Source organism: Myxococcus qinghaiensis (assembly GCF_024198215.1).
Classification (GTDB): domain Bacteria; phylum Myxococcota; class Myxococcia; order Myxococcales; family Myxococcaceae; genus Myxococcus; species Myxococcus qinghaiensis.
The window spans coordinates 287338-401653 of record NZ_JAKCFA010000006.1 but is presented as its reverse complement, the minus strand read 5'-3'; the positions used below and the strand labels follow the sequence as shown (position 1 = coordinate 401653).

The window sequence follows — 114316 nt, the reverse complement described above, 5'->3', positions numbered from 1 at the left end:
CATCATCAAGTCACAGAAGACGACGTCGTAGTGCTCGCCGGCTTCGATTCGCTCCAGGGCGTCCTGCGCGCGCGTGGCGAGCGTGACGTCGTGGTGGGGGCGCAGCGTGCGGCCCAGGGCGGTGCAGACCAGGGGCTCGTCATCCACCACGAGCAGCCGGCCGCGCTTCTCCGCGGCGGGGGTGTCGAGCGGCGGGGGCTGGGCGACTTCGCGCGGGCGCTCGGCGGCGGGCAGCAGCACCTGGAAGGTGGAGCCCCGGTTGGGGGAGCTGCGGACGCGAATCTCCCCGCCGAGCGCCGTCACCAGGTTGTGGCAGATGGACAGGCCCAGGCCCGTGCCCACGCCGGGGGCCTTGGTGGTGAAGAACGGGTCGAACAGGCGGGGCAGGTGCTCCGCGGCGATGCCCACGCCCGTGTCGGAGACCTCCACCATGACGCGGCCGCCGTCGCCCATGCGCGCGCAGACGCGAATCTCGTGGCGGTCCGGCGAGCCCTCGGGGATGGCCTGCGCGGCGTTGACCAGGAGGTTGAGGAACACCTGGCCCAGCCGCGACTCGTTGGCGCGCACGGGCGTGACGTCCTCGAAGAACTTCACCAGCCGGGCGCGGTGGCGGATTTCGGTGGTGGCCAGGTTCAGCGTGGAGTCGAGCACCTGGCGCACGTCGACGACGGCGTCCTCGAGCGAGTCCACCCGGCTGAAGGTCTTCAGGTCGCGGACGATGGTGCGCACGCGCTCGGCGCCCTGCTGGGCCTCGGCGAGCGCGGACTGCGCATCCGCCAGGGCCTCCGCCAGCGCCGGGTCCACGCCGGGCGCGCCGGGGACGGGCAGGTTGGACAGCTCCTCGCGGGCGAAGGCGAGGTTGGCGGTGAGGTAGGCCAGGGGGTTGTTGATTTCGTGCGCCACGCCCGCGGCGAGCGTGCCCACGGAGGCCATGCGCTCGGCGAGCATCAGCCGCGCCTGCATCTGGTGGCGCTCCGTCAGGTCATGCGCGACGGAGACGATGGAGTCCTCGCCGTCGAAGTGGAGCGGGAAGGTGGTGGACTCCACGTGGAGGATGCCGCCGTCGCGCCGCACCATGCGCCGTTCCTGAAGCGCGTTGCGGCCGGTGCGCAGGGCCTCGTGCATGCGCGCGTCCGCCGAGGCCAGGTCCTCGGGGGGAATCATGTCGGAGATGTGCTTGCCGATGAGCTCGCGCACGTCCGAGTAGCCCAGGGCGCGGGCGACCTTCAGGTTGGCGTAGCGCACGCGCGCGTCGCGGTCGAAGACGGCCACCAGGTCCGGCAGGCTCTGGATGAGGGTGCGGAAGCTCACCTCGGAGCGGCGGACCTCCTCCTCCGCCTGCTTCAGCGGGGTGATGTCCGGGAAGAAGGAGATGACGTGCGGCTCGCCCGCGTAGGGCACCAGCCCCATGAACAGGAGCGTGTGACGCACCTCTCCCGTGCGGGTGTGGTACTGCGCGTCCACGCCCCGCACCGAGCCGTGCTGGCGCAGCCGCTCCATGACGTGCGAGCGGTCGAACGGCCGCTCCCACAGCCGCAGCTCGACGGTGGTCTTCCCCAGCATCTCCTCGCGCGAGTAGCCGAACGCCCGGAAGTAGGCGTCATTGGCCGCGACGACGCGGCCCTCTCCCAGGGTGGTGATGGACGTGGGCACGGGGCTGACGGCCAGCATGGTGTCCCGCAGCTCGTCGCCGAACGGCACGCCCGTGCGGGACTCGCGGCGCAGGTAGCGGCGCTCGGCCATGTCCAGCCGCAGCCGCAGCTCCTCCTGCTCCATGGGCCAGGCGAGAACCTCGTCCGCGCCGTCCTCCAGCGCGGGCTCCAGCAGGTGCAGCCCGCCGCGTCGTCCCACCAGCAACACCACCGCCGAGGGGCCACCCGGCAGGCTGCGCAGGGCCCGCACCAGGGGAATGCGCGAGCCCGGCTCGCGCGCATCCAGGACGACAAGAGGACAGGGCTCGGCGCGCCAGGCCGCCGGAACGTCCACGTCGCGCGCGACATGGACCACCGTGTTCCCCCTGGCTTCCAGCAGGGTTTCCAGTGGCGACAGGTCCGCCCCTCCCTGAGCGACTATCAGGACCCGCATGGGACTCCTCGCATCGAAACGACCATCGTTGCACGAGCCCTCGTGTTGTAAAAGTGTGCTGAGGCGCTAGTTTCCCGGGGCAAGCAAAGCCGTGAGAGCCGCGGGCTGTTAGAGTGGTACCGGGCCGGTGCGGACCGGCGGATTCGGAGGGGGGAACGCCATGGAGCGTCGGGGCTCGAAGGACGCGGAGGTGGGGCTTCGCAAGGCGCCCTACGTGCCAGTGCAGGTGCCTCGGCGCAATTTCGAGGGGCTGTTCGTCCATGCGCTGAAACCCTCCGGTGCGTTCGCCCAGTCGCTGCGGGACATCGGCTACGACACCGAGGCGTCGCAGGAGTACTACCCCCTCAACGTGTGGCGCGCGGCGCTGGGTGTGGCGCGGCGCTTCGCGTGCGCGGGACAACCCGCTGAGGAGGCCAACCGGGCGCTGGGGCACCACTACGTGGAGGGCTTCGCGCAGACGCTGGTGGGGCGCATCTTCGCCACCGCGGCGCCACTGTTGGGTACCGAGCGTTGTCTGACGCGGCTGCCCACGTACCTCAAGGCGGGGCGCGAGGACATGAAGATGGTCCTGGAGCCGGTGCAGGAGCGCGAGTGGCGCGTGCGGGTGGTGGACGGAGACCCGCTGCCGGACTTCGTGGCGGGCGTGGTGGAGGGCGTGCTGCGGCGCACCCGGGTGGAGCCTCGGGTGGAGGTGCTGGAGCGGCAGCCGTCCGGCTACGCGCTGCGCGTGCGCTGGGACGAGGCGTGAGCCGGCGTTTTAGTTGAGGTAGCGCTTGGGCAGCGGCGCGGCCGGAGGCCGGGTGATGCGGGAGGCCTCCGGGCGGATTTGCAGCCAGCGGCCGATGACGTCCAGGAGCCCGTCGAAGGTGTCGCGCAGGGCCCAGGCCCGGTCGTCGGAGTCGGGCAGGTCCACGCAGCGGGTGAGGCCGTCACGCAGCGCGCGCTGGGCGCCGGGGAACGGGTGGCAGGTGTCGATGAGGCGCTCGGCGGTGCGGGCGTAGAGGCGGTAGCAGCCGTCCACGTCGCCGCGGTTGTACGCGGGGGCGCCCGCGTTGATGGCGTGGCCGAGCGTGGTGGCGATGGACTCCAGCGTCTCCGTCGTCGCGCCCTCCAGCAGGCTCAGCGGATGCTGCGGCACCTGACGCACGCGGCCCGCCCTGCGGCGCGGTGCCTCCAGCGCGGACAGCGGCGAGGCGGCCGAGCCCCGCAGCAGCGGCGCGATGTAGCGCGTGGGGATGACGAGTCCCAGCGAGCGGCCGTTGGCGAGCGCCGCCGTGGCCACGCCCACCACCGCGCCGCTCATATCCAGCACGGGGCCACCGGAGGACTCCTCGGGCAGCGTGCGCGTCAATTCCAGCAGGGTGAGCCAGTCGCCGAGCACTTGCACGGCCCGCACCTGCTGGGAGCGGACCTCCGGTGCGGGGCCGACGCCGGGTCGCAGGACATAGACGGTGTCCCCCTCGGCGGGCAGGGGTGCGGGCGTGAGCCCCAGGGGTGGGGCCAGGTCCGTCCCCGGTAATCGGAGGATGGCCAAATCACGGCGGTCATCCATGGCGGCCACGTGAGCCACCTCCGCGCGGGTTCCATCCGCCATCACCGCGTGGATGAGCCGCGCGCCGGCGACGGCATGCAGGCTGGTGACGAGGTGTCCTTGTCCGGTGGCCACGAAGGCGGAGGCTGTGTGGCCGTCGATTTCCAGGAGCACGAGCGAGGGCCAGGCATGGACCAGCGCGTCACGGGGGGGAGACCTGTCGATTCCCTCGGCCATGGGGAACTCCTGCATCGCGGGGCATCTGGGCACCTGGGCCGGGCGCCGCCCCCGCGCGCTCATTGTACCCCAGTTGTAGCAAGCCGCTCGCCCTTCACCCAACCAGGGGGGGCATTCCAAGGCCCGTTGGTTCACTTGTCTGTGGCGTTGAAGTGTCAGGTCGTTAAACCTCCGACCCGAAATGCACAAGACCCACCTCGTAGGCGCGCGCACGCACAACCTGAAGGACCTCTCCGTGGACCTGGCGGAAGGGGAGCTGGTCTGCATCACCGGTGTGTCTGGAGCGGGCAAGTCCAGCCTGGCGCTCGACACGCTGTACGCCGAGGGGCAGCGGCGCTTCGTGGAGAGCTTCAGCCCGTATGCGCGGCAGTTCCTGGAGCGGCTGGAGCGGCCGCCCATGGACGCGCTGGAGCCGGTGGCCGCGGGCGTGGCGGTGGACCGGCGCGCGCCGGTGAAGAGCTCTCGCTCCACGGTGGCGACGCTGGCGGACGTGGAGCCGTACCTGTCCGCGCTCTTCACGCGCGAGGCGATGCCGGTGTGTCCCACGTGTGGCGTGGAGGCGGTGCGCACGGATGCGCGCGTCGCGGCGGCGGCGCTCCTGCGTGAATCGCCGGACGCCCAGGCCCTCATCGCCTTTCCGCTGCGCATCGCCGACACGGCCGCGTTCCTGGACGTGCGCGCGCGCCTGCTGAAGGACGGACACCACCGGCTGGTGGTGCAGGGTGAGGTGCGGGAGCTGGAGTCGCTCAAGCCGTCGGAGGCGACGGACGCGGCGGGCGTGGCGCGGGTGCTGGTGGACCGGGTGAAGCTGTCGGCGTCGCAGCTGTCGCGCGTGACGCAGGCGATGGAGGACGCGTGGGCGCGCTCGGAGGGCGAGGCGGTGGTGCTGGTGGCCGGCGCCGAGCCGAAGCGGGTGCGCCGGGGGCTGGTGTGTCCGAAGTGCGCGCGGGAGTTCGAGGCCGCGCGGCCGGGCCTGTTCAGCTACCAGTCGCCGGTGGGCGCGTGCGCGGCGTGTCGGGGCTTCGGTCGCACCATCGGCATCGACTGGGACAAGGTGATTCCCAACCCGGCGCTGAGTCTGTCGGAGGGGGCCATCCGCCCCTGGTCCGGCGCGTCGACGGAGTGGGAGCGGGGCATGCTCCAGCGCTGGTGCCGCGCGAAGGGCATCCCCATGGACGCGCCCTGGGGAAAGCTGACGCCGGCGCAGCAGGAGTCCGTGCTGCAGGGCGCGGGGGACTACGACGAGGGTCGGGCGTACCCGGGCGTGCGCGCGTGGTTCCGGTGGATGGAGGGCCGCACGTACAAGATGCACGTGCGCGTGTTGCTCGCGCGCTACCGCGCATATTCGCTGTGCGCGAGCTGTGGCGGCGCGCGGCTCAACGAGCAGGCGCGGGCGTACCGTGTGGGTGGGTTGGACCTGCCGGGCTGGCACGGGCTGGAGCTGACGGAGGCGGTGTCCAGACTGGAGGCGCTGCGCACGACGACGGGGCAGGGGGAGCTGGCGCGGCGCGAGCTGTCCGGACGCCTGAGCTATCTGCGGCGCGTGGGGTTGGGCTACCTGACGTTGGACCGGCAGGCGCGCACGCTGTCTGGAGGCGAGGCGCAGCGCGTGTCGCTGACAGCGGCGCTGGGCACGTCACTCACCGGCTCGCTGTTCGTCCTGGACGAGCCCACCGTGGGCCTGCACCCCGGGGATGTGCCGCCCTTGACGGAGGCCATCGCGGAGCTGGCGGAGCGGGGCAACATCGCGCTCGTGATTGAGCATGACCCGCTGGTCATCCGCTCCGCGCACCGCGTGCTGGAGCTGGGCCCTGGCGCGGGCCGCGAGGGTGGGCGGCTGTGCTTCGATGGCACGCCGGAGGCGCTGGCGAAGCGCAAGGACTTGCCCACCGGACGACTGCTCGCGGGGACCGGCGAGTCGTCGAGGACGCCGCGCGCGAAGACGGGCTCCATCGAGGTGCGGGGCGCGCGGGAGCACAACCTGAAGGCGCTGTCGGTGAGCGTGCCCTTGGGCGTGCTGTGCGCGGTGACGGGGCCGAGCGGCTCCGGCAAGAGCACGCTGGTGGACGAGGTGCTCTACCGGCACCTGGCGCGGCGGCTGGGCGTGAAGGACGTGGAGGCTCCGGGCGCGGTGGACGCGCTGGAGGGCGCCGAGGCGGTGAAGTCCATCACCTTCGTGGACCAGTCTCCGCTGGGGCGCACGTCGCGCGGCAACGCGGCCACGTACACCAAGGCGTGGGACAGGCTGCGCGAGCGCTTCGCCGCGGAGCCCGACGCGCAGGTGCGAGGACTGACGCCGGCCCACTTCTCCTTCAACGTGGACAAGGGTCGCTGCGAGGCGTGCTCGGGCGAGGGCTACGAGACGGTGGAGATGCAGTTCCTCGCGGACGTGGCCCTGCTGTGCGCGGTGTGCCGGGGCCGGCGCTTCAAGGAAGAGGTGCTCGCCGTCCGTCACCAGGGCTTCAGCGTGGCGCAGGTGCTGGAGATGACGGTGGCGGAGGTGCTCCAGCACTTCGGGAGCGACGCGGCCCTCCAGCGCGCGCTGGGGCCGGTGGCGCGGCTGGGCCTGGGCTATCTGCCGTTGGGACAGCCCCTGTCCACGCTGTCGGGCGGCGAGGCGCAGCGGCTGAAGCTGGCGCGCGCGCTGGCCTCCGAGTCGAAGGGCTCGCTGTTCCTCATCGACGAGCCGAGCGCGGGCCTCCACGCGGAGGACGTGCGTCACGTCATCGACGCGCTGCACGCGCTGGTGGACCGTGGCGCCAGCGTCATCGTCGTGGACCATGACGTGTCGGTGATGAAGGCGTCGGACTGGGTCATCGACCTGGGTCCGGTGGGTGGCAAGGACGGCGGCCGTCTGGTGGCCGAGGGCACGCCTACGGACGTGGCGCGGGGCCAGGGCGCGACGGCGGAGGCGCTGCGAGGCGAGCGCAAGCCGCTGGGCCGCGCGGTGAAGCTGCGCAAGCCGGGCAAGGAGGCCGCGCCGGCCATCGAGGTGGAGCACGCGCGCGAGCACAACCTCCAGGACGTGTCGTGCAAGATTCCGCTCGGGAAGATGACCGTCGTCACCGGGCCCAGTGGCTCGGGCAAGAGCTCGCTGGCCTTCGACGTGGTGTTCGCGGAGGGACAGCGGCGCTTCCTGGAGACGCTCAGCCCCTATGCGCGGCAGTTCCTTCCCACCATGCCCCGGCCGGACGTGGAGCGCGTCAGCTCCATTCCTCCCACGGTGGCGCTGGAGCAGCGCACCTCGCGCGCGGGTGGCACCAGCACGGTGGCCACCGTCACCGAGGTGGCCCACTACCTGCGCCTGCTGTTCGCCAAGCTGGGCGAGCCGCACTGCCCCAAGGACGACACGCCCATCACCTCCATCTCCCCGGAGCTGCTCTTCGCGCAGCTCACCGCGATGAAGGGGGACGGGACGGTGCTGGCGCCCGCGGTGCGCTCTCGCAAGGGCACGTACCTGGATGTCTTCACCGCCGCCGCGCGCGGGGGCATCACCAGCGCCATCGTCGACGGGCAGCTCGCGTCCACGGATGACCCGCCGCGCCTGGCGAAGACGCGCGAGCACGACATCGACCTCGTCATGTACGAGGGCAAGCTCTCGAAGCTGCCGCGTGACGTGTTCGACAAGGCGCTGGGCTGGGGCCAGGGCGCGCTGAAGCTGCGCGCGTCGAAGGGCGAGACGCTGCTGTCCACCGAGCGCACCTGCCCGAAGTGCGGCACCGCCGTGCCGGAGTTGGACCCGCGCTGGTTCTCCTTCAACACGAAGCAGGGCCGCTGCGAGTCGTGCGAGGGCACGGGCGTGCAGGGTGGGCCGGCGGCGCAGGCCGAGGGAGAGACGGCGCCGTGCCGCGCGTGCGGTGGCAGCCGGTTGGACCCGGTGCCTCGCGGCGTGCGGCTGGAAGGCGCGCGCTACCACGAGGTGGTGAAGCAGTCCGTGGCCTCCGCGCTGGAGCGCGTGAAGGGCTGGAAGTTCAAGGGCGACCGCGCGCTGCTCGGCGAGCCGTCCCGCCAGGAGCTCTTGCGACGCATGGAGTTCCTGGAGCGCGTGGGCCTGGGCTACCTGTCCCTGGACCGCAACGCGGCCACGCTGTCGGGCGGTGAGATGCAGCGGTTGCGGCTGTCGGCGCAGCTCGGCGCGGGCCTCACTGGCGCGATGTACGTGCTGGACGAGCCCACCATCGGCCTGCATCCGCGCGACACCCACCGCCTGCTCGACAACCTGCGCGCGCTGGTGAACACGGGTTCCACGGTGCTGGTGGTGGAGCACGACTCGGACACCATCCGCGCGGCGGACCACCTGCTCGACCTGGGGCCCACGGGAGGCAGGGGAGGCGGACGCATCCTCGCGGAGGGACCTCCGGACGTGGTGCTGCAGAGCGACTCCCCCACGGCGCGGGCGCTGCGTGAGGCGCAGGTGCGGCCTCCGTCCGGACGTGGCGAGCCGAAGCACTGGCTGGAGCTGAAGGGCGCGCGCGCCAACAACCTGAAGCGCGTGGACCTGCGGCTGCCCCTGGGCCGGCTCAACGTCGTCAGCGGCGTGTCGGGCTCCGGCAAGAGCACGTTGATTCGCCAGGTGCTCTACCCGGCGCTGCGCGAGGCGCTGGAGCTGGTGTCCTCGAAGCCAGGACCCTTCGAGTCGCTGAAGGGCGTGGACCCGGTGAAGCGGGTGATGTCGGTGGACCAGTCGCCCATCGGCCGCACGCCGCGCTCGGTGCCGGCGACGTTCCTGGGCATCTGGGACGAGCTGCGCCGGGCCTTCGCCGCGACGCCCGAGGCCAAGATTCGGGGCTTCTCCGCCGCGCGCTTCTCCTTCAACACCGCCGCGGGTGGACGGTGCACCGCGTGCGAGGGGCAGGGCTCCATCTCCCACGAGATGTCCTTCCTCCCGGACGTGGTGACGCCGTGCGAGGCCTGCGGCGGCGCGCGCTTCGACGCGGCCACGCTGGAGATTCGCTACCACGGCCTGTCCGTCGGTGACGTGCTGAGGCTGTCCGCCGACGAGGCGAAGGATGTCTTCCGCTCCATTCCCAAGGTCGCCGCGCCGCTGCAATGCCTGTCGGACCTGGGCGTGGGCTATCTCCAACTGGGGCAGGGCTCCAACACCTTGTCGGGCGGCGAGGCGCAGCGACTGAAGCTGGCCTCCGAGCTGACGGCCTCCGCGCGGCACGAGCCCACGTTGTACGTGCTCGACGAGCCGACGACGGGCCTGCACCTGGGCGACGTGGAGAAGCTCATCACCTTCCTGGGCCGGCTGGTGGACCGGGGCGACACGCTGGTGGTCATCGAGCACCACCCGTCCGTCATCGGCGCGGCGGACCACGTCGTGGAGCTGGGGCCGGAGGGTGGCGACGAGGGTGGACTCATCGTCGCGGAGGGCACGCCTCGCGAGGTGGCGAAGCAGAAGACGGCCACCGGGCGAGTGCTCAAGTCACTCTTCTCGGGCGAGGAGCGCCCCGCGTCGCGTCGCGGTGCGGCGGGGAGTCGGTGAGGGTGGGATGTCGAAGTCAGGACAGAAGGCCGTGAAAAGGGGGCGGGGCTTCGGCATCCTTGCGGCCACATGAGAACCCTCCGTGTACTGACTGTCGCCACGGCGCTTTTCGTCACCCCGGCACTCGCCGGGGACACGGCGACGAAGCCCTCCACTCCCGCGAAGTCCCAGCCCCCGAGCGAGAAGAAGCCCATGTCCCTGCATGACCTGTCCGCGAACCGTCTCGATGGCAAGGCCGAGAAGCTCTCCGACTTCCAGGGCAAGGTCCTGGTGGTCGTGAACACCGCGTCGGAGTGTGGATACACGCCGCAGTACGCGGGCCTGGAGAAGCTGTACCAGGACTACAAGGACAAGGGCGTCGTCGTGCTGGGCTTCCCGTCCAACGACTTCGGCGGGCAGGAGCCGGGCAGCTCGGAGGACATCAAGAAGTTCTGCGAGCTGCGCTTCAAGGTCACCTTCCCCATGTTCGAGAAGGTGGAGACGAAGGGCGCCGGCCAGTCCCCCGTCTACGCCTTCCTCGCGAAGAACCACGACGCGCCCAAGTGGAACTTCCACAAGTACGTCGTCGGTAAGGACGGCCAGGTGAAGGCGGGCTTCCCCAGCAAGGTGACGCCGGAGAGCGACGAGCTGCGCAAGGCCGTCGACGCCGCGCTCGCCCAGCCGTAGCCCTCGCCTGACCTCTCGCCGGCCCGGAGCGAGCATCCACCCGGGCCGGTGTCGTGTCGTCCGCAGGGGGTTGGCATGCGGGCCTCCAGGAGGCCACCGTCGTGGTGGACGTGGCCCTTGAGGAGGGAGCCGCATGGCCATCGCGTCGATACCTGGATGGAGCTCGCGGGAGGAGGCGTGGCCCGCGCTTCCCTTCGCGGAGTGGAAGGACACCTATGCCACGTTGCACCGGTACACCCAGGTGCTCGGCAAGGTGCGGCTGGCGCTGACGCCACCGGAGAACCACTGGTGGAACGTGTCGTTCCGCGTGACGGCGAGGGGCCTGACGACGACGCTCATCCCCTATGGCAACGGCGGCTTCGAGGTGGACTTCGACTTCCTCGCCAGTGAGCTGCGCTTCCTGACGAGTCGGGGAGACGTGCGCGTCATGGAGCTGACGGCTCGCCCGGTGGCGGAGTTCTACCGGGACGTCATGGCCACGCTGCGCTCGCTGGGCATCGAGGTGCGCATCTGGGAGCAGCCGGTGGAGATACCGGACGACACCACGCCATTCAGCGAGGACCGGCACCACGACACCTACGTGGCCGAGCACGCACGGCGCTGGTGGCGGGCCCTGCTCCAGGCGGACCTCGTCCTGAAGGAGTTCCGCGCGCGCTTCACCGGCAAGTGCAGTCCAGTGCAGTTCTTCTGGGGGAGCTTCGACCTGGCGGTGACGCGCTTCGCGGGTCGGCCCGCGCCGATGAAGGAAGGCGCGGACGCGGTGACCGCGGAAGCGTACTGCGAGGAGGTCTGCAGCGCGGGCTTCTGGCCCGGCACCGAGGCGCTGGGAGGCGCGGCCTTCTATTGCTACGCCGCGCCGGAGCCGACGGGCTTTTCCGCCGCGCGCGTGGAGCCGGCGGAGGGCGGGTACGACCCGAGGCTCAAGGAGTTCCTGCTGCCGTACGAGTCGGTGCGCCGCTCGAGGGACCCGAGGGCGTACCTGCTCGAGTTCCTCCAGACGTCCTATGACGCGTGCGCGGACCTGGGGAAGTGGGACCGGGATCGGCTGGAACGGCCGCTCATCATCCCCGAGAGCCTGAAGGCGGCCCGCGGCGTCGGTGGGGGCACGGCGGCCGAGCAGCCCACGGCCGATACGCACGTGTGAGTGGCCGAGGTGGCGCGGACCTCCGCGTGTTCATGAGGGCCTCGTTCGGAGCGCCATGCAGAAGGTCTGGGCAGGTCTCTCGGGGCGAGGCGCTCAGTAGGGCGGCAGCAAGCGGCGGAAGCCGTGCGCCAGCACGATGGCCAGGACTCCCAGGTTGCGCGGAAGCAACCCGGGCCAGAAGAGGGCGAGCGGGCCTGTCCTCTCGACAGGTGGCTCGCCGGTCGGGAACTGTCGCGCCAGGTGCTCGGCGAGCGTGCGCATCCACTGCGTGGAGCGGGGCCACTCGGCGACTCCGTCCAACCAGGTGGGAGGAATGCCGCCCGCGCCGACGGTGGCTCCGAGCATGCCTCCGACGATGGCGCCCACCGTGTCCGTGTCTCCGCCGAGCAGGATGACCTCCTCCACCGCGCGAGGGAGGTCGTCCGGATGGAGCAGCCACGCATAGAGCGCCACGGGCACCGTGTGCATGACGTAGCCCGTGACTCCTCGCTCCAGCCCAAGTGACTGGGTGAGCTCCACGAGGGACGCACCTCGTGCCAGGTGCGCGCTCAGCGTGTCGAGCACCGCATGAAACTCGGCGGTGGTGGTGGTGTCGCGCAGCATCCGCAGCGCGGCCGCCGAGTCCTTCACGCCTTCGGGCCCGTGCAGCGCGCCGTACGCGGCGGCCCGAGCGACGAGTCGTGCACCATCCTCGGCCCGAGGGTCTCGATGTGTCAGTCGCGTGGAGGCCCGCACGAAGGCGTCGAGCCGCTCTGGATGCGTGGCGAGACAGGCCCCCAGCAGCGGCGCGCGCATCGCAGGGCCATTGCCCGCGGAGACGACGCCGCTGCGCTCGGGTGAGAAGCCGAGCCAGAGCTTCGCGATGGCACGCACCGTTGCCCAGCCGATGCCCGCTGGCAGCGCCAGGAACCACCCGCGCAATCTCCACCCCAGGTCGCGAGCGAAGAGGGACGCGTCCTCGGGTTGCGCGAGGAGCGCCTGGCCCGTCATGCACGCGTGCTCTGTGTCATCACTCGCGAAGCCTCGGCCCAGCACGAGCCGGTGTCGCAGCGGCGCGCCGCCGAACATGCGGTGTGCGCGTTGAGGGCTGAGTCCCTCCCGGGGCAGCCCCAGCGCATCTCCCACGAGGGTTCCCAGCAAGGCACCGGTGATGAGGTCCTGACGCGAGCGCGGGTCCATGGCTGGAACGAATGCAATCACGAAGCCCGCCCTGCACAGAGGGGATTCCCAATTTCGGCGCGAGGCCCGCCTGACAGATTGGCAAGGCTCGTCAACCGGAGGCGTCAGGATGTCGAGGCCGCGTGCAGGAGTCGAGGCCGCTGCGCGACGCTCAGCCCAGGCGTCGACGCCGCGCTGGCGAGGTCTGCCAGGGCCTCAGGCCGCGCTGAAGTGGCTGCCGCTTCGCAACGCTCAGCCCAGGCGTCGTCGCCATGCGCGCGTGAGCAGGAATGCGACGGCGATGGCGCCCACCACGCCCAGCAACGTCAGCCCGAGCAGCCACAGGAAGACGCGGTCCACGAGCATGGCCGCGCGCTGGAAGGCGTGGTCCACCAGTCCGTACCCCATGCGCTCGCCCTGCTGGAGCGTCTCCACGCGCTCGGTGTGGAGCGCCGAGAGGATGGCCTGCCGCTCTCCTCTCACGTCGACCATGAGCGCCTGCCGCTCCGATTCGATGAAGCGCTGGAGCGCCTCCCTGCCCGCGTCGAGCGCGCTCAGCACGGCGGCTCGCTCCCGGGCCACCAGCGCGGGCGTCCCCGCCGCCAGCCCTCCGAATTGGTCCAGCGTGTCCACCACGCGCTCCAGGTCCTTCATGGCTTCCTGCGCGGGGAGCATCTGGAGGGCCTCCTGCGCCATCGACTCCACCTGCCATCGGGCCTGGCGGGGCAGGGACGCGGCATAGAGGTCCATGCGCGCCGTGAGGTCCCTCACGTCCTCCACCAGCGCCCCCGCTGTCGCCCTCGCGCTGAGTCCTGACTGCGACGTCACGTCCGCGAGCAGCCCCACGGTGGACACCCGCGCGACGAGCGAGCCCACGAGCGGGTTCTTCGCGGCCCACTCATGGACGAGCTGGTGCGCGGCGGACGTGTCCTCCCTTCCGGACACGTCCTTCCACAGCGCCTCCACCTCGGCCTCCTGCTCGCGCAACATGCGCTCGGCCTTGGCCGTCACTTCCGGCGTCGCACCGGCGCTCACGGCCCACGCCGGCAGCGCGAGCTCGAGCTGCGCGAGCAGGGCCCACGCATCCACCAGCGCCGCCACGGGGTCGGGCTGGAGCAGCGCGGCCTGCATGGCCGGCACGGAATTGATTTTGAACGTGGTCATCGCCTCGCGCACGGACTCGGAGCCTGAGCGCGCCGCGATTTCATCCGAGGAGATCTCCAGCAGCCCGGAGAAGCGCCGCGCCATGTCCCGCACCCGGATGCGCAGCGCCGCCACCGACAAGTCGGAGCGGCCCACGCGTCGCACCAGCTCCGAGCGCGGCGCGGAGACGGAGCAGCCGTCAAGGCACGCGAGCAGCAAGAGGCAGCCGGCGATGCGGCGGAGGCGGGACATGGAGCCCGCGCAAGCTGCTCACTCCCGCTCGCCGCGACGACTCTGCTCCGGGGACAAGCCCGTGTCCGGCGCCTGACGCTCCCATACGTCGGTGGCGCCGGACACGAACCCCGCACGTCACTTCTTGCCCGGCTTCGGCGGGAAGCGCTCCAGCATCTTCGTCACGGCCTTGGTGATTTTCGACTGCTGCTTCTCCGCCTTGGCGCTGTCGTCGATCTCCGACTGCGCCTGCCCGCGCCAGACGAGCTTCTTGGACCGGGCGTCGACGATATCGAGCAGGAGGGTGCCCTGCTCGTACTCCCGCACATACGTCTCCGGCGCGGCCATGACGACGGGCCCACCGCCGTAGAACGGGTCCCACATCGGGTCGTAGGGATAGCCGTAGTACGAGTTGACGGTGTCCGCTTCAATCTTGTTGTCGATGGCCCCATGCCAGCCGATGAGGAAGTCGGGGTTATCCCCCATCCCCACCTTCTGGTAGCCGTGGGACTGCAGGTAGTCGTCGGCCGCGCGCTGCACCTCGCCACCGACGATGGGATTGTAGACGCGCTTGTCACTCCCCTCTGGCTGTGGGAGCCACGCATAGGTCTTGTAGGCGTCGAGCTGCTGGACGGCGCCGGGGTCGTAGTTGCTGCTCACGTCGATGCTCGCGCAGGCCGTGAGGGCCAGGCCCATCAACAGGGGCGCGAGTCGGGGCAGTAGACGCATGGAAGCCTCCTCGGTGGCGGCGCTCCACGCGCCGTCGGCTCCCTGACGGTAGGCACGGGGCCCATGTCGCCCCCAGGGCGACTGCCTGTCCGTCCCAGACCCCAGTCTCATCCCCGGGGTGGGGCGTCAGTCGTCGCCCCGCGAGTCCCCTGGTGGGCCGTTCTTCCAGAAGCTCTTGGACTTGAGGCCCCCTCGCGCGAGGGCGAGCGCCAGCTTCGCCCGCTTCTCCGGAGCAAGCTCCTTGGCCAGCGCCTGGTACATCTCCCTGTCCAACGCCGCGATGCGCTCCCGCGCCTCGAACGCACGCTGCGCGGCGGCGTCCACCTGCGCCAGCGCCGCGCTGTCGCCCCGCGCCGCCTGATGCAGCGTGCGAGCCGCGTCGCGCACCTGCTCCCGCAAGGGGCGCCGCTTCTCGTCGAAGCCGCGCAGCGTCTCCTCCATCTTCAGCGCCTGCGCGTTGTCCAGCTCCAGCGCCTCCGACAACGTCAGCACCTGCCGCAGCCGCAGCCGCTTCTCCAGGCGCTCCATCCGCTCGGCATCGCGAGGCCTGGGCTCCGCACCCTCCTTGTTGCCAGGCCGGGCCAGCGCCAGGAAGGGCACGAGCACCACCGTCAACGCCACCCACGACGTGCGAGTCATTGTCTTCACAGCATCTCTCCCAGCGGATCTTCCTCATCCCAGCCCGCGACGTCGTCGAGGGCCTCTTCGTCTTCCAGCTCGCCGCCGGACTCCAGCGGCTCCAGCCCCGCCCACGCCTCGAAGTCCGCCAGCGTGCGCGCTTCCACGGCGAGCTCCTCCACCACCGGCGCGTCCTTGGGCTCCGGCGGCGTGCTCGGCGCCAACGGCCGCGGAAGGCCTGGCACCAGGACCATCACCGCCACCGCCGCGGCGGCGGCCACCAGCGAGCCCACGGTGCGCCGGCGCAGGGCCTGGCTCGTGCGCTCTCGCTTCCACGTGTCCAGCGCGCGCTCGGGCACGGCCTCCTGGGCGAGCTTCTCCGCCGTCGTCGGCGCGGGCAATGTCATCAGCGACAGGATTTCCACCGACGCGGCGAAGGCCTCGCGGCACCCCGCGCACGACTCCAGATGTCGGAGCAGGGGAGCCGTCTCCGACGCGTCCAGCGCCCCCGCGGCGTGCGAATCCAGCCGCGCTTCCTGGTCAGGGCATGCAGCCATCAGCTCATCTCCTCGGGCTCGCCCACCCGCGCCTTCAGGCGCTTCACCGCATGGTGGAACTGCACCTTCGCATTGTTCTCGGTGATGCCGAGCGTCTCCGCGATGTCCTTGAACGCCAACCCGGCGTCCACGCGCAGCGTCAGCACCTCGCGCTGGCGCCGGGGCAGCGTCAGCACCTCCTCGCGCACCCGCCGCGCCCGCTCCGCCCGCTCCAGGCCTTCCTGCGCGGACTCGCCAGGGGCCTCCGCCACCTCGTCATTCGCCGCTTCCACCAGCACCGGCCGCCACCGCTGGCCGTGCCGCGCGTGGTTCTTCGCCAGGTTGAGGGCGATTCGCACCAGCCACGCACGGAAGGGCGCCGGGCCCGCCGGCGTGAAGCGCGCGAACACCCGGCGCGAGGCCTCCAGCGCGCGCAGGAAGGCCGCTTGCGTCAGGTCCGCCGCGTCCTCGGGCCGCGTCGTGTAGCGGCGCACCAGCGAGAAGACGAGCGCGCGGTGCCGCCTCACCAGCACCTCGAAGGCCGCCTCCTCGCCGTCCAGGAAGGCATGGCAGAGCACCTCGTCCGGCGCCCGCTCCAGGGCCAGCCGACGAGACGGCATCGCCACCACCCGGCCGCCTGTCTCCCTGATGCTCACGACGCCTTCAACACCCGAGCCGGCCGCAGGTTATTTTTCACCGGGTTGTCCGTGTCGCATGAATTCAAGAATCTCAGGAAATGACAGCAAATTGGGCGACAGTTGGTGGGGACATCAATTTGCCCTGTTCGCCGAGCCGCTGTCACAATGGCCGCGGCTGGTGCAACCCACGGACTTCTCATGGTTCTGGAAGGCTCGGGCTCTCGCATCAAGGGGGGCGTGCTCATATCGCGGCTGAACATGCTGCGCCGACACGGCGGGCAGATTCGCGTCGACGAAGTCCTCGGGCGGCTGCCTCCGTCTGACCAGGCGCTGCTGCGCAAGTCGATATTGCCGGTGGCCTGGTATCCGCTGGAGCTGAACCTGCGGCTGGACACGGCCATCGCGGAGGTGCTGTCGCCGGAGGACGAGGGCCGGGCCTTCATCGACATGGGACGTGCGTCCGCGGACGAGTCGCTGAACGGCCCCCAGCAGACCTTCGTGAGGGCGGGGGAGCCACACTTCCTCTTGAGTCAGGCGGCGCGCATCTACCGGTTCTATTACGCGGTGGGCTCGCGCACGTACGAATGGACGGGCCCCCGGTCCGCGGTGCTGCGCACCTTCAGCGCGGAGAACGTCACGGAGGCGGACTGCCTCACCATCATCGGCTGGCACGAGCGCGCCATCGAGCTGTCGGGGGGCCTGGCGCCGCGAATCACGCACCCGATGTGCCGCGCCCGGGGCGCCTCCCACTGCGAGTACCACTGCTCCTGGTTTTGACGCCCGGGCCCTCAGGCGGCCGTGTCGTAGGGGATGGGGAGCGGGGTGGACTCGAGGTAGCGCAGGACGTCGTCCAGGTGGCGGTACACGCGCACCTCGTGGCGGATGATGTCCTCGATGCGGCCGTCGGGGCCGATGATGAAGGTGACGCGGCGGTCCACCCGGAGCACGGGCCAGAGCACGTCATAGGCCCGGCTGATGACCCGGTCCGGGTCTCCGAGCAGGGTGAAGTGGATGTCTTCCTTCTGCGCGAAGGCGCACTGGGTGCGCTGCGTGTCCACCGACACGCCCACCAGCTCCGCGCCCAGGGCCTGGAGGCGGTGGTGGTTGTCCCTGAACGCCCGGTTCTCGATGGTGCAGCCGAGCGTGAAGGCCTTGGGGAAGAAGAAGAGGACGACCCGGCGGCCCCGGAGCGCGGACAGGCTCAGGGGCGCGCCATGGCAGTCCGTGGCGGCGAAGTCCGGCGCGAGGTCTCCGATGGCGAGCATTCCGACAGCTCCCTTGCTGGTGGCCGCGACGGTCCACCGGTACCACGTTTTCCGAGCGAGTCCGGGAACCGTTTCCCCGCATGCCGCCACCCGTTGGCCCCTCGACGTCGGGACTGTGTCCTTCCCGAGTCCCCGAGGGGGGCGCGTCCTCCATCGCATGGTTGGAGTCCATGGGGTGTTAAGTAGTGTTGAGCGTCCCCCGCCTCACTCCGGCAGGACGATGGGCGAGTCGTCGTATGTCCGTCCGGCCTGGTCGCCGAACCAGAACCCGCGGTACTTGAAACCGTCGCGCTGGCCGCTCGAGTCGAGGAACACGTCGACCCGTGTGCCCTCGGTGTCATGGGCTTCGACCTCGGCGTAGTCGTTCTCCAGCCCCAGGCCGGCCTTCACCTTCTGGGCCTTGGCGCCGCTGACCTTCACCTCGAGCTTGCCGTTCACCTCGGTGACGGAGGGGCCCGTCGGGTCGAACACCAGGCGCAGCTGGCCGTTGAAGCCCTTGGGCACGGTGAAGTGGATGGTCTTCGCGGTGCGCGCCTCCCACCAGCTGGCGGTCAGGTCATCGAACACCACCGCGAAGAGCCCCACCGCGCCGACCACCAGCAACACGACTCCCACGCCAATGGCCACGGGCGTCGTGAACTTGAAGAGCTTCTTGAGGAGCAGGGTGAGGCCAAGGCCGACGCCACCGCCCATCACCAGCAGCAGCAACATGCCCAGCAACACCGCGATCGCCATCCCACTGTCCGGACCGTTCACTTCGTTCGACTCCTCGCCATGTACTCGGGTTGCTCCACGCGGAGCATAGGACGGAGACCAGGAGCATGTCGGGCTGTCGCGAGGCTGGGCATTCCAGCGGTGTCCATGACGCTCGGGAGGTGGGGAAGTTCTCCAATGGCGAGGTGCCCCAGGACATGACGCAGGCCTTCAGCGTCTGGTGGGCTGGCGGGGGCTCGGACGTGAAGCTGGTGCGCAAGGGCCAGGCGCTGGTGGTCCTCCAGCGCTTCAAGGACGAAGGCATCGACCCGCGCAAGGAGCGGGACGTCGAGGTCGCCCGCTTCGCCCTTCCGCCCCAGGTTCGCGGGAGTGGGTTGGAGCCGGAGGCCACGAGGTCCCGGACTAAAGCAGGCCCAAGCGCCTCCTCAGGACCTGCTCACGGTTGAAGTCCACCCACGCCGCATCCGGCGCGTCCAGGTTGCCCGTCTCAGTGACGAGCTTCTGCCAGACCTTCTGTCCTTCACGGATGTGTTCCACCCAGTGGGGCAGGGTCATGTGATGGACGTTCAGCGGGCTGTCGAGGACCGAGGGGGTGAGGCCCGCATCGACCAGCAGCCGGTTCAACACCAGGCGGTTGGTGCGGGTGTTGTAGTCCACGTAGGCATGAAGGTTCTCCAGCGCCTTGTGCGTTCGAGCCACGCTGAGCAACGCCTCATCCGGGTCGAAGACGAAGCGCATGGCCTGGTAGTGCTCCCGGAGGAGCCTGTCGACCTCCTCCAAGGGGTTTTTGACCGCCGCGAGGACGATGCGGCATGTCCCGGGAGTGGAGATGTCGATCCGCGCGATGAAGGGGTCGTGCTCATCCATCAACTCCTGGGCGCTGTCATGGAGTTGGTTGAACGTGAGCGTGAGCTCTCCGACACGGGGTTGGGCGCCAAAATCGTACTGGTCCCTGGAGACGAGTCCATGGAGCCTGGCGTAGGCCTCCCTGTCGAAGTTGCCGAAGTTGAAGGTCGAGCTGACGAAGCGGTCCGCGTTCATCATCCTGGCGTTGTACTCAGGGTCGGCGACGTCCTGGGGCCGGGCGTGGGGATCCTGGTGAAGTCGGTGATGCCCCCTGATGTAGACATTCTCACCCCAGTGCTGATGGCGGCCGTCGATGTGCTCGCGCCATTTCTGGGCGGGCCCCAGCAGGTCATACCGCTGCTGTTTCGACAGGGAGATGAGCTTGAAGTCGAAGGCCATCTCCGCCGCGAGCTCCCGCTGTTCCCGCTCGTGTCGCAGCCGGGGCATGCCCCGCTCGCGCTGCGCGGTGGCGCGTCGCTCGTAGGCTTCCAGGGCTCTGCGGCGCTGCTCCTCTTGCAGTTTTGGATCTGGCATGGGGCTCCTCGGCTGAGCCTGGGCAGCTTGTTGCCTGGGCGTAAGAAGGAGTGCGAGAGCAAGTGGCATACCGCGTGAGCGCCCATGGGGAGACACGGCGCGAGTCATCGGATTCGCGTCCTCCGGGAACGCGGCTGCGTCCCAGCCCGCCGAGGCTCACCTTTCACCATGTGGGGCGCGGGTGGACGATGGACTGTCTATCCCGCGGAGACGTTGGTGTGGCCACCATCCACGGTGAGCACGCTCCCCGTCATGTAGCGAGAGGCCTCTGAAGCGAGCAGCAGCAGGGGCCCATCCAGCTCCTCGAAGTGACCGGTGCGCCGCTGGGGGATGCGCTCCACCATGGCCCGGCCCTCCGCGGTGGCGAGGAACTCCCGGTTGAGGTCCGTCTCGAAGTAGCCGGGCGCCAATGCATTGACGCGGATGCCATGCGGCGCCAGGTCGACGGCGAGTGCTCGGGTCAGGTGATTGACGCCCGCCTTCGAGGCGCAATAGGCGGGCAGCCCCTTCTCCACCACGCTGCCGAGGATGGAGGAGACGTTGATGAGGGTGCCTCCTCGGCCGTGGCGGATGAGGTGGCGCGCCGTCTCCTGCGCCATCAACCAGACGCCCTTGAGGTTGGTGTCCATCACCCGGTCCCACTCGGCCTCGTCCTGCTCGTTCCAGGGGAGCGCATCCACCGTGCCGGCGTTGTTGACCAGGATGGAGAGAGGCCCCAGTCCGGCCTCCACCTCCTCGCGCGCGGCGCGCACCCGGCGCGAGTCCGTCACGTCGAGCGGAACCACCAGGGCCTTGCCACCCTCGGCCTGGATGGTCCGCGCCACGCCCGACAGGGCTTCCGTGTCGCGCGCCGCCAGGGCCGTGGCCACGCCCTGACGGGCCAGCATGAAGGCGAAGTGTCTGCCCAGCCCACGTGAGGCGCCGGTGATGAGCGCCACCTTCCCCGCGACGTCGAAGTGTCCCATCGCCATTCATTCCTCGCGCCAGCTGCCAGTCCCGCCCTGTCAGGCGTGAGGAACTCTACCTGAACGCCCTCAACGACAGACACGCATCACCGCGTGCCATGAGGACGCACTGGCGTCTGCCGCGAACGCAGCCCTCGTGGAGAGCACCTCTCCAGGCGAGAGGCCGCTGGTCCGCGGGGAGCCGCCAGCGGAGGCGACGGAGGAGGAAAGGCGCGGCACACCCCTTGCTGAATGACGGCTCCGAGTCATTCCTCCCCAAAGGTCGGCGCCCCATGTTCGAGGACCTCCACGTCGAGATTCGCCGTCCAAACCAGCCCTCGGTGTATGGGCAGATTGTCCGCGACTTGAGGGGCGGCGGGCACATCGCGGGCGAGGACTTCGAGGTGCGCATCGGTGGCACGGACTCGCTGGTGCGTGTCTCGCTGGGGCACCTCCACGCGCATCCCTCGCTGCGCTACATCTCGGGCGCCCACGTCGAGGTCCAGAACGACGGTGGGACCTGGTACGGGCAGATCGTCCACTACGAGTCCGGCTTCTACGACATCCGCCTGGGTGGAGGAGGGGAGGACGACATCATCCGCGTGCGCGCATCCGATGTCCGGCTCAGCCCCACCGTGCTCGCGATGCCTCAGTCGCGCCTGCTCGCCGCATGGACACCGAACATCGCCAAGGCGGCGACGGGGTCGGAGCATACGTTCCTGGCCCGCCTGCGCCGTGGTTTCGAGGAGCACATTCCGGGCTTCGGCCGGCTGCCCCAGGACGTCGTCAATCAGGTGCTGCCCGACCTGGTGCGCAGGTGGTTCTACGACGTCGGCTTCGGCATCAACTCTTCCGACTGGTGGCCGGTGTTGGATGGCTTTCCGCCCCAGATGCAGGGACAGGTGTCGGCCTTCGCCAAGGCCCTGGCCGACTGCTTCATCGCCCAGATGAAGCAATCCCGCGCCAGCCTCGCCGGCATCCTCAAGCGCTACACCCACCTCTTGCTCGTCGTGGAGGAGGTGCGCAAGCGCTTCGACGATGCAGCCTACGGCTTGTTCGTCCAGCAGCTCTCGGACCGAATCGTGGTCGACCTGCCGCTGATGGGCATCCTGGGCGGTGAGATGAGTGGTGACATGTTTGGCATTGGCGCGACGCTCATCGCCAAGCCGAACTCCTTGCTCATGGTCACCCAGAAGGACGACCCGCTCGACCACTCGGACTCCCTGGTCGCCTTCACCAGCGCCTGCGTCAATGGCGGCGGCCGGGTTCGCAAGGTGGTGCTTCCCAAGGGGAAGAGCGTCAGCGAGACCATCCGGAAGGAGGCCTTCGCCTGGATGCAGCAGGCGAACTGCATCTGCTGGCTCAAGGGCTATGAGCTGGGCACGCGGTTCCTCAACAGGCGGGAGCTGTGGAGCGGCTCGGACCTGCGCAACCGCATCCGCAATACCTGGGGCGTCAGCGACGTGGGCGGGTTTCCGAGCAAGCAGGGGGCGCTCGCGGCGTGGCTGGAGAAGCGGCACCAGGTCCCCGTGAGGAAGCTGGACCGCTCGAAGGTGCTGGTCATCTGGAGTCGCTTCACGGGCAAGAAGGGCGAAATCCATCTCGAGCACGACACCAGCTTCGAGGGGACCCGGCAGCTCATCGACCGGGCCTTCAGGGCATGGAACTTCGACTTCGTGTTCATCGCGGGTGACAAGCCCATCGTCCACAGGGGCGTGGACAGCCCGGAGAAGCGGATACACAAGTTCGACCAGATGTGTGAGGACCTCGGCAAGGGCCGGGCCTTCAACCTGACGTGCTTCTGGGAGGATGAGACCTCTCGCACGTGGTGTGGCAACCGGATGGACCAGTTCAAGCTGTACGAGTACCTCCACCGTGTCGCTGACACGCGGCACCTGGGGATGCGCAGTGGCAATCTCGAGGCCATGGCGCTGATGGGCTACTGGGTGCGCTACATGGAAGAGGTGGGGAGCTGGGGCGCCTCGCGCATGACCCACTGGCATGCCATCGGGTTGGGCTACGAGCGAATCGTCATCTCCCAGCCTCCCACGCGCTCCGGCAAGCACTTCGTCCACGTGCATCGCGAGGTGCCCGAGAAGCCCTCGGCGAGCGCCCCCAAGATGATGAACTACCTCACCTTCCGCAATCACGGCTTCCCCGGGACGGTGCAGGTGGCCAAGCCGAAGGCGGAGCCCAAGCCGCCCGACATCAGCAAGTATGCGAAGGGGTTTGATCCGAAGGACCTCGTGGAGATTGGTGTTCACCTCACCTCGGTGAACTGGTCCCGCAGGTAGCGCCGTGGGCCCCCGGCTGGAGGATGGACTCACCCTCCACCCGGGAGCCTGACTTTTCGTCTCAGGGCGCCCCGTCGAAGTGGGCCTCCAGCTTCACGTCCGAGTAGGGCGTTCGGGCCACGAGCATGAGGTAGTAGTAGCCACCCGTCATGGGGGTGTGGATCTCCACGGACTCCTCATTGCCCGGCAGGTAGGGCCGGTGGTCATACTCAGTCGCGGTGGGCCACGTGCCGGCGCGGACGTACAGGTCCGCGTTGCCGGTGCCTCCGCTGGCCTTGAAGCGCAGGTGGGTCGCGCCGGGGGGCATGTAGAGATAGAAATAGAGCGCGCTGCCGGTGGAGGCGAGCGGGCCCCGGTAGCAGCCGTTGTCGAGCTTCTGCGAACTGGCCGCCGTGCAGGGCGGCGTCGTGCCCGGCGGGGGCCCGGAGTCGGGTGGCACGCAGGTGCTCGGGTCCGTGGTTGTCGCGACACAGAGAATCCACGAGTGGAACTCCGCGTCGTTCGCCGTGCCCAACGCATCCAGGGATTGTCGATACGCGCTGTAGTTGCCCGCGCGGAACTGCGCGAGGAAGGCGTTCACCTGGTCCGGGTGCCGCTCGAACATGAAGCGCGTGGCCAGATAGCCCCACGAGTACACGCGGTCCGCGCCGCTGTTGTAGTCGTTGCGCAGGATTTGACTGAGCTGGAAGGCCCTGCTCGTGCCCGACGTCACCGCGCTGCCGTTGTCCTCCTGCTTCGAGAGGTACTCGGCCAGGCCTTCAATCCACCAGATGGTGGGCTGGCTGCTGCTGGTGGGGAAGTCACCCTTCATGTTGAAGCGGCCGTCCAGGTAGTGGATGTACTCGTGGCGCAGGTTCCAGATTTCGAAGGTGGGCCGCAGCCACTCCGCCTCGTAGGCGATGAAGCGGGCCTGGTTGCCGGAGGCGGCGGGGTCTCCTTCCAGGTACATGCCGCCACTGTTGGTGGTGACGCCGAACAGCACGCCGGCGTACGTCTGGTAGTCGAACCTGCTGTCGAAGACGACCACCTCCAGGGACGTGTTGTTGTCGCTGGCCACGGGCACGCGGTTCGTCTGAAGCTTGTCGTGGAAGGAGGACTCCTGCGTGGCGAGCTGCGCACAGCTCTGCGTGAGCTGCGAGGCCGTCATGTCCTGCACGCGCAGGCGCAGCGTGGCGCCACAGGTATGCGTGGTGCCGAGCACCGTCTGCTCCACTCTCCGGCGGAAGTCGCAGATGCCGTACCAGGCGCAGTTCGCCCTGTCGTAGTACTCGGCCATCTCCGCCGTGCCCACCCAGAGGCCCGCCGTGGGGCCCGTCATCGCGTGATTGTCGAAGACCCCCTTCACCTTGAAGCGCGTCAGGGTCTGGAGGTTTCCAGAGTGCTGGAGGAAGCGGGCCAGCTCTCGCGCCGCGTTGACGGTGAGGTACTGGTTGGAGGTGGCCAGCAGGTGTCGGGTGCGGGTGATGAAGGACTCGAGCGAGTCGAGGATGGACGGGTCCGCTCGCACGGCCGTCACGAAGTCCGCGTTGTATTGGCCCCGGTAGAGGCCATTGAAGACGCTGTTGGTGGCGCCGCGCATGGATGACGAGGCCACGGTGGTGTCATTGAACCGGTCCAGCAGGCCCCTGAGGGTATCCAGGTTCCAGGCGGTCTCCCCCGCGCTGTCGATGAGGGTGACGAACTCCTGCAGCACCGGGCCGTGCGTGTCGTTGACGTCCGTGAAGTGGCTGTTGGCGATGAAGGCCGCGAGCGCCGGGCGGATGGCATTGCGCAGCGCGGTGCCGTAGCTGCCCACCACGCCGGACTGGTAGAACTGCACGTAGTAGCCGGCGCGCAGGAACAGGAGGAGCTGGAGCGTCTGGGCGGTGTTGTCGCCCGCGTACTGCTGGGCGTTGGAGGTGAGCGCGGTGGCGACGGTGACCATCTTGCTCTCGGCGAAGACCTGCGCGGCCTGGGTGCCCGTCACACCGAACAGCGTGTTGAGGCACGCCTCCGTTGAGCCCTTCACCAGGGTGATGAGCTGGGGGCCCGTGGCGACCGCGAAGGCCCCGGTGTCGCACGCCAGCAGGGACCGCGCTGTCGCAGTGGGGGCTGGCGCTTCACGCAACAGCTCGGGGGCGATATCCGGCTCGCGCTCGGCGGGTTGGATGCGGCGATGGGTGTGCTCCAGCCCGTGGACTCTCCACGTGGACTCGGCGGGGGGAGGCTTTGCTGGACGGGCGAGTGCTCCCGTCGCGAAGAGGGTGAAGCCGACGGCGAAGACAAGGGGATGGCGGTACGCATCCGTGAGGGGACGGCGCATGAACTCAGGCTCCTGGGTGGCAGGCACTGCAGCGCGGTGTCAGTCGTTCCGGGTGACGCTGAGGGTGAGCCTCGCGAGGCGTTTATACATCCGGGTACAAATGCAACTCCCCGGCGATGCCCCGTCATGAGGTCTGTGTCAGTGGCTGTCCCGGTCGACTCGACGTGTCTCGATGAATTCGAGGCATCACAGGAATAGCAGTCGGGTCTGACAGTGGACCTCGATGTCAGCTTCCCTCACCGGGGCCGTGAGTCTCGCGCCCGCCTCGCGGAGCCTGGCCGGATGCGCGCCCTTGATTGGGATGATGGGTGGCCGGTTGGCAACTACAACTGGGTCTACATTATTGTCCGACGCATTGGGTACGAACCTCGATGGCCTCACCGCGATTCGCGACCGGCTGGACGACGACGCGCCCCGCCTCGCGCTGGCCAGCACGCTCACCGCGCGGGGAGACCCGAGAGGTGAGTTCATCGAGATGCAGTGCGCGCTCGCCCGCTATCCGGATGACACCCTCACGCGGGACACCCTCCTCGCCCGCTCCGAGGCCCTGCTGGCGAAGCACCAGGAGGAGTGGCTGGCGCCCCTGGGCCTGCGACGCCGGGAGGTGAAGTGGGCCCGCGGCTTCGTGGACGAGGTGACGCTGTCACCGGAGCGGCTCGAGGAGGTGGGCCCCCGGCTCCTGCGCGGCGAGCCGGTCCGGACGCTGAAGTTGAGGGGGCTCGACAGGCGCGCCGAGCGGCTGGGGCAGGCCCTGGGTTCTGCCCTGCTCGACGCCATCGAAGTGCTCGACCTGGCTCACTGCAGGCTGGGGCCGGACGCAGGCGACGTGTTCGCGAGGGCCCAGGGCCTCACCCGACTCCGTGAGTTGCAATTGAAGGGCAACGCGCTGGGCTTCGAGGGGGCGCGGGCGCTCGCCTCCGCGCCGGGGCTGAGTGGGTTGACGCAGCTGGACCTGTACGACAACGGCGTGGGCCCCGGTGGGACCCGGGCTCTCGTCAAGTCGTCGTCCCTTTCCAACCTGCGCGAGCTGGGGTTGGGGTCCTGGCAGTACCGGGGGGATGACGAGTCCGACGGACTGCTCGGCGATGCGGGAGCTCATGTGCTGGCCCGGGCCACCCACATGCCACGACTGAGGGCGCTTGGACTCGAGTGGAGCGGGCTCACCCAGAAGGGGGCCCGGCTGCTCTCGGAGGCGCCCCATCTGGCGGACCTGCGCAAGCTGTCGATGGCGGGGAACGACGTGCGCAGCCATGGGGCGCGCGCGCTGTTCGAGCGGATGACGCGGCTGGAGTACCTGGACATCCGAATCAACGGGCTCGGACTCGCGGGGATGCGCGTGGTGACGTCGTCGTTGAGCCGGCTCACGTCGCTCGACCTGGGCGACAATGGGCCTGGAGCCGCCCAGGCCCTCGCTGAAGCGCCCCGCCTGACGGGCCTGCGCCAGCTGTGGCTGTTCTCCTCCGCGGTGGGAGATGAGGGGGCACGGACGCTCGCGAGCCTCCCCCACCTGTCTCAGCTCAAGACCTTGATGCTCTCTCACAATGAAGTCGGTCCCGAGGGCGTGAGGGCGCTCGCCCACTCACCGTCGATGGCGGGATTGACGTCCCTCGATCTCGGCGGCAATCCCATCGGCTCGGAAGGGGCGTGCGCGCTCGGCGGCGCATCCTCCTTGAGTCAGTTGTCGACGCTGAACCTGTCGTTGACCTTCATCGATGAGGCGGGATGCCGGGCGCTGGCCGCCGGTGAGCACTTCCAGCATCTGACCGCGTTGGACCTCAGCATCAATCGAATCAGGGACGGAGGTGCCCAGGCGCTGGCCCAGGCGCGTCACCTCTCTCGACTCCGGACGCTGAATCTCCTCCAGGGCGAGATTGGGGAAGCGGGCATGAGCGCCCTCGCGGCGGCCCCACACCTTTCGGGGCTGAAGTCACTCAACCTCTCCGGGAACCTTCACACGGAGGAGGTCCTGCGCGGATTCACCACGGCGCCCTGGGCGGCGTCAGTCGAGGAGTTGGGGCTCACCCGTCGGTGGTTCCAGGAACAACCGGATGCGGGCGCGGCCCTGCTCGCGGAGCTCTCCCGTGCGATGCCTCACGTCAACTTCGACCAGTATGTCCGCGAGTGAGAGCCGCCCACGGAAGCGGACGCGCACCCTCCATCGGAGCCGACGGGCCCGGAGACGACACGGGCCCGTCTGTCCTTTACTCGCCCTAGAAACACGCTCCACAGGCGTAGTCGCCCGTCGGGCCCGCGTCGTAGAACTGCGTGGCCGACTGACAGTACAGATGCAGGACGTTGTAGTGCCCGGGCCCGGCGTAGTTGCACGGAGGCTGGTGGGCCGCCAGTCGATTGCAACCCCAGAGATACACTTCCGTGAAGCCCGCGGGGCAGCTGGGCGCGAGCGACTGCTCCTGCCCGGCGGCAGCGGGGGCTGACACCTCCGCCTCCAGACCACCACAGCCCATCACCAGACCCGCCACCAGGAACGAGACACCCATCAAAGGCACTCTTCGCACGTGACCTCCCGGAGAAGCACTCATGTCTGTGCAGCGCCGGCATGATAGCGCATTCCGTGAAGCGTGACAGGCGAAGCGGAGTGGGCATGGGCTGGCGGCGCTCATGGCCTTCAGCTCCCACGCCAGGCGAATGGGCCGCCTTCGCCTGGCGGTGAGTCAGACGGCTAGCAGTTCTGGACGCACGCGGAAACGCTCGAGGACGGGCGGACCGTCGCGCTGCTCCCGCAGACGTACTGCTCGGAGCCGCACTCCTGGCGGTACTTCTGGGTGCCCGCCTGGTACTGCTTGCAGGCCCAGTACTTCCAGCGGAACGTGCCTCCGGTGCAGGCAGGATCCGAGTAGCCGCCAGAGCCCCAGTCACGACAATTGTTCGTGAACGTGCCCACCGCACAGGCCCGTTGCTCCACGTCACCCACGACGACTTCGGCTTCCGGCGTCTCGGTCGCCGCGCCGCCGCAAGCGCTCACGCAAGCCACTACCGCCCCCAGGAACAACGAACGCACGAAGTGCTTCGACATGGTTCGACTCCATCGGTTGTGTGTCTGCTCGCCGGCCACCGGTGTCTGCCTTGACCAGGCCCGGCACGTCCGGCGAGTGGGGGCCTTATCCCAGACGTCTTCGCCTGCCAGGGATTAAGCGGAATTAAGTCCGATTAAGGCGGGGAGATGGGGCGCCGCGTGGGTCGAGCACCGCAACAAGGGCAAGGGCTTCACGCGTCGCTGCTGACCTTGCCCTGCCGAGGTGCTATCCGCCGGGGGTGTCCTTCGAACGAATGACGTCGTCCCGGCTGGCCCGGGCCATGGGGGTGACGCGGGTGGCGCGCGTCACCGGGCTGGACCGCACGGGTGTGGAAGTGGCCTGCGCGGTGCGCCCGGGCGGGCACGTGCTCCAGGTATGCAACGGCAAGGGCCTCACTCCGGAGGAGGCCGCGTGGGGCGCGCTGTTCGAGACCGCGGAGCTCTGGGCGGCGGAGACGGTGGTGCCGGGGAGGCTTGCATGGGGGGCTCGCGCGGAGCTGGAGGGACGGCTGGGGACGCTGTGGGGCGCGGACTCGCTGGGCTCCGCCGGCGCGCTCGTGGAGCCCCGGCTGTGGGGAGACGGGGTGCGGTGTGCGTGGCGCGAGGCGACAGAGCTGGGCTCGGGCGAGGCGGTCTGGGTCGCCGCGCAAGGAGTCCACGTGACGCCGCCGGGAGGTCCGTCGCTGGGGCCGGTGGCGGCGGCGTGGACGAGCAACGGCTCGGGCGCGCATCCGGAGGCGGCGAAGGCGCTCCTGCATGCGCTGCTGGAGGCCGTTGAAAGAGATCAGCTCGCCCGGGTGTTTCCGGAGGGGTGGACGGAGGAGGCCGTGCGGGGGCGGCTCTTGCGGACGGCGGAGCTGGCGAAGGCGGTGCCTCGGACGGCGGCGCTGGCCGAGCAGCTGCGGGAGCGTGGCTTCGCGGTGTACCTGTTCGATGCCACACCGTCCGCGCGCACGCCGGGCGCGGTGGGCCTGCCCGTGGGCGCGGCGGTGCTGGTGGACCTGGAGGAAGGGCCCGTGCCGCTCACGGCCGGTTATGCCTGCGCGCTGGAGCGTGACACCGCGCTCTTGAAGGCGTTGCTGGAGGCCGCGCAGTCGCGGCTGACGGACATCCACGGCGCGCGCGAGGACGTGGCGTCGGTGGACCGGCAGGCGGCTCGGGACTTCGCGGAGGCGTGCGCGGGCGTGCGCGCGAGGCGCCGGGCCGGGGAGCTGCCGGACCTGGGCGCGGTGGCGCGGGGGCCCACGGAGGCCGCCGTGCGACGGGTGCTGACGCGGTTGAAGCGCGCGGGGTTTGCGCGCGTGGCCTCGGTGGAGCTGGACGCGCCCGTGCCCGGCTTGCACGTGCGACGGGTGGTGGTGCCGGGCATGCTCATCTCGGAGCTCCTATGAAGCGGCGCGCGGAGGAACTGGTGGTCTTCCTGGGGCCGTCGCTGCCCGCGGAGGAGGCTCGGAAGCTGGCCCCCTGCGTGGTGCTGCCTCCGGCCCGACAAGGGGACGTGTGGCGCGCGCTCGGCGCCCGGCCGCGTGCGATTGCGCTGGTGGATGGCGTCTTCGAGGCGCAGCCATCCGTGTGGCACCACGAGCTGCTGGCCGCGCTGGAGGCGGGCGTGGCCGTCTTTGGCGGCTCCAGCATGGGAGCGCTGCGCGCGGTGGAGCTCGGGCCCCATGGCATGGTGGGTGTCGGGCGCATCTTCGAGTGGTATCGCGACGGCGTCATCTCGGACGACGCGGAGGTGGCGCTGCTGCACGCGGATGCGGAGCACGGCTGGCGGCCGCTCACGGTGCCGCTCGTCAACGTCCGGCATGTCGCGGAGCGGGCGCGGGAGGCGGGCGTGTTGAATGCGCGGCTGGCCCGGGGACTGGTGGACGCGGCGAGCGCGCTCTTCTACCAGGAGCGCACGTGGCCCCGGTTGATGGAGCGCGCGAGGGAAGGGTGGTCGGAGGCCACTCGGGAGGCCTGGGAGCGCTGGTTCCCCCAGGGCATGGAGGACTTGAAGCGGCGGGACGCGCGGGCCTGCATCCAGGCCGCCGCGGAGTGGGTGGCCTCGCGAGCGCCCTCGGTGCCTGGGGTTCGGCGGTCTCCCTCGTCCCTGGTGCGGCGACGACGGCTGGTGGAGGACGTGACCCGGCTCCCTGGCGCCGTCGTGCCCTCGGGGCAGGTGCTGGAGGTGCTGAGCCAGGCCCCCGATGCGCGGGCACTGGCGGAGGCGGGGCTGCGGCGGGCGTTGCTGGCGGGGTGGGCCCGGACGATGGGGCTGTCTCCCACGGCGGGCGAGGTGGAGGAGGCGCAGGCCGCGTGGTGGCGCGAGCGCGCGGTGCCCGTGCGCAGGCGCGACGCGTGGCTGGTCGCGAATGGACTGGATGCCGAGGGGCTGCGCGCGCTGTGTGAGGAGCTGGCGCTGGAGCGGCTCGTGCTGACGCAGTCGACGCGGCTGCTCCCGGATGGCCCCTCCTGGGAGGAGGCGCTGGCCTCCGAGTCCCGACTGCGCGGGCGCTGGGCGGAGGCCGCGCTCGCGGTGGCCGAGAGCGACGAGGTGGACGTGCTCGAGCACGACGCGGACTGAGCGGGGAGGACGCCGGAGAGCCAACGGAGCGAGTTGGGTCCTTCCAGCCAGGGCATGCCCACCTGCCGGGTGGGTTTAATTCGTGACAGCTCATGAAGAAAGGCTAGGGTCAACCCTGGAGGTTACCCTTGCTCAACCCCGTTCCCTGGGTGGTCACCGAGACCCCTGTTCCACAGGGCGCCGCGCGCGCTGAGGCGTGGGCGTCCCTGCGCTCCGGCGTGGACGGAGTGGGGAGCTTCAAGGAAAGCGGACCTTCGCGGGAGGAGTCGTCACCGTGAGGTCCGCGCCATTCCATCCTGACCAGCTCGCGCCAGGAAGCGCGGTGGGGCCCTGGAATGTGGTGGCCTCGCTGGGCGCGGGAGGCTTCGGCCGCGTGTTCAAGGTCGAGCGGGGAGGGCGCTTCTACACGATGAAGATGGCGCTGCGTCCCGCCGGGCCCCAGGTGTCCGAGGAGGAGGACGTCAACGGTCGGCTGTCGCACGAGGTGGCCACGCTGCTGGCCTGCGCGCCCCACCCGAACCTGCCCCGCGTCCACGCGGTGGACCGCTGGCCGGAGCCCCCCGAGGGGTACCTGTTCTTCGTCACCGACTACATCGACGGAGAGACCTTCCACGAGTGGCGTTGGCGGGTGAAGCCGTCGGCGGCGCACCTCTTGTCCGTGTTCACGGAGGTGGTGCGCGCGGTGTCGGACCTGCACCGGCGCGGGCTGCATCACCGCGACGTGAAGGGTGACAACCTGCTCATCCGTCGCGAGGACGAGCGCCCGTTCCTCATCGACCTGGGCACGGTGCGGATGCCGGGCGCGACGACGCTGACGGTGGGCGTGGCGCCGGCCTCGCCGCACCTCCTGCCGCCCGAGTGCGTGGCCTTCCTGCGCGAGGGCCAATGGGAGCAGGGCGCGCGGTTCGACGCGGGCATTCCGGGTGACCTCTATGCGCTGGGCGCGCTCCTGTATGAGTCGCTGACGGATGGCTATGCGTTCGACCCGAGGCTCCCGTATGACCGGCTGCTGCCGGCCATCGAGACGGTGACGCCCCGCGCTCCGCACGTCGTCAATCCCAAGGTGCCCCCCGCGCTGGGAGACATCGCGCTGCGACTGTTGGCCAAGCGCCCTGAAGACCGCTACGCGGGCACCGAGTCGCTGTTGCAGGCGCTCTGGGAGGTCGCGAAGGAGAAGCGGCAGCCGGCGTGGAAGGTGTCGCTCGACCGACCTCCGGACCCCGAGTCTCCGCGGGATGTGGATGCGGACACGCCTCGGGTGCGCATGGTGCCGGAGCTCGTGCGGGCCGCTCACTCCGAGGAACTCTCGGCTTCGTCAGGGTTGGAGGAGCCACCGCCGCCTCGTGAGTCCGTCGCGGAAGCGGTCCTGGTCTCCCCTCGCGCCGAGGACTCGCTGGCCGCGGCGTCTGGGAGTGTCCCGCCCGTCGAGCCACCGCCGTCCGAGCAGCGGGCCCCGATGCGAAGGTCGCGAGGCTGGCCGCTCGGAGTCGGAGTCGTCGCGCTCCTCGTCGTCTGCTTCGCGGCGTTGGGCCTGGCCCGCCGTGAGCCGCCCCCGAGTTCCATGCAGGCGGTCGTCCCCCTCACACCTCCTGCTGAGAAAGGAAGTCCCGTCGTGACGAGTCGTTCCCCTCACACCCCTGATACAGACGCTTCTCCGTCGATGCCTCGCGTTGTCGAGGTGGCCCCCGAGGTCCCGCCGCAGGCGCCTGTCTTGCCGGCCGAGCGCACCGTGGAGGCTCCTGGCGAGGTGGCCGTCGCCGCGAAGAAGCGGTCATCCGTGAGCAGCACCCTGGGAAAGACAGTGGCGGTCGCATGCCTCGCGGGGGCTTGTGCGGGAGGGACGCCTCAAGTCCGGACGACGCCTCCGGAGAAGGAGTGTCCGCAGGAGGCCATCGAGGCCATGACGAAGCTGGGTATTCGGTTATCTAAAGTGGTGACCGGCTCGAGAATCTGGCTCGTCCCCGGACACCTTTTCACCACGGAGCAAAAAGAGCAGTTGGTTCCGCCGGAAGGGCCCTTGACTGGTTACGCCGGCCAGAACATCGAAAACTATGACGGCGTTGTGATCTTTCCCCGAAACACCCGCTTCCACGGCACCAGTCTTCCTGGGACAGAGCGCTTCTTCGGTTGGTTCACCGAGGCCGAACTCCCCGATGGTAAGCGCATCCCCCTGTGCTTTACGATCACCGAGAATGCCAAAGATGCGTTGGGAATGACCTACGTTGAGCGCCCTGAAGGAAAGAAGATTGATGCAGCCCTAGAGGTTGTCGCTACGCCTCATCTGGGAAGGCTGTGATTTGTCTGCCGTGCCTTCGGTCCTCGTTCTTGCGTGGGGAATGATGGTGGCCCTGGGGGGGGAGTTGGCCCCCGTGCGTCGAATCGAAGTGGGCGCGGAAATGCGTGTGCCTGCCTCTGAGATTCGTATCGCTCCCGGGCGTTCCACGACTTTCTTCTTCGACGCGCACATCCTGCCGGACGAAATCTCCTTGGAGGGGCGTGAGCGGTTTCAGCGCCTGGGGCTCTCCGAGGACCACCTCGTCCTCGTTCCATCGAGTGCGTTCCGGGAGGGTGAACGGCTGCGCCTGGGATTGCGCTTCCGAGATGGCGCGGCGCCGGAGCGGGTGACGTTCGTGCTGGTGGTGGATCCGGCGCTGGGTGAGCCTCAGGTGGAGGTCTATCGCCGTACCCGTTCGGTGGAGTCCTACCGGCAGGAAGTGGACGAACTGAGGGGGCGTCTGTCTCAGGTCCAGTTCGAGTTGGACAGGCTTCAGTTGGAGGGCCGGTCGTCGGGAGCGCTCGAGGCGTTCGTGGCCTCGGTGGGTGAGCCCCATGGTCTTTCGATACGAAGTGTGACTTACACGAAGGCGGTGACTCATCCCGATGTGTCCGTCTTGAAAACACAGCTCGTGGTGCATCCCCCCCGCTGGCGCGCGATTCGTCTGACGTTGCAAGCGCGGGCCGGGGGCGTGGGTTGGGTGGCCACGGGAGCGTCGCTCACGGATGGCGGTGGGCGAAGCCACAAGGTCCTGTCGCACTGGCAGACCGGTCCCTTGCATGACGACGTGGACCAGACCCTGGTGGTCTTCGTGGAGCCCGCGACCGAGGTGGAGTCGGGTCGCTATGTGTTCAAGGTGTGGGACGCGAAGGGACGCACGGTGACGCTGGAAGGGCTTTCGTTGAAGTGACTGTTCCTTGATGATCTCCATACCGGGATGGCTGAAAGCCAGCTCACGCACGCGCTCGGGGGGACCTCCAGGGGGCCCCCGAGTCACTGAAGGAGAACTCGGGAACGCCCTTGGAATCACTGATGAGGAAGTGCTCGCTCATGGGAACAGGCCTCCGGGCGTGACCAGGAGGGGGCACTGCCGTCGGCCCATCAACGGCTTCACATGCTACCTGGAGCCGATGTCCCCACGTCGGGCCTTGAGCCTCGCGGCCCTCCGTGTAGGGTGCCGCTCCGGACGATGACTTCCCCGCCCCCTTCCGACGCCCTCCGCTGCATCCGCGCCGACTCTCGCGAGCCCGAGGGCTACCGCGCCGCCCTGGGCGAGCGCCGCGCCTCGCTCCTGCTCACCGACCCGCCCTATTGCCTGCTCACCCGGCGGCGCAAGGGCGGTGACCTGAGGGACCCGCGCGCCCACAAGAAGATCGACCAGAACCCCATCGTCCGCTTCGAGACCGTGCGCGACTACCGCGTCTTCTCCGAGGCCTGGCTCTCCCGCGCCCTGGCCCACCTCACGCCAGACGCCCCGCTCGTCATCTGGACCAACCTGCTCGGCAAGGAGCCCATCCTCACCGCCGCCAGGGCCCTGGGCTATCCCCACCTGCGCGGCGAGTTCACCTGGGGCAAGCGCACCACCGACAAGAACGCCAACGAGCAGACCCTGCGCGTCTACGAAGTGGCCCTCGTCATCGCCCGCACCCCCGAGCCCGTCCTCGCCCCCGGTGACCTGCCCACCGTCTGGGCCGTCGTCGGCGGCTATGACGATGACGGCGACGCCACGCGCTGGGGCAGCCACCCCCACCACAAGCCCTTCTCCGTCGTCGAGCCGCTCGTGCGCACGTACAGCCGCCCCGGCGACACCGTGCTGGACCCCTTCGCCGGCAGTGGCTCGCTGCCCGCCGCCGCCCTGCGCCTGGGCCGCCAGCCCGCGTGCCTGGAAATCGAACCCGAGTGGGCCGAGCGCGTCACCCACCGCCTGCGCGAGACGGCCGCCGCGCTCGCTCAGCCCCCCAGCGCCCGGTAGAGCTTCGTCTCCGACCAGCGCGGCACGTCCGTGGGCCGGTGTCCCCACCAGTTCATCACCAGCGTGCGCCGCAGCCGCGAGCGCCCCGGCAGCTTCCCGTCCGGAATCTGGTTCTCCGCGTCCAGCACCCCGTGCGTCAGCGTGCCGTCGAACAGCACCAGCCGGTTGGGACGCGGCGTCACCAGGTCCGCGGTGTCCATGCGCGCGGGCGCGAGCGACGGGTTGCCCTCGTCCGGCTTCTCCCGCGTCACCACCAGCGCCCCGCCGCGCACCCGGTTGAGGAACAACACGCTGCTGATGCGCGGATGCACCAGCTTCCCCGTGCGCAGCGCGAGCTTCTCGTCCCGGTCCTGGTGGAAGTCCACGCGCACGTCCGTCGGGTACATCCGCGACAGCCACCACTCCACCCCGGCGATTCTCCTCCGCCCGGCGACCTGGGGCCTCAGGCTGGAGATGACGTCCTCCACCACGTTCGTCGGAGGCCCGAAGTCGTACCAGAACGTCGTCTGGTAGGTGTCCTTCAGCCGCTCGCGGCCGAGCACGCCCAGCCGCCGCAACAGGCGCCGGAAGAGGGGAGGAGGCACTGCGCCTTCGGTGAGCTGGACGAGGGTTTCCACGGGAGAGCGCAGCTTTGTCCCATGCGAAGGGTGGGCGCCACCTTCCTTTGCCGGTAGGCTGCGCGCCCCATTGCCCTCCCCACCGGAGGCACGCGGAGACTGCTCGATGAAGGCTCACCACAAGATGCTCATCGGCATCGTCACCGGCACGGTGGCGGGACTCGCCGCCAATGCCCTGGCGGGCGGTTCCCCCTGGCTGGATTGGACCGTCACCAACGTGGCCTCGCCGGTGGGCCAGATTTTCATCCGCCTGCTGCTCATGCTCGTGGTGCCGCTGCTCTTCGCCGCGCTTGTCATGGGCGTGGCGGAGCTGGACCTGAAGCAGGTGGGCCGCCTGGGCGCCCGCACGCTGGGCTACACCATCGTCCTGTCCACCATCTCCGTCCTCATCGGCCTGGTGCTCGTCAACCTCATCCAGCCCGGCGTGGGACTCAGCGACGAGGCCCGCGCGCTCGCCCGGAGCGGCACGCAAATCAAGGCGGCCCCGCCCCCGTCCGACACGTCCTTCGGCGCGGTGCTGATGTCCATGGTGCCCACCAACCCCCTGAAGGCCGCGGCTGACGGAGACATGATCGGCCTCATCGTCTTCTCGCTCATCTTCGGCCTGGGCGTGGCGCTCACCCCCGGCGAGCCCGTGCGGCACCTGCGCGACACGATTCAAGGCCTCTACGACGTGATGATGAAGCTCATCGACGGCGTGCTGAAGCTGGCGCCCTTCGGCGTGGCTGCGCTCCTGTTCGCCATGACGGCGAAGCTGGGCCTGGGCATCCTCGGGCAGCTCGCCGCCTACGTGGGCACGGTGCTGCTCGCGCTCGCCGTCCACATGTTCATCGTCTACTCGCTGTCGGTGCGCTTCCTCGGCGGGCGCAACCCCATCGAGTTCTTCCGCGACAGCCGCCTGGCCATCGTCACCGCCTTCTCCACGTCCTCCTCCAGCGCCACCCTGCCCACCGCGCTCAAGGTCGCCGAGGAGAACCTCAAGCTGCCGCCCAACGTGTCGCGCTTCGTGCTCACCGCCGGCTCGGCGATGAACCAGAACGGCACCGCGCTCTTCGAGGGCGTCACCGTGCTCTTCCTCGCGCAGGTGTACGGCGTGCACCTGGACCTGTCCCAGCAGGCGCTCATCATGTTCATCTGCATCCTGGCCGGTATCGGCACCGCCGGCGTGCCCGCGGGCTCCATCCCCGTCATCGCGATGATTCTGGGCATGTTCAAGATTCCGGTGGAGGGCCTGGGCCTCGTGCTCGGCGTGGACCGCTTCCTGGACATGTGCCGCACCACCCTCAACGTCACCGGTGACCTGGCCGCCGCCGTGTACGTGGCGCGCGGAGAACCGCCCGCTCGCACGGACGTCGAGCGAGCGACAGGCCCCACCACCTCCTGACGCCGGGCATAAGCCGTCCCATCCTTCCCACCGGAAGCCGTCTCACCGCCTCACCCGACAGAGGAGCCCGCATGAGGGTCACCAAGGATTCGATTGTCTCGCTGGAGTACCGGCTGCACCTCGGTGACGGACAGGTCATCGACCAGAGCGCACCGGATCAGCCGCTCGCCTACCTGCACGGGCACCGTCAAATCGTCCCCGGCCTGGAGGGCGCGCTGGAGGGCCTGGGGCAGGGCGACAGCAAGCAGGTGGTGGTGCAGCCCGCCCAGGGCTACGGCGAGCATGACCCGGAGGGCGTGCGCGTCGTCCCGCGCGCCATGCTGCCCCCTGGCTTCACCCCGCAGCCCGGCCAGACGCTGATGGCCCAGACGGAGCAGGGCGACATCCCCCTGCGCATCCAGGAAGTGCGGGGCGACGACATCGTCATCGACCTGAACCACCCGCTCGCCGGCAAGACGCTCCACTTCGACGTCACCGTGAAGGACATCCGCCCGGCGTCCTCGGAGGAACTCACCCACGGCCACGTCCACGGGCCCGGCGGTCACGAGCACGCCTGACGCCAGGGCGTGACGCCCTGCGGCGACACCGAGGGGCGGGGCCGGAATGCCTCGCCCCTTTCGCTTGCCTGCCGGAGGGAGTTCTTCGTCGGGGAGGGGGCCTGCACTATCTTTGCCGCCCCAATGAGCCAGTCCCCCTCTCAACAGACTCCGAGCCCCAGTGGGCTTCGCCTCCAGCCCACAGACTCGCACGCGGGCGAGCCGGGTGCTTCCGCGACGCAGGACCCGGAGCTGTACTGGCTCAAGAATGTCTACCAGGGCGGCTCGCGCCAGCTCACCGTGCGCGCCGTCATCGCGGGCATGTTGATTGGCGCGGTGATGTGCCTGTCCAACCTGTACGTCATCCTCAAGACGGGCTGGAGCCTGGGCGTCACCATCACAGCCTGCATCCTGGCCTTCGCGGTGTTCGGCACGCTGCGCTCGCTCAAGCTGTTGAAGAACGATTTCACCGCGCTGGAGAACAACGCCATGGGCTCGGTGGCGTCGGCCGCCGGCTACATGACGGGCGGTGGCAACATGGCCGCCGTCCCCGCGCTGCTGATGCTCACGGGCGCGCTGCCGCCCGCCGGCTGGCTGGTGGCGTGGTTCGCCGTCATCTCCGCGCTGGGCGTCTTCGCGGCCATCCCCATCAAGCGCCAGCTCATCAACATCGAGGCGCTGCCGTTCCCCACCGGCACCGCCACCGCGGAGACCATCCGCGCCCTGCATGGGCACGGTGAGGTGGCCCGGCGCAAGTCGAAGCTGCTGGCGGGCGCGGGCCTCATCGGAGCCCTGCTGGTGCTGGTGCGCGACGCGCGCTTCTCGTGGCTGACCAACATCCCGGAGAAGGTGAGCATGCCGTTCACCCTGCTGGGCAAGAAGGCCTCCGCGTGGACGCTGTCGTTCGACTTCAGCCTCCTCCTGGTGGGCGCGGGCGCGCTGGTGAGCTTCCGCACGGGCTGGTCCATGTTGCTGGGCGCGGTGCTGACGTACGGCTTCCTCGCGCCGGCCATGGTCACCCAGGGCGCCATTCCGGAGGTGACGTACCGGGCCATCAACACGTGGATGGTGTGGACGGGCTCCGCGCTGCTGGTGTCCTCGGGTCTGCTCGCGTTCGCCTTCCAGTGGCGCAGCGTGGCGCGCTCCTTCAAGGCGCTGTCGGGGCTGTTCGGCCGCAAGAGCGCGAAGGAGGAGGAGGCGGCGGACCCGTTGGCGGGCATCGAGTGTCCTCCGTCCTGGTTCCCCCTGGGCTTCGCGGTGCTGGGCCCCATCGCCATCTTCCTGATGGCGTACCTCTTCCAGATTCCGTGGTGGGCGGGCGTGCTGGCCATGCCGCTGGCCGTCGTCATGGGCGTCATCGCCAGCCGCGTCACCGGTGAGACGGACACCACGCCCACCAAGGCGCTGGGGCCCGTCACGCAGCTCATCTTCGGAGGCCTGGCGCCGGGCAACATCCCCGCCAACGTGATGAGCGCCAACGCCACGGGTGGCGTGGGACTGCACTCGGCGGACCTGCTGACGGACCTCAAGTCCGGCTGGCTGTTGGGCGCCAACCCGCGCCAGCAGTTCGTCGCGCAGCTGTTCGGCGTGGTGGCCGGCGCGGCGGTGGTGGTGCCGGTGTTCAACATCCTCATCCCCAGCCCGGACGTGCTCGGCTCGGCGGAGTTCCCCGCGCCCGCCACCATGGTGTGGGCCGGCGTGTCGAAGCTGCTCGCCACGGGCGTGTCGGCCATGCCCGTCACCGCGCGCTGGGGCGCTTTGTGCGGCGGGACGCTCGGCATCCTCCTGGTGCTGCTGGAGCGGTGGGCGCCGGCGAAGCTGAAGGCCTACGTGCCGTCACCCGCGGGTTTCGGGCTGGCCATCGTCATCCCCGGCTCCAGCTCCATCGCCTTCTTCCTGGGCTCCGCCATCGCCGAGGTGATGCGCCGCAAGGCTCCGAAGCTCGCCGAGGACACCGTGCTGCCCGTGTCCTCGGGCTTCATCGCGGGAGAGAGCCTGCTGGGCATCGGCATCGCGATGGCGAAGGCCTTCGGGGTGATGCCCAAGTAGTTGAAGCGCGCGGCGCCTCGCTTCGAATCCCCGGGAGGGGAGCGCGAGGCGCCTGGGTCCTGCTTCCTTCAGTCCACGCGGCCGGTGGCGAACGAGGCCCCGGCGAGGAAGCGGAAGGTGGGCGTGTCCAGGCCCGCGCCGACGCCCGGGCCGCCCATGACGTAGAGGTCCATCCAGGAGGTGGTGTGCCGGCGGATGGCCACCATCAGCTCCGCGCCCAGGCGGCCTCCCTGGAGCGGCACGCCGACGAGCATGCTCACCTCGCTGCGCGTCAGCTCCCCGGCGCGCGACGTCACCGTGCCCGCCAGCCGCAGCTCGTTGCCGATGATGTCCGCCGGCTCAGCGGACAGCGAGCCCAGGTCCTGCTTCGCGCGCAGGAGGACGCCCACCTCGGCGCCCAGCTGCCACGTCTCCGCGAGGAAGCCGAGCTGGAGGCTGGGGTGCACCGCGTAGTCGTCGCGCGCCAGCAGCTCCTTCTTGCCCACCGGCAGGGCGGCGGAGAGGTCCACCGCGACCTGGAGGCCGAAGTCCGGCCGCACCAGCGCGGCGCGAGCCCCCAGCCACGGCGAGCCCAGGCCCTGACCTTCCGGCGCGTTCACGTTCATGAAGGCCGTGCCGCCCTGGGTGACGATGAAGGGCACCTCCGCGTCCACCTGGAGCCAGTCCAGCACGCCGATGGCGGCCGTCACGTCCATGGTGAACTTGTTCTCCACCAGGCCCGAGCCGCCGCCCGGCTCCCAGCGCGTCTGGAAGTGGAAGGGCAGTTGCTCGTAGTGGCCCTGGACGGCCACGCGCACCATGCCCGCAGGAAGCGTGCGGCCGGTGCTGACGAGCAGTGAGCCGAGGCCCGCCGGGTCCATCTCCAACCGCTGCAGGTTGAAGCCAGGCAGCGAGCCCGACTGCGCCGAAGCAGTGGAGGGGAGGGCCAGGGCGACACAGAACAGCGCCGACAACAAGGCAAGCGCGGGCCGGAACGACACGACGACTCCTTCACTCATTGGACAAGCGCGCAGGAGTCGCATGGCGACGAAGTCAACGCAAGCGCACCTCCAGGTCCCCCCTTCCAGGCAAGTATCGGCGGCTCGCCCCGCCGAACGGCTTGACGTGTGACGCGTCCGGATTCTCCCTGGCTTGCGGTGAAGTCATTGCCCTGTCCCGGTGAAGTCATTGCTGTCCCATGGATGGGAAAGCAGGCAGCCATTGCAATGGCTGACGGGGGTGGCGCGTAGGGCAGGCGTCCCCCACCTGGAGTCGCCTTGGCCGTCCTCTTCGAGGATCTCCGCTATGCCGTCCGGTTGCTGCTCAAGAGCCGGGGCTTCACCGTCGTCTCCATCCTGACGCTGGCCCTGGCCATCGGGGCGAACACGGCCATCTTCAGCGTGGTGCACGGCGTGTTGCTCCGCCCGCTGCCGTACCCGGAGCCCGAGCAGCTGGTGCAGGTGTTCCGCCAGGATGAGGACGGGCGCGCGACCTCTCAGGCCATCGCGCAATACGTCTGGCTGTCGACGGAGGGCTCGCCCTTCTCCCAGGTCGCCGCGTCGGAGCTGCTGCCCACGGGCTTCAACATCCTGGGGGATGGGCTCCCGGAGCGTCTGTCGGGCATGCGGGTGACGGGGAACTTCTTCGAGACCCTGGGCGTGCGGCCCGTGCTGGGGCGCGGCTTCCTGCCGGAAGAGGACGTGGTGGGCGGGCCTCGGGTGGTGGTGCTCAGCCATGGGTTGTGGAAGCGGCGCTTCGCGGGCGCTCCCGACGTCATCGGCCGCTCCTTCACGCTGAATGACCAGCCCTACACGGTGGTGGGCGTGGCGGCGGAGTCCTTCCACCACCCTCGGGAGGCGCAGCTGTGGACGCCGCTCCAACTGGACCTGACCAACACCGATGACTCCAACTTCCTCCACGTGGTCGCGAGGGTGCGCGCGGGCCTGTCGTCGGAGGACGTCGGCGCGGCCCTGAAGACGCTGACCGAGGGGCTGCGCGCGGACAAGCCGAACCTGCTGCGAGGGAAGGAGAAGTTCGTCGCGGAGGACCTGCGGACGTTCCTGGCGGGGGACCTGCGGCTGGCGCTCTGGGTGTTGCTGGGCGCGGTGGGGCTGGTGCTGCTCATCGCGTGTGTCAACCTGGCCAACCTCCAACTGGCGAGGGCGGCGGCGCGACAGCGGGAGCTGGTGGTGCGCGCGGCCTTGGGGGCTTCGCCCCGGCGGTTGGTGGGGCAGCTCATGACGGAGAGCCTGCTGTTGTCCGTGGTGGGCGGAGGGCTGGGCATCCTGCTGGCCTCGGCGGTGTTGCCCGCGCTGTTGTCCCTGGCGCCCGCGGAGCTGTCCGTGCCCGGCGGCGCGGAGGTGGAGCTGAATGGCGCGGTGCTGGCGTTCTCCGTGGGCGTGTCGCTGCTGACGGGGGTGCTCTTCGGGCTGTTGCCCGCGTGGCAGGCGTCGCGGCCGGACCTCCAGGATGCGCTGAGGCAAGGGGCGCAGCGGGCGACGTCGGGGCCCGGGGGCGGCAGGACGCGCAAGCTGCTGGTGGTGGGGCAGGTGGCGCTCGCGGTGGTGCTGCTCGTGGGGGCCGCGCTGCTCATCCGGGGCTTTGGCGCGCTCCAGGTCGTCCGTCCTGGCTTCGACGCGAGCGACGTGCACGTGCTTCGCCTGTCGCTGCCGGAGGGACGCTATGGCGAGCGGGAGGCCCTGGAGCGCTTCCACCGTCAGGTGGAGGAGCGGGTGAGGGCGCTGCCGGGGGTGACGGCCGTCGGCTTCACGCCCGCGCTGCCGATGGAGCTGGGGCCCAGCATGGGCTTCGCCATCGACGGCAAGTTCGAGGGCCGCCTGGACGGCCCTGGCGTGGGGTTTGGCCAGTATCGGCCGGTGTCGCCGGGGTACTTCGGTGCCCTGGGACTGGGGCTGGTGAAAGGCAGGTTGCTGGCGGACACGGACGTGGCGGGGGCGCCCCACGTCGTGGTCATCAACGAGACGGCCGCGCGCAAGTACTGGCCGGGTGAGGACGTCATCGGCAAGAGCCTGCGGGTGGCCTACACGGTGCCGTCGCTGCAGGACACCGCGCCGCGCGTCATCGTGGGCGTGGTTCGAGACGTGCGGGAGAACGGGTTGGACCGGGAGTCGCCCGCGGTGCTGTACGTGGCCTCGGGGCAGGTGGCCCCGGTGCTCAACGGGATGCTGGTGCGCATGCTGCCGCAGAACCTCCTGGTGCGAGGCTCCGGGGGCCACGCGGCGCTGGTGGCGTCCGTGCAGCGCGAGGTGTGGGCGGTGGACGCGCGGCAGCCGGTGACGGAGTCGCTGAAGCTGGAAGACCACGTGGCGCGCACGCTGGGCTCCGAGCGCTTCAACATGGTGCTGCTGGGGTTGATGGCGGCGCTGGCGCTCGGGCTGGCCGCGGTGGGCATCTACGGGGTGCTGTCCTATCTGGTGAGCCAGCGCACCCGGGAGATGGGCGTGCGGCTGGCGCTGGGCGCCACGCGGGCGGAGGTGGTGCGGCTGGTGTTCCTCCAGGGCCTGGGCTCGGTGGGCGCGGGCGTGGCGCTGGGCTTCGTGGGCGCGCTGGGCCTGACGCGGCTGGTCTCCGGGATGGTCCACGGCGTCAGCGCGTTGGACCCATGGGCCTTCGTCATCGCGCCGCTGGTGCTGCTCACGGTGGGGCTCGTCGCCACGTGGCTGCCGGCCCTGAGGGCCTCGCGCGTGGACCCCATCATCGCGCTCAAGTACGACTGAGCTTGAGGGACGGGGCCCACCACGTCGGTGTCGCGAGCGTCTAGGTCGAGCCGGCCGCGAGGTCCTGGAGGACCTGCCAGCGCGCGTAGAGGCGGTCTATCTGGGCGACGGTTGCGTCCAGCTCCTTCTGCACCTCCGCCACCTTGCCGCTCTTGCTGTAGATGGTCGGGTCGGCGAGCTGGGCCTCCAGGTCCGCCTTGCGCGTCTCGGCCACTTCGATGGTGGCCTCCATGCCGTCCAGCTCCCGCTGGTCCTTGTAGGAGAGCTTGACGGCCTTGCGCGCCTCCGGCTTCGCCGCGGGAGGAGGGGCGACGACAGGGGCGGGCTCGTCCTTCTTCGCCGCGCCCTTCGCGGCCATGGCATCCGACTGCTCCTTCAGCCGCCGGTACATCGCGTAGTTGCCCTCGTAGCGCGTGACGCGGCCGTTGCCGTCGAACGTCACGATGCTGGTGGCCACCTTGTCGAGGAAGTACCGGTCGTGCGTGACGAGCAGCGTGCTGCCACCGAAGTCCAAGAGCAGCCGCTCCAGCACGTTGAGCGTGACGATGTCCAAATCGTTGGTGGGCTCGTCCAGCACCAGCACGTTGGCGCCCTCCAGGAACAGGCGCGCCAGGAGCAGCCGGTTGCGCTCGCCGCCCGACAGCGCCTTCACCTTCATCCGCTGCATGGGCACGGGGAAGAGCAGGTCGTCCAGGTAGTCGCGCAGCGCGACCTTCTGGTCGCCCAGGTCCACCCAGTCCTCGCCCTGCGAGGCCGCGTCGTACACCGTCATCTCCGGGTCCAACTGCGCCCGGTTCTGGTCGTAGTACGCGACCTTGGTGTTCTTCCCGATGACGAGCTTGCCGCCGTCCGGAGGCAGCTCCCCCAGGATGACGCGCAGGAAGGTCGTCTTGCCCACGCCGTTGGGGCCGACGAGGCCCACGCGCTCGCCGCGCTGGAGCCGGAAGTCCACGCCCTGCAGCACCTTGCGCTCGCCGAAGGACTTCTGCAGCCCCTCCGACTCGATGACGGTGTGGCCCAGCCGGGGCGCGGCAATCACCCGCAGGTCGGCGACCTTGGGGCGCTGGAAGCCCTTCTCGGCCATCAGCTTCTGCGCCCGGTCGATGCGCGACTTGCTCTTGGTGCGCCGCGCCTCGGGGCCCCGGCGCAGCCAGGCGACCTCCTGGGCAATCCACCGCTCGCGCTTGTGCTGAGAGACTTCGGCGTTCTCCTGCGCCACCAGCTTCTGCTCCAGGTACGCCTGATAGTTGCCCGGATAGGACGTGACGCCGCCGCCCGGCTGGATTTCGACGATGCGGTCCACCAGCCCGTCCAGGAAGTACCGGTCGTGCGTGACGAGCAGCAGCGAGCCGGGCAGCTTGTCCAGCTCCTCCTCCAGCCAGTCCACCGTGTCCGCGTCCAGGTGGTTGGTGGGCTCGTCCAACAGCAGCATGTCGGGCCGCGTGAGGAGCGCGCGGGCAATGGCCACGCGCTTGCGCAGGCCGCCGGAGAGCTGCGCCACCGGCCGGTCCCAGTCCTTCACGCCCAGCCTGTCGAGCAGCGTCTTGGCGTGGTGCTCGGTGTCCCAGCCGCCAAGTTGCTCGATGCGGTCCGACACCACGGCGAGCTGCTCCATCAGCTTCTCGTGGGCCTCCGGCGGCGAGGACTCCAGCTTCTGCGCGAGCTCCGCCTGGGCGGCCATCGCCTCGCGCAGCGGGCCCTGGGCCACGGACAGCTCCGAGGCCACCGTAGCGCCCTCGGCGAACTCCGGCTCCTGGGGCAGGTAGGTGACGCGGGCGCCCCGGCGCAGCTGCAGCTCGCCCGTGTCGGGCTTGGCGGCCCCGGCGAGGATCTTCATCAGGGACGTCTTGCCCGAGCCATTCACGCCCACCAGGCCCACGCGCTCACCCTCTTCGATGGTGACGGTGAGGCCCTGGAAGACGGTGCGACTGCCGAAGCTGAGCTGGACGTTGGCGGCACGAAGCAGCGTCACGGTGTTCTGACTCCTGAAAAGGCGAAAGGCGCCCCTCACTGATGAGGAGCGCCTTCCTTACAACCTCGACGTCGCGGTGGCGCGGACTACTTGCGCGCCGCCTGCTCGGCCGCGAGCTTCTCCTTGTACTGCGCCATCAGGGCCTCGGCCTCGTTGCGCGGCACCGGCGTGTACTTGGCGAACTCCATGGTGAACTCGCCCTTGCCCTGCGTCGCGGAGCGAAGGTCCGTGGAGTAGCCGAACATCGCGTTCAGCGGAACCTCGGCCACCGCCGTCACCTGGCCCTCGGCGGTCTCCGTCGAGAGGATGGTGCCACGGCGCTGGTTGAGCTGACCGACGACGGAGCCCTGGAAGTCCTCGGGCGCCGTGACTTCCACCTTCATCATCGGCTCGAGGATGATGGGCTTGGCGGCGGCGTAGCCCTCGCGGAAGCCCATGATGGCGGCCGTCTTGAACGCCATTTCGGACGAGTCGACCGCGTGGAACGCGCCGTCGTTGATGACGACGCGCAACCCGACGACGGGGAAGCCGATGAGGCTGCCCTTCTTGACGGCCTCGGCGAAGCCCTTGTCGCACGCGGGGATGAACTCGCGCGGGATGGAGCCACCGACGATGTCATCCACGAACTCGTACTGCTGCACCGCGTCCGCGGGCAGCGGCTCGATGTAGCCGCACACGCGCGCGAACTGACCGGAGCCGCCGGTCTGCTTCTTGTGCGTGTAGAAGAACTCGCCCTTCTGGCTGATGGTCTCGCGGTAGGCCACCTGCGGCTTGCCGGCCTGGACCTCGCACTGGTACTCGCGCTTCATGCGCTCGATGTAGATCTCCAGGTGCAGCTCACCCATGCCGCGGATGATGGTCTGCCCGGACTCTTCATCGCGGTGCACGCGGAAGGTGGGGTCTTCCTTCGTGAAGCGGTTGAGCGCCTTGGAGAAGTTGGCCAGCGTGGAGCGGTCCTTGGGCGACACGGCGAGCGAAATCACCGCGTCCGGGACGTGCATGGACGTCATCGTGTAGTTCACCGTTCCATCGGTGAACGTGTCGCCGGAGGCGCACTCGACGCCGAACAGCGCGACGATGTCGCCGGCCGTCGCGTCGTTGATGTCGTCCATCTTGTTGGAGTTCATCCGGACGATGCGCGGGACCTTGACCTTCTTCTGGTTCACCTGGTTGTAGATGAAGTCTCCCTTGGAGACGCGGCCCTGGTAGATGCGCATGTACGTGAGCTGCCCGTAGCGGCCATCTTCCAGCTTGAACGCCAGACCGACGAAGGGCTTCTCCGGGTCGGACTCGAGGATGACCTTCGCCTCGTTGTTCTTCTGGTCCAGCGCCTCGTTGGTCGCCTCCTTGGGGTTCGGGAGGAAACCGCAGACCGCGTTCAGGAGCAGCTGCACGCCCTTGTTCTTGTAGGCGGAGCCGCACATGACCGGCGTCATCTTCAGGGCGATGGTGGCCCGGCGAACGGCGGCGGTGATGAGGTCGTTCGGGATGGCGGCGTCGGACAGGAACAGCTCACCGAGCTGGTCGTCGACCTCGGCCACGCCTTCGATCATCTGCTGGCGACGGACCTTGGCCTCGTCCAGCATGTCGGCGGGGATCTCCTCCTCGCGGACCTTCTCGCCGTTCTCACCGTCGAAGTAGAACGCCTTCATCTGGATGAGGTCGATGAGGCCCTGGAAGCGGTCCTCGGCGCCGATGGGGTACTGGAGCTTCACCGGGTGGTGGTTCAGCTTCTCCTTCAGCTGAGCGGCCACGCGGTCATAGTTCGCGCCAGCGCGGTCCATCTTGTTGACGAACGCGATGCGCGGAACGCGGTAGCGCTTCATCTGCCGGTCCACGGTGATGGACTGGGACTGCACGCCCGACACGGAACAGAGGACGAGGATGGCGCCGTCCAGAACGCGCAGGGAGCGCTCCACCTCGATGGTGAAGTCCACGTGTCCCGGCGTGTCGATGAGGTTGATGTTGAAGTCGCCCCACATCGCGTACGTCGCGGCGGACTGGATGGTGATGCCCTTCTCACGCTCCAGATCCATCGAGTCCATGACCGCGCCCACGCCGTCCTTGCCGCGGACCTCGTGGATCTCATGGATCTTGCCCGTATAGAACAGGATGCGCTCGGAGAGCGTCGTCTTGCCCGAGTCGATGTGGGCAGAGATACCAATGTTACGAATCTTGTCGATGGGTGCGTTAGCGGCCACGATCCGGTCCTTCTTTTCTTGAAAGTGCCTGAGGGAACAGAGCAGGCGGGGCCCTTACTTCCCACGGGACTTGGTTTCCAGCCAAATCCGCATGGGGGTGAGGTCTGTTAATCTCACCTTTGCCTACAAATTGGGCTCCACCTTATATACAGGGCAGCTCGGGCGCGCGCAGGTTCGCGGCCTCGGGCTGAATTCTTTCGAGGGTTTCTAACCATGACTGCGAGCGAAAACTTCTCCGTGGCCCGGGCCTGGCTGCACGCCTTCAATGCCCATGACGTGGACGCGCTGGTGGCGCTGTACGCGGAGGACTGTACCCACACCTCGCCCAAGATTCGGGTGCTGCACCCGGAGACGGGGGGGCTCCTGATCGGCCGGCCGGCCCTGGCGAAGTGGTGGAGGGAGGCCATCGCCCGGCTGCCTGGTCTGCGCTACGAGGAGACGGCGCTGACGGCGGATGGAGAGCGCGTCTTCATGGAGTACCTGCGCCATGCGCCGGGCGAGGCGCCCATGCCGGTGGCGGAGGTGCTGGAGGTGCGCGGGGGCCGGATTGTCGCCTCGCGCGTGTACCACGGTTGAAACGGCCGCTGGCCCCAGGGAATGGGCTAGGGTGGCGCGACTCAGGAGGATGGACGTGGCGACGAACCCCAGCGCTTTCGACAAGGACTTCGGCTACCTGCTCCCCTTCCTGGACAAGGTGGCCGCCGCCGCGGCCGAGCTGCCGGAGGGCCCCGCCCGCGAGGAGCTGACGCGGCTGATGGCGGAGGAGAAGGTCCGCTGGCAGCGCGCCCGGGAACTCCTGCGTGGCGCTCCAGGGACGGCCGCGCAGTCAGGGGCCGCGCCGCGCGCGCTGGCCCGGGCCTCCGCGGACGAGGTCCACGAGACGGCGCCGAGCCCCTCCGGACTCACCGTGGGCAGCTTGAAGAGCGTGGGGAGCGTGAACCCCCCTCGCCGTCGCTGAAGCGGCTTCAGCCGGTGCCGCGCTTGAGGTGGTCCAGCGCGTCGAACGTGGCCGCCTTGTAGGCCTCCGACAGCGTCGGGTAGTTGAAGCAGGTCTCGACGAAGAGGCGCGCGGTGGAGCCGGTGAGCATGGCCACCAGGCCCACGTGGATCAGCTCCGAGGCCTGCTCGCCGATGACGTGCACGCCCAGGAGCTTCAGGCTCTCGCGGTGGAAGAGCAGCTTCAAGAGGCCGTACATCTCGCCGATGATCTGCCCGCGTGGGTTGGTGGCGAAGGAGGCGCGGCCGGCCACGTAGGGCACCCGCTTGGCGCGCAGGCCTTCTTCCGTCTCCCCGGCCATGGAGACCTCGGGGATGGTGTAGATGCCGTAGGGCAGCACCGTGGCCAGGGCCTGCGGGCCTTCCAGGGTGAAGGCGTGCTCCACCGCGATGCGTGCCTGGTCCATGGAGGTGGAGGCCAGGGCGGGAAAGCCGATGACGTCGCCCACCGCGTAGATGTGGGGCAACGCCGTCTGGAAGCTGGGGCCCACCTCTACCTGGCCGCGAGCGCCCAGCTTCACACCGATGTCCTGCAGCCCCAGGCCCGGGGTGTTCGCCGAGCGGCCGGAGGCCACCAGCACCTGGTCCGTGTCCACCTCCTCGCCCGAGGAGAGCGTCAGGCGGATGGGCACCTCGCACGCGGCGGGCACGTCCACCTTCTCCACCGTCTGGCCGAAGCGCAGGCGGATGCCGAGCGCCTCCATGCGCTGGGCGAGCAGCGTGGAGATTTCGTCGTCGAGGAAGGGGAGCAGCTCGGGCTTCACCTCCACCAGCGTCACGGGGATGCCCAGCGCGGCGAACATGCAGGCGTACTCGCAGCCGATGACGCCGCCGCCCACCACGACGAGCGAGCTGGGCAGCCGGCCAATCTCCAGCACCTCGTCCGAGTCATGCACGCGCACGTCGCCGAAGGGGTACAGCGGCGGCCGGTACGGCGACGAGCCGGTGGCGATGAGGATGACGGAGCCGGTGAGGCGCATGTCTTCCGCGCCCTGTCGGCGCACCAGCACGGTGTGCGGGTCCACGAACGAGCCGACCCCCTGAATCACCTGGACGCCGTGCGACTGGAGGTTGTGGCCAATGCGCTCGCGCTCCATGCCCTTCACGCGGCGCTCGCGGTAGAGGAAGTCGGAGACGGTGGCCGCGTGGCGCAGCGTCGTCTCCACGCTGTAGAGGCCCCGGGCCTTGAGGCCGGAGAGGTGCAGCGCCGTCTCCCGCAGTGTCTTCGAGGGCAGGGTGCCCGTGTTGGCCGCCGTGCCTCCCAGTACGGGCTCCCGCTCCACCACCGCGACGCGCTTGCCCGCCATCGCCGCCTGCACCGCGCCCCACTCGCCGGCCGGTCCGGAGCCAATCACCACCAGGTCAAAGTCCACCATGGGGCGAAGGTACGCGAGGCCACGCGCCCTTTGAAGTCGAACCCGTCCGTCAGGGGCGAGGGCCGTAGGCGGGCAGGGGGGCGCCGACTTCGTAGGCCCCCAGGTCCGGCGCGGCGCCGCTGAAGCCGTCGTTGATGTTGGGCAGGGGCGCTCCCGCATTCTCCACGGCGGAGCCCGTGCGCGGACGCAGGTCGGGCGCCGCGTACAGCGTCATGGGCGCGGAGGGGTAGGCGACGGATGCGGAGAAGGCGCCGAGGTCCACCTGCACCGCGTTCTTCTCCGTGGTGCTGGCGCGCAGGGCGCTCAGCCCCGTGAGGGCGCTGCCTGCCCACGTGGCGGTGAAGTTGCCGGACGTGGTGCCGAAGCCGTCGTGGTCCAGGTTGGCGCTCGCCGTCACCAGGTCGGGGATGTAGAGCACGCGCCCGTTGGCGTTGCCGCTGCTGTAGCCATTGAAGGAGCCGCCCGGTCCGCCAATGAACAGGTTGTTGCGGGTGTAGAGGTTCGCCACGGGCCTGCCGGCGGCGATGCCGAGCCCATCCCCATGCTTCACCACGGTGTTGTGCAGCAGCACGTCGCCGGAGCTGCCCCGGTACAGTTTGAAGGCGATGTGCACCGCGTTGTAGATGGCGTTGCGGATGAAGTACGTGGGGCCGCCCAGGCTCGGCTGCGAGGACAGGGCGATGAAGTTGTTGGTGAGGCGGTTGCCCACGATTCGGCAGTTGTGGAAGCAGAAGTCCGCCTCCACGCCGTCGTCCGCGTTGCCGATGAGGTCGTTGTTCAGGATGTCGATGCTGTACTGGTCCACCGCGGCGTCGTCCTCCATCAGCGAGATTCCGTCGCGGAACCCGGTGACGCGGTTGTTGAGGATGACGTGCCCCGGGCCCGTGACGCAGATGCCCTCGCCCTGGTTGTTTCCGCTGACGCCGAGCGACGACTCCGCCCACTGCGTGACACCTGTCACCACGTTGTCGGCGATATAGGCACTCTCCGCGCGCAGGAAGGTGACGACGGCGTCGCCATTGTTCGCGGTGGTGGCGTTGACGGTGGAGCGGGTGAGGACGAAGTGCTTCGAGCCGTTGAAGCGGACGCGGCCGTTGATGGTGAGCCGGTCGAAGTGGACGTGGCTCTGGTTGAACAGGTTGATGGGGCCGGTGAGGATGGTGCCGGCGGTGCCTCGCAGGACGATGGGCTTGCCCTCGGTGCCGCTGCGAGACCAGTCGAACGCGCTGTACGTCCCCGCGGCCAATTCCAGGATGTCGCCCGGCTGCGCGCTCGCCGCGACGGTGGCGAAGGTGGCGGGTGTCACGGCCTTGATGGGCGCGCCCGCCATGGGAGCGGGCACCGCGCGCGTGGTCGCCGTGGCCGTGCGCGTGGTGGAGCCTCCCTCCGGGTCCGTGAGGGTGAGCTCCAACTCGTAGCTCGTTCCGGGCTGGAGGCCGAACAGGCTGCCGGAGTGACGCAGGGCCCAGCTGAAGCCCTCGTTGGTGCCCGCGGTGATTCGACGCAGGGGGAGCGCCTGTCGCCAGGGGCTCGTGCCGGTGGGACGGAAGCGGACGGAGACCACGCCGTTGGCGTTGGCGTCACCGGTGAAGGCCCACTCCACCGTCAGGTGGTGCAGCGTCGGGAAGGGGAGGGTGATGGCCCCCGGGACGGTGGCGTCGGCGCTGTTCATCCCGCCGTCGGGAGCGATGGTGCCGCTGTCGGGGTTCGCATTCGAGCCCCCATCCGGCTCGGCCTGGGTGCCGCCGTCTTCGCGGGTGCCACTGTCGACAGGGCCTCCGGAGCCATCAGGCGTGCCCGCTCCCGCGTCGTCCCGGGTGTCGTCGTCACTTCCGCCACATGCGATGCACAGCAGCAGCAGGACAGCCCAGGACCTTGTCCGGAGGAGAGCGTTCATGCGCCGGATTCTGCCCGGAGCGTGGACTCACCGCGAGCAAAGCCGGTGTCGCGCGGGGTGCGTCAGCCGGCGCCTTGGCGCGACGACGTCACTCGCTCGGTGGGGGCCGGCCCGAGTAGCGCAGGCCCTCTTGGATTTCCTGGTCGCTGAGGAGGCGGAAGGTCCCCTCGGGGATGTCGAGCACGTCGATGCCGCCCACGGCCTCCCGGTGGAGGGCGCGCACGGGGAGGCCCACGGCGCCGAGCATCCTCTTCACCTGATGGTGGCGTCCCTCGGTGAGGGTGACCTCCACGGTGTGCTCGTCGCGGATGCGCACGATGGCGGGACGGGCGGGGCCGTCGTCGAGCGTCATTCCCTGGCGGAGGGGCTCCACGCGCGCCTCGTCGGGGGTGCTGAAGACGGTGGCCACGTAGCGCTTGGGCAGCTGCGTGTCCGGGGAGGTGGCGTGGGCGACGAACTTGTCGTCATTGCTGAAGAGCAGGAGGCCCGTGGAGTCCACGTCGAGGCGGCCCACGGCGTGCCACGTGTAGCCGGCCAGGTCGGGGGGGAGCTGGCGCAGGAGCACCTCGAAGACGGTGCCGGTGCGATGCTGGGACACCGTGGAGGACAGCACGCCCGCGGGCTTGTGGAAGGCGAGCACGCGCGTGGCGGGGGCCGACAGCGGGATGACCTTGCCGTCCACGCGCACGACGGAGCCGGGGGGCACGGGCGCGAGGGGCATGAGCGCGACGCGGCTGTTGATGGTGACGCGGCCGGCGCGTATGGCGTCGTCGGCTTCCTTCTGGGGGAACACGCCTGCTCGGGCGAGCGCGCGCGACAGCCAGTCCGGCTTCTCCTTGCCCTCCCAGCGCTGGTGTTGCTGCGGGGGCTTGGGCTTGTCGTACTTGCGAGGCATGGGCTTCCAGGGGGCAGGTGACGCGGGGCGGGTCGGGAACATCGGGTGTCGTGGACCCGCCGCGAGGGCGGCGTCATATCATCACCAGTTCCCCGACGTGGTGCATCTCGCCGCCGCCGTCCGGGGACGGTCGTCGTAGAGTCGCGGGCATGACCTCGCGTGTTGGAACACCGCCTGTCCGGGATGAAATCCGGATGCATCCCCTGGATGGGTTCGTCGCCTCGCTGGCGAGTCACTCGCTGTTCTGTGACGGCTGGGGGGACGAGCAGGCATTCACGGGGCCGGGGTTGTCGGACCGGCTCTGCGCCCGGCCTGGCCCGCTCGCGATGAGCTGGGAGGCGGAGCAGGCGCGAGGGCGGCGGTGCTTCCGGGATGGCACGTTCGATTCGCCCTGGGCGGCGCTGCCTCCGGAGGTCCGTCGCGGAAGGGTGCGGTGGTACTCCTCCAAGCGAGGCCGTGGACGCGATGCGTGCGTGGTGCTGGCCTCGTCGCGAGACGAGGGGTACCGGCTGAGGACGTGGCTCTTCTCTGCGCTGGTCGACGAGGGGGTGGACCTCTACTTCCTGGAGAATCCCTTCTACGGGACGCGCCGGGCGACGGGGCAGAAGGGGCCACACATCCGCACGGTGAGCGAGCAGTTGAACATGAACATCGCGAGCATCGAGGAGGCGCGGGCGCTCGTGGCGCATGCGAGGCGGGAAGGGTACGAGCGCGTCGCGGTGGCGGGGTACAGCATGGGGGGCTACATGGCGGCGCTCGCGGCGGCCACGATGCCGGAGCCCGTGGGAGTCGCGGCGCTCGCGGCGGGAGCCTCGCCCGCGCCCGTGTTCACGAAGGGCGTGCATGGGCGCTCCATCGACTTCAAGAAGCTAGGAGGCTCGCCGGATGAAGCAGAGGCGCGGCTCCGGCTGGCGACGATTCTGGACGCGGCGAACGCGTGTCTCCTGCCGCCGCCCGCGAAGCCGAGCGCCGCCGTCATTGTCGCGTGCGCGAGGGATGCGTTCGTCCCGATGTCCGAGGCGCGGGCGCTTCATGCCCACTGGGTGGGAAGCGAGCTGCGCATCCTGGACGCGGGGCACATCTCCGCGCTCTTCACGTCGGGAGCGGCGCTGCGCGGAGCGATTCGCGACGCGGTTCATCGCTCAGGGGTGTGACGGCGGGCTCGGGTGGACTCGCGCCCACCAGCGCGGCACGGCTCCTTCCATCCGACAGTGGACTCAAAGACGCGGGGCCATCGCCTTCGCCCTCGCTGCCCGGCATTGCGGCTAGGGTGGCGCCGGGTCCTGTTTCCTCCGGGCCCACTCACACGCAAAGGACGCTTCTATGACGAACCGTCGATTCACCTGGCACCTGAGCATCCCCGCCCTCGCCGCGCTCTTCCTCCTCGCGGCCACGCCCGCGGCTGCCCAGAAGTCGATTCCTCCCGAGAAGGCTCCCGTCAGCCCGCTCGCCATGACGGCGAAGAAGTTGGACGACAACACCTACGTGAAGGTGACGTACAACTCGCCTCGCATCCAGGACCCCAAGACGGGCGAGAAGCGCCAGGTCTTCGGCAAGCTCGTCCCCTACGGCGAGGTGTGGCGCCTGGGCGCGAACCAGGCCACGGAGCTGACCACCACGGGTGACATCGAGCTCGCCGGCAAGAAGCTCGCGGCCGGCACCTACGCGCTCTTCGCCATTCCCCAGGCCGACAAGTGGACCCTCATCGTCAACAAGGACGTGGGCCAGTGGGGCGCGTACAAGTACGACAAGTCGAAGGACGTGCTGCGCGTGGACGTGCCCGCGAAGAAGTCCCCGGACACCTACGAGGCCCTCACCATCACCCTCGATGAGAAGGCCCCCGCACTCAACTTCGCCTGGGAGAACACCCAGGTCTCCGTCCCGCTGAGCGTGGCGAAGAAGAAGTAGTCGCTACGGTCGCGGCGCCAGGTGCGGGTTCGCGAACCTCGCCTGGCCCGCGGCGAACACTCCGATGACCTGGAGCTGACGCAGCCAGTCCGCCATGTCGGTCGGAAAGGCTACTCGCGACGGATCTTGTCCGGGTCCTCGCCCTCGGACACGCCCGGAGTCTTGCCCGGTTCATCCTGCGGCATCCGGCGCTCTTCCTCCTGGTCACCACCCTCCGCCTTCTTCGGCGTGCGGCCTGGGTCCTCCTTCTCGCGCTCGTCCTTCCTGGGCTGGCCACCCCCACGCCCCGGCTCGTCGTCGCCCACCACCATCGACTCGTAAGGCATGTGATCCATGCGTCCCCCTCTCGCGGGTTCAGGACTCCTCCCGAAAGGTAGGGCCGTCCCCCGGGCGTGCCGCGCCGGGCCTTGCGGTCGCCTGCCCGCTCGCCCACCCTGCGCCTCCTCGCCCGCTGGAGCCGCCATGTCCCGACTCGCCGTCTGCCTCGCCCTCCTCTCGCTCACCGCCGTGGCAGCCGAGCCTCCCGCCACCCCGCGCCGTCCCGTCCACACGTACTCCATCGTCGCCAGGGACCCCGTGACGGGAGACCTGGGCGTGGCCGTCCAGTCCCACTGGTTCTCCGTGGGCTCCGCCGTGCCCTGGGCCGAGGCCGGTGTCGGCGCCGTGGCCACCCAGTCCTTCGTCGACCCGTCCTACGGCCGCCTGGGCCTCGAACTCATGCGCGCGGGACGCAGCGCACCCGATGCCCTCAACGGCCTGCTCGCCGCCGACTCCGCCAACAGCGTGCGACAGGTCGCCATGGTGGACGCGCAAGGCCGCGTCTCCGCGCACACCGGCAAGAGCTGCATCGCCGCCGCCGGCCACGTCGTCGGCGAGGGCTTCTCCGTCCAGGCCAACATGATGGACAAGGCCACCGTCTGGCCCGCCATGTCCCAGGCCTATCGCGAAGCCAGGGGCGACCTCGCCGAGCGCATGCTCACCGCGCTCGAAGCCGCGGAAGGCCAGGGCGGCGACATCCGGGGCAAGCAGTCCGCCGCCCTCATCGTCGTCTCCGCGAAGTCCACCGGCCGCCCCTGGATGGACCGCCGCTTCGACCTGCGCGTCGAGGACCACCCGGAGCCCCTCAAGGAGCTGCGTCGCCTCGTCACCCTCCAGCGCGCCTACAACTTCATGAACGAGGGAGACCTCGCCCTGGAGCGCAAGGACACCGACGCCGCGCTCGCCGCCTACTCCTCGGCGGAGAAGCTCGCGCCCGGCAACATGGAGATGGTCTTCTGGCACGCCATCTCCCTCGTCGGCGTGGGCCGCGTGGACGCCGCCCTCCCGCTGCTCCAGCGCACGTACGCCGCCGACCCTCGCTGGCGGGAGCTCGTCCTCCGGCTGCCCGCGGCCGGGCTCCTCCCGGACGACCCGAAGCTCCTCTCACGGCTGACCGGCCCCAAGCCCACGAAGTGAGCCGCTCGGGGAGCGAGCACCCGAGCGTTGGGAATTCCTCTTGGAGGGACAGCGGGCGCGAGCGCTTGTGGTCACCGAGCGCGATGGAGAGGTTCTCCTGACGAGGACACTCATGCCCTTTCTCCTGACCCCATTGCTCGCGTTGCTGGTCCCGCTCATGGCGCTGGCACAGGTGCCTCAGGACATGTCCCTCTCACCCGCGGAATCCAGCGGCCCCAGCTACTGGTACTGGGTGGCCCTGCTCGTCATCGCCGCAGCCGTCTTCGCGTGGGTCGCGGTGCGCCTGTCGCGCAAGCACCGAGGCCCGCCCTCGTCGTCGTCACGCCCCCGTCGCTCCGCCCGCTCCCTCTAGGGGCGATGCTTGCGCAGCGTGTGCAGCGCGGCCAGCCACAGCCTTGCCTCATTGCGCGTGAGCCGTGAGCGGCGCAGGGGCGCGAACAAGTCCCTCAAGGCCGTGCGCCCCGGCTGCTCGTCGATGAGGAACCCACCCGAGCTGAGCACGCCCCCCAACGTCGACTCCACCCGCGCCAGCTCCGTGTCCGTGGCCGCAACGGGCAGCGGACCCGGCGGTGGCGCATGCTCCGCCAACGTGGCCACGCGGACCTCGTAGGCATACAGCAGCACGGCCTGCGCCAGGTTGATGGACGGCTGCTCCGGCGCGGTGGGCACGGCGGACAAGTCATGGCACCGCTCCACCTCCGCGTTGGTGAGCCCGCTGCGCTCATCTCCGAAGACGAGCGCCACCGTGCCCTGCGTCGCGCGCGACACCAGCTCCTCGCCCACCGCGCGCGGCGGCAGCCGTCGCTTGCCCTCCACCTTGCGCGAGCTGGTTCCCACCACCCAGACACAGTCGGCGATGGCCTCCTCCAGCGTGTCGGCGCGGCGGGCCCCTTCAAGAACGTCTTCGGCATGGACCGCCAGCCGGCGCGCGGGCGTCAAATCCTCCACTTCGGGCGTCACCCACACCCAATCCGAGAGGCCACAGTTCTTCAGCGCCCGAGCCGCGGCACCCAGGTTCTCCGCGTTGCGCGGACGCATCAGGACGAAACGGACGGGCAGCACCATGCGCGGGGCACCTTAGCGTCTTCCAGGGCCAGGGCCTGGGTCGTTGACCTGGGCTCGGGCCCCTCCTATAGCGTGGCGGCATCGACCGCCAGGTGAGGGCGCGGAGGCCACCGGGAGTGTGGCTCCGGGTACACCATGTGGGCTCGGGGACGCGTGGGGGTCGCGTTCCGGCCGTGGGCATTCGACCGCACCCCCCCTCGATTCCAGGCGTGCACGACGTCGGCACGTCACGTGAAGAACAGCTGGTACCTCCGGAGGAACCATGGGTTCGCAGTCCGCAGTCCTGACCACGCCGCACCGCGCGACACGCGCGGGCTGGCTCTTCGCCGTGCTGCTGGTGGGCACCTCGCTCGCGGGCTGTCAGAAGGAGAAGGAGCCCGCCACCCCACCTCCCCCCGTCACCACCGAGGCTCCAACCACGACGAAGCCTGTCGCGGGCAGCGCGTCCGCCACGCCGCCGGTGCCCGTCAAGCCGGAGGCCGTGACGCCCATCATCAGCGCGCCCGGCTCCGACACCGTGCTGCCCCAGAGCGTCGTCATCGAGCTGGCCCGCTCCCTGCGCCCGCCCGACCACGAGGTGAAGCCGGGCACCGTCATCAACATCGCGCCCCGCGTCGCCGGCAACCTGCAGTGGAGCGGACCGTCCACGCTCACGTTCAACGCCTCCGGTGCCGGCTTCGCCTTCGAGACCGAGTACACCGTGACGGTGGAGTCCGTGGAGACGGAGGCGGGCGTGGTGAAGCCGACCTCCGAGGGTGCCTGGACCCACCGCTTCACGACGCCGTCGTTCCGCTTCCTCCGCGTGGAGCCCAAGCAGGCCGACCTGCTCAAGAACCGCGTCGAGGTGGACATCGCGTTCTCCGGTCCGGTGGACACGGGCGCCCTGCGCTCGCGCAGCGCCTTCGACGTGGGCGGACAGGCCATCAGCGACGTGAAGTGGCGCAACGTGCCCGGCAAGCGTGACGTCGTCACCGCGCAGCTCGGTCACCCGGGCCTCAAGGGCGGGGCCGCCGTGCGCTTCGTCCTCAAGGCGGGGCTCGTCTCGGCGTCGGACGCGAAGGCGCGCGCTCCCGCGGCGGAGTCGTCCTTCGTCCTGCGCGGTGGCAAGCGCATGGACATCACCGGCGTCACCCGCCAGAGCGGCGCCTCCGGGCACTACCTGGAGGTGAGCTGCCGCGACGTGGACATGGCCGCGCCGCCCAGCCCCCGCCAGAACCAGGACTACGACGAGTACTACTGGGACTCGAACAACCGCGGCTGCATTCTGGACGACGCCACGGCCGAGGCCGCCATCCACCTGACGCCGCCGGTGAAGGTGTCCGTCGCGCCCTCGCGGCGAGGCTTCCGCATCTTCGGCGACTTCAAGCGCGGCACGTACTCGCTGCGCATCGACGCGGGGGCGACGTCCACGGGCAATGGCACGTTGCTGTCCGACTTCGAGGAAGGCGTCTCCATTCCGGCCCGCCAGCCGCAGCTCTCGTTCTCCTCGGCGGGGCGCTACCTGCCGCGCAGCGCGTGGCGCAACCTGCCGCTGCAGCACCTCAACCTCGACAGCGTCGAGCTGACCATCCGCAACGTGCCGCCGGAGAACCTCGTCTTCTGGATGAGCGACGACCAGCGCGAAGTGGCCGACGAGCGCACGTCCAACGTGGTGTTGAAGAAGACGCTGTCCCTCCAGTCGCCGCAGGACACACTGGCCACCACCTACGTGGACGTGGCCACCCTGGTGCCGTCGACGACGCGCGGCCTCGTGGAAGTCTCGGTGAAGCGCAATGAGCTGGAGGCCGCCTCGCGCATCCTCCTCACGGACCTGAGCCTCGTGGCCAAGCGCGGTGGCCCCGCGCCCGGCACCACGGACCGGGGCGAGGTGTGGGTCTGGGCGCTCGGCATCGAGAGCACCGAGCCGGTGAACGGCGTCGAAGTCTCCCTCGTGAAGAAGAGCGGCCAGGCCGTGGACCGCTGCGTCACCAAGGGCGCGGAGGGCTGCATGCTCAAGGTGCCCGCCGCGGGCGCGGACGACAGCGAGCCCTTCGCGCTCATCGCCCGTCAAGGCGAGGAGCTGACGTACCTCAAGTACAGCGAGCTCAAGATGGAGATCGCCAACTCGGACGTGCAGGGCGAGCCGTACCGCTCCGAGAAGGCCTACCGCGCCTCCATCTGGTCCGACCGGGGCGTGTACCGGCCGGGAGACACCGCGCACGTCGCCGCGGTGCTGCGCGGCCAGGATGACCTGGCGCCTCCCGCGGGCATGCCCGTGGAGCTGGTGGTGGTGGACCCGCGCGAGCGCGAGCTGAAGAAGGTGCCGCTGAAGGCCAACGAGGCGGGGCTCGTCGCGCTCGACCTCCCGTTCGAGGCGTTCCAGGACACGGGCCGCTACCGCGTGACGCTGAAGGTCGCGGACCGCGAGGTGGCCTCCTACGCGTTCAGCGTGGAGGAGTTCGTCCCCGAGCGCATGAAGGTGACGGCGACCACCGAAGCCCCCGGCTACGTGCAGGGCGTGGAGCTGCCCGTCGCGGTGGAGGCCGCCTATCTCTTCGGCGGCTCGGCGGAAGAAAGCCCGGTGGAGCTCAACTGCCGGCTCTTGCCGTCGGACTTCAAGCCGAAGGAGAACGGCCAGTTCACCTACGGCCTGTGGCGTCAGGACGGCAAGGAGCCGCGCCCCGTCACGCTGGGACAGGCCAAGGGCGTGCTGGATGCGAAGGGCCAGACGGTCCTCGACTGCCCGGCGCAGGCGGCCATGGGCGGGCTGCGCGGCGCGGCGAAGCTGAGCGCGCTGGTCAGCGTCTTCGAGTCCGGCAGCGGCCGCTCCACGGTGAACGAGGCCAGCGTGCCCGTGCACCCGGAGCGCTACTACGTGGGCCTGCATGCCAGCGTGGGGAAGGTGAAGGCCGGCAAGCCCTTCACGGTGAGCGGCGTGGTGGTGGACTGGGATGGCAAGGTCGTCACGTCCAGCTCGCTGTCACCCAAGTCGGTGCAGGTGGAGTACGTCCGCCTGGAGGAGGAGTACGGGTACTACTACGACGAGGCGGAGGGGTATGACCGCTACCAGCGCTACCTGCGTCCGATTCGAGAGGGCACCGCGACGGCGAAGGTGGCGGACGGCCGCTTCTCCCTCAACGTGACGCCGGGCGGAGACGCCGCGGGCTACCTGGTGCGCGTGCGCTCCGGCAATGCGCAGACGGACCTGGAGCTGGAGGGCGAGGGTCGCTACTACTGGTGGGGAGAGGGCTCGCGCGTGGACCAGACGCCGCGTCCGCTCAAGCCCACCTCGCTGGACGTCGCGGCGCCGGCGCAGGCCCGCGTGGGCCAGGCCATCACCGTGAAGGTGAAGGCCCCGTACAAGGGCCGGATGCTCTTCACCGCGGAGACGGACCGCGTGCTCGCCACCGAGTGGAAGGCCGTGGAGCCGGGCGAGGTGACGTGGACCTTCACGCCCAAGCAGTTCGCGCCCAACGTCTACGTGAGCACCTTCCTCGTGAAGGACCCGCATCTGGAGTCGCGCGAGGCGTTCATGCCGGACCGCGCCTTCGGCGTGGCCAACATCACCCTGGAGCCGGTGGACTTCACCCAGTCGGTGACGCTGAACGTGCCCAAGGAGGTCCGCTCCAACGACACGCTCAACGTGGAGCTGGATTTGGGGGCGCTGGAGGGGCCGACCTTCGCCACGGTGGCGGTGGTGGACGAGGGCATCCTCTCCCTCACGCGCTTCCAGAGCCCGGATCCGCTCAAGCAGATCTTCACCAAGCGCGCCCTCGGCGTGGGCACCTACGAGACCATCGGCTGGACGCTGCTGGTGCCGCCCGGCGGCAACTCGCGCTCCACCGGTGGTGACGCGGAAGGGGACGCGAGCGGCCGGGTGCAGCCCGTCAAGCCCGTGGCCCTGTGGAGCGGCGTGGTGCTGGTGCCGGCCAACGGCAAGCTGCGCCTGCCCTTCCAGATTCCGCAGTACCGGGGCGCGGTGCGGGTGATGGTGGTGACGGCGGGGCCCAAGCGCCTGGGCCGCGCGAGCGCGCAGGTGCTGGTGAGAGACCCGCTGGTGCTCCAGACGACACTGCCTCGCTTCCTCACGCAGAACGACGAAATCCAGGTGCCCGTCTTCATCACCAACCTGTCCGGCAAGGCGCAGGACGTGAAGGTGACGCTGGGCGCGGAGTCGCTGCCGGTGCCGGGGCTGACGATGCCCGCCGCGGCGTCCTCTCCGCTCCAACTGCTGGGCAAGAGCGAGGGCCGGGCCCGGCTGGAGGATGGCAAGTCGACGACGTTCGTCTTCCAGGCGCGAGCGGTGCAGGCCGTGGGCGCCGCGCGGCTGAGCGTGGTGGTGGAGGGCGGAGGCTACACGTCGAAGGAGACGTTGGATGTGCCGCTGTCCCCGGCGGGTCCCCGCGAGCGGCGCGTGCAGCGCATCGAGCTGGCGCAGGGCGTGACGGACGTCTCCCAGTACCTCCAGGGCTGGGTGCCGACGACGGAGCGCTCCACGCTGTGGGTGACGGCCAATCCCTATGCGCAGTCGCTCCAGCACCTCTCGTACCTGGTGCGATACCCCTATGGCTGCATCGAGCAGACGACGTCCTCCACGCGCCCGCTGCTCTTCGTGTCGGAGCTGGTGGACAACGTGGACCCGTCGCTGACCCGCGAGGGCTCGGTGGGGGACATGGTGCTGGCGGGCATCAACCGCGTGATGTCCATGCAGACGTCCTCGGGCGGCTTCTCCTACTGGCCCGGTGCCACGGAGCCGGTGGACTGGGGCACCGCCTACGCGACGCACATGCTGCTGGATGCGCAGAAGCTGAAGTACCCCGTGTCGCAGGACCGCCTGAACGACGCGATGACGTGGATGGGCAACCGCATGAGCGCCTACGAGGGCCAGGCCGCGGTGCGCCTGGACGGGCAGGTCGACAGCGAGGAAGCCTACATGCACTACGTGCTGTCGCTGGCCGGCAAGGGCCGCAAGGCGCGCATGCTGAAGCTGGTGGAGGCGCTGGCGGAGAAGTCGAAGAAGGGCGCGCTCAACGGACAGGCGCGTGAGGTCGACTACATGCTCAAGGCGGGGCTCTACCTCGCCGGAGACCGTCGCTACGAGAAGGAGCTGCGCACCCCGGACCTGTCGCCCGTCACCGACGAGCGTCACAACAACTGGTCCTTCTACTCGGACCGGCGGCGCCGGGGCTTCATGCTGAGCACCTACCAGGACCTCTTCGGCAACAGCGCCGACGGCGAGCCCCTGGCGGCCATGGTGGCCCAGTCGCTCCAGACGCACTCGAGCAACTGGTACACGACGCAGGAGCTGGTGTGGGGAATCACGGGCCTGGGCAAGCGGCTGCAGGGCGCGGCCTCCCAGTTCACCGCGCCGGTGCTGACGGTGGAGGGCAAGGAGGTGGCGACGCCGAAGGCGAAGGACGCGCGCGGCTCCGACAGGACGTGGTCCCTGGCGCGGGCCAGCGAGCGCAAGCAGCTCCAGCTCGACGTGAAGTCCAAGGACTCAGGCAAGCTGTACCTGGTGCTGAGCAGCGAGGGCGTGCGCACGGACGGACAGCCGCGCACGGGCGGGGAGGGCCTCCAGTTGACCCGCACCTACCGCAAGCAGGACGGCTCGGAGCTGAACCTGAAGTCGTCGCCGCTGGCGCTGGCGGAGCTGGTGTACGTGGAGCTGGAGCTGAAGAACACCACGGGCGAGCGGGTGCAGAACATCGCCCTGGTGGACCGCCTGCCGGCGGGCTGGGAAATCGAGAACGCGCGGCTCGGTCGCGGGGGCTCGGTGGACTGGGTGGCGGCGGACGCGCTGTGGACGCCGGACTACGTCAACATCCGCGATGACCGGATGGAGGTCTTCGGCGCGCTCGGCGCGGGTGAGGCGAAGAAGATTGTCTATGCGGTGCGCGCGGTGACGGCGGGGGCCTTCACCCTGCCCACGGCGGAGGCCGAGGCGATGTACGACCCGCGCATCTGGGCGCGCGAGGCGGGCGGCACGGTGCAGGTGTCCGGCCCGTGGAAGGACAGCCTGCTCTGACATGCGCCGCGCTCGTCACCTCCTGAAGAAGCTCGGATGGTTCGCCGTGGGGCTCGTCGGCCTCACGGCGCTGGGGGTGGCGGCGGCGTGGTGGCTGCCGCTGCCGTCGCGGCTCTCCTCACCGCCCTCGGTGGTGCTGGAGTACCGCGACGGCACTCCGGCGCATGTCTTCCTCGCGCCGGACCAGCGGTGGCGCATCGCCGCTCCGGCGGAGCGCATCGACCCGGCCTACCTCCGGGCCCTGCTCGCGCTGGAGGACAAGCGCTTCTATTCCCACCCGGGCGTGGACCCGCTCGCGGTGGCGCGCGCCGCCGTGCTCAACGTGACACGGGGGCGCCGGGTGTCGGGCGCGTCCACGCTGACGATGCAGCTGGTGCGCATGCTGGAGCCGCGCCCGCGCACCTTCACCTCGAAGCTGGTGGAGTCCTTCCGCGCGGTGCAGTTGGAGCTGCGGCTGACGAAGCAGGAGGTCATGGGCGCGTATCTCCAGTTCGTTCCGTACGGGCGCAACGTGGAGGGCGTGGAGGCCGCGGCGCTCGCGTACTTCGGCCACACGGCGGCCCACTTGAGCCCGGCCGAAATCGCCACGCTGCTGGCGGTGCCGCAGAACCCCAACCGTCGCTTTCCCACGCCGGAGAACCGCGCCCGCCTGCGCGCGGCCCGGGATGACGTGGCCCGACGGCTGCTGGAGGCCCGCGCCCTCCCACGCGGCCCCGAGGGAGCGACGGTGACGGACGCGCAGGTGCTGGCGGAGGTGCGTGCCTCCTCCGCGCCGCTGGAGCTGAAGGCGTTTCCCCGCGAGGCCCCTCACGCGGCGGTGTGGCTGCGGGCGCAGCGCCCGGGGCAGACGCGGCTGCGCACCACGCTGGACGCGGGAACGCAGCGCCTGGTGGAGCGGGTGATGAAGGACGGGGCGAAGGACCTGTCGTCGCGAGGCGTGCACAACGGCACGGCCGTGGTGGTGGAGCGCGAGCGCGGCGAGGTGCTCGCGCTGGTGGGCAACTTCGACTTCTTCGACGAGAAGCACGGCGGACAGATTGTCGGCTTCGCCACGCCGCGCTCCCCGGGCTCGGCGCTCAAGCCGCTCCTGTACGCCATGGGCATCGACCTGGGCCTGGCGGGGCCGGAGCAACTGGTGGCCGACATCCCCATGTCGTACGGCGGCTATTCGCCGCGCAACTTCGACGGCCGCTTCCTGGGGCTCGTGCGGCTGGAGTACGCGCTGTCCCAGTCGCTCAACATGCCCTTCGTGCGGCTGCTGGAGCGCGTGGGCGTGGAGCGCTTCCTGGGCGCGCTGCGGACGTCGGGGGTGACGAGCCTGGTCTCCGAGCCGGGCCACTACGGCTTGTCCGCCGCGGTGGGCGGCATCGAGCTGACGCCCCTGGAGCTGGCGGGCGTGTACGTGGCGCTGGCGGGAGATGGCCGCACGCGGCCCCTGCGGTTGCTGGAGGAAGGGCAACCGGTGGCGTCCCCGGCGGAGGTCATGTCTCCGGGGGCCGCATGGCTCACGCGCAAGGCGCTGTCGCTGAAGGACCGGCCGGACTTTCCGGAGCGGCGCCGGCTGACGGGCCTGCCCGCGCGCGTGCACTGGAAGACGGGCACGAGCTTCGGTCACCGGGATGCGTGGGCGGCGGGCTCAGGGCCCCGGCACACGGCGGTGGTGTGGCTGGGCAACTTCGACCACACGCCGAGCGTGCATCTGGTTGGCGCGGACGCGGCGGGCCCGCTGTTGTTCGACATCCTGGAGGGCGTGGGTCCCCGAGGGCGCTCGCTGCCGGAGGATGAAGTGACGCCGCCGGAGGACCTGATGCGCGTGGAGGTCTGCGCGTACTCGGGCCACCTGCCGACGGACGCGTGCACGCAGCGCAAGGCGGTCTACGCGCGGCGCTCGGCGGTGCCCACCGCGCACTGCCCCTACCACCAGCACGTCGAGGTCGACGTGGCCTCCGGGCTCGCGGTGGGGCCCACGTGCCGCGCGGGGCGGAAGACGGAGTCACGCGTGTTCGTCACCTGGCCCGCCACCATCCGCCGCTGGCTGGAGGAGCAGCACCGCCGCCTGCCCGAGCCTCCCTCCCTGGCGCCCGGCTGCGAGCTCGGGGGGGAGCGCGCCGCCCCCACCATCGTCTCGCCCGCACAGGGCCACATCGCGCTGCTGATTCCCGGTGTCCCTCCGGAGCAGCAGGAGATGCCCCTGGAGGCGGAGGCCTCGCACGAGCGCGCGCTCACTTGGTTCGTGGACGGCGCGCTCTTGGGCACCGCGCGCGCGGATGAGCGCATGTGGTGGAAGCCCTCGGTGGGTTCCCACGAAATCCTCGTCACGGATGACCGGGGACTCAGCGCCAAGCGCACGCTCGTCGTCCGCGAGCGGCGCTAGCCCGCATGTCCGCGAGCCGCGCGTTCCTCGCGGACGCACTCCAGGTGTGGCCGAACGCAGGGGAGCCGCGTCGCGACAACCCTTCCTGAGGAAGCATCAGGGGTTGCAGCGTGGCATATCCGTTGCTGTTGGCGCGTGCATGGCTTCCCGACACGAGACGTGCCCGTACTGTGGGCTGCAGTCCATCATCAACCTGATGCACTTCCGCGGAGAGTGCGGAGCCAATCCGGAGAAGGACAAGCAGCTCGCGGGGAAGCTGCTGATGAAGTACTTCGACCACTTGAAGTCCCCATCAATCTCGACGTCGTCACAGACGGTGGCGCCGCCGCCTCAGGTGGTCGTCGACCCCGAGGAGGAACGCCGCAGGCTCTTTCTCGAGAGGGACCTGAACAGCGCTCCCAAGACGTCGGTGGGTGACCGACAGCTCGCGCCGAACCAGCTCCACGGAGACCACCCTCCCGCGTCGCATGCCGTCGTGGACTGGGAGGTGAACGACGACGTCGCGGAGACCTACAATCCCTGGTCCGTCCGCTACTCGGGCCACATCCGGACGGAGGGCAACTTCTCGTTTCACAGCTACCGGGTGGGGAGCTTCTCCGTCTTCGTCGTCTGGCCCAAGGGCTGGGTCCCTCCGGCTCCCAATCGCTTTGGCTGGCTGCCCCAACGCACCTTCAGCTCGATGGAGGGGCAGTTCAACGTGCATCAGCGCTACCAGGGGGAGAACCCGCAGCCGGATGAAATCTGGTACCGGACCATCGAGGGGAAGAACATCATCCGCACCTTTCCTTGAGCGCGTGCGCGGAGGCCCGTCTCCGGGCCTCCGGGGCACTTTCGCTCAGCGGACCTCCCAGCCCTTGTCACCGCGCTCGTACTGCTGCCCCGAGCGCAGCGCGCCGTAGAAGAGGAAGTCCTTCACGCCCACGACGGACTTGCCGTCGAACAGGCCCAGCTCTCCTCGGGGCGCCAGCTGGATGCCCAGCTCGGAGGTCTTCAGGCGCACCTTCCCGCCCGGGGGCACCGTCACGTTCGGCAGCACCGCGCCCATGGGGGCCTTCACCTGCGTGGGCGCATGGTCGCTCTGCGCCAGGCTCACCCGCAGGTTCGTGGTCAGCACCATGCCCTGGAGCGACAGCGGCGCCGTGCCCCGGTTGCCCACGTCCACCCAGCCCGCCACCGGGTCGAACGCCTCGAACACCAGCGTGGGGCGCTGCGCCTGCATCCGCGCCCAGTCCTTCTCCACGAAGGCCCGGCGCTCCTTCACGTAGCGCTTCATGTAGTCGCGACCCGACTTGAACTGCGCGTAGTCGATGTACGGCGCCCCGTTCATGTACGGGTTGATGAGCGCGTGCATCGCGTCGATGTACGGGTTCATCACCTCGGGCGTGAACAACTCGTCCAGCGCCTTGTCGAGCCGCGCGCCCAGCCGCTCCCGCAGCTCCGGGTTCGCCAGCACGCGCGTGCCCAGGTTGGAGAAGACGGGCAGGTAGCCGGGATAGGACTGCGTCTCCGCCTTGCGCTGCAGGTACATCCTCTCCGTCCACGCGTCCGTCAGCGTGAAGTTGAACAGCGGGTGGCGCATGTTGTTGCTGCTCGTGCTCATGGCCTCCGCGGGGTTGAGGTACCACCAGCGCGCGTCCACGTTGTTGAGGTCCCAGGGCACGTAGGACCACTTCGCCACGGCCCGGTCGTAGATGAAGTAGCTCTCCGAGTCCTCCACGAAGTTGTTGGACATCAGCGCGTCCAGCACCATGGAGCGCAGGTAGTGCTCCACCTGGAGGTGCTTCTCCAGCGCGGCCGGGAACTCGGGCTCCGGCGTGTAGTTGATGACGTCCAGCACGGCGTAGAGCCCGTCGTCCGGCTGCTGCTCGTTCGTCTTCTTCGTCCAGTCACCCTGGTAGGGCACCTTCCACGTCTTCAGCTCGCAGTCCTTCCAGCCGCACCGGTAGATGGTCGCATCGTCGTCCGCGAAGGCATGGGCCTTGAGGAAGGCCTTGTTCACCTGCTCGATATCCAGGAACACGCCCTCGTTGTGGCCATTGAGCTTGAGGCGCACGAAGGTCGCCTTGGACGCGGGCACGCGCATCGCGGCCATCAGGTCGAACGCCATCTTCTCCGCCAGCAACGTCGCGTCCGCGAACTCGGCCACGAGGTTGAGCGACGTGCGTCCCTCGAAGCGCACGTCCTTGTCGAAGCTCACGTTCCAGCTCTTCTTGACGAAGTAGCGCGCGGAGGCCCCGCGCAGCCGCACCTTCACCGCGTACGTCTTCCCGCCCGCCTTGAAGACGGCGTCCTGCTCCGGCGTCCACACGTCCGCCTCGAACTTCTTCATCGCCTCCTCGGGGATGATGAGCTCGTACTCGGGCACGCTCGCCTGCAAGGTCGGCATCACGAAGGGCCGCTGGGCCTCCGGCGTCACCGGCGGAGGCGGATCCACGGGCGGCGGGTCGACAGGCGGCGGGTCCACCGGAGGAGGGTCGACGGGTGGCGGGTCGACAGGCGGGGGATCCACCGTGTCAGGCGGCGAGGGTTGCTCGATGGGAGGCGGCTGGGTGATGGGGGCGGGTGGGGCTCCAGAACCGCAAGCCCACAGCCACATCACCGGAAGGCAGAGCAAGAGTCGTGAGCGAGTCATCCGGGGGGGGTGAGCAAGGCTCATGCCTCATGAAGGCAGACGTGCGACGCCCGAAAGTGAACGTTGCCAGTGCCCCAAGACGCCGTGGGGCGGGTAGTTGATGAAAGGGATTTCCCTTCCTGGGCCGGTCATTTGCTTCACCCTGGAGGGCAGGGGACCCGTCGACCCCCGTGTCGGCGTGGGGGCTTCGCGAGGAGCCACACGTCGTCCGCGAGCCTCCCTGGTGGGGCAGGCGGGCAGGCAAGGAAGCCGTCTTCCCTTCTTCCCACCGCTGTTCCCGACGCGGAACGTCGGGCCTAGCTTCTAGAGGAAGAGGGGAGCGCCGCGACAGGGAGACGCCCGCGATGGAGACCTGGAACCAGTCGTCTGATTCCGCCCGCAACCACACGCCGCTGATGGTGAACCGCCGTATCGACGAGCATGTGGAGGCGTGCGTGCGACACATGGCGACGCACGCGGACCGCCCCGAGATGAGCCGCTACCTCCAACGCCTGGAGCGAGAGTGGGACCTCAACCGCGCCGTCATGGTGTGCACGGCCGCGCTGGGGACGCTGGGCCTGTTGCTGGGCAAGAAGGACGGCGGCCGGTGGCGGGTGCTGAGCGCCGTGGCCGCGGGAGTCCTCCTCCAGCACGGCGTCTTCGGCTTCGGGCCCCTGTCCGCCCCCTTGCGCGCGCTGGGCATCCGCTCGCGCCGGGAAATCGACCTGGAGAAGTTCGCCATCAAGGCGCTGCGCGGTGACTTCGAGCGCATCCCCAATGATGGCGGGCCCATGGCCAAGGCCAACGCGGCGCTCGTGGCCGCGCAGTCCTGACGCCCGTGCCTTCGTGCTTCGCCAGGCCCCCGCTCACCCGATGAAGGGAGCGGGGGCGGCCTTGTGTCGCCTCAGTGTCGAGGCGAGGTGTAGCCACCGCCCTGCGCGGGCATCAGCGCCGGAGAGGCGGGCTGGGTCGCGCCATTCGTCGCGCCGGTGTTCCCCTGGTCGAAGAAGCCGTTGAGGCCGGCGATGCCCAGCGAGAAGTTCGTCACCCAGCCGGAGTCCGGCTTGCCGGCCTTGGCGCCGATGTCGAGCGGCCTGCCGAAGTGCAGCCGCAGCAGCAGGGGTCCCAGTGCCAGGTTCACACCGACGACGGCGTTGAGGACGCGGTGGTCCCACAGGTCCTCGGCGCTGTTGCCCACGCCACCCACGTCCATCGCCGCGATGGCCTCCAAATCACTCAGGAAGGCCACGCGGATGATGTCGTTGAGGGGCAGCTGCAGCTCCAGCGTGGAGAAGGCGAAGTTGCGGCCGAGCAGCCACCGCTCGTCGCCGAAGTTCACGCCGCGCAGGGTGTCGAACGACGACAGGAAGTAGGAGCGCGCGTAGCGTCCGCCGAGCGTCGTGCCCGCGCCGCCGCGCAGGAACAGGTGGGTGCGGCCGTAGATGGGGAAGTAGCGCTCCGCATCCAACCGCAGGTTTCCGTACGCCTGGCTGTCGAACGGCTGCACGCCCAACGTCATCTCCAGCAACGCGGAGCTGCCCGACAGCGGGCCGGTGGCGTAGTGGTACTTGAGGCTGTCGTAGCCCACCTGACCGCTGAGCTCGGTCTGGAAGCGGATGGAGCCGTTCTTCGCGTTCCACTCCGACAGGAGCTCCCGGTTGGCCTCGTTGCGGTCCGGGAAGAAGAGGCGGAACTCCGTCTGGTCATCGAGGAAGTACTTGGTTCCGCCCATGCTCAGGTCGCCCTGGACGAAGAAGAACGTGCTGAGCGGATAGCGCAGGCTGCCGAGCGCGCCGAAGTAGCGCTCCGCCGACGTGAAGAAGACGGGTGAGTCCTCGAACGTCTGGTCCACGCGGAAGCGCAGCGACTGGAACAGACCGCCGCCCCACGTCGTCCGGCCCGCGTCGTTGATGTACAGCATGTAGCCGTCCGTCAAATCGAAGCTGCCGTACACCGCCAGGGTGAGGATGAACTGGTGATCCCTCATGCGGTCGCTCGCCGCCGCGAAGAGCTGACCGACGAAGCCGCCGCCGCCCGCGCCCGCGAAGCCGAAGATGGGGCCGAACTCCAGGTTCTTCCGCGAGAAGGGCTCATACGCCTGCGCATCCGTGAGGGGCCGCACCGCCAGCGGGTTGGGCGGCTCCGGCGGAGGCTCCGCCGGCACGTCCAGCGCGAGCATGCGCGGCGGCCTGAGCACCGCGGGCTTCCGCTCACCCGACACGTGGAAGAGCATCCACAGGCCGCCCTCGGGGCCGGCGCCCGGCTCGAAGACGCCGGTGGTCAGGTCCGTGCGGCGGACGATGCGGCCGTCCGCCATCAGCTCGTGCAAATCCGAGCTGCTGTTGTTGAAGGCGGTGAAGAACACGCGGCCATCGGCCAGGGCCAGCGGATCCGCGTGGTCCCGCTCCTCGCTCGTCAGCCGCTCCACCTGGCGGGGCGCGTCCAGCTTCACGCGGAAGAGGTTGAACTTGCGGTGCGACGTGGCGTCCGACGTGAAGACGATGCCCGCGGGGCCCCACGTCACCTGGCGCTCGGAGAACACGTCGTCGGTGAGCTGCAGGGGCTTGGCGTCCGGGCTCGCGTTCAGGTCGATGACGTAGACGTCGCGCAGGCCCTCGTCCTGGATGCCGATGAAGGCCACGTAGCGCCCATCCGGCGAGAGGGCCGGCGAGTACGCCGCCAGGATGCCGTGCTTGTCGATGCGGTACGCCTTGCGGTCGCCCACGTCCAACTGCACCGTCGTGCCCACCTCCCGGTCGATGCCGGTGCGGATGGGGTTGCGGCGCACCAGCACGTCGTTGGCGCGCTTCTCCACGGTGTGTTTGTAGTCCTGCACGTAGATGACGTCGCGGCCGGTGATTTCGGCGACGAAGGCCAGCTTGTCCTTGGCCAGCGCGAAGCTGCGGCCGGAGATGGGGTGCAGCGACTCCACACCGGGCACGCCGTCACCGGCGACCTTCACCGACTTGTCCGGCGCGCGCGGGTCCATGATGTACAGCCGGCTCTCACCCGTCTCGGGGACGATGGTGCGCATCGCCAGGACGGTGCCGTCCGGCGAGCTGGCCATGGCGGTGATGTAGCCGGGCGCCTTGTCGAGCAGGTCCAACGCGGGCGCCGACTGCTCCGAGCCGAGGTACGTCTTGTACGCCCGGCGCTTCAGCCAGTTCTCGAACCGCGCCGACAGCCGCTTCGGATCATCTCCCGTGAGGCGCTCCAGCAGCTCCTCGAACTTGATGGACGGTGAGTCCTTGGAGCCGCCCACCAGCCGGGGCGTGTCCTCCAGCACGCGCTGGATGAAGCCCTTGCCGTACTCCTCCTCGAGGAAGGCCACGCGCACCTGGCCGACCTTGTAGATCCACAGGTAGCCGTAGGGCCCGGGGGAGAAGAAGTCGAGGAAGGCGTAGCCCTTGTAGAGGTCCGGGTTGACGAGCAGGTCGCGCACGAGCATCTCCGCCTCGGGGTCCATGCCCCGCTTGGCGTAGAACTCGGCGATACCTTCGATGAACCACAGGGGAATCGCCTGGAGGGGCTCGCCGAACACCTTGGCCTGCTCGGCCACGGTGCGGACCTTCTGGATGGTGAACTGGTGCGCCAGTTCGTGGGTGGAGATCTCCTCGAAGAGTCGGTGGTCACCCAGGTACGGCAGGGTGAGCTTCAGGTCCTCCGTGCTGGTGACACCCAGGGTGCCCTCGGACAGCGGGAAGAGGTTCGTCTGAAGGAACTCCTGGTAGCTGCTGTAGAGGATGTACGGGAAGGTCTCCGTGGGGACGTACTGGAACGTGTCCACGAGGTACCGGTACGCCTCTTCGATGAGCGGCGCGGCGCGCTCGGCGACCACGCGCTCCCGCTCGTAGAAGTAGAAGCGCACGCCGCCGGCCTTGGCGCCGAGCGTCTTCGCGTAGGTGTAGCTGAATCCACCATCAGGGCTGCCGCCCAGGGCCGGGCCACTGCCCAGCGCGGGGCCGCTGCCCGCCGACGGACCGCCATCCCCCAGGAAGCTGCTCAGGGGCGTGCCGCCGTCCTCTCCGATTCCCGCCGTCGCGCCTGAAGGGGGCGTACCTCCGTCCTCATTGCCCGCGAGGGCATCCGGAGGGGTGCCGCCGTCCTGCTGCTCCGCGAGCAGGGGCGGAGGGCTGGGGGACAGGCTGGTGGAGGGCTCGGAGCCGGTAGGCGGGCCGGCGGGGACCGACTTGGTGTCGCCGGTATCCGGGTGGGTGGTGGGAGCGTCCGGGTTGGCGCCACCCTGGGCACCGGGCGGCTGCTCATGCGCTGTCCTCTCTGGCGGCTTGGCGACCCCGGTGGCGGCGGGGCCCACGAGGATGTCGACGTGCCGCCACTCGAACTCGAAGCTGTTCACCGGCGTCTTGCCCGGGCGACGAGGCACGACGAAGACCTGGGCCAACGCCAGCTCCGGGAGGAGCAGGGTCAGCGCGGCGGCAGCGAGGAGACGGGGGTTCACGAAGGTCACCTCTGGGGTGGGGTACTGGCGAGACAGGTGCTTCCTGGGAGGCTCGCTCTCAAGAGCGAGCCTATACAAGCGCTTGGATAATTTCTTTCCGTTTACTTGCCGGGCGGTGGACGTCGCCGCTCCCTTGGGGAGAAAGAGGGAGGGGCTTTCGTTGGGTTCCAACGCCCGGTATGCATACGGGCCATGAGACGCTTCTTCCTACTGAGCAGCACGCTGGTCCTCGCCCTGGGTTGCGGCAAGGACGACGACTCCAAGAACAAGGCGGAGTGTCATCTTGCCGCCATCAACCTGTCGTCCTGTCAGCGTTCAACCCTGGCCACGGTGCAGGCCTCTGGGGTGTGGAACGTCAATGTCGAACTGAACGACGGAACGGGCTCCGCGGGCGCGCTGAAGTTGTCGGGCGGTTCCGGCGCGCAGATTCTGGGCCTGCCGGTGACGGAGCAGCAGCTCACGGAAGACACTTTCTATATGGCCGCCGACGTGGTGGACACGTTTGGCCGCACGGTGCGGTACTCGTTCACCGGGTGCTCCGCGACCGCGCCGACGAAGCTGGGTGGCACGTTCCGTCGGTGTGTGGACGGAGAGCTGGACCTGCAGGGCACCTTCGCGGGCGCGCGCATCGAGCGCAACACCGGCGAGGCCGAGTCCTCGGGCCTGGAGCTGGTGAAGGAGCTGGTGGTGCCGCGCGGCCTCGCCAAGGACCTGGTGGTGTCCGGGGGCTACGCCTACGTGCCCGCGGGTATCGAGGGCCTCTTCGTCTACGACGTGCGCAACCCGGCGGAGGCGACGCAGGTGGGCGCGGCCAAGCGCAACACCGACGTCTACAACGACGTGTTGGTGAAGGGCACGACGCTCTTCGTGGCGACGCAGGGCAGCGGCCTCTCCCTCTACAGCTTGGAGAAGCCGGCGGAGCCCGCGTTCCTGCGCGCGTTGGCGGACCCCGCGGTGGATGTGTCGTCGTTGGCGTTGGAGGGCAACCTGTTGTTCGCCGCGTCGCCTTCGCCCAACGGCGAGGTGCTCATCTTCGACGTGACGACGCCCACGCAGCCGAAGCTGCTGGACCGCTACTTCATCGAGGGCGCGGAGCCGCTCAGCGGTGAAGTGCCGATGGACGTGGCGGTGATGGGCAACCGGCTGTACGTGAGCAACTGGACCTTCGGCCTGTCGGTGTCGGACATCACCACGCCGTCGACTCCGAAGCTGCTGGGACGATTCGCCGGTGGGCCGGCGCGCACGGCGGCGGTGGGCACGGTGGGGGACCGCATCCTGGCCTTCACGGGTGGCGAGGACTGGGGCGCGCACCTGAGTGTGCTGGACGTGGCCTCACCGGCGAGCGTGCTCCAGGTGGGCGAGTTCCGGATCCGTCAGGAGGTCTCCATCCGCGCGATGACGCTGGCGGGAACGAAGCTCTACGTGGCGCACTATCAGGACGGCCTGCGCGTGCTGGACGTGAGCAACCCGAGCGTTCCCCGGCAGGTGGCGTACTACAACACCTGGCGCGAGGCGGACACGGGCCGCGGTGTCTCGTTCTTCGACGGGCTCAACAGCGTGAGCGTGCCTGGGGACGGGTACGTGTACGCGACGGAGTCGTCACGCGGGCTGCTCATCTTCCGCGAGACTCCTGCGGCTCCGTGACGGGCTGTCACGACGTCGTCGGTTGAGGGAAGAGGGGCGCCTGGTGTGTGAGGCGCCCCTCCTGCATCGCGTCATGGAGTGAGCAGGGAGTTGCCCGTGCCGGACCTGCCGAGGCTGGCGCCGCGAGCGAGGCTGAGTTCGACGCCCGCATCCTGGAGCGCGAGTCGCGCGGAGTAGGTGTCGCTTCGACCTGCCGCGTCGCGTGCGAGGTTGAGCAGGGCGCGGGCGCGCTCGGCGTGAACGATGACGGTGCCCTGGCCGAACTCGGCGGCGCTGTCGCGAAGGTCGGCGAAGGCGCTGTCGGCGATGTCGAGTGCGTTGCCCACGTCGTCTTCACCCTGTTGAAGCGCCGCGTCAGCCGCGAGCATCCATTCGCCCGCGCTCTGGAGTGCGGAGAGGCGTTGCTGGCGTGAGCGTTCGGTGTCGACGGCGCGCTCGCCGAACGTGTCGACCTGCTGCTGGGTGGCCTGGGCGTTCTGTTCAATCTGGGTGTCGCGTGCCTTGAGCTCCTCTTCGACTTGCTGGAGGCGGGCCTTCAGTTGAGCCACCTCTTCGTCCGTGGCGGTGGGCTTGGGGGCCTGGGCTGAAGCAGTCACGGCGGCGTTACCGGTCTGCTGCCCGCTCACGGAGGACTGCTGCTGCGGCTGAACGGGTGTGGTCGTCGAAGAGCCCGAGCCGCCCTGTCCGTCGAGTTGCTCATTTTCGGTGGGCCCGAAGCCGCCGAGCGAGTCCTGATTCTCGGGCTGCGCCGTGGTGCCGGTGCCCGAGCCACCAGTCCCGTTCGAGTTGTCGGGCGTCGTAGTTCCTGAGCCACCAGTCCCGTTCGAGTTGTCAGGGGGCGTGGTACCTGAACCACCCATCCCGTTTGAGTTGTCAGGGGTCGTGGTGCCTGAGCCACCAGTCCCGTTTGTATTGTTGGGAGTCGAGGTGCCCGTTCCCGAGCCACCCGTCGCGTTCGGATTATCGGGAGTCGGGGAGATGACCGAGCCACCAATCCCGTTCGGATTGTCGGGAGTCGGTGAGATGACCGAGCCACCAATCCCGTTCGGGTTGTCGGGAGTCGGTGAGATGCCCGAACCGCCAGTTCCATTTGGATTGTCGGGAGTCGGAGAGGTGCTGGTGCCCGAACCGCCAGTTCCATTCGGATTGTCGGGAGTCGGGGAGGTGCTGGTGCCCGAACCGCCCGTCGCATTCTGATTGTCAGGCGGCGTCGTCGTGGTGCTCGTGCCCGCTCCGCCCGTGTCTTGTGTGGGAGTGCCTGTCCCCGTCACATCCGAGGACCCCGTCGTCCCGGTCCCCATCGAGCCCGAGCCACCAGTCGCGTCCTGGGTGCTGGGCTGTGTCGACAAGCCCGACCCCGTCCCCTGGGTGGGGGCCGTCGTTCCGGAGCCACTGGTCGAGCCCTGCGACGTGGTGCCCATCGCCCCCGGTCCGTCGATTCCGCCAGGCTGCGACGCCGGCGACGGAGCCACGGCCTCGGTGTTCGAGCCCCCGGGCTGCGTGACTCGCGCATCGCCCGAATTGTCCGAACCCGTCGACGTCTGTCCCGTCGTCACGCCGCCCGAACCGCCGACGCCGGTCCCCGTGTCATCACCGCTCGTCGTCCCGTCGGAGTCCTCCGCCCCGCTGCCACCGGTGCCTTCCTGCACCTGCGCGGGGATGGGCTCGTAGCGTTGATACGTCTCATCGGCGGCCACCTGCCCGGACGTCGAAGGCGCCTCTCCATCCGGGAGGACGGGAGTGATGTTGTACCCGTAGCCATAGCCGCCATACGGGATGGTCCCATCCGCCATCGGAGGCCGGATGACGTAGTTCGGAGGCAGCCATGCGCCATCCGCTGCCTCGGCGGCCTGCTCGTTCGCATCCCGCAGAGCCGAGGCTGCCGGGTCTCTGACGGAGGGGTCCGTGGGAGAAGGGTAGGGCGACGCGCTCTGTCCCTGCGCGAGGCTCAATCCAGCGGCGATGGCGATCCACAGGTTCATGCCGTCAGGATGTTCACTGCATGAATTCTCCGGCACCTCGTCGGCCCGAGCGCCCCTCGACGGCCCGCCAGGGCGGCGACCTTCCCCGAAACGCGAAGGACCGCGCCCCCTGGGAATAGGAGGCGCGGTCCCTGAATCACCCAGCGAGTGGGGGTCCGCGTCAGATGCTGATGCGCAGGCCCGCGCCCAGTTCGAACGTGGGCGCCGCCAGCTTGAAGCCCTGGACAGGCTGCCCGTTGATGACGGTGTCCGGCACCGAGAAGCCGAGCCGGAACTCACCGCCCTTGTGGCCGTAGTGCACCGCGCCGTACCCCTCGACCGTCAGGTAGCTGAGGGCGCGGTGGGTGACGTTGATGCGACTGATGTACGACTTGTCCGAGAGGTTGCTGAGTGTGAAGAAGTTGAACGACGTGCGCTCGAGCGAACCGGGCCGGTCCAGGAACAGGTACGCGGCGCCGTAGTGGCGCCCCAGATACAGCGGCTGGAAGGCTTGCTGCGCTATCAGGTACGGATAGCCGAAGGAGCTGGTGTAGCCCGTCGAGTTGTAGAAGTACTCCACGCCGAGCACGGCGATATCGCTGTCGCCATACGCGAAGCTGTAGTTGGCGCCGGTCGTCACCTGGGGTGTGAGACCCGAGGGGACATAGGCCTCCACCAGCGACGTGTCCTGGAGGATCTCCTCGAATGTCGTGCCCTCGGGGATGCGGTACAGGGGGCGCTCGGTGCCCTTCTTGATGCCCAGCTCTCCGTAGACATCGATGGGCCCCAGCGCCGAGGAGAAGTCCAACCCGAAGCGCGGCTTGCGGCCCCGCTGGGCCACGGCGCTCGCGCCAAGCTCCGCGGGCCCCAGCACGACTTCCGCGCGCAGCGCTCCACCGATGCGGCTGAGGCGGTTGACCGGGTCAGACGCTCCGGCGCGAGGCACGCCGCCCGTGTTGTCGAGCAGCGCGCCCGCGTCGGTGCCCAGGTCATCCATCACCGCGATGCCATAGAAGTTCCAGCCCGTTGCTTCCCAGGGGACATGGACCTTCAACATGGACACACCGGTGCGCAGGTCCACGAATGCCAGCGGATTGCGCCGCTGCGGCGACAGGAAGTCGGTGGGGTTCCAGATCTGCCCCGTGCCCCACTTCACATGCTGCTTGCCGACGGTGAGGAACACCGTCCGCGCGATGTCGAACCGGAGCCAGGCCTGGTCCAGCAGCACGCGCGGATTGGACGGCGTGTTGTTGGTGGTGGTGCCCGTCTGCGTGGCCACGGTGGGGTCGTAGCTCAACCGCCCCACCACGAAGCCGCGCAGCCGGTCCATTGGCCGCGCGTCGAAGTACCCGTCCACCAGCGTGGGCGCGGAGAACGACGTGTCACCGAACGACGTCCCCTCCGTCGCCGCCGCGAAGCCGCGCAGGTAGAACTGCCCGCCAATCTTCAGCGGGTCGTCCACCGCCTCCTCGGAGTCGAAGGCGCTGCGCGTCTCCGGCCCCGACAGCGCCTGCGAGTCCCGGTCTCCCGGCTCGGGCGGCGCCGACGTCAACGGAGGCTGCCGCTCGGTCGCATCGCCCGTGTTGCTCGCGTCGGCGTCCGCGGACGGCGCGGGGTCCTCGCCGAACACCTCGTCGTCACTGGGGCGGCCCGTTGTCGGAGCCTCCCCGGGGGTGTCCGCCTGGGCGGGTTTGTCGTCCTCGCCCCCGAAGAGGGCATTCTCGTCGCGCTGCGCGGCCTGCGCGAGCGCGGTGGTGCCGGCGAGGGCCACGGACAAGGCCGTGGCCAGGGTGAGGGTGCGCGGGTTCATCGACTCTTGCTCTCGAGCCAGGCCTTGGTGAAGAGGTTGGCCTCCAGCGCGCGCAGGTCCACGGACTTGATGAGGACGATGGTGGAGTTGGCCTTCTCCACCTCGTCGTAGAAGCGGATCTCCTCGGGGTACCAGACGTCGGCGCCCTTGGACTCGCTGAAGACCTTCTTCCAGCGCGGGTAGAGCGCGGTGCGCATCAGCCGGCCGGACAGGGCGTAGTCCTCGCGCTTGAGGATGTTGTTCGTGTCCTTGTCCACCCACAGCTTGACCACGGGGTAGGCCACGTCCACGTTGGGCTTCACCTTCAAGAGCAGCTTGTGGGCGGAGTACTTGCCCAGCTTCGCCTCGCCCTCGTAGGTCGGGTCGAACTCCTCGGCCAGACGGGACTCGTCGAAGTCGGCGCGGCGGCTGTCGGTGCCGGCGATGCGCTCGCGCTCGGTGCGCCGCTCCCACTTGCCCACGTTGGGGTCGTAGCTCCAGAGGTTCTTGTCCATCCGGAGGTAGCCCTTGCCGGCCTCCGTCTTGGGCTTGCTGAAGAGGATCATCAGCTTGTCGTCCGCGTCGCGCCGGTAGATGAACGCCTCGCGCACGTTGTCCGTCTTGTCCTTCTCCTTCTGCTCCAGATAGATGAGCGCCTTGTAGTCGCCGCCGTTGCGCTGACGGTCATCGATGGTCGCCAGGATCTGCGTCATGGCGGCCGGCTCCAGGGCCAGCGCCACGGGTGCGGACAACAGGGCCACGGACAGCGCCGCGGCGGAGAACAGGTTCTTGAGGCTCATGGATTTCATCCGATGTGGTGCATCGCCGTCACCGGCTTGAGGCGCGCGGCGAGGAAGGAGGGAATCAGCGAGATGAGCGTGGTGCAGGTGGTGATGAACACCATGGCGCCGACGACGGAGCCCGCGTTCACCACCAGGTGCAGCCGGTCCGACATGATGAACATCGCCACCGCTTCCGGGACGCCCACGTGGGCGGAGTCCACGCCCAGGCAGACGGCCAGTCCGATGAGCGCGCCCGCCAGGGTGCCCAGCGCCCCGAGCGTCATCGCCTCGAACAGGAACATCACCACCACCCGGGTGCGCTGCATGCCGATGGCGCGCAGCGTGCCGATCTCCCGGGTGCGCTCCCGGATGGCGATCCACAGCGTGTTCATGATGCCCACGCCGATGATGACCAGCAGCACGAAGATGAGGATGCCCGTCAGCCCGTTGAGCGCGGTGAGCGTCCAGGTGATGAACGACAGCTCATCCTCCCAGTTGGTGATGTCCAGCTTCTGCCCGGTCCACGCCTCGCGGTTGACGACCTCGAACTTCATCCAGAAGGCGCGAGGGTCATTGTCCATCAGCTGGTGGCCCGCGTCCGCCAACACCGTGCGCAACCGCGCCTGCACGTGGGGCACCTGGTTCACGTCCTTGAGGTACAGGTAGAGCGCCCCCGTGGTGTCGTCGCGCAGTTGGTACAGCGAGCGCAGCGTGCCGGACGGGACGAAGACGTTGAAGTCGCTCATCATGCCCACGTCGGTGGCGATGGCGGCGACGCGGACGTCCACCGTGTTGTTGGTGCCGCGCATGGTGGGGGCGGAGATGGTGACGGTGTCGCCCACCTTCACCTGGAGCCGCTTGGCCTGCTTCTCGAACAGGAGCACGGTGGACTGCTCGTTCAGCCCGTCCAGGTTGCCCTCCTGGATCTGGAGGACCTGCCGGAAGCCCGGCTCGTCCTTCACATCGATGCCGCCCACGCCCACCTGCAGCGAGCCGGACTCGCTGACGATCTTCGCCCAGCCGCGCCCGCGCTGGACGGCGTAGTCCAGCTCCGGCACCGCCTTGCGGACCTGCTCGAGAATCTTCGGGTAGGCCGTCACCACGGGCGCTGCCTGTCCGGCGGTGACCTTGTAGAAGCCGCCCACGTTGACGTGGCCGGTGGCGAGCGTGGTGGCGGAGCGCAGCATCGTCTCCTTCATGCCCGTGGACAGGCCCATGAGGATGACGAGCAGCGCGGTGACGCCCGCGATGGCTCCGCCCAGGAGCACCGTGCGCCGCCGGTGGGTGCCGAGGTTTCGGAATGCGATGAGGAAGAGTTGGAACATGGCCTTACTCGTCCGTCTGCATCGCCTGGAGAGGCGATACCCGCGTCGCGAGGAACGCGGGATAGAGGGTGGAAATGGCGGACACCAGGAGGACAATCACGAAGGCCGCGATGAGGTTGCTGGCGCTCAGCGTGGGATAGAGGCGGGGACCGGAGAAGAAGAAGTACAGCGCCTCGTTGCCGGCGGGGATGCCGGCGCTGCCCAGCGCGCTCATGATGCCGCTGCCGAGCAGTGCGCCGCCCGCGCCGAAGACGAAGCCGAGCAGCACCGTCTCCACCAGCACCATGCTCAGGATGAAGGAGCGCTGCGCGCCGATGGCCCGCATCGTCCCCACCTCACGCACGCGCTGGAGGGTGGCCATCATCATCGCGTTGTTGATGATGACCAGCGCGACGATGAAGATGATGAAGACGGCGAAGTAGAGCACCAGCTTCGCCATCAGCACGAACTGGCCGATGAGGCCCGCGGCCTGCTGCCACGACACCACGCGCAGCTTCAGCCCCGCGGCCGTCGCGGACTGCTTCAGCTCCTCCATCGTCTGCTGGAGCTGCTCGGGGTCCTTGAGGATGATGGCCGCGCTGAGCGCCACGCCCTGCTCAATCTCCTGCTGGGAGTAGACGCGCGCGGCCAGGTCGTCCCGGCGCAGCGAGCCCAGGGCGCCCTCGAACGCCTTCGAGTCCTCGATGAGTCCCGGCGTGGCCTCCGCCACCAGCGAGTTGCCGCTCTCCTCGCCGAAGAGCGCCTCCTCGGCGTTGGCGCGGTCCACGGCCTTCAGGCCGCTGTTCTTCTGCAGCTCGGCGATCTCCGCCTTCCGGTCCGGGCTGAGGTAGCCGTACAGCTCCCGGAAGGACATCAGGTCCATCAGGTTGATGACGCCCGCCATGGCGGACTTCTCCAGCCCCTTGAACTGATAGGTGCCGTAGATCTTCACGTTGACGCTCTGCACGTAGCCGGTGCGCGTGAAGGCGGTGATGGTGAGGTTGTCCCCCATGCGCATGCGGTACAGGTCCAGCAGCGGCGCCAGCTCCGCGTAGAACTGCTGGTAGCGCGTGTCGAAGTTGTCGTCGGTGGTGCTGAGGAACTCCGACAGGAGCTTCTCCAGGGAGGGCTCCTGGTTGCCGAGCACCTTCTGCAGCCGCTCCACCGCCTGCCGCGTCTTGATGGGGTCCAGCTGGAAGAGGATTTCGCGCGTCTGCGTCTGGTTCTCCTTCACCCAGCGCTGCAGCTGCGGGTCGGTGTCGATGCGCTTCTGGTTGAGGTCCTTCTCCTGCTTGATGTTGTCCAGGCGCAGCGCCGTCTTCAGCTTGAGGAAGTTCTCGTAATAGAACTTGGACAGCAGCATGCCGCGCTTGCCCTGGGGCACCGGCTGGCCGTCCACAATCTCCATGCGGTCGAACGTCCGCTGGAACGAATCCAGGTCCGTGCCCACGTAGCGCATGTCCAGCAGGTCGCCGTCCGGAAGCTGCGGGGCGATGCGGTTCTCCAGGAACTCCAGGGCGGCGAACGGATCACTCTCGAAGGTGTCCCAGAACGCGTCGGTGCGCGCGCGCGCCAGGGCCTCCGCCTCCAGCGGGTCCACGGCGGCGGAGCTGAGCAGCTCCCGGCTCTTGTTGCGCTGTTCCTCCATGAGCGACACCATCTGCCGCACGTGCGACTTGACGCTGTCGATGTTCGCGCGAAGGGCAGGGGACTCGCCCTCCTCCGCGCGCTTCTTGTAGAGGTCGCGAAGGCGCGCGAGCGTCAGGTCCACCGTGTTGCCGGAGGAGATGAGCGCGCCGCTGGTGCCCATGGGCACCACCGTCTTCACGTTGGGGTGCTTCTCCAGGAACGGCTTGATGCGGCTGAAGTCGTCCAGCACCGCCAGGTCCGGCTCGCCGCTCATGCCGCCGTACAGGCTCAGCTCGTCCTTGGAGTCGTCCGAGTAGACCTGGAGGTGGCCCGCGACGCTGCCGATGATGCTGCGGCTCATCGCGCTGTCCATGCTGTCGAGCAGCGCGCCACCCACCACCACCAGCAGGGTGCCGAAGAAGATGATGCCGCCGATGAGGATGTTGATCTTGCTGGTGAACAGGTTGCGGAAGGCCACCTGCATCAGCAACCGGAGCTGACCCATGTCAGTGACCCTCCGCGCCTGCCGCCATGGCCCGCTTGGCCTCGGAGGGGCTGAGCCGGTCCAGGAACTTGCCGTCCGCCAGCCGCACCACCGCGTTCGCGTGGCTCATCACCTTGGCGTCGTGCGTGGAGAAGATGAAGGTGGTGCCCTCCTTCTGGTTCAGCTCCTTCATCAGGTCGATGATGTGCTGGCCCGTCACCGAGTCCAGGTTGGCGGTGGGCTCGTCCGCCAGCACCAGCTGAGGCCGGGTGACGAGCGCGCGCGCCACGGCCACGCGCTGGCGCTGGCCGCCGGACAGCTCGTTGGGACGGTGCTTGGCGTGATGGGCCAGGCCCACCTGCTCCAGCAACTGGTTCACCCGCTCCCGGCGCTGGTTCTTGTCCAGCTTGCGCTGCAGCAGCAGCGGGAACTCCACGTTCTGGAAGACGCTGAGCACCGACACCAGGTTGAAGCTCTGGAAGATGAAGCCGATGGTGTGCAGGCGCAGGTGGGTGAGCTGGCGCTCCGTGAGCTGCTTGGTGTCCTGGCCCGCCACGCTGACCACGCCCGAGGTGGCGGTGTCCACGCAGCCGATGAGGTTGAGCAGCGTCGTCTTCCCGCTGCCGGATGGGCCGGCGATGGAGATGAACTCCCCGGGATGCACCTGGAGATCCACGCCTCGCAACGCCGGGACGACCACCTTGCCCAGGGTGTAGTCCTTGGTCACGTTGGTGATGGAGACGATGGGAGATTGCGCGACTGCGGCGTTCATGCGGTGCGTCCTTTCGATGCCTTGGGGGTGCGGGGCGAGGGGCGGGCCGCGCGTGAGGCGCGCCACCGCTCGGCGATGCCGGCCATTTCGGCCAGGTAGAACTCACAGAAGTCCGCCGCCTCGCGCAGGTGCTGCTTGTTCGCGAGCTGCGGCGCGGAGAGGGCCTCCTGGCACACGCGGACGAACGCCTTGACGCTGTCCTCCGCGGTGCGAAGCCGGCTCTCCCAGCCGTTGCTGTTCACGACGTAGTAGTGCTGCCGGTCTCCGGGAATGCTGGCCGGCTCCACCAGGCCCATCGCCATGCTGGCGCGGATGTTGGTGGACACGGAGGCCGCGCTCACCTTGAGCACGCGGGCAATCTGCTGGAGCGAGAGCGGCTGGTCCGTCAGCATCAGGAGCGCGTGGATGCGCCCGCCGATGCGCGTGCTGCCCTGCCGTTCGAAGTACAGCCCCATCGACTCGATGAAGCGCTGCTCCGCGGCGCCTGGCTCCTTCATTCACGAACCTCCGTCACCCCGAGGAGGCCGCGCGCGACAGACTTCCGCCGGGGCCCTGGGTGGCGCCCGGCATCTAGTTCGTTCAGACCATTCAGTCAATACTGAATGAAGTGAACGCACGAAGGGCCCGAAGCCTGTGCAGGCCGCGGGCCCTTCGCATCCCCGTCCGGGGGAGCCGGTGTCTCACGGGTGCGAGTCCGTGGCCCCAGGCTCAGTACTGGGTGTCGGGGCTGGTGCTCTTGTCCCCGGTGCCCAGGTCCTTGCTCTTGTCAGTCCCCATGCCGGAGCCCCCCGTGCCCGGATCATCCATGGGCGCGGGAGTGGCAGGCGTGTCCATGGTGCCCTCGTTGATGGACGGGTCCGGCGTCATGACGTCCGTGCCCGCGCCGCCGGTGCCCGACAGCGAGATGCTCTTGGCCATGTTCTTCGTTTCCTTCACCTCGAAGCTGGCCCGGATCTCCTGGCCCTCCTTGAGGTCCTTGGCCTTCTTGAGCGTCGGGTCGGTGAAGGTGGTGCTCTTGTCGATGTCGAGCGTCACCACCGCGCCCTGCGCGTCCTGCACGAAGACCTTGCTGCTCTCGGCCTTCACCACCTTGCCGCTCAGCTCCTTCTGGCCCATGGCGTTGGTGCCCATGGAGGGGCTGGTGGAGCCCATCGTGGAGCCGGAGCCGCCCATGGAGCTGTCCTGCCGCATGGACCCGCCCTGCGTGCTCCCCGTCGTACCTGAACCGCCCTGCGCCGCGCTGTCCTGCTGCGGCTTGGTCTTGTCGTCGTTCGCGAACGCCGCGCCCGACCCCAGCAGTGCCATCGCCGCGAAAACCCCAACCAGCTTCTTCATGGGAGAATCTCCTGTGTGAGTGCGACGGAGGGGTGTGCGTGGTGCGTCGGTCCCCCCGCTGTTCCAAAAGCTAGGTGCGACGGTGGAAGGAGACAGGGCTGGGGGGGCAAGGTCGGCGCGTGCCCGGTCCCTCCCCTGCCGGTGGGGCCAGGGCAGGGTGGACCCGAGGGCAGACCTCTGATGGCTTGTGGCCGGGCGGGCTTTTCCCCTAGCGTCACGCCGGCAAGCGTCCATCGGCCCTCCGGCCGCTGGCCCGACAGGAGACCCCCTCCGCGATGCCCCCGTCCGCCAAGCCGTCCGCTCCCCCCTCGGCCCAGGAGCTTCCCGTGCCCTCGTACCCCGCAATCGAGTCGCTGCTCGAGGCGACCCCCGCGGAGGACGTCCGGGCGCTGTTCGATCCGCTGAAGGACAGCCTGGCCGCCCTCAAGGGGCCCAAGGTGGAGGTCGGCAAGAAGGCCCAGGCCGCGCTCACCCACGCCGAGCAGCTGCTGGAATTGCTGGTGGATACCCGCGAGCGGCTGATCGCCGAATCGAAGGGTTCCAAGGGCCGGAAATGACGGGGTTTTCCTGAGTCGTCGCGGTTTTTCGCCACGGGCAGGCAACTGGCGGAGGGACGGGACGATAATCAGGGAAAGAGCACTGGATCATCCGGGAGCTCTGTCTTTTTCTCGCAGCGCCTGGAGGATGAAATGGCGAAGATCGACAACATGATGGGTCCTGGCGTCCGGCTCTCGACCAACGTCACGACGGCGCGGCAGACCCCGAACACGGGCTTTGGCGCGCGGCTTCAGAACGGCCTCAACAGCGCGGCGGGCGCCGTGGGCACGGGCGTCGGCGCGGTGGCGGGCATGATTCCGGGCGGTCAGATTGTGTCCGCGGCGGTCTCCTCGGTTCACACCCTGTCCAACAACTCGGGCTCCGGCAGCGCGCCCTACGCGGGCGTGATGAGCACCGCGGTGGGCATGGGCGGCGGCACGGTGGCCCCCTCCATGGGTGGCGGCGTCGCGGCCGGCATCGGCGGCGTGGCGGGTGGCGTCGGTGGTGGCGTGGCGGGTCCCGGCACGGGCGCGCTCGGCACCAGCACGTCGGACACCGTCGGCGGCAATTTCTCGCTGAACCAGATGGCGGCGGAGAACTCCAAGCTGCTGAACCTGCAGGCGGCCATCCAGCAGGAGTCGCAGACCTTCACGGCCATTTCCAACGTGATGAAGTCGCGGCACGATTGCATCAAGAACTCCATCAGCAACGTCCGCTAAGCCCTCGGGGCGTGGCGGGCGGAAGTCCGGAGGGGAGGGAGGCGGCGCCGCTTCCCTCCAGGCCGGACCAGGAAAGGAAGAGCGAAGTCCATGGCGGAGAGCGTCTCGGAGATCTCGAACAGCCTGGTCCCCTTGGGGCGCCAGCAGGCCATGGTGTTGCTGGAGGCCGGCTATCTGTGGCTGGACATGGGGCAGTTCGACAAGGCGAAGGAGATCTTCTCCGGCGCCGCGGCGCTGATGCCCAAGAGCGAGGTTCCGCAGCTGGGCCTGGGCGCCGTGGAGTTCGCGCAGGGCCGTCACGACAAGGCGCTGCAGGCCTACCGCTCCGCGCAGCGACTGGCGCCCCAGGCGTCCCTGCCGCGCGCGCACGTGGGCGAGGCGCTCCTGTTCCTGGGCAAGGTGCCGGAGGCGCTCAAGGAGCTCAAGGCCGCCATCGACCTGGAGCCCGAAGGTGACGGGGCCCGTCTGGCGCAGGCGCTCCTCCAGGCGAAGGAAGCGGGAGTCCTGCCTCCCGCGAAGAAGTAGAGGCAGGAGGGGAGCTTCGCCCATGGCTGTCGGTGGCGTTGGACGCGGTGGTGGGAAGGGGCGCGCCGGTGGCGCGAAGGGGGCGTCGTCCGCGGCGCCCACGGGTGGCACGGCTTTTGGCGCCAAGGTGGACAAGGCGGAGTCTCTTGTTGGCGTTTCGGGTCTGGTAGGCTCCAGCAACGTCCAGGGCCCCCAGGCCGCGGATCCGGTCGCCGCTCAGGCGATGGCCATTGCCCGCGGATTGAAGAACGGGGGCTTCAAGAGCAAGGAAGAGGCGACCCGGGCGTTGGTCGCAGAAGTCCTGAAGGAGAAGCTGCGAATGAAGTCCTCCTCCCTCACCACGAAGATCGCGGACGCACTGCAGGATGACCCGAGGCTGAACCAGGTACTCGAGCGGCTGTGGTCCAAGGCCGAGTGAGCAGCGCTTGCCACTGGGCGAAGACAGGAAGGCCATCCTCACCAAGTACGGCCCCTACGTTCGGTCGCTCGCCGCGACCGTGCGCAAGCAGTTCAACGCCCAGCTCGAACTGGATGAGCTGGTGGCGTACGGACAGATAGGACTGCTGGAGGCCGCTGAACGATTCGACCCGAAGGTGGGAGCCAACTTCCTCACCTTTGCCCACTACCGCATCAAGGGCGCCATCTTCGACGGCTTGAGGAAGATGGGGGTGTTGAGGGGCTCTGACGCCCGCAACGCGTATGTGGGCGAGCGGGCGGCGGCGTATCTCGGCAATTTGTCGGACCGAGAGTCGGGCTCAAGCAACCGGGGCAGCTCATTCGACGATGATGTCAGTGACATCTCGGATGCTGTGCAGGGCTTGGCGATGGTGTTCGCCTCCAGTCTGGAGGGGGCCGACAACGGCGGGTACACCGACGAGTCGCTGCCGGTGGACGTCCGGCTGGAGCAGGAGCAGCTGAAGACGCGGGTGCGGGCGGCGATAGAGAAGCTCCCGGAGAAGGAGCGAAAGCTTCTTCAGGGGTACTACTTCCAGGGCAGGACGCTGGAAGAGGCGGGGTCGGAAATCGGGCAGTCGAAGAGCTGGGCGTCGCGGCTTCATGCGCGGGCCATCGACCGCCTCAAGGAACTCTTGAACGAGGAGGAGGAACTTCCCCCTACCTCGACGGATGCAAGGAGGCTGTCACATGGCGGGTCCGATGGCGGGCATCTCCGCGGCACAGGTGGCGCAGCAAAAGCTGCAGGATCAGGGCGTCCAGCAGACGAACAAGGCGGGAGCGTCGAAGTTCGACGGAGTTCTCGCTGACAAGGCGCAGGGCGCCGGCCAGGTGGACGCGGCCCAGGGCGTGAACAAGGCCCAGGCGGCGCAGGCGACCCAGAAGACGGACGCCGTGCGTCAGGTGGAGACCGTCAACAAGACGGAGAAGGCGGCCCTGAACAAGGTCAGCGCCACCGCCACCCAGCCTGTCTCCGCGAAGGCCGCGGAGCCGGTCGCCGCGAAGACGGAGACGGGCAAGACGGGCAAGGCCTCCGACATGATGACGCAGGTGATTGGCGACCTGGAGAAGGGCCAGGGCAACCTGGAGAAGATCATCTCCCAGGCCTCCAGCGGCAAGCAGTTCTCCAACGCCGAGCTGCTCTCGCTCCAGGCGTCGATGTATCAGTACACCCAGCAGTTGGACCTGACGAGCAAGGTGGTCGAGAAGGCCACCACCGGCCTCAAGGACGTCGTCAAGACGCAGGTCTGATTTCCATCCACCGTCCTCGGTGGCGCTTGGTCGAAGGGCGGCCTCTCCGAGTTGGAGGGGGCGCCCTTCCGCGTTTTCCGAGGCCCAGGTAAGCTCACTCCCGCCCATGATTCGCCGACCGCATGCGTTCGCCGCCCCGCTCCTCGCCCTCGTGCTCGTGACGGGATGTCACATCGAGCTGCAGCATGAGCTGAGTGAAGCGGACGCCAACGAAATCTACGTCCTGCTCAGCAAGAACGGCATCAACGCGAAGAAGGAGAAGGAGGAAGGCGGCAACGAGGTGCGGTTCATGATCACCGTGCCCAAGACGGACGCCGCCGAGGCCGCGGAGTTGCTCAAGCTCAACTCGCTGCCCAGGCCCGTGGAGAAGGGGCTGTCGCACTTCGCCAAGGGAAGCATGGTGCCCACCGCCACGGAGGAGCGCGCCATGCTCCTCAAGGCCATGGCGGGCGAGGTCTCCAACGCGCTCAATCAAATCGACGGCGTGCTGGAAGCGCGCGCCATCGTCAGCGTGCCGGAGAACAACGACCTGACGCAGCCGGAGAACAAGCCGATGCCGTCCGCGTCGGTGTTCATCAAGTACCGCATCGTCGAGGGCGGCAAGGCGCCCATTGAAGTCGCCGCGGTGAAGGCCTTCGTGGCCACGGCCGTGCCGGAGATGCGGCCGGAGGCGGTGACGGTGCTGATGACGGCGGCGCAGGGCCCCAAGGCGGAGAAGACGGACGAGAACCGGCAGCAGGACGTGCTGGGGTTGCGGATGACGGCCTCCAGCGCCAGCCAGTTCAAGATGATGCTGGTGGGGGCCTTCGTGCTCATCCTGGGGATGATGGGACTGACGGGCTGGTCGTTCATGCGTGCTCCCGGTGGCGCTCCCGCCGCGCGCGGCTCCCGTCCCCGCGTCCGTCCGCCCGAGGCCTGACGCCTTCGCGCCCCTGCCGAGAGGGGGGCGCCTCCTTTCTCCCAGCGGGCGTCGGTGGGGCCCGCGAGGTGACGTTTGGACTCGTTCTTCACCTCGCTCAACAAGCGTCAGAGCATGTTGCTCCTGACCGCCGTCACCTTCGGCGGCCAGGAGAGCTTGGGGGCGATGGAGCACCTCCCGACGGAGGAAGGTGAGCTGTTGCGCCACCGCGCGCAGGAGATCCTGCAGATCCCCCGCGACAAGCGCATCCCCGCGCTGGTGCAGGAGATCAAGCGGCTGGTGAAGGACCGGCGCGGCCAGCTGTGGACCGCGGAGCCGGAGCGGCTGGCCGCGCTGCTGCAACGCGAGCGGGGGGCCCTGATGGAGATTGTCCTGCGCGCGCTGCCCTCCGCGATGGCGGAGGCAGTGCGGGTGCACCTGCCGCCGTCTCGCGTGAAGCTGACCCGCGAGGTGCGGCCTCAGGTCCTGGACATCGTCCGGTGGCAGCTGGAGGAGGCGCTGGCGCGGGAGTCGAGCGCCTCGCAGTCGGCGGGCTTCAAGTTCTCCGACGTGCTCATGCTCCAGCAGCGAGAGCTGCTCACGGTGAGCGACAGGCTGGGTGCGCGCGTGCTGGGCCCGGCCCTGGCGGGGCTCCCCGACGCGGAGCGGGAGACGCTGCTGGAGGCCCTGCCTCCGGACCTGAAGCTGCTGGCCAGCAAGTCCGTGGCGGCCAATGCGCCGCGCAAGCTCCCGGAGGAGGACGCCCGCGCCCAACTGGAGATACACGACGGCTTGAAGAACCCGGCGGGCTCCATCCGCAGCGCGGGAGTCCAGCGGCTGGCGCGCGCGTGCGTGGCCCAGTCGCCGGAGTTCGCCGCGCGCATGCTGGAGAAGTACCGGGGTGAGTTCGGCAGCCTGGTGGCGAAGTGGGTGCGCGAGGAGCGCATCCGTCCCACCGCGCGCGGCGATGGTGGCCGCACGGACATCGTCATGGACCTGGAGCGGCTGGCCACCCGGGGCCTCATCGAGCGCCCCGTGCGCCTGGCGACCCCGCCGCCGCCGCGTCAGTCCGCCGTGCTGCCGCCCCCGCCGGGTGCGCGCAAGGCCGCCGCCTCCGCCGCGGCGCGTGAGGCCCCTCCCCGTGAAGCGCCAGTGGAAGCGTCTCGCGAGCCCGCGCCGCCCCGTGAAGCCGCGCCGGTGCCTCGTGAGGCGGGTGGTTCCGCCGTGCACCGGGAGCCCGTGGGTCCGCCTCGGGAGGGCACGGGCGTGGCTCGCGAGCCGGGCAAGCCGGGCACCGCCACCCGTCGGCCCCCTGGCGCCGAGCCCGCGGTGAAGCGCGACTTCATGGCAGAGCGCGCCGCGAGGAGCGCGGGCGCCATGTCCAGCCGGGAGCGGGATCCTTCCCGTGTCTCGCGTCCCAAGGAGGGCGCGGCGGATGGCTCCTCGGTCCATCGCGTTCCCCCGCGTCGAGACCCCGCCGCACCGGGCGCCCCGCGTCGAGAGGGCACGTCAGCGGGAGCGGGTCGTGAGCCAGGAGGGCCCGAGCCCCGGCCGGGTCGTCCCTCGAGGCCGGACCCGGAGGGCGCTCGCATCGGTCCTCCGCCCTCGCGTCTGGGCCTGGGAGGCCCCCGGCCTCGGCCGGTGACACCTGGGAGCGAGGCCGAGGCGCCCCCCATGCGGGAGCGCTCGCGGGTGAGCTCCGCCGAAGAGGGTTCTCGGGTGGACCCGGCCTCGGACGGTTCTCGGGTGGGCCGCTCGGCGGACGCCTCTCGGGTGGGCCCGGCCTCGGATGGTTCTCGGGTGGGCCGCTCGGCGGAGGCTTCGCGGGTGGGCCCGGCCTCGGATGGTTCACGAGTGGGGCGCGCGGCGGACGGCTCGCGGGTGGGCCCGGCCTCGGACGGCTCTCGCGTGGGGCGCGCGGCGGATGGCTCGCGGGTGGGCCCCGCTGGGGACGGCTCGCGGGTAGGCCCTGCGGGGGACGGCTCGCGGGTAGGTCCCGCGGGTGAGTCCTCTCGCGTGCAGCGTCCTCCCGAGGAGCTGTCCCGTTCCTCCCGCGTGAGGCCTCGCGCCGATGCCGCGCCGCCTCGCGAGGACCCGGAGGGCTCTCGGGTGTTTCGCTCGCGCTCGTCGGTGAGCGTCAAGGCGGTGCGTCCGGACCCGGCTCGCGAGGGTGGAGGCCAGCAGGAGCGGTCCCCTCGAGTGCTCGCCGGGCGAGCGAGCCCTCCCGCGGGGGCGCCGCGGCCGGGGGGTCGGGAGGAGGGCACGTCGGTGCAGCGCCGACCTCGCTCGCCGTCGGATACGGACAAGCCGGTGCCTCCGGGCTCCGGCGGGCGTGGACCGCGCGGCGGAACGCGCTAGCATCCGGCCCGCAAGGAGCGGCGCATGGCGATCGGCAAGGTGATCAAGGGTGACGGGACGGCGGAGCCGTCTCTCGTGTCGGAGCGGCCGATGCTGCGGCCTCCTCGCGCGGGAGTGATGAACGCCGAGGTCTTCGAGGCGCGCCAGGGAGCCCAAGGCATCCTGGAGGAGGCGCACCGCGAGAAGGAGCGCATCCTGGCGGAGGCCCAGCGCGAGCGCGAAGAGCTGCTAGTGAAGACGCGGGAGCAGGGGCGCCAGGAAGGGCTGGCCCAGGCCACGGAGATCATCCTCCGCGCGAAGATGCAGGCCGGGGAGCTCCTGGGCACCTACGAGAAGGACATCATCGCCCTGGGGCTGCGCGTGGGCGAGAAGATCATCGGCCGGAGCCTGGAGAAGGACCCGGACCTGATGCTGGAGCTGTGCGCGTCCGCCATCGACAACCTGCGCAGCGCCCGCGCCATGACGCTGCGCGTGCACCCGAAGACCGCCGCCGTGCTGCGCGCCAAGAAGCCCGTGCTGATGGAGCTCATCGGCCGCGCGGTGGACCTGGCCATCAAGGAGGACCCGGAGGTGGCTCCGGTGGGCTGCATCGTCCAGACGGAGTTCGGCACCGTGGATGCCCAGCTGCCCACGCAACTGGAGATGCTCCAGAACGTGCTGCTGCCAGACCAGAACGGCCCGAAGGAAGGCCCGGCCTAGCCGGGACAGGACCACGTCCATGGCCATCGACCTTTCGCGCTATTTCGACCTCATCGAGGAAGCCCAGACGGTCCGCGTCCGGGGCCGCGTCACCGAGCTGACGGGCCTCATCATCAAGGCGAGCGTCCCCAACGTCCGCGTGGGCGAGCTGGTGCTCATCAAGAGCCGGGGCCGCGGCGCCGTGAAGGCGGAGGTGGTGGGCTTCCAGGGTGACGAGGTGATGCTCATGCCCCTGGGCGAGCTGTACGGCATCGGCCCGGACAGCGAGGTCATCCCCACCGGCAAGCCCCTGAGCATCAAGTGCGGCGAGGCGCTCCTGGGGCGCGTGCTCAACGGCATCGGCGAGCCCATGGACGGCAGCGCCCTGCCGGAAGAGGGCCTCATCGACTGGTCCGTGGACCGCGACTGCCCGGACCCGTTCACCCGTCAGCGAATCGAGCGGCCCCTGCCCCTGGGCGTGCGCTGCATCGACGGACTGCTCACCGTGGGCGAGGGCCAGCGCGTGGGCCTCTTCGCCGGCTCCGGCGTCGGCAAGTCCACGCTGATGGGACAGATAGCGCGCAACACCCAGGCCGACCTCTGCGTCGTCGCCCTCATCGGCGAGCGTGGTCGCGAAGTCCGCGAGTTCATCGAGGACGCCATGGGCGAGGAGGGCATGAAGCGCTCCGTGCTGGTGTGCGCCACCTCGGACCAGCCCAGCCTCGTGCGTCTGCGCGCCGCCTACGTCGCCACCGCCATCGCCGAGTACTTCCGGGAGCGCGGCGGCAACGTCCTCTTCATGCTCGACACGGTGACGCGTCTGGCGCGTGCCCAGCGTGAGATTGGCCTCGCGGTGGGCGAGCCCCCGGCCCGTCAAGGCTACCCACCGAGCGTGTTCTCCATGCTGCCGCGCATCCTGGAGCGCACGGGCAACTCGGAGAAGGGCAAGTGCACCGCCATCTACACCTGCCTCGTGGCCGGCGGTGACATGGAGGAGCCCATCGCGGACGAGGTCCGCGGTATTCTCGACGGCCACTTCATCCTCAACCGCGCCCTGGGCGAGCGAAACCAGTGGCCCGCCATGGACGTGCTCGCGAGCCTCAGCCGTGTGATGAGCGGCATCGTCTCCAAGGAGCACAAGAAGGCGGCGGGCAAGCTGCGCGAGACGCTGGCCACGTACGAGAAGCAGCGCGACCTCATCCTGCTGGGGGCCTACCAGTACGGGACGGACCCCCGCACGGACTACGCCATCGACAAGTACGACGCCATCATCGACTTCCTCAAGCAGGACACCCACTCCAACTCCGGCTTCGAGGAGACGGTGGAACAGTTGATCGCCCTCTTCGAGGAGTGAGCCGGGCCCCCCTGGGGCGTCGGGGTACGACTCCTGGCCCACTGGACAGGGGTGCACCCTGGGAAATCCGGGGTAGGATGGGGGGACCATGCCCCCGTACCGGTTGCAAACCCTGCTGGACATGCGGACCCGGGCCAAGGAGGAGGCCGAGCAGGCCTTCTCCGACGCCATCAAGGCCCTCGAGAAGGAGAAGGTGGAGCTCCAGCGGCTGATGGACGAGCTGGAGCGCCGCAAGCGCGAGCGCAAGGAGAAGGTGGCCGCCTACCTCAAGGAGGTGATGGCCAAGGGCTCCGGCATCAACGGCATGAACATGATGGGCCGCTTCGAGGAGCGCCTGAAGGACGAAGAGGCGCAGGTGGCGCTGGAGGTCGAGCGTCAGCGGGAAGCGGTGAAGGTGGCCGAGCGACTGGTCGAGCAGCGGCGGCGGGAGATGGCCGAGGCGGCCAAGGAGCTCAAGGCCATCGAGAAGCACAAGGAGACCTGGCAGAAGCAGGTGAAGCACGAGCGCCAGCAGCGCGAGGAGTTGAGCCAGGAGGAGATTGGCAACGCCTTGTTCCTGGCTCGGCAGCGCAAGTAACCTGCCGCCACCCCTTCCCTCGGGAACGATGTCATGAGCCGAGTCGACGACGACCGTGAAACAGCGCGCCTGGCCGAGCGCATCATGCTGGAGAAGAAGCTCGCCGAGGGCCAGGCGAAGAAGCGGACGGAGGGGGCCAGCGCCTTCCAGAAGCTGATGCAGCCCCAGGCCCAGCCCCAGGCGACGGCCCCCGCGCCCACCCCGCAGACGCCGGGCGCCTTCGCCAAGCAGATCCTGGCCAAGGCGACGCAGCAGGGGAAGACCTTCGGGGAGCAGGCCCAGCAGCCTCAACTCGGTGGCAACCCGGCGGGTCTGGCGCAGACGCAGCGCCGGCCGGACAGCGGGGCCACGGAGGCTCGCTCCGGCTCTCGCGCCGCGGACTCCAAGGAGGACAAGCGCACCTCCGAGGGACGCGACAAGGACATGAGCAAGGCCGAGTCCGCGCTGGGACAGGTCAGCTCGGAGAAGGGCGCGCTCATCCGGGCGGAGGCCGACGCGGGCGGCGGCAAGGGCAGCGGCGGTGGCGGCGGCAAGGACAAGAAGGAAGGCGGCGGCGGCGCGGAGATGGCGCCGGGGTTCCGGTTCAACCCCGCACTGATGGCGCCGGTGCCGGTGGCCAAGCCCAAGGACACCGCGGGCTCCGAGCGGCTGCGCGCCATGGCCAGCGAGATTGCCCAGAAGATTGTCGACCGCGTGCGCGTGGGCACCAACGCCGCGGGCCTCGCCGAGTTCCAGATTGATTTGCGCGGCGACGTGCTCAGCGGCCTGTCCATCAAGGTCAGCGCGAGGAACGGGAAGATTTCGGCGACCTTCAGCGGCACCAACCGTGACGTGCTGAAGATGCTCGAGGAGCACAGCGAGGGGCTGCGCACCGCGCTGGGAGGCCGTGGCCTGAAGCTCGAGACGGTACGCTTCGAGGCGAAGACATGAGCTTGGAGCCGGAGGACGAAGGCCCCGGCGTGCATGAGCGGACGATGCTGGTGGACCTCCGCCAGCTCAAGCCGGTGCGTCCGCCGCCGGAGAAGACCGAGCGTCCCGAGAAGGTGGAACGCCCCGAGAAGGTCGAGCGCAGCGAGCGTCCGGAGCGGGTCGACCGGAGCGCCTGGCGGCCCTTCACCTTCAAGGGGCTGGAGAAGGTGTCCCGGGCGCAGGGGCTCCTGGCGGAGCGGCTGCGCTGGCTGACGCCGAACGCGGGGACGCTGGGGGCGGTGTCGGCGCGGCTCAAGGGCCTGTTCGACGCGGAGGTGCGCCTGTCCCTGGAGTCCGTGCAGGTGCGGCCCATGGCGGAGCTGCGCCGGTTCCTGGGGGACCCGACGTTCCTCGCGGTGCTGGCGCCGGGCGCGCTGCAGGGCAGGGCGGTGCTGGAGGTGGAGCTGTCGCTGGCCCACACCGCGGTGGACCTGCTGCTGGGCGGCGCGGGCGAGACGGTGGGCCTGCGCCCGCTGACGGATATCGAAGAAGGGGTGATGGGCTACGTCATCCTGGAAGTGCTGCGGGTGCTGGTGCCCGCGATGCAGGCCGGGGTGCCTCGCCCGAGGCTGGACGGAGTCGCCCGCGGCGTGGACGAGGTGTCCGCGCGCTTGGGCGATGACGGGCCCATGCTGACGGTCCATCTGAATGCCACGCTGGGGCCGCATGGCGGCATGGTGCGGCTGGTGGTGCCCTCGGCGGTGTTGGAGGCGGCGGAGCCCGCGGTGCAGAGCGCCCAGCGGCGCGCCCTCGCGAAGGCGGACCTGGCGGCACATGCGGGCCGGTTGTCGGCGGTGCGCAGCTGGCTGCGGGCGGAGATTGGCACCGCGGAGCTGACCACCAGCGACCTGGCGAGCCTGCGCGTCAAGGACGTCGTCCTGGTGGACGTGCTGTCGGCGCGGCCGGACCGGGGTGAATCCGGGACGGCGCAGCTGCGCGTGGGCGCGGGGCGAGCGGGGCACGCGGAGGCCGAGGTCTTCGTTGACGACGGGCGCTACAAGGCCCGAATCACAGGAATCATCCCCGGGGAGTCGGGGAACCCGCGCTCGGCCACCGAGGAGGGTGGGGGGCGGGAACAGGAAGAGGACTTCACCAATCCGGAGCTGGACGTTCCTCCGGAGCTTGAAGGGGCGCCCTTGGACGACGTGAACAAGCCGGACGGAAGCGACCTGCTCGGAGACGTACCGCTGCAGATCGCCGTGGAGCTGGCGCGCATCCCCGTCACCGCGGAGCAGGTGGTGGGCATGCGGGCCGGGCAGGTCATCGAGCTGAGCCGGGGCCCTGGCGAGCCGGTGGAGCTGTCCATCAACGGCAAGGTGGTGGCCCGGGGTGAGCTGGTGGAGATGGAAGGCCAGCTCGGCGTGCGCGTCACCACCCTGGCGAGCTGAGTTGAGGTCTTCATCCAGGACGGAAGCAAGCGGGCGGGAGCGGGCCGCCGGACGGGGGCCCGTGGCGGTCCTCCGGCCTTTGAACTAGCCTCGCCCCCATCCATGGCAGTCCTCCGCAACCCCCTCATGCGCCGCGCCCTGGGCGCCGCGCTGCTGCTCGCGTCCTCCACCGTGCTGGCTCAGGCGCCCGCGACGCCCGTGCCGAGCGCCACGGCCGCGCCTGTCCCGCCCGCCTCGGCCGACGGGGCACAGAAGTCGGTCCCCGCCACTCCCGCCGCGACGGACCGGGCCGAGAAGTCGGCGCCAGGCGCCACGGCGCCCATTGCGACGGACCGGGCGCAGAAGCCGGCGCCGAGCGCCACGACTCCCGCCGTTCCCGCTTCGGCGGAAACGGTTCGAGCGACGGCGCCCGCCCCCGGTGCTCTGGCGGACAGCGCCCGGAAAGCGGCGCCGGCCGTCACCCCGAGCGCCACGGCACTCCCCACTCCGGCTGATGGTGCCTCGAAGGCGCCTGAGTCGGTGGTGCCGGAACCTGGCCTCGCCCCAGAAGCTCCCGCCGCGACGCGTCAGAAGTCGCCCGAAGAAGAGCCTCGCTGGGAGGACCCCACCATCGGAGCCGCCGCAGCCGAGGCGGAGGCCGAGCCGGAGAGCATGGGATGGATGCTCATCCGCACGCTGCTCGTGCTGGGCGCGGTGGTGGCATCCATCTACCTCACCCTGAACGTGGGGTTGCGTCGGCTGATGGGCCTCCAGGGGGCCGTGCCGGGCAAGCAGACCGTCGTCTCCGTGGTGGAGCGTCTGACGCTGGACCCCAAGCGCGTGCTCTTCGTGGTGAAGGCCGCGGACGAGTACCTGCTCCTGGGCGGTGGCGAGGCGGGCCTGCAACTGCTGTCGAAGCTGGACTTGGAGGCGGTGGAGCGCATCCGCGCCGCGCAGCGCCCGCAGACGAACGTGGTTCCCCTGAGCCCTTTCCTTCAGAAGCTCCTTTCCCGCCGCTCCGGGGGCTCGTCGTCCCAGCCCCCCGGCGCTTGATGGCACCTGTCCCGTGAACGTCCAGACTCCTGCCCGCTCCCTGCTCCCGCGCGTCACGCCCTGGCTCTTCGCGGCCGCGGTGTCGCTGCATCCCTTCATCGCCCTCGCGCAGAAGAAGCGCCCCGGCAACATCCCCGACTCCGTCGCCAATGAGGCGGTGAGCGCCGACACCTTCACGTCGCGGCCGCTCATCCTCATCCTCGCGCTCGCGGCCATGGGCCTGGTGCCCTTCGCGCTGATGATGGTGACGAGCTTCGTGAAGATTTCGGTGGTGCTCTCCATCGTCCGCTCGGCGCTCGGCACCCAGCAGATTCCGCCCACCCAGGTGATTACCGGGCTGGCCGTCATCCTCACCGTCTACATCATGACCCCCGTGGGCATGACGATGTACCGGGCCTCGGAGCTCAACGTCTGGGACTCCTCGGGGGCCGGCGCGTTCTCCTCGGCGAAGGTGGGCACCCTCCTGGAGGGAGCGGACCGCGCCAAGGAGCCGCTGCGCGATTGGTTGATGAAGAAGGTCACCCTGAAGGACCGCTCGCTCTTCTACAACCTGGCCAAGAAGATGCGTCAGGGCGAGGACCGGGACTCGGTGGACAGCAAGGACTTCATGGTCATCATCCCGGCCTTCGTGGTGTCGGAGCTGAAGGAGGCCTTCCAGATTGGCTTCCTGCTCTTCGTCCCCTTCATCGTCATCGACATGGTGGTGGCCAACATCCTGCTCGCGCTGGGCATGCACATGCTGTCGCCCACCACCATCTCCATGCCCTTCAAGCTGCTCCTGTTCGTCCTCGTGGACGGCTGGTACCTCATCGCCAAGGGCCTGGTCGTCGGCTACCTGTAGGAAGAAGGCACCCCATGAACCAGCTCACGGTCATCACCCAGGAGGCGCTGTTCCTGGTGCTCGTGGTGTCAGCCCCGCCGGTGCTGATGAGCCTCATCGTCGGCTTCATCATCTCCCTGTTCCAGGCCACCACGCAGATCCAGGAGCAGACGCTCACCTTCGCGCCCAAGGTCATCATCGTCTTTGGCGTGCTGGCCATGACGGGGCCGTGGATTGGAAGCCAGTTGGTGCGCTTCACCTTCCACGTCTTCGACCGGTTCCCCGCCCTCATCAAATGAACGCCGCGGACCTCGTGTCCGAGCTGGCCGCTCGGACCAACTTCTCCGCCGCCATCTTCACGGTCGCCCTGCTGATGTGCCGGGTGATGCCGGTGCTCATCTTCAGCCCGTTCCTCGGCGGTGAAGTGGTGCCCACGGAGATGAAGATGGGCATCGGGCTGACGCTGGCCATCGTGCTCTATCCCTCCATCGCGCACACCGTGACGACCATCCCCCTGACGGCGCTGCCCTACATCGCGCTGATGGCGAAGGAGGTCTTCATCGGGTTCTGCATGGCGTTCATCATCAACAGCGCCTTCGAGGCGGCGCGCATCGCAGGCACCGTCACCGACACCATGGCGGGCAGCAACAACGCCCAGCTCTACGTCCCGCAGCTCGGCCAGCAGGTCTCCCTCTTCTCCAACCTCAAGGTGCAGCTCTCGGTGGTGCTGTTCCTCACCCTGGACGGGCACCACGTGGTCATCCGCGCCCTGGCGGACAGCCTGGCCACGGTGCCGCTGGATGGCTTCCCGCGCTTCAGCCATGGCTCGTGGACCTTCTTCGACGTGCTGGTGCGAGTCTTCGCCGACATGATGAAGGTGGGCCTGGCCCTGGCCGCTCCCGCGCTGTGTGCCACCTTCCTCACGGACGTGGCGCTGGGCGCCATCAACCGTGTGGCGCCGCAAATCCAGGTGTTCTTCATCTCCATGGCCATCAAGCCGCTCGTCGGCGTGCTCATCACCTTCCTGGTGCTGGGGGCGCTGCTGTCGCGCATGCAGGTCGAACTGGCCCACATGCTGCGGGTGCTCACCGACGCCCTGCGGCTTCTGGCCTGAGCCTCCTCCCGGGAACGCGCGCCCATGTCCGACGAGAGTGGAGACAAGACAGAAGAGCCATCGCAGAAGAAGCTCGATGACTCTCGCAAGAAGGGGCAGATCTGGAAGAGCAAGGACATGAGCGGCGTGGCCGTGCTCGTCGTGGGGCTGGGCGCCGTGAAGGCGACCTGGGACAACCTGGAGAAGGAGATCTCCAGCCTCTTCATGTTCAGCTTCGACCATCTGGCCCGGGGTGATGACCTGGGGGATGCCACCGCGCAGCTCATCTACCTGGGGATTCGCACGCTGCTCCTGGTGACGCTGCCGGTGCTCGCGGGCGGCGCGGTGATTGGCGGGCTGATGGAGTTCCTGCAGGTGGGCTCCCTGTTCACGTTGGATCCGCTGATGCCCAAGCTGGACAAGCTCAACCCGCTGGCCGGGTTGAAGAACATGTTCAGCAAGAAGTCGCTGGTGGAGCTGCTCAAGAACCTCATCAAGATCTCCATCACCGCCAACGTCGTCTACGGCGTGGTGCGCGACGCGATGCCCATGGTGATGGAGACCATCCGCCAGGACACGCGCGTCATCATGACCATCATGGGAGAGCTGGTGACGCGCGTGGCCACCCGCGTCGCGCTGCTCTTCGTGCTCTTCGCCATCTTCGACATCTGGTGGCAGCGCAAGTCCTTCATGAAGGACATGATGATGTCCAAGGACGAGGTGAAGAAGGAGTACAAGGAGAGCGAAGGCGACCCGCACCACAAGGCAAAGCGCAAGGAGTTCCACCAGGAGATCATGGAGGGACAGCAGATGGAGGCCGTGCGGGACGCGGACGTCATCGTCACCAATCCGGACCACGTCGCCGTCGCGCTCAAGTACGACCGGGAGAAGGACGGCGCGCCCCGGGTGCTGGCCAAGGGCCTGGACCACAAGGCCGAGCGCATCAAGGGCATCGCCCGGGAAGAGGACGTCCCCACGCTGCGCAACGTGCCCCTGGCCCACGCGCTCCTGCGGGTGGAGGTGGGCCACGAGGTGCCCGAGGAGCTCTACGACGCCGTCGCGGAGGTCCTCAACTTCGTCTACGACCTGAAGAACGGCGGACCCGCCCCGGTGGCCCGCGCGTGAGCGGCCCTGGAGCGGTTATCATCGGCAGGAGTTCGCGGAGCGCCCCATGAGTGACGACGCCGAAATCGCCATCGCGCTGAAGTACGACAAGGACAAGGACACCGCGCCGCGCGTGGTGGCCAAGGGGCTGCGGCTGAAGGCGGAGAAGATTCGCGCCATCGCCAAGGAGCACAACATCCCCATCATGCGCAACGTGCCCCTGGCCAATGCCCTGTACCGGGTGGAGGTGGGGCAGGAAGTGCCGGAGGAACTCTACGACGCCGTCGCCGAGGTCCTCAACTTCATCTACGAAATCCAGCGCGAACACGCGGCCGCCGGAGGGCGGTAGGGGAGGGGGGCTGGACGGCCCCCCCCTTCCTGGAGTGAGCTTCGGAGTTCACGATGGCCAGAATCAACAATCAGCCTCCCAAGGCACCCCTGTGGCCCTGGGGGGGACCCCGCAGCGTCCGTGAGCGGCTGGTCGACCCGTCCCAGGTCGACCGCAAGAAGCTGCGCAAGACGGGCAACCCCAAGAACCCCGCGCTCGCCTCCACGGCGCTGCTGGACTTCATCGGTCCCGCGCACTCGTCGGAGGAGCTGCGCCTGCCCCTGCCGCCTCATCCCGGCGGGCATGACGCGGACCTGGAGGGCTTCAGCGACCGCCCCCACCTGGCCAGCGTGGCGGGGCGGGGGAGCGACGAATCCCGCCACCTGATGGACCGGGGACTGTCGCGCATCAACGCCTCCCCGGACCGCCTGGAGCGCCTCAAGGCGCTGCTCCAGCGGGAGTCCTCCATGCTCACCCTGGTGGACCAGGTGAACGAGGAGACCAAGGAGATCATCCGGCGCATGTGGGCCGAGCAGAAGGACGAGGGTTACTAGCGCATGCCGGAGGATCCTCAGGACGAGGCCCAGCTCGCGGCCAGGCTCCAGCGTTGGGCGGATGGCAAGGCCACGCTGCGCGAGGTGCGCGGCTATTCCAACGACGAGCTCTACGCCATCGCCAAGACGGCGTACTTCTTCTTCTACCAGGGCCGCATCAACGAGGCCCGCACGCTCTTCCAGGGCCTGTACGCCGTGAATCCCACGGACGGCTACTTCGCCAAGGCGCTGGGCGTGGTGGAGATGGCCGCGGGCAACGGCACGGGCGCCCTGGCCGCCTTCGACGTCGCCGCCAAGCTGTCCCCCCAGGATGCCTCCGTCTATGTCGGCCGCGCCGAGGTGAAGCTCGCCCTGGGCCAGAAGCAGCAGGCCCTGGATGACCTCCGACGCGCTGCGGCAATGACGCCGCAGGATGATCCGGTGGTGCGCAAGGCGGGCGCCATGCTCACCGCGCTCCAGCGGCGTTGATACAAGCCCGTCCCAGCGTCCGGTTCTGGCCGGACGCCGGGTAGGTGAGCCCGGAACAGTCTGTTAGGCTCGTCTCAATAAACCCCAACCCCTCTTTGTGGAGAGGTGGAGTCAGTCAATGAGCACGCAGAAGGCGAAGATGGGCGCGCTGCCTCCGGAGCCCTCGGAACTGGTGGAGAAGCGCGACAAGTTGCTGGCGGAGCTGGAGTCGCAGTCCAAGACGGCCCAGGGCACCTTCCTCCAGGTGGTTCGGACGATGAAGATGCTGGTGGCCTCCACGGCCCCGGGCACCCCGTTCGACGAGAGGCTCTACGGTGACGTGTCCGGCGCCCTCCAGCGCTTCATGGCCGACCCCGTCCTCCCCGTGCCCCCCACGCTGGGCATGGTGGTTTCGTACCTGTCGGAGCGCTTGAGCACCTACGGGATGACCATCCAGAACGCCGTCAAGGAGGCCAACCCGGAGATGCACGCGAAGCTCGCGTTCACTCCTCCGAGCGCGGCGGCTCCCGCGGCGCCCCCCCCGGCCCCGGCCCGCACCTCGGGGGCTCCCGCCGCCAAGGACGGCTTCGAGAGCGCTTCCAACAAGCGCTCCCTGTCCCTGGACCCGGAGGCCAGCCCGCCGCCGCCCGCGGATCCCAAGAAGGAGCAGCAGCAGCTCGAGTCCTTCAAGGCCTGGATGAAGAACCCGAGCCTTGGAAAATTGAAGGGTTAGGCCCGTTTCCCGGAGGGTCTCGGGCCTCGCGAAAATGCCGGAAATGATCCCGGATAATTCGCAGGAAACTTCCGAGCCCCTCCCCCGATAATCTTTTTGTAGCCGCCGCTGCACTTCGCCACGCAGCACCCACGAATTAATCTCAGGAGAACGAACATGACTGTCTCTGCCAACTTCAACGCCGCTGCGAGCAGCATCCTGGCTGGTTCCAAGGCCTCCAACGACATGATCGCGGCGGCCCCGGCGGATCAGCAGCCCTTCCTCCGCGCGCAGGAGCAGATGCAGCGCGAGGCGAAGCTGGTCGAGCTCATCTCCACCTCGATGAAGGCCATCGAGAAGATGCAGAGCTCCATCATCGGCAACATGCGCTAATCGTTTCAGCGCGGTTCGCAGCACCCTGGCCTCGCAGCAGCTCCTGGAGCTGCTGCGGGGCCGGTTCATTTCTGGCCGCCGGTGGACACGCCGTGTGCGGCTGTCCGAAACTTTCCGCGTCCCCCCGCGAGAATTCCTTCAACCCCACCCTTTTGGAGAAATCCATGGTCGCTCCCGTCAATGGCGGTCCCCGCTACACCTCCTCGACGCAGAAGACCGCGTCGGAGTCTTCCACCCAGGCGCCTTCGGATCCGGCCGCGGAGCGGGCCAAGCAGGCGGCCACCCTGGATGGCATCCGCAAGAAGGACGAGAGCAAGCTGACCGGGACGGACCGCGACAACTACGCGAGCGCCCTGGGCACGGACAAGATCCTGGAGAACAAGCCGTTCCTCGGCTTCTTCGACGACTCCGTGTCGGAGACCATCGCCAAGAAGCTGGATGGGGATATCGCCAGCTACCTGAAGCAGAACCCCAACGCGTCCCTGAAGGACATCGACAAGCACGTCGACGACAGCTTCAAGAAGCAGATGTTCAGCGCGGTGGTGGCCCAGAAGGGCGTGGACATGGCCATCGCCAGCCTGAAGAAGCAGCTGCAGAAGACGCGTGACGGCTTCGACGAGTAGGCGCTTCTCGGCGTCCCCTGACTGGTGGGCTCGCTGGAGGCGGGCTAGACTCCAGGCCGCCTCCATATTCGCCCCGGGAATGAGTCCAGATGACGACGACCCAAGCCAAGGCGCCGGTCTCCAACAATGATGGGAAGCCGCTGTCCGGCCCGGAGCTGCTCGAGCGGGCCACTCAGGGCTTCGACCTGTTTCAAGACGGCCGGTTCCAGGAGTCCCTGGCCGTCTTCGAGCAACTCGCCGCCATGGATGGCTCCGAGGCCTACTTCCAGACAGCGCTCGGCGCCTGCCATCTGGCGCTGGAGAACCTGGACCAGGCGGAGGCCCACTTCAACCGGGCCATCGAGCTGGACGCCACGGACCTGACGCCGTTCGTCAACCGCGGAGAGGTCCACCTGCGCCAGGGCAAGGTGATGGAGGCCGCCCACGACTTCAATCATGCGGTGTCCCTGGACCCCGAGGGCAAGGACCCGCTGAGCGCGAGGGCGCGCATGCTGGCGGCCGCGGCCCTGGAGAGCGTGGAGGAGGCCCAGGGGGCTTCCGAGCGCGACTCCGGTCCGGACGGGCGCTAAGCGCTCCCTTTGTCTCTTCCGACGGACACCCCGCCCGGCTCGTGAGGCCCCCCTTGGGCCCGGGGCCGGGCGCGGACTAGGATGGCTCCCCGCTGATGTCCGCCTCCAATCCGAACAGCTTCCTCTCCAAGTACTCCGACATCGTCCTCGCGATTGTCGTGGTGTTCATCGTCGGGATGATGATCGTCCCGCTGCCCACGCTGCTGCTGGACGTGCTGCTGACGCTGAACATCAGCATCTCGGTGGTGCTGCTCCTGGTGTCCCTCTACGTGCCAGCGGCGCTGCATCTGTCGGTGTTCCCGACGCTGCTGCTCATCACCACGATGTTCCGGCTGTCGCTGACCATCTCCACCACCCGCCTCATCCTCCTCACCGGTGACCCGGGAGAAGTGGTGGTGGCGTTCGGCAACTTCGTGGTGCAGGGCAACTTCGTCGTCGGTGCCATCCTCTTCATCATCCTCGTCATCGTGAACTTCATCGTCATCTCCAAGGGCTCGGAGCGCGTCGCCGAAGTGGCCGCGCGCTTCACCCTGGACGCGATGCCGGGCAAGCAGATGTCCATCGACGCGGACCTGCGCGCGGGTTCCATCGACCAGGACCAGGGCAAGAAGAAGCGCCGTGATTTGGAGCGGGAGAGCCAGCTCTTCGGCGCCATGGACGGCGCCATGAAGTTCGTGAAGGGCGACGCCATCGCCAGCATCATCATCACCGTCGTCAACATCGTCGGTGGCCTCATCATCGGCGTGACGCAGAAGGGGATGTCGGCCGCGGACGCCGCGCAGAAGTACACGCTGCTCACCATCGGTGACGGCCTCGTCGGCATGATTCCCGCCATCCTCGTCTCCACCTGCGCCGGCATCATCGTGACGCGCGTGGGTGGCGAGGAGGAGGGGGCCCACCTGGGCAAGGACATCGGGTCGCAGCTCACCGCGTACCCGAAGGCCATCGCCATCGCCGCGGGCATGCTCGTCGTCCTGGGCCTCGTCCCGGGTCTGCCGAAGATTCCCTTCTTCCTCCTGGGCGGCGGCGCGGGCTTCGGCGCGTGGACGATGCTCAAGAAGAAGAAGGAATCGGAGATGGTGGAGGAGGCCGGTCCGGCCATGGAGTCGGACCTGGGCACGCCGATGTCCTCGGAGCCCGCGCCCAAGGAGCCGATGAATCCGGACTCCGAGCTCTTCATCCCCGTCGTCACGCCCATCGTCCTGGAGGTCTCCGACGCGCTGGTGCCGTACGTGGACTCGCGTCAGGACAGCGGGAAGTTCCTCTTCGAGCTCATCCCGTTCATGCGCGACGGCCTCTTCATCGAGCTCGGTGTGCGCTTCCCGGGCGTGCGCGCGCGCGGCAACTCGTCGCTGCCGCCGGGCGCCTACCAGGTGCAGATCAACGAGGTGCCCGTCGTCACGGGCCAGGCCACGCTGGGCCACGTGCTCGTCAACGACACGGTGGACCGCCTGCGCCTGATGAACATCCAGGGCTTCGAGGCCATCAACCCCGCCACCCGCCAGCCGGCCGCGTGGGTGCCCGAGCAGCACCGGGAGACCTTGGAGGCCGCGGGCCTGACGACGTGGGATGTGCCCGGCTACATCATCCTGCACGTGGCCGCGGTGCTGCGGCGCAACGCGCGGGAGTTCGTCGGCGTGCAGGAGACGCAGACGATGCTGGAGCAGTTGGAGAAGGCCTTCCCCGCCATCGTCAAGGAGGTCATCCCCAAGGTCGTCAACGTGCTGAAGTTGACCGACATCCTCCAGCGCCTCGTGGAGGAGGAGATCTCCATCCGTGACTTGCGCGGCATCCTCCAGGCCCTGGCGGAGTACGGGCAGGTGGAGGCGGACAACGTCATGCTCACCGAGCACGTCCGCGCCTCGCAGCGCCGCTACATCTCCCACAAGTACGCGCGCGGCAGCGGCACCCTCGTCGTGTACCTGTTGGATCCGAACATCGAGGAGGCCATCCGAGGCTCCATCAAGCGGACGTCCGCGGGCGCGCACCTGGCGCTGGAGCCGGAACTGGCGCAGGAGATCGTCCAGGCCGTCCGCTCCGAGTGCGGCCACCTGCCGCCCAGCGCCCAGCGCCCCGTCATCCTCACCGCCATGGATATCCGGCGCTACGTCCGCAAGCTGCTGGAGTACGAGTTCAACCCCTCGTTCTCCGTCCTCAGCTACCAGGAGCTGTCGCCCGAGCTGAACATCCAGCCCGTGGCGCGCATCTCCACCCGGTAGTCACGATGCCCCAGGGTCGGTCACCACCGACCCGTCGCCGTCCTGATCGGAATCCTCGCGTTTCAACGCAACTTCCGACACAGGCCGTCGAGAATGAAAGTACGGCGGGAATGTGCGCTTTCAAGCGTGGGATTCCCCGAGATTCGGGAGGAAGTCATGACGAGTGTCAACCAGGCCGGCAACGCTCCCCGTACCACCAGCACCGGCAGCATGAAGGTCGGGCTGAGCGATACGGAGCTGACGAAGAACCTCGGCCTCATCGAGAAGACGGTGGAGAGCGCCTTCGCGGACATCGAGTCCGCTGTGAAGGCGCTGAACCAGCTCAACGAGAACTCGTTCGCGGCCGGGGCGCCCCGTCCTGGCGACACGGCCTCCAGCGCGGGCACCGGTGGCGCGTTCCCGACGGAGAAGCCGGTCATCACCGCCGACACGTTCCGCCCGCCGGACAAGCTGAAGGTGGACGACAAGGGCACCATCACCACCCCTGGCGGCTACAAGATTGAGCAGCTGGGCCAGTTCGAGTGGAAGATCTCCGGCCCGGACGGCAAGAGCACCCGCATCTGGGGTGATCCGCACGTCGACGAGAGCGACGGCGGCAAGTTCGACTTCAAGCGCAACACCACGTTCCAGCTGCCGGACGGCACGGAGATCGGCTGCACCACCGTGCCCTGGGGCAACGCGGGCATGACGGTGACGGGCAAGCTGAACATCACCAACGGCGCCGACCACATCGAAGTCACGGACATCGACAAGGGCAAGGGCAAGGTCAGCGAGCTGAAGAAGGACGGCTACGAGACGCAGGTCGCCTTCCAGTGGGACGACACGTTCAAGAACAACAGCCGGGACTTGCTCGTCATGGGCAAGAACTCCGACGACTGGGCCAACCAGAACAAGGAAGTCGTGGGCGACGACGGTGGCGGCGCCACCTTCAAGCACGGCAAGGACCTGGAGTTCGAGTACAAGGAGACCCCGTCGCTGCTGACGCTCCTGCCCGAGCCCGCCGCGGACAAGAAGGACGCGTCCAAGGCGGATGTGTCCGCCGAGCGCGACCAGCTGATGAAGAAGATCAACGACCAGGTCAACCGCGCCATCGCGGAGCTGGGCAAGCCCAAGGAGTCCGAGGAGGAGCAGCCCCTGGACGACCGCTTCACGTCGGTCACCAAGCTCTTCAAGGCCCTGGATGAGATCAACTCGCTGAATGATATGGTCAAGCCTCGGAACATCTTCTTCTGACCTTGACCCGTAGGTAGAGGGGCCCTCCCGGGGCCCCTCGCGAGGTGGCCGTGAGCGGTAGACCGGAGAGTGGCGACCCGTCGAACGTGCGGATTCCAAAGGCCCTGACGGAGAAGCTCATCAAGGGTGAGCTCCAGTTGGGTCAGTTCCTGGGGATGACGCGCGAGCGGCTCTTCGGCTACGCGGCCGCCGGCCACAAGATGCTGCAGGCCGGCCGCACCCGCCTGGCCCTGGATATCTTCCAGGGCCTGGTGGCCGCATCACCCAAGGAGCCCGCCTTCCTCACGCAGCTGGGCGCCACGTATCTGACGCTGGAGCGCACCGACGAGGCGTTCGACGCCTACCAACGAGCGCTCGCGGTGGATGCCTCCAACGGGGACGCGCTGGTGGGCCGCGGTGAGCTGCTCTTGCGCCGGGGCAACATCCCCGAGGGGCTCAAGGACCTGAGCCGCGCGATTGAGTTGGATCCGGCGCTCAAGAAGCGCTCCACCCAGCGCGCGCGGACCACGCTGCTCGCCCTCAAGACGCAGGCGGAGCAGATCAAGGGCAAGGGACGCCCGGCGTCCCCGCCCAAGAAGTAACGGCTCACCGAGGGGCTGGAGCAGCGAGGGGCGCCTTCAACCCGGGCGCTCCCTGCCCATGCCTGTCAGGCGCCCGCCACCACGGCGATGAGCAGCACCAGGAACACCAGTCCCACCACGCCCATGACGACGAGCGGGACGAGCTTCTGCTTGTCCTTGAGCGCGGCCATGACTCCGCCCCTCGCCTCGTCGGGGAGGGCCGTCTCGGCGGAGGGCTGGATGGGCTCCTCCGGCTCGGGCGGCAGAGGCTCGGGTTCCGGCTCGGGCTCGGGCGGCGCGGGCTCCGGTTCGGGAGGCGCGGGCTCGGGTTCCGGCTCCGGAGCAGGCTTTGCCTCCTTGCGCACGGGCGCGGGGCGCTGGGGGGACGGCGGCGGGGCCTTCTTGATGTCCGTGGCGAGCTGGACCTGCTCCTCGGCGGGCTCGCTCGGGTCCACGTAGAGGAAGCGGGTGCCGCCGACCTCCAGCTCGTCGTTGTCCTTGAGCGCCTTGCGATTGACGCGCTTCTTGTTGACCTTGATGCCGTTGCGGCTGCCCAGGTCCTCGACGTGGGTGCCGGACCAGTCGCGGCGAATCTTGGCGTGCTTGCGGGAGGTGAGGTCGTCCTTGAGGACGATGTCCGCCTCCTTCTCGTCACGGCCGATGACGAGCTCCTTCGCGTCGGCGATTTCGATGCGCTCGCCTTCGCGCGGGCCGTTCATGATGCGCAGGTAGCGCTCCTCGGCGCTGGACAGCCCCCGCATCACGTCCTTCAGGTTGCCTCGGGCGATGAAGGACGTCTTCTCCGAGTTGACGTCGCCGTTGAGCTCCGTCATCCGGTCGAACTTCACGTCGTACTGGGCAATGGCGATGACGTCGCCGTTGCGCAACAGGCGCTTCTCGCCCTTGGGCAGCGGCTTGCCGTTGATCTGCGTGCCGTAGGCGCTGCCCAGGTCCTCCAGGAAGAAGAGGTTGCCCTCCTGGACGATGCGCGCGTGGTTGCGCGACACCGCCTGCTGGGCGAGCACCACCTGGCAGGACTTCTCCCGCCCCAGGGTGATGACCGAATCGTCGAGGACGAGCTCGGTGCCCTTGGCTCCGGCCTCGCTGCGCTGCGTGACGGTGAGACGGACGCTCATCGAGGGGGTGGTACCTGCGGGAACCGGCGGGGCATCAGAACGTCGCGTTGCTCAGATACTTCTCGCACGACTGATACTCGGTGGGGAACTCTTCCGACGTCGCGTACTTCAGGAAGTTCTTGCAGGCGATTTCAGCGTGCTCGTGCTTGTTGGCGTCCTGGAAGAGCTCGAAGAGACCGTAGTGACAGGGGGCGAACTTCGCCTCCAGCTTCACGCACTTCTTGTAGGTGGTCTCCTCCTCGGCCAACAGGCCCTTCTCGCGGAACTGGCGGGCCAGCATGAAGAGCGCCGGGGCCGAGTTCTCCGCCTGCTGCGTGTCCTTGACCTCCTTGAAGGCCGCGTCCGTGAGGACCGCCTTGCGCTGCGCCAGGGCGAGGTTGTTGATGCAGTTGGTCGCCTTGGGGTTGAGCTGGGTGCAGTTGGAGAAGGCCTCGCGCGCGTCCGCGAAGCGGCTCAGCTCCATCAGCGTGTTGCCGTAGTCATGCCACGCGTCGGGGTTGTTCGGGTCCAACGCCACCGACTGCCCCATGGACTCCGCCGCCTCCTCGAACTGGTCCTCCGCGAAGGCGATGATGCCCAGCGTGTGGTGCGCCGCCGCGAGGTTCGGGTTGACGGCCAGCAGGGTGCGCAGCTCCTTCTTGGCCTCCGTGAACTTGCGCATCTTCATCAGCGTGTACGCCAGGTTGTAGCGCGTTTCCAGGTTATCCGGATTTACCTTGAGGGCGCGGCGGAAGTTGTCGTGCGCCTTTCCGTAGGCGCCTTCCAGGTTATAGAGTGCGCCGAGGTTCTGGTAGGACTGGAGGTGTTCCTGGTTGTAGCGGAGCGCCTTGATGAAGTGCTTCTTGGCCTCGTCGTTGTTGCCGTTGGCCATGGAGATGAGGCCCTTGTTGGCCCAGAGGTCCGCGTACTGGGGGGAGAACTCCAGGCCCAGGTCGCAATAGACGTCGGCGCGGACCATGTCGCCGTTGTTGATTTCCTGGGCGCACAACTCGTTGTTGATGAGCGCGCGCTCATGCGGCGGCGGCGTGGTGAGGCAGCCGGCGAGCGGGAGTGTGAAGACCAGGGATAGCGCGGAGGCAAGGCGGGCAAGACGCATGGCCGGGCGAGTGTAGGAGAGCGCCCCCCTCCCGTGCAACGGCCGGGCGGGCCTGAATCCGGGCTGATTTCCGGGGGTTGCACCGGTTAGAGTGGACGCCCATGCGTACCTTGCTCTGCACTCTCACCATCACCCTGGCCCTGCTTGGGGCCGCCCCGGCTCACGCCCAGTTCGCCAATCGCAGCCTTGGATTGTCGCTGGGCTACATGGACTTCAACAACACCAACGGGTTGGAGAACGCGTTCTTCGTGGGCATCGACGCCAGCCTCTACATCGAGAGCGGCTTCGAGCTGGTGTCCCTGTCGAAGGTCGCCTTCCCGCGCGCCAACGACAAGCGCGTGGTGGCGCTGGCCCCGTCGCTGGGCATCCGCTACCTGCTGCTGGAGGAGAGCATCCGCCCCTACGTCGGCTCCGACATCAGCTACCTCGTGGTCTTCAAGGACAGCACGAGCAACTTCGTGGGAATCGGTCCCAACGTGGGCGTGGACTTCTTCACGTCGGACTCGGTGAGCCTGGGGCTGCGGGCGCAGTACAACTTCTACATCGCCCTCAACGAGAAGACGCAGGCGTCGCTGACGCTGTCGGCGGGAATCTCCGCGTACTTCTAGCGACTGGAGCCCAGGGCCCGGGCGCGCGGAGGCGGGCTTCCGCGCGCGGCCTTGGGAGGCAGCAGGGCGGCGGCCACCAGCAGGGTCCACTTCTCGTCGGAGAGGTGGTCCGGCTTCTCCATGGCCAGCGCGTCCTGCAGCCGGGCGCCCAGCGTGGCGAACAGGCGCAGCCGGGCCTCCATCTTGAGCTCCTCGCGGCGCAGGGCGGCGGTGAGCACCAGCTCCCGCTCCTCCGTCGACAGCTTCTTCACGCGCGAGACGAAGAGCGGATCGGCCAGCAGGCCCTCCTCGCCGGAGGCGTTGATGGCGGAGGGCACCTTCAGCCGCCGCTCGCGCACGACGATGGTGCCGGCCAGCATGTCCCCCAGCCGCTGCTGCGAGCCGGAGACGAGCGCGGCCACGCCACCCACCAGGTAGAAGAAGGGGAGCCGGTCCACCGGACGGGCCAGGTTGCGCAGGGCCGCGTGGTAGAAGCCGATGCGCACGCCGCTCTCCTGGATGACTCGCAGGGAGAGGGCGCGCTTGCCCACCGTCTGTCCGCTCCACGCCGTCTCCAGGGTGATGCCGTAGCCCCAGTCGACCAGGAAGTAGACGACGATGCCCAGCGCGCTGGCCAGGCCCGGGAAGGCCACCATGACGACGCCCAGCCCCATCATCACCGCCAGGCTGACGGTGAGGACGATGATGGAGTCGAGCAGCCACGCCAGGAAGCGCGAGTACAGCCCCGCCAGGGTGAAGCGGAACTCCACGTACTCCGGGGTGAGCACCGTGTGGGTGCCGTCCAGCAGCGTGTCGGTGGCCATCGTCACCCGGCGCACTGTAGCCGCGTCCCCGGGCCCATGGGGGGACGTCGAAGTGCCTCCAGGTGCGTGCCGCTGACACCTGGGAGCACGGCACCCCTTTGAGCTCGGAACACCTGGCACCCGGCGCCAGCCCGAGCACCAGACAAGGGGCTCCCATGGGGGGCGCGGGCAGACGGGCGACTGTGTTAATCATGGCTGTCGGGGTGGTGGGGTAACCTCCCCGCCCCTCGCGAATCCGTGCCCCCCTCCGACACCTCATCTTGGAACCGTCGCCTGTGGCCGGCGGCTGCCTTCCAGTTCGCGCTCATCGCCGGGGTGACGCAGCTGAAGACGGCGGCCAACGCGCTGGTGCTGTCGCGCTTCGAGTCGCAGGCGTTGCCCTACCTGTACCTCCTGGGCGCCCTCATCACCGCCGCCCTGACGGTGCTGCCGCGCTTCAAGCCGAACTCGCCGTTGGAGTCGCCGGGCGTGCTGACGGGGCTGGGTGGGGTGATTGCGCTGGGGCTGGCGGCGGCGCTGTCCGCGGGGCAGCGCACCCCGGCGCTGGCGCTGTACCTGTTCGCCGACACCTTCTCCACCTTCGTGTCCTTCCGGTTCTGGGCGCGCATGGCGTCGGCCTTCGACGCGCGGGAGGCCCGGCGGGCCTTCACGGCGCTCAACGGCTTCGCCATGGGCGGCGGCATCGTCGGCGGTCTGCTGGTGCAGGGACTGGCCGAGCGGCTGGGCACCCCCGCAATCGTCGTCAGTGGCGCGCTGGGCCTGCTGGCCGCGGGCGCCATCTTCCACCACCTGTATCGCGGCGTGCCTCCGCCGCCTCCGCGCGGCCGTCCGGCCCCCACGTCGTTCATGGCGTTCAGCTACCTGGCGGAGAGTCCGTACGCGCAGGTGCTCGCGGCGCTGGGCATCTCCTTCGCGGTGCTGTCGTCCTTCGTGGACTACCTCTTCCGCCTGCGCCTGGAGGGCACGCTGAGCGAGGACGCGCTGACGGCGCTCTTCGGCTCGCTCCAGCTGTGGATTGGCATGTTCTGCGTCGCCTTCCAGCTGCTCCTGACGCAGCCGCTGCTGCGGCGGCTGGGGCTCTTGCGCTACGTGGCGCTGGTGCCGCTGGTGCTCGCGCCGCTGGCCGGGGCCACGCTCGTCACGCCGAGCCTGGCGCCCGTGCACCTGCTGCGGCTGGTGGAGACGGCGGTGAGCTACTCCATCCTCCCGGTGGGCATCCAGTTGCTGTACGCGGCGGTGCCGGATGACCAGCGTGAGGGCCTGCGCGTCGCGGTGGACGGGCTCCTGCGCAAGAGCGGAGTGGTGGTGGCCGGCCTGCTGCTCATCGGCGCGGGGCGCGCGGCCACGGGCGCGACCATGGCGTTGGCGGTGATGGGCATGTGCCTGGGGCTCGTGCTGCTGCTGGTGCGCCTCAGGCCCGCGTATGTGGCGGCCCTGGGCGAGCAGGTGGGCGCGGCCGAGGACGAGGAAGTCGCCCTGGATGGCGAGGAGGAGCAGCGCCTCCTGGCGGAGGCCCTGTCCGCGCCCACGCCGGACCGCGTGCTGCGCGCGGTGGACCTGATGGAGCAGGCCGAGGTGTCGCTGCGTCAGCACCTGCCCGCGCTCTTGCGCCACCCGCACGAGCGGGTGCTGGAGCGGGGCGTGGCCCTGGCGCTGGAGCTGGACGCGCGGGAGCTGGCGCCGGTGCTGGAGCGACTGGTGGAGGAGGGGCCCCGACGCCCGAGGGACCAGGCCGTCTGGGCCCTGGCGCGGCTGTCTCCGGAGCGGGCCGAGCGGCTGCTGCCGGCGCTGCTCAACCACCCGGACATCGGGCTGCGGTGCGCGGCGATTGGCGCGCTGGTGAAGACGACCGGGAGCGCGGTGGCGCTGGCGTCGCTGCAGGAGTTGCTCGCGCGGGGCGAGGGTGCGCCCGTCGCGGAGCGGCGCGAGGTGGCGAAGCTCCTGGGCAGGCTCCAGGACCAGCGCTTCACGGACGCGCTGGCGCGCTACCTCGATGACGGGGACAGCACGGTGCGCCGGGTGACGCTGGCCGCGGTGGGGGAGGGTGGCTATGTGGACCTGGCCCCCCGGCTGTTGCCATTCCTGACCTGGCGCGAGGAGCGCAAGACGGCCCGCGAAGCGCTGGTGGCGCTGGGCGACGTGGTGACGCCGCTGGTGGAGGAGCACCTCAACAACAAGAAGGCGCCCCTGGCGATGCGGCTGCAACTGCCTCGCGTGCTGCGCGGCATCGGCACGCCGGCGGCGCTGGACGCGCTGCTGTTCTCCAACGTGCGGGATGATGCGTCGCTGCACTTCCGCATCGGCGCGCAGCTGTCGCGGCTGCGGGACGAGCACCCCGAGCACCCGGTGGACGTGGACCGCGTGCGCGAGGCCCTGGTCCGGCGGCGCGACGTGTACCGCGCGCTGGTGGGCGCCTACCGCGACGTGCGCGCGGCGCTCGGGGATGACTCCCTGCTGACTCGCGCGGTAGGAGACAGGCTGGACCAGGCGCTCGAGCTGTCGTTCTTCCTGCTGGGACTCCTGGATTCGTCGCACCGCATGCGCGGCATCCACTACAACCTGGTGGGGCAGGATGCGCGGCGGCGCGCGCTGGCGCTGGAGCTGCTGGAGAACCTGCTCTCGGAGGAGGACCGCGAGCTGGTGATGGAGCAGGTGGAGGCGCACCACCGCGAGTTGCCGCTCGGGGCTTCGGGGCGACTGTGGCGCAGGCTGGCGGCGCTGGTGCAGAGCGAGGACGTGGTGCTGCGCGCGTGTGCTCGCCATGTCGCTCGGGTGAATGGGCTGGATGTGCTCCCGCAGGAGGGTGAGTTGAGCGACCGGATTGTCCAACGGATGTTCGCCCTGGAGGGCGTGAGCGTCTTCTCGCAGAGCGACGTGGACGACATCGCGGCCATTGCCGCGGTGGCTCGCGAGGGCTCCTTCCGCGCGGGTGAGCGCATCTACGCGCAGGGCGACCCGGGTGACGCGCTCTACGTCATCGTCGAGGGCGCCATCGACGCGTTCCACGACGGTGAGCACGTGCTGCGCTTCCAGGGCAAGCAGGCCTTCGGTGAGGTGAGCCTGCTGGACGGTGCGCCGCGTCCCACGGACATGGTGGCCGCGGTGGACACC

95 protein-coding genes (2 of these 95 running past the window's edge) are annotated in these 114316 nt (G+C 69.1%); 58 read left to right on the top strand and 37 right to left on the bottom strand.

Going from position 1 to position 114316, the window contains the following annotated elements; all coding sequences use genetic code 11:
* Window positions 1-2085, bottom strand: the 5' portion of a protein-coding gene (locus LZ199_RS13725) for a PAS domain S-box protein (RefSeq protein WP_253994125.1). Its footprint begins 204 nt before the window's first position; only the first 2085 of its 2289 coding nucleotides appear in the window; its start codon is at window positions 2083-2085; its stop codon lies beyond the left edge, outside the window.
* Window positions 2086-2245: 160 nt separating this feature from the next.
* Here LZ199_RS13725 and LZ199_RS13720 point away from each other — a divergent pair, with 160 nt between their 5' ends.
* The gene (locus LZ199_RS13720) at window positions 2246-2833 is read left to right on the top strand and encodes a DUF2378 family protein (protein WP_253994124.1); all 588 of its coding nucleotides are present in this window, start codon (window positions 2246-2248) and stop codon (window positions 2831-2833) included.
* 9 nt (window positions 2834-2842) lie between these two features.
* Here LZ199_RS13720 and LZ199_RS13715 read toward each other — a convergent pair whose 3' ends face one another.
* Window positions 2843-3853 (bottom strand): S1 family peptidase, encoded by a 1011-nt coding sequence (locus tag LZ199_RS13715; protein ID WP_253994123.1) that lies wholly within the window; start codon window positions 3851-3853, stop codon window positions 2843-2845.
* Window positions 3854-4034: 181 nt separating this feature from the next.
* On the opposite strand from LZ199_RS13715, the gene uvrA reads away from it, so the two are divergent.
* The 3 genes from uvrA (at window position 4035) to LZ199_RS13700 (ending at window position 11151) form a co-directional block, all read left to right on the top strand.
* Entirely contained in the window at window positions 4035-9341 is a 5307-nt protein-coding gene (uvrA, locus tag LZ199_RS13710) for an excinuclease ABC subunit UvrA (protein ID WP_253994122.1), read from the top strand.
* Window positions 9342-9410: 69 nt separating this feature from the next.
* Window positions 9411-10007 carry a glutathione peroxidase gene (locus tag LZ199_RS13705; protein ID WP_253994121.1) on the top strand — a complete coding sequence of 199 codons (597 nt, stop codon included), beginning with the start codon at window positions 9411-9413 and terminating at the stop codon, window positions 10005-10007.
* 133 nt (window positions 10008-10140) lie between these two features.
* The gene (locus tag LZ199_RS13700; protein ID WP_253994120.1) at window positions 10141-11151 is read left to right on the top strand and encodes a DUF5996 family protein; all 1011 of its coding nucleotides are present in this window, start codon (window positions 10141-10143) and stop codon (window positions 11149-11151) included.
* Between the two features lie 93 nt (window positions 11152-11244).
* On the opposite strand, the gene LZ199_RS13695 is transcribed toward LZ199_RS13700, so the two are convergent.
* The 6 genes from LZ199_RS13695 to LZ199_RS13670 form a co-directional block, all read right to left on the bottom strand.
* Window positions 11245-12351: an ADP-ribosylglycohydrolase family protein gene (locus tag LZ199_RS13695; protein ID WP_253994119.1), complete on the bottom strand. Its 1107-nt coding sequence runs from the start codon at window positions 12349-12351 to the stop codon at window positions 11245-11247.
* 210 nt (window positions 12352-12561) lie between these two features.
* Window positions 12562-13704: a chemotaxis protein gene (locus LZ199_RS13690; RefSeq protein ID WP_253994118.1), complete on the bottom strand. Its 1143-nt coding sequence runs from the start codon at window positions 13702-13704 to the stop codon at window positions 12562-12564.
* A 117-nt stretch (window positions 13705-13821) separates the two neighbouring features.
* On the bottom strand, window positions 13822-14412 hold the full coding sequence (locus LZ199_RS13685; RefSeq protein WP_253994117.1) for a DUF4136 domain-containing protein: 591 nt from the start codon (window positions 14410-14412) through the stop codon (window positions 13822-13824).
* A gap of 126 nt (window positions 14413-14538) precedes the next feature.
* Window positions 14539-15051, bottom strand: coding sequence for a hypothetical protein (locus LZ199_RS13680; RefSeq protein WP_253994197.1), 513 nt, complete (start codon window positions 15049-15051; stop codon window positions 14539-14541).
* 5 nt (window positions 15052-15056) lie between these two features.
* On the bottom strand, window positions 15057-15587 hold the full coding sequence (locus tag LZ199_RS13675; RefSeq protein ID WP_253994116.1) for a zf-HC2 domain-containing protein: 531 nt from the start codon (window positions 15585-15587) through the stop codon (window positions 15057-15059).
* The gene (locus tag LZ199_RS13670) at window positions 15587-16222 is read right to left on the bottom strand and encodes an RNA polymerase sigma factor (protein WP_253994115.1); all 636 of its coding nucleotides are present in this window, start codon (window positions 16220-16222) and stop codon (window positions 15587-15589) included. Before LZ199_RS13670 ends, LZ199_RS13675 begins: the two co-directional genes overlap by 1 nt.
* A gap of 180 nt (window positions 16223-16402) precedes the next feature.
* Here LZ199_RS13670 and LZ199_RS13665 point away from each other — a divergent pair, with 180 nt between their 5' ends.
* Window positions 16403-16981 carry a TIGR02265 family protein gene (locus LZ199_RS13665; RefSeq protein ID WP_253994114.1) on the top strand — a complete coding sequence of 193 codons (579 nt, stop codon included), beginning with the start codon at window positions 16403-16405 and terminating at the stop codon, window positions 16979-16981.
* An 11-nt stretch (window positions 16982-16992) separates the two neighbouring features.
* Here LZ199_RS13665 and LZ199_RS13660 read toward each other — a convergent pair whose 3' ends face one another.
* Window positions 16993-17469: a peroxiredoxin gene (locus tag LZ199_RS13660; RefSeq protein ID WP_253994113.1), complete on the bottom strand. Its 477-nt coding sequence runs from the start codon at window positions 17467-17469 to the stop codon at window positions 16993-16995.
* A 204-nt stretch (window positions 17470-17673) separates the two neighbouring features.
* Window positions 17674-18204: a hypothetical protein gene (locus tag LZ199_RS13655; RefSeq protein WP_253994112.1), complete on the bottom strand. Its 531-nt coding sequence runs from the start codon at window positions 18202-18204 to the stop codon at window positions 17674-17676.
* A gap of 86 nt (window positions 18205-18290) precedes the next feature.
* Between LZ199_RS13655 and LZ199_RS13650 the strand changes: the two genes are divergently transcribed.
* Entirely contained in the window at window positions 18291-18629 is a 339-nt protein-coding gene (locus tag LZ199_RS13650) for a hypothetical protein (protein WP_253994111.1), read from the top strand.
* Here LZ199_RS13650 and LZ199_RS13645 read toward each other — a convergent pair.
* Window positions 18586-19563: a Fic family protein gene (locus LZ199_RS13645; protein ID WP_253994110.1), complete on the bottom strand. Its 978-nt coding sequence runs from the start codon at window positions 19561-19563 to the stop codon at window positions 18586-18588. The two genes, LZ199_RS13650 and LZ199_RS13645, sit on opposite strands and share 44 nt — an antisense overlap.
* 197 nt (window positions 19564-19760) lie before the next feature.
* Window positions 19761-20534, bottom strand: a complete 774-nt coding sequence (locus tag LZ199_RS13640) for an SDR family NAD(P)-dependent oxidoreductase (RefSeq protein ID WP_253994109.1) — start codon at window positions 20532-20534, stop codon at window positions 19761-19763.
* Between the two features lie 266 nt (window positions 20535-20800).
* Between LZ199_RS13640 and LZ199_RS13635 the strand changes: the two genes are divergently transcribed.
* Entirely contained in the window at window positions 20801-22801 is a 2001-nt protein-coding gene (locus LZ199_RS13635) for a hypothetical protein (RefSeq protein WP_253994108.1), read from the top strand.
* A gap of 61 nt (window positions 22802-22862) precedes the next feature.
* On the opposite strand, the gene LZ199_RS13630 is transcribed toward LZ199_RS13635, so the two are convergent.
* Window positions 22863-25103, bottom strand: coding sequence for a M9 family metallopeptidase (locus LZ199_RS13630; protein WP_253994107.1), 2241 nt, complete (start codon window positions 25101-25103; stop codon window positions 22863-22865).
* Between the two features lie 343 nt (window positions 25104-25446).
* Between LZ199_RS13630 and LZ199_RS13625 the strand changes: the two genes are divergently transcribed.
* Window positions 25447-27228, top strand: a complete 1782-nt coding sequence (locus tag LZ199_RS13625; protein ID WP_253994106.1) for a TIGR02996 domain-containing protein — start codon at window positions 25447-25449, stop codon at window positions 27226-27228.
* Window positions 27229-27313: 85 nt separating this feature from the next.
* Here LZ199_RS13625 and LZ199_RS13620 read toward each other — a convergent pair whose 3' ends face one another.
* Both LZ199_RS13620 and LZ199_RS13615 read right to left on the bottom strand, forming a co-directional pair.
* Window positions 27314-27601 (bottom strand): hypothetical protein, encoded by a 288-nt coding sequence (locus tag LZ199_RS13620; protein WP_253994105.1) that lies wholly within the window; start codon window positions 27599-27601, stop codon window positions 27314-27316.
* Between the two features lie 182 nt (window positions 27602-27783).
* Entirely contained in the window at window positions 27784-28137 is a 354-nt protein-coding gene (locus LZ199_RS13615) for a hypothetical protein (RefSeq protein ID WP_253994104.1), read from the bottom strand.
* Window positions 28138-28418: 281 nt separating this feature from the next.
* Between LZ199_RS13615 and LZ199_RS13610 the strand changes: the two genes are divergently transcribed.
* From LZ199_RS13610 to LZ199_RS13590, 5 genes are all read left to right on the top strand, one after another.
* Window positions 28419-29528: a YcaO-like family protein gene (locus LZ199_RS13610; RefSeq protein WP_407667198.1), complete on the top strand. Its 1110-nt coding sequence runs from the start codon at window positions 28419-28421 to the stop codon at window positions 29526-29528.
* A complete protein-coding gene (locus tag LZ199_RS13605) occupies window positions 29525-30703 on the top strand; it encodes a TfuA-like protein (RefSeq protein ID WP_253994103.1) in 1179 nt (392 codons plus the stop codon). Before LZ199_RS13610 ends, LZ199_RS13605 begins: the two co-directional genes overlap by 4 nt.
* A gap of 274 nt (window positions 30704-30977) precedes the next feature.
* Window positions 30978-32999 (top strand): serine/threonine protein kinase, encoded by a 2022-nt coding sequence (locus LZ199_RS13600; RefSeq protein WP_253994102.1) that lies wholly within the window; start codon window positions 30978-30980, stop codon window positions 32997-32999.
* Between the two features lie 73 nt (window positions 33000-33072).
* A complete protein-coding gene (locus tag LZ199_RS13595; protein WP_253994101.1) occupies window positions 33073-33888 on the top strand; it encodes a DUF2381 family protein in 816 nt (271 codons plus the stop codon).
* A 279-nt stretch (window positions 33889-34167) separates the two neighbouring features.
* Window positions 34168-34950, top strand: a complete 783-nt coding sequence (locus tag LZ199_RS13590; RefSeq protein ID WP_253994100.1) for a DNA-methyltransferase — start codon at window positions 34168-34170, stop codon at window positions 34948-34950.
* Here the strand turns inward: LZ199_RS13590 and LZ199_RS13585 are convergent.
* Window positions 34929-35567 (bottom strand): 2OG-Fe(II) oxygenase, encoded by a 639-nt coding sequence (locus LZ199_RS13585; protein ID WP_253994099.1) that lies wholly within the window; start codon window positions 35565-35567, stop codon window positions 34929-34931. The genes LZ199_RS13590 and LZ199_RS13585 overlap by 22 nt on opposite strands.
* Before the next feature lie 106 nt (window positions 35568-35673).
* On the opposite strand from LZ199_RS13585, the gene LZ199_RS13580 reads away from it, so the two are divergent.
* From LZ199_RS13580 to LZ199_RS13570, 3 genes are all read left to right on the top strand, one after another.
* Window positions 35674-36951, top strand: coding sequence for a dicarboxylate/amino acid:cation symporter (locus LZ199_RS13580; protein WP_253994098.1), 1278 nt, complete (start codon window positions 35674-35676; stop codon window positions 36949-36951).
* Window positions 36952-37022: 71 nt separating this feature from the next.
* Window positions 37023-37508, top strand: a complete 486-nt coding sequence (locus LZ199_RS13575) for an FKBP-type peptidyl-prolyl cis-trans isomerase (protein WP_253994097.1) — start codon at window positions 37023-37025, stop codon at window positions 37506-37508.
* Between the two features lie 123 nt (window positions 37509-37631).
* Window positions 37632-39536, top strand: a complete 1905-nt coding sequence (locus LZ199_RS13570) for an OPT family oligopeptide transporter (RefSeq protein ID WP_253994096.1) — start codon at window positions 37632-37634, stop codon at window positions 39534-39536.
* Window positions 39537-39604: 68 nt separating this feature from the next.
* Here LZ199_RS13570 and LZ199_RS13565 read toward each other — a convergent pair whose 3' ends face one another.
* Entirely contained in the window at window positions 39605-40516 is a 912-nt protein-coding gene (locus LZ199_RS13565; RefSeq protein WP_253994095.1) for a flagellar motor protein MotB, read from the bottom strand.
* 276 nt (window positions 40517-40792) lie between these two features.
* On the opposite strand from LZ199_RS13565, the gene LZ199_RS13560 reads away from it, so the two are divergent.
* Entirely contained in the window at window positions 40793-43252 is a 2460-nt protein-coding gene (locus LZ199_RS13560; protein WP_253994094.1) for an ABC transporter permease, read from the top strand.
* A gap of 40 nt (window positions 43253-43292) precedes the next feature.
* Here the strand turns inward: LZ199_RS13560 and LZ199_RS13555 are convergent, their stop codons facing one another.
* The gene (locus LZ199_RS13555; protein ID WP_253994093.1) at window positions 43293-45224 is read right to left on the bottom strand and encodes an ABC-F family ATP-binding cassette domain-containing protein; all 1932 of its coding nucleotides are present in this window, start codon (window positions 45222-45224) and stop codon (window positions 43293-43295) included.
* Window positions 45225-45310: 86 nt separating this feature from the next.
* Window positions 45311-47425 (bottom strand): elongation factor G, encoded by a 2115-nt coding sequence (gene fusA / locus LZ199_RS13550; RefSeq protein WP_253994092.1) that lies wholly within the window; start codon window positions 47423-47425, stop codon window positions 45311-45313.
* A 213-nt stretch (window positions 47426-47638) separates the two neighbouring features.
* Here fusA and LZ199_RS13545 point away from each other — a divergent pair, with 213 nt between their 5' ends.
* Complete coding sequence (locus LZ199_RS13545) at window positions 47639-48001, top strand: nuclear transport factor 2 family protein (RefSeq protein WP_253994091.1); 363 nt, start codon at window positions 47639-47641, stop codon at window positions 47999-48001.
* Window positions 48002-48050: 49 nt separating this feature from the next.
* Window positions 48051-48383 (top strand): hypothetical protein, encoded by a 333-nt coding sequence (locus tag LZ199_RS13540; protein ID WP_253994090.1) that lies wholly within the window; start codon window positions 48051-48053, stop codon window positions 48381-48383.
* 7 nt (window positions 48384-48390) lie between these two features.
* On the opposite strand, the gene sthA is transcribed toward LZ199_RS13540, so the two are convergent.
* The 3 genes from sthA to LZ199_RS13525 all read right to left on the bottom strand — a co-directional run bounded on the left by sthA (window position 48391) and on the right by LZ199_RS13525 (window position 52589).
* A complete protein-coding gene (gene sthA / locus LZ199_RS13535; RefSeq protein ID WP_253994089.1) occupies window positions 48391-49797 on the bottom strand; it encodes a Si-specific NAD(P)(+) transhydrogenase in 1407 nt (468 codons plus the stop codon).
* Between the two features lie 49 nt (window positions 49798-49846).
* Entirely contained in the window at window positions 49847-51694 is a 1848-nt protein-coding gene (locus LZ199_RS13530) for a right-handed parallel beta-helix repeat-containing protein (protein ID WP_253994088.1), read from the bottom strand.
* Window positions 51695-51782: 88 nt separating this feature from the next.
* Window positions 51783-52589 (bottom strand): pseudouridine synthase, encoded by an 807-nt coding sequence (locus tag LZ199_RS13525; RefSeq protein WP_253994087.1) that lies wholly within the window; start codon window positions 52587-52589, stop codon window positions 51783-51785.
* Between the two features lie 149 nt (window positions 52590-52738).
* Here LZ199_RS13525 and LZ199_RS13520 point away from each other — a divergent pair, with 149 nt between their 5' ends.
* The gene (locus LZ199_RS13520) at window positions 52739-53743 is read left to right on the top strand and encodes an alpha/beta hydrolase family protein (RefSeq protein WP_253994086.1); all 1005 of its coding nucleotides are present in this window, start codon (window positions 52739-52741) and stop codon (window positions 53741-53743) included.
* Between the two features lie 169 nt (window positions 53744-53912).
* Window positions 53913-54497: a DUF2911 domain-containing protein gene (locus LZ199_RS13515; RefSeq protein WP_253994085.1), complete on the top strand. Its 585-nt coding sequence runs from the start codon at window positions 53913-53915 to the stop codon at window positions 54495-54497.
* Window positions 54498-54607: 110 nt separating this feature from the next.
* Here LZ199_RS13515 and LZ199_RS13510 read toward each other — a convergent pair whose 3' ends face one another.
* Window positions 54608-54832: a hypothetical protein gene (locus LZ199_RS13510; RefSeq protein ID WP_253994084.1), complete on the bottom strand. Its 225-nt coding sequence runs from the start codon at window positions 54830-54832 to the stop codon at window positions 54608-54610.
* A gap of 127 nt (window positions 54833-54959) precedes the next feature.
* Between LZ199_RS13510 and LZ199_RS13505 the strand changes: the two genes are divergently transcribed.
* Both LZ199_RS13505 and LZ199_RS13500 read left to right on the top strand, forming a co-directional pair.
* The gene (locus tag LZ199_RS13505; RefSeq protein WP_253994083.1) at window positions 54960-55952 is read left to right on the top strand and encodes a DUF1028 domain-containing protein; all 993 of its coding nucleotides are present in this window, start codon (window positions 54960-54962) and stop codon (window positions 55950-55952) included.
* A gap of 112 nt (window positions 55953-56064) precedes the next feature.
* Window positions 56065-56304 carry a hypothetical protein gene (locus LZ199_RS13500; RefSeq protein ID WP_253994082.1) on the top strand — a complete coding sequence of 80 codons (240 nt, stop codon included), beginning with the start codon at window positions 56065-56067 and terminating at the stop codon, window positions 56302-56304.
* Here the strand turns inward: LZ199_RS13500 and LZ199_RS13495 are convergent.
* Complete coding sequence (locus tag LZ199_RS13495; RefSeq protein ID WP_253994081.1) at window positions 56301-57017, bottom strand: RNA methyltransferase; 717 nt, start codon at window positions 57015-57017, stop codon at window positions 56301-56303. The two genes, LZ199_RS13500 and LZ199_RS13495, sit on opposite strands and share 4 nt — an antisense overlap.
* Window positions 57018-57279: 262 nt before the next feature.
* On the opposite strand from LZ199_RS13495, the gene LZ199_RS13490 reads away from it, so the two are divergent.
* The 3 genes from LZ199_RS13490 (at window position 57280) to LZ199_RS13480 (ending at window position 66188) form a co-directional block, all read left to right on the top strand.
* On the top strand, window positions 57280-63024 hold the full coding sequence (locus tag LZ199_RS13490; protein WP_253994080.1) for an alpha-2-macroglobulin family protein: 5745 nt from the start codon (window positions 57280-57282) through the stop codon (window positions 63022-63024).
* Between the two features lies 1 nt (window position 63025).
* Window positions 63026-65398, top strand: a complete 2373-nt coding sequence (pbpC, locus tag LZ199_RS13485; protein ID WP_253994079.1) for a penicillin-binding protein 1C — start codon at window positions 63026-63028, stop codon at window positions 65396-65398.
* Between the two features lie 139 nt (window positions 65399-65537).
* Window positions 65538-66188, top strand: a complete 651-nt coding sequence (locus LZ199_RS13480) for a hypothetical protein (RefSeq protein WP_253994078.1) — start codon at window positions 65538-65540, stop codon at window positions 66186-66188.
* Between the two features lie 45 nt (window positions 66189-66233).
* Here LZ199_RS13480 and LZ199_RS13475 read toward each other — a convergent pair whose 3' ends face one another.
* Window positions 66234-68054: a CotH kinase family protein gene (locus LZ199_RS13475; protein WP_253994077.1), complete on the bottom strand. Its 1821-nt coding sequence runs from the start codon at window positions 68052-68054 to the stop codon at window positions 66234-66236.
* A gap of 320 nt (window positions 68055-68374) precedes the next feature.
* Here LZ199_RS13475 and LZ199_RS13470 point away from each other — a divergent pair, with 320 nt between their 5' ends.
* Complete coding sequence (locus LZ199_RS13470; protein WP_253994076.1) at window positions 68375-68842, top strand: hypothetical protein; 468 nt, start codon at window positions 68375-68377, stop codon at window positions 68840-68842.
* A gap of 71 nt (window positions 68843-68913) precedes the next feature.
* On the opposite strand, the gene LZ199_RS13465 is transcribed toward LZ199_RS13470, so the two are convergent.
* Window positions 68914-72468 (bottom strand): tolB protein precursor protein, encoded by a 3555-nt coding sequence (locus LZ199_RS13465; RefSeq protein WP_253994075.1) that lies wholly within the window; start codon window positions 72466-72468, stop codon window positions 68914-68916.
* A gap of 192 nt (window positions 72469-72660) precedes the next feature.
* Here LZ199_RS13465 and LZ199_RS13460 point away from each other — a divergent pair, with 192 nt between their 5' ends.
* Window positions 72661-74112, top strand: a complete 1452-nt coding sequence (locus LZ199_RS13460) for an LVIVD repeat-containing protein (RefSeq protein ID WP_253994074.1) — start codon at window positions 72661-72663, stop codon at window positions 74110-74112.
* A 71-nt stretch (window positions 74113-74183) separates the two neighbouring features.
* Here LZ199_RS13460 and LZ199_RS13455 read toward each other — a convergent pair whose 3' ends face one another.
* The 8 genes from LZ199_RS13455 to LZ199_RS13420 all read right to left on the bottom strand — a co-directional run bounded on the left by LZ199_RS13455 (window position 74184) and on the right by LZ199_RS13420 (window position 84168).
* Window positions 74184-76094 carry a hypothetical protein gene (locus tag LZ199_RS13455; protein ID WP_253994073.1) on the bottom strand — a complete coding sequence of 637 codons (1911 nt, stop codon included), beginning with the start codon at window positions 76092-76094 and terminating at the stop codon, window positions 74184-74186.
* Window positions 76095-76254: 160 nt separating this feature from the next.
* Window positions 76255-77883, bottom strand: a complete 1629-nt coding sequence (locus tag LZ199_RS13450) for a hypothetical protein (protein ID WP_253994072.1) — start codon at window positions 77881-77883, stop codon at window positions 76255-76257.
* Window positions 77880-78662, bottom strand: coding sequence for an outer membrane lipoprotein-sorting protein (locus LZ199_RS13445; protein ID WP_253994071.1), 783 nt, complete (start codon window positions 78660-78662; stop codon window positions 77880-77882). The genes LZ199_RS13450 and LZ199_RS13445 overlap by 4 nt, the downstream gene beginning before the upstream one ends.
* A 5-nt stretch (window positions 78663-78667) precedes the next feature.
* A complete protein-coding gene (locus LZ199_RS13440) occupies window positions 78668-79969 on the bottom strand; it encodes an ABC transporter permease (protein WP_253994070.1) in 1302 nt (433 codons plus the stop codon).
* Between the two features lie 4 nt (window positions 79970-79973).
* Window positions 79974-82082 (bottom strand): ABC transporter permease, encoded by a 2109-nt coding sequence (locus LZ199_RS13435; RefSeq protein WP_253994069.1) that lies wholly within the window; start codon window positions 82080-82082, stop codon window positions 79974-79976.
* Between the two features lies 1 nt (window position 82083).
* The gene (locus LZ199_RS13430) at window positions 82084-82833 is read right to left on the bottom strand and encodes an ABC transporter ATP-binding protein (protein WP_253994068.1); all 750 of its coding nucleotides are present in this window, start codon (window positions 82831-82833) and stop codon (window positions 82084-82086) included.
* Entirely contained in the window at window positions 82830-83330 is a 501-nt protein-coding gene (locus LZ199_RS13425; RefSeq protein WP_253994067.1) for a GbsR/MarR family transcriptional regulator, read from the bottom strand. The genes LZ199_RS13430 and LZ199_RS13425 overlap by 4 nt, the downstream gene beginning before the upstream one ends.
* A gap of 211 nt (window positions 83331-83541) precedes the next feature.
* Complete coding sequence (locus LZ199_RS13420; RefSeq protein WP_253994066.1) at window positions 83542-84168, bottom strand: hypothetical protein; 627 nt, start codon at window positions 84166-84168, stop codon at window positions 83542-83544.
* A 326-nt stretch (window positions 84169-84494) separates the two neighbouring features.
* Here LZ199_RS13420 and LZ199_RS13415 point away from each other — a divergent pair, with 326 nt between their 5' ends.
* From LZ199_RS13415 to LZ199_RS13280, 28 genes are all read left to right on the top strand, one after another.
* Window positions 84495-84725 (top strand): hypothetical protein, encoded by a 231-nt coding sequence (locus LZ199_RS13415; RefSeq protein WP_253994065.1) that lies wholly within the window; start codon window positions 84495-84497, stop codon window positions 84723-84725.
* A 132-nt stretch (window positions 84726-84857) separates the two neighbouring features.
* Window positions 84858-85424 (top strand): hypothetical protein, encoded by a 567-nt coding sequence (locus LZ199_RS13410; RefSeq protein ID WP_253994064.1) that lies wholly within the window; start codon window positions 84858-84860, stop codon window positions 85422-85424.
* A 90-nt stretch (window positions 85425-85514) separates the two neighbouring features.
* A complete protein-coding gene (locus tag LZ199_RS13405; protein WP_163867953.1) occupies window positions 85515-85949 on the top strand; it encodes a tetratricopeptide repeat protein in 435 nt (144 codons plus the stop codon).
* 22 nt (window positions 85950-85971) lie between these two features.
* Entirely contained in the window at window positions 85972-86367 is a 396-nt protein-coding gene (locus LZ199_RS13400) for a hypothetical protein (RefSeq protein WP_163867954.1), read from the top strand.
* Between the two features lie 7 nt (window positions 86368-86374).
* Window positions 86375-87211, top strand: coding sequence for a sigma-70 family RNA polymerase sigma factor (locus LZ199_RS13395; protein WP_253994063.1), 837 nt, complete (start codon window positions 86375-86377; stop codon window positions 87209-87211).
* Window positions 87093-87653, top strand: coding sequence for an ATP-dependent helicase HrpB (locus tag LZ199_RS13390; protein ID WP_253994062.1), 561 nt, complete (start codon window positions 87093-87095; stop codon window positions 87651-87653). The genes LZ199_RS13395 and LZ199_RS13390 overlap by 119 nt, the downstream gene beginning before the upstream one ends.
* A 106-nt stretch (window positions 87654-87759) precedes the next feature.
* Complete coding sequence (locus LZ199_RS13385) at window positions 87760-88572, top strand: type III secretion protein (protein WP_253994061.1); 813 nt, start codon at window positions 87760-87762, stop codon at window positions 88570-88572.
* A 75-nt stretch (window positions 88573-88647) separates the two neighbouring features.
* A complete protein-coding gene (locus LZ199_RS13380; protein ID WP_253994060.1) occupies window positions 88648-90909 on the top strand; it encodes a hypothetical protein in 2262 nt (753 codons plus the stop codon).
* A gap of 24 nt (window positions 90910-90933) precedes the next feature.
* A complete protein-coding gene (locus LZ199_RS13375) occupies window positions 90934-91608 on the top strand; it encodes a FliH/SctL family protein (RefSeq protein ID WP_253994059.1) in 675 nt (224 codons plus the stop codon).
* 19 nt (window positions 91609-91627) lie between these two features.
* Complete coding sequence (sctN, locus tag LZ199_RS13370) at window positions 91628-92941, top strand: type III secretion system ATPase SctN (RefSeq protein ID WP_253994058.1); 1314 nt, start codon at window positions 91628-91630, stop codon at window positions 92939-92941.
* Window positions 92942-93029: 88 nt separating this feature from the next.
* Window positions 93030-93518, top strand: a complete 489-nt coding sequence (locus LZ199_RS13365) for a flagellar assembly protein FliH (protein WP_253994057.1) — start codon at window positions 93030-93032, stop codon at window positions 93516-93518.
* Window positions 93519-93551: 33 nt separating this feature from the next.
* A complete protein-coding gene (locus LZ199_RS13360; RefSeq protein WP_253994056.1) occupies window positions 93552-94448 on the top strand; it encodes a flagellar hook-length control protein FliK in 897 nt (298 codons plus the stop codon).
* Entirely contained in the window at window positions 94445-95875 is a 1431-nt protein-coding gene (sctQ, locus tag LZ199_RS13355; RefSeq protein ID WP_253994055.1) for a type III secretion system cytoplasmic ring protein SctQ, read from the top strand. The genes LZ199_RS13360 and sctQ overlap by 4 nt, the downstream gene beginning before the upstream one ends.
* A gap of 102 nt (window positions 95876-95977) precedes the next feature.
* A complete protein-coding gene (locus tag LZ199_RS13350) occupies window positions 95978-96907 on the top strand; it encodes a flagellar biosynthetic protein FliO (protein WP_253994054.1) in 930 nt (309 codons plus the stop codon).
* 13 nt (window positions 96908-96920) lie between these two features.
* Window positions 96921-97748: a type III secretion system export apparatus subunit SctR gene (sctR, locus tag LZ199_RS13345; RefSeq protein ID WP_253994053.1), complete on the top strand. Its 828-nt coding sequence runs from the start codon at window positions 96921-96923 to the stop codon at window positions 97746-97748.
* 14 nt (window positions 97749-97762) lie between these two features.
* The gene (gene fliQ, locus LZ199_RS13340) at window positions 97763-98026 is read left to right on the top strand and encodes a flagellar biosynthesis protein FliQ (protein WP_253994052.1); all 264 of its coding nucleotides are present in this window, start codon (window positions 97763-97765) and stop codon (window positions 98024-98026) included.
* On the top strand, window positions 98023-98841 hold the full coding sequence (locus LZ199_RS13335) for a flagellar biosynthetic protein FliR (protein WP_163867965.1): 819 nt from the start codon (window positions 98023-98025) through the stop codon (window positions 98839-98841). Before fliQ ends, LZ199_RS13335 begins: the two co-directional genes overlap by 4 nt.
* A 24-nt stretch (window positions 98842-98865) precedes the next feature.
* Window positions 98866-99945 (top strand): type III secretion system export apparatus subunit SctU, encoded by a 1080-nt coding sequence (sctU, locus tag LZ199_RS13330; protein ID WP_253994051.1) that lies wholly within the window; start codon window positions 98866-98868, stop codon window positions 99943-99945.
* 46 nt (window positions 99946-99991) lie between these two features.
* The gene (locus LZ199_RS13325) at window positions 99992-100273 is read left to right on the top strand and encodes an EscU/YscU/HrcU family type III secretion system export apparatus switch protein (RefSeq protein ID WP_253994050.1); all 282 of its coding nucleotides are present in this window, start codon (window positions 99992-99994) and stop codon (window positions 100271-100273) included.
* Window positions 100274-100326: 53 nt separating this feature from the next.
* On the top strand, window positions 100327-100806 hold the full coding sequence (locus LZ199_RS13320) for a hypothetical protein (protein ID WP_163867968.1): 480 nt from the start codon (window positions 100327-100329) through the stop codon (window positions 100804-100806).
* A 3-nt stretch (window positions 100807-100809) separates the two neighbouring features.
* Window positions 100810-101274: a SycD/LcrH family type III secretion system chaperone gene (locus LZ199_RS13315; protein ID WP_253994049.1), complete on the top strand. Its 465-nt coding sequence runs from the start codon at window positions 100810-100812 to the stop codon at window positions 101272-101274.
* A gap of 118 nt (window positions 101275-101392) precedes the next feature.
* Window positions 101393-101986: a hypothetical protein gene (locus LZ199_RS13310; RefSeq protein WP_253994048.1), complete on the top strand. Its 594-nt coding sequence runs from the start codon at window positions 101393-101395 to the stop codon at window positions 101984-101986.
* A gap of 156 nt (window positions 101987-102142) precedes the next feature.
* A complete protein-coding gene (locus LZ199_RS13305) occupies window positions 102143-102358 on the top strand; it encodes a hypothetical protein (RefSeq protein WP_163867971.1) in 216 nt (71 codons plus the stop codon).
* A 164-nt stretch (window positions 102359-102522) separates the two neighbouring features.
* Window positions 102523-102981 carry a hypothetical protein gene (locus tag LZ199_RS13300; protein ID WP_253994047.1) on the top strand — a complete coding sequence of 153 codons (459 nt, stop codon included), beginning with the start codon at window positions 102523-102525 and terminating at the stop codon, window positions 102979-102981.
* A gap of 89 nt (window positions 102982-103070) precedes the next feature.
* Window positions 103071-103550, top strand: coding sequence for a tetratricopeptide repeat protein (locus tag LZ199_RS13295; RefSeq protein ID WP_163867973.1), 480 nt, complete (start codon window positions 103071-103073; stop codon window positions 103548-103550).
* A gap of 95 nt (window positions 103551-103645) precedes the next feature.
* Window positions 103646-105769, top strand: a complete 2124-nt coding sequence (gene sctV, locus LZ199_RS13290; RefSeq protein WP_253994046.1) for a type III secretion system export apparatus subunit SctV — start codon at window positions 103646-103648, stop codon at window positions 105767-105769.
* A 156-nt stretch (window positions 105770-105925) separates the two neighbouring features.
* Entirely contained in the window at window positions 105926-107002 is a 1077-nt protein-coding gene (locus tag LZ199_RS13285) for a DUF1521 domain-containing protein (RefSeq protein WP_253994045.1), read from the top strand.
* Between the two features lie 50 nt (window positions 107003-107052).
* Window positions 107053-107583, top strand: coding sequence for a tetratricopeptide repeat protein (locus tag LZ199_RS13280; RefSeq protein ID WP_253994044.1), 531 nt, complete (start codon window positions 107053-107055; stop codon window positions 107581-107583).
* Between the two features lie 65 nt (window positions 107584-107648).
* On the opposite strand, the gene LZ199_RS13275 is transcribed toward LZ199_RS13280, so the two are convergent.
* Window positions 107649-108698: an FHA domain-containing protein gene (locus LZ199_RS13275; RefSeq protein WP_253994043.1), complete on the bottom strand. Its 1050-nt coding sequence runs from the start codon at window positions 108696-108698 to the stop codon at window positions 107649-107651.
* Between the two features lie 34 nt (window positions 108699-108732).
* Window positions 108733-109794 carry a tetratricopeptide repeat protein gene (locus tag LZ199_RS13270; RefSeq protein ID WP_253994042.1) on the bottom strand — a complete coding sequence of 354 codons (1062 nt, stop codon included), beginning with the start codon at window positions 109792-109794 and terminating at the stop codon, window positions 108733-108735.
* Between the two features lie 101 nt (window positions 109795-109895).
* Here LZ199_RS13270 and LZ199_RS13265 point away from each other — a divergent pair, with 101 nt between their 5' ends.
* Window positions 109896-110402, top strand: a complete 507-nt coding sequence (locus tag LZ199_RS13265) for a hypothetical protein (RefSeq protein WP_253994041.1) — start codon at window positions 109896-109898, stop codon at window positions 110400-110402.
* On the opposite strand, the gene LZ199_RS13260 is transcribed toward LZ199_RS13265, so the two are convergent.
* Window positions 110399-111205, bottom strand: coding sequence for an RDD family protein (locus tag LZ199_RS13260; protein WP_253994040.1), 807 nt, complete (start codon window positions 111203-111205; stop codon window positions 110399-110401). The genes LZ199_RS13265 and LZ199_RS13260 overlap by 4 nt on opposite strands.
* Before the next feature lie 237 nt (window positions 111206-111442).
* Between LZ199_RS13260 and LZ199_RS13255 the strand changes: the two genes are divergently transcribed.
* Window positions 111443-114316: the 5' portion of a cyclic nucleotide-binding domain-containing protein gene (locus LZ199_RS13255; RefSeq protein ID WP_253994039.1), read on the top strand. The gene runs 249 nt beyond the window's last position; the window shows 2874 of its 3123 coding nt (coding positions 1-2874); its start codon is at window positions 111443-111445; the stop codon falls past the right edge of the window.

What these genes read in the sequence shown, in the direction of transcription:
- LZ199_RS13720 (WP_253994124.1), top strand. Translation starts at nt 2,246, where the DNA reads ATGGAGCGTCGGGGCTCGAAGGACGCGGAGGTGGGGCTTCGCAAGGCG.
- LZ199_RS13715 (WP_253994123.1), bottom strand. Translation starts at nt 3,853, where the DNA reads ATGGCCGAGGGAATCGACAGGTCTCCCCCCCGTGACGCGCTGGTCCAT.
- uvrA (WP_253994122.1), top strand. Translation starts at nt 4,035, where the DNA reads ATGCACAAGACCCACCTCGTAGGCGCGCGCACGCACAACCTGAAGGAC.
- LZ199_RS13705 (WP_253994121.1), top strand. Translation starts at nt 9,411, where the DNA reads ATGAGAACCCTCCGTGTACTGACTGTCGCCACGGCGCTTTTCGTCACC.
- LZ199_RS13700 (WP_253994120.1), top strand. Translation starts at nt 10,141, where the DNA reads ATGGCCATCGCGTCGATACCTGGATGGAGCTCGCGGGAGGAGGCGTGG.
- LZ199_RS13690 (WP_253994118.1), bottom strand. Translation starts at nt 13,704, where the DNA reads ATGTCCCGCCTCCGCCGCATCGCCGGCTGCCTCTTGCTGCTCGCGTGC.
- LZ199_RS13685 (WP_253994117.1), bottom strand. Translation starts at nt 14,412, where the DNA reads ATGCGTCTACTGCCCCGACTCGCGCCCCTGTTGATGGGCCTGGCCCTC.
- LZ199_RS13680 (WP_253994197.1), bottom strand. Translation starts at nt 15,051, where the DNA reads ATGACTCGCACGTCGTGGGTGGCGTTGACGGTGGTGCTCGTGCCCTTC.
- LZ199_RS13675 (WP_253994116.1), bottom strand. Translation starts at nt 15,587, where the DNA reads ATGGCTGCATGCCCTGACCAGGAAGCGCGGCTGGATTCGCACGCCGCG.
- LZ199_RS13665 (WP_253994114.1), top strand. Translation starts at nt 16,403, where the DNA reads ATGGTTCTGGAAGGCTCGGGCTCTCGCATCAAGGGGGGCGTGCTCATA.
- LZ199_RS13660 (WP_253994113.1), bottom strand. Translation starts at nt 17,469, where the DNA reads ATGCTCGCCATCGGAGACCTCGCGCCGGACTTCGCCGCCACGGACTGC.
- LZ199_RS13655 (WP_253994112.1), bottom strand. Translation starts at nt 18,204, where the DNA reads ATGGCGATCGCGGTGTTGCTGGGCATGTTGCTGCTGCTGGTGATGGGC.
- LZ199_RS13650 (WP_253994111.1), top strand. Translation starts at nt 18,291, where the DNA reads ATGTCGGGCTGTCGCGAGGCTGGGCATTCCAGCGGTGTCCATGACGCT.
- LZ199_RS13645 (WP_253994110.1), bottom strand. Translation starts at nt 19,563, where the DNA reads ATGCCAGATCCAAAACTGCAAGAGGAGCAGCGCCGCAGAGCCCTGGAA.
- LZ199_RS13640 (WP_253994109.1), bottom strand. Translation starts at nt 20,534, where the DNA reads ATGGCGATGGGACACTTCGACGTCGCGGGGAAGGTGGCGCTCATCACC.
- LZ199_RS13635 (WP_253994108.1), top strand. Translation starts at nt 20,801, where the DNA reads ATGTTCGAGGACCTCCACGTCGAGATTCGCCGTCCAAACCAGCCCTCG.
- LZ199_RS13630 (WP_253994107.1), bottom strand. Translation starts at nt 25,103, where the DNA reads ATGCGCCGTCCCCTCACGGATGCGTACCGCCATCCCCTTGTCTTCGCC.
- LZ199_RS13620 (WP_253994105.1), bottom strand. Translation starts at nt 27,601, where the DNA reads ATGGGTGTCTCGTTCCTGGTGGCGGGTCTGGTGATGGGCTGTGGTGGT.
- LZ199_RS13615 (WP_253994104.1), bottom strand. Translation starts at nt 28,137, where the DNA reads ATGTCGAAGCACTTCGTGCGTTCGTTGTTCCTGGGGGCGGTAGTGGCT.
- LZ199_RS13610 (WP_407667198.1), top strand. Translation starts at nt 28,419, where the DNA reads ATGGGGGTGACGCGGGTGGCGCGCGTCACCGGGCTGGACCGCACGGGT.
- LZ199_RS13605 (WP_253994103.1), top strand. Translation starts at nt 29,525, where the DNA reads ATGAAGCGGCGCGCGGAGGAACTGGTGGTCTTCCTGGGGCCGTCGCTG.
- LZ199_RS13590 (WP_253994100.1), top strand. Translation starts at nt 34,168, where the DNA reads ATGACTTCCCCGCCCCCTTCCGACGCCCTCCGCTGCATCCGCGCCGAC.
- LZ199_RS13580 (WP_253994098.1), top strand. Translation starts at nt 35,674, where the DNA reads ATGAAGGCTCACCACAAGATGCTCATCGGCATCGTCACCGGCACGGTG.
- LZ199_RS13575 (WP_253994097.1), top strand. Translation starts at nt 37,023, where the DNA reads ATGAGGGTCACCAAGGATTCGATTGTCTCGCTGGAGTACCGGCTGCAC.
- LZ199_RS13570 (WP_253994096.1), top strand. Translation starts at nt 37,632, where the DNA reads ATGAGCCAGTCCCCCTCTCAACAGACTCCGAGCCCCAGTGGGCTTCGC.
- LZ199_RS13545 (WP_253994091.1), top strand. Translation starts at nt 47,639, where the DNA reads ATGACTGCGAGCGAAAACTTCTCCGTGGCCCGGGCCTGGCTGCACGCC.
- LZ199_RS13540 (WP_253994090.1), top strand. Translation starts at nt 48,051, where the DNA reads ATGGACGTGGCGACGAACCCCAGCGCTTTCGACAAGGACTTCGGCTAC.
- sthA (WP_253994089.1), bottom strand. Translation starts at nt 49,797, where the DNA reads ATGGTGGACTTTGACCTGGTGGTGATTGGCTCCGGACCGGCCGGCGAG.
- LZ199_RS13530 (WP_253994088.1), bottom strand. Translation starts at nt 51,694, where the DNA reads ATGAACGCTCTCCTCCGGACAAGGTCCTGGGCTGTCCTGCTGCTGCTG.
- LZ199_RS13525 (WP_253994087.1), bottom strand. Translation starts at nt 52,589, where the DNA reads ATGCCTCGCAAGTACGACAAGCCCAAGCCCCCGCAGCAACACCAGCGC.
- LZ199_RS13520 (WP_253994086.1), top strand. Translation starts at nt 52,739, where the DNA reads ATGACCTCGCGTGTTGGAACACCGCCTGTCCGGGATGAAATCCGGATG.
- LZ199_RS13515 (WP_253994085.1), top strand. Translation starts at nt 53,913, where the DNA reads ATGACGAACCGTCGATTCACCTGGCACCTGAGCATCCCCGCCCTCGCC.
- LZ199_RS13510 (WP_253994084.1), bottom strand. Translation starts at nt 54,832, where the DNA reads ATGGATCACATGCCTTACGAGTCGATGGTGGTGGGCGACGACGAGCCG.
- LZ199_RS13505 (WP_253994083.1), top strand. Translation starts at nt 54,960, where the DNA reads ATGTCCCGACTCGCCGTCTGCCTCGCCCTCCTCTCGCTCACCGCCGTG.
- LZ199_RS13500 (WP_253994082.1), top strand. Translation starts at nt 56,065, where the DNA reads ATGCCCTTTCTCCTGACCCCATTGCTCGCGTTGCTGGTCCCGCTCATG.
- LZ199_RS13495 (WP_253994081.1), bottom strand. Translation starts at nt 57,017, where the DNA reads ATGGTGCTGCCCGTCCGTTTCGTCCTGATGCGTCCGCGCAACGCGGAG.
- LZ199_RS13490 (WP_253994080.1), top strand. Translation starts at nt 57,280, where the DNA reads ATGGGTTCGCAGTCCGCAGTCCTGACCACGCCGCACCGCGCGACACGC.
- pbpC (WP_253994079.1), top strand. Translation starts at nt 63,026, where the DNA reads ATGCGCCGCGCTCGTCACCTCCTGAAGAAGCTCGGATGGTTCGCCGTG.
- LZ199_RS13480 (WP_253994078.1), top strand. Translation starts at nt 65,538, where the DNA reads ATGGCTTCCCGACACGAGACGTGCCCGTACTGTGGGCTGCAGTCCATC.
- LZ199_RS13475 (WP_253994077.1), bottom strand. Translation starts at nt 68,054, where the DNA reads ATGAGCCTTGCTCACCCCCCCCGGATGACTCGCTCACGACTCTTGCTC.
- LZ199_RS13470 (WP_253994076.1), top strand. Translation starts at nt 68,375, where the DNA reads ATGGAGACCTGGAACCAGTCGTCTGATTCCGCCCGCAACCACACGCCG.
- LZ199_RS13460 (WP_253994074.1), top strand. Translation starts at nt 72,661, where the DNA reads ATGAGACGCTTCTTCCTACTGAGCAGCACGCTGGTCCTCGCCCTGGGT.
- LZ199_RS13455 (WP_253994073.1), bottom strand. Translation starts at nt 76,094, where the DNA reads ATGAACCTGTGGATCGCCATCGCCGCTGGATTGAGCCTCGCGCAGGGA.
- LZ199_RS13450 (WP_253994072.1), bottom strand. Translation starts at nt 77,883, where the DNA reads ATGAACCCGCGCACCCTCACCCTGGCCACGGCCTTGTCCGTGGCCCTC.
- LZ199_RS13445 (WP_253994071.1), bottom strand. Translation starts at nt 78,662, where the DNA reads ATGAGCCTCAAGAACCTGTTCTCCGCCGCGGCGCTGTCCGTGGCCCTG.
- LZ199_RS13440 (WP_253994070.1), bottom strand. Translation starts at nt 79,969, where the DNA reads ATGTTCCAACTCTTCCTCATCGCATTCCGAAACCTCGGCACCCACCGG.
- LZ199_RS13435 (WP_253994069.1), bottom strand. Translation starts at nt 82,082, where the DNA reads ATGGGTCAGCTCCGGTTGCTGATGCAGGTGGCCTTCCGCAACCTGTTC.
- LZ199_RS13430 (WP_253994068.1), bottom strand. Translation starts at nt 82,833, where the DNA reads ATGAACGCCGCAGTCGCGCAATCTCCCATCGTCTCCATCACCAACGTG.
- LZ199_RS13425 (WP_253994067.1), bottom strand. Translation starts at nt 83,330, where the DNA reads ATGAAGGAGCCAGGCGCCGCGGAGCAGCGCTTCATCGAGTCGATGGGG.
- LZ199_RS13420 (WP_253994066.1), bottom strand. Translation starts at nt 84,168, where the DNA reads ATGAAGAAGCTGGTTGGGGTTTTCGCGGCGATGGCACTGCTGGGGTCG.
- LZ199_RS13410 (WP_253994064.1), top strand. Translation starts at nt 84,858, where the DNA reads ATGGCGAAGATCGACAACATGATGGGTCCTGGCGTCCGGCTCTCGACC.
- LZ199_RS13405 (WP_163867953.1), top strand. Translation starts at nt 85,515, where the DNA reads ATGGCGGAGAGCGTCTCGGAGATCTCGAACAGCCTGGTCCCCTTGGGG.
- LZ199_RS13400 (WP_163867954.1), top strand. Translation starts at nt 85,972, where the DNA reads ATGGCTGTCGGTGGCGTTGGACGCGGTGGTGGGAAGGGGCGCGCCGGT.
- LZ199_RS13390 (WP_253994062.1), top strand. Translation starts at nt 87,093, where the DNA reads ATGGCGGGTCCGATGGCGGGCATCTCCGCGGCACAGGTGGCGCAGCAA.
- LZ199_RS13385 (WP_253994061.1), top strand. Translation starts at nt 87,760, where the DNA reads ATGATTCGCCGACCGCATGCGTTCGCCGCCCCGCTCCTCGCCCTCGTG.
- LZ199_RS13375 (WP_253994059.1), top strand. Translation starts at nt 90,934, where the DNA reads ATGGCGATCGGCAAGGTGATCAAGGGTGACGGGACGGCGGAGCCGTCT.
- sctN (WP_253994058.1), top strand. Translation starts at nt 91,628, where the DNA reads ATGGCCATCGACCTTTCGCGCTATTTCGACCTCATCGAGGAAGCCCAG.
- LZ199_RS13365 (WP_253994057.1), top strand. Translation starts at nt 93,030, where the DNA reads ATGCCCCCGTACCGGTTGCAAACCCTGCTGGACATGCGGACCCGGGCC.
- LZ199_RS13360 (WP_253994056.1), top strand. Translation starts at nt 93,552, where the DNA reads ATGAGCCGAGTCGACGACGACCGTGAAACAGCGCGCCTGGCCGAGCGC.
- sctQ (WP_253994055.1), top strand. Translation starts at nt 94,445, where the DNA reads ATGAGCTTGGAGCCGGAGGACGAAGGCCCCGGCGTGCATGAGCGGACG.
- LZ199_RS13350 (WP_253994054.1), top strand. Translation starts at nt 95,978, where the DNA reads ATGGCAGTCCTCCGCAACCCCCTCATGCGCCGCGCCCTGGGCGCCGCG.
- fliQ (WP_253994052.1), top strand. Translation starts at nt 97,763, where the DNA reads ATGAACCAGCTCACGGTCATCACCCAGGAGGCGCTGTTCCTGGTGCTC.
- LZ199_RS13335 (WP_163867965.1), top strand. Translation starts at nt 98,023, where the DNA reads ATGAACGCCGCGGACCTCGTGTCCGAGCTGGCCGCTCGGACCAACTTC.
- sctU (WP_253994051.1), top strand. Translation starts at nt 98,866, where the DNA reads ATGTCCGACGAGAGTGGAGACAAGACAGAAGAGCCATCGCAGAAGAAG.
- LZ199_RS13325 (WP_253994050.1), top strand. Translation starts at nt 99,992, where the DNA reads ATGAGTGACGACGCCGAAATCGCCATCGCGCTGAAGTACGACAAGGAC.
- LZ199_RS13320 (WP_163867968.1), top strand. Translation starts at nt 100,327, where the DNA reads ATGGCCAGAATCAACAATCAGCCTCCCAAGGCACCCCTGTGGCCCTGG.
- LZ199_RS13315 (WP_253994049.1), top strand. Translation starts at nt 100,810, where the DNA reads ATGCCGGAGGATCCTCAGGACGAGGCCCAGCTCGCGGCCAGGCTCCAG.
- LZ199_RS13310 (WP_253994048.1), top strand. Translation starts at nt 101,393, where the DNA reads ATGAGCACGCAGAAGGCGAAGATGGGCGCGCTGCCTCCGGAGCCCTCG.
- LZ199_RS13305 (WP_163867971.1), top strand. Translation starts at nt 102,143, where the DNA reads ATGACTGTCTCTGCCAACTTCAACGCCGCTGCGAGCAGCATCCTGGCT.
- LZ199_RS13300 (WP_253994047.1), top strand. Translation starts at nt 102,523, where the DNA reads ATGGTCGCTCCCGTCAATGGCGGTCCCCGCTACACCTCCTCGACGCAG.
- LZ199_RS13295 (WP_163867973.1), top strand. Translation starts at nt 103,071, where the DNA reads ATGACGACGACCCAAGCCAAGGCGCCGGTCTCCAACAATGATGGGAAG.
- sctV (WP_253994046.1), top strand. Translation starts at nt 103,646, where the DNA reads ATGTCCGCCTCCAATCCGAACAGCTTCCTCTCCAAGTACTCCGACATC.
- LZ199_RS13285 (WP_253994045.1), top strand. Translation starts at nt 105,926, where the DNA reads ATGACGAGTGTCAACCAGGCCGGCAACGCTCCCCGTACCACCAGCACC.
- LZ199_RS13275 (WP_253994043.1), bottom strand. Translation starts at nt 108,698, where the DNA reads ATGAGCGTCCGTCTCACCGTCACGCAGCGCAGCGAGGCCGGAGCCAAG.
- LZ199_RS13270 (WP_253994042.1), bottom strand. Translation starts at nt 109,794, where the DNA reads ATGCGTCTTGCCCGCCTTGCCTCCGCGCTATCCCTGGTCTTCACACTC.
- LZ199_RS13265 (WP_253994041.1), top strand. Translation starts at nt 109,896, where the DNA reads ATGCGTACCTTGCTCTGCACTCTCACCATCACCCTGGCCCTGCTTGGG.
- LZ199_RS13260 (WP_253994040.1), bottom strand. Translation starts at nt 111,205, where the DNA reads ATGGCCACCGACACGCTGCTGGACGGCACCCACACGGTGCTCACCCCG.